Annotated in this window: 96 protein-coding genes and 7 tRNA genes (2 of these 103 only partly in view); 39 read left to right on the forward strand and 64 right to left on the reverse strand. The window is 64.2% G+C overall.

The features are described 5' to 3' along the window. The 3 genes in view from HR9077_RS11440 to HR9077_RS11450 are tightly spaced (at most 41 nt apart) and all read left to right on the forward strand, a layout consistent with a single transcriptional unit that may run on beyond the window. A protein-coding gene (locus HR9077_RS11440; protein ID WP_136067126.1) for a hypothetical protein crosses the window boundary here: on the forward strand, positions 1-199 show its 3' portion. Its footprint begins 107 nt before the window's first position; only the last 199 of its 306 coding nucleotides appear in the window; its start codon lies off the left edge, out of view; its stop codon occupies positions 197-199. Then, on the forward strand, positions 196-489 hold the full coding sequence (locus tag HR9077_RS11445) for a hypothetical protein (RefSeq protein ID WP_136067127.1): 294 nt from the start codon (positions 196-198) through the stop codon (positions 487-489). Before HR9077_RS11440 ends, HR9077_RS11445 begins: the two co-directional genes overlap by 4 nt. A 41-nt stretch (positions 490-530) precedes the next feature. After that, complete coding sequence (locus HR9077_RS11450) at positions 531-1694, forward strand: Arm DNA-binding domain-containing protein (protein WP_136067128.1); 1164 nt, start codon at positions 531-533, stop codon at positions 1692-1694. A gap of 92 nt (positions 1695-1786) precedes the next feature. On the opposite strand, the gene HR9077_RS11455 is transcribed toward HR9077_RS11450, so the two are convergent. The 12 genes from HR9077_RS11455 to HR9077_RS11510 all read right to left on the reverse strand — a co-directional run bounded on the left by HR9077_RS11455 (position 1787) and on the right by HR9077_RS11510 (position 6435). Next, positions 1787-1874 (reverse strand) — tRNA-Ser (locus tag HR9077_RS11455). Between the two features lie 95 nt (positions 1875-1969). After that, positions 1970-2488, reverse strand: a complete 519-nt coding sequence (locus HR9077_RS11460) for a YiiD C-terminal domain-containing protein (protein ID WP_136067129.1) — start codon at positions 2486-2488, stop codon at positions 1970-1972. Then, positions 2488-3048, reverse strand: coding sequence for a nitroreductase family protein (locus HR9077_RS11465; protein WP_136067130.1), 561 nt, complete (start codon positions 3046-3048; stop codon positions 2488-2490). Before HR9077_RS11465 ends, HR9077_RS11460 begins: the two co-directional genes overlap by 1 nt. Before the next feature lie 56 nt (positions 3049-3104). After that, positions 3105-3935 (reverse strand): NADPH-dependent 7-cyano-7-deazaguanine reductase QueF, encoded by an 831-nt coding sequence (gene queF / locus HR9077_RS11470; RefSeq protein ID WP_136067131.1) that lies wholly within the window; start codon positions 3933-3935, stop codon positions 3105-3107. Positions 3936-3942: 7 nt separating this feature from the next. Then, entirely contained in the window at positions 3943-4716 is a 774-nt protein-coding gene (locus tag HR9077_RS11475; RefSeq protein WP_136067132.1) for an ABC transporter permease, read from the reverse strand. After that, positions 4713-5681: an ABC transporter ATP-binding protein gene (locus HR9077_RS11480; protein WP_136067133.1), complete on the reverse strand. Its 969-nt coding sequence runs from the start codon at positions 5679-5681 to the stop codon at positions 4713-4715. Before HR9077_RS11480 ends, HR9077_RS11475 begins: the two co-directional genes overlap by 4 nt. Before the next feature lie 161 nt (positions 5682-5842). Further along, positions 5843-5917, reverse strand: a tRNA-Gly gene (locus HR9077_RS11485). 25 nt (positions 5918-5942) lie between these two features. Continuing rightward, positions 5943-6018: transfer RNA gene (locus HR9077_RS11490), tRNA-Glu, on the reverse strand. 16 nt (positions 6019-6034) lie between these two features. Beyond that, positions 6035-6109, reverse strand: a tRNA-Gly gene (locus HR9077_RS11495). A gap of 48 nt (positions 6110-6157) precedes the next feature. Continuing rightward, positions 6158-6233: transfer RNA gene (locus HR9077_RS11500), tRNA-Glu, on the reverse strand. A gap of 16 nt (positions 6234-6249) precedes the next feature. Then, positions 6250-6324, reverse strand: a tRNA-Gly gene (locus HR9077_RS11505). Between the two features lie 35 nt (positions 6325-6359). Next, a tRNA-Glu gene (locus HR9077_RS11510) sits at positions 6360-6435 on the reverse strand. A 183-nt stretch (positions 6436-6618) separates the two neighbouring features. Here HR9077_RS11510 and msrB point away from each other — a divergent pair. From msrB to htpX, 4 genes are all read left to right on the forward strand, one after another. After that, positions 6619-7020 carry a peptide-methionine (R)-S-oxide reductase MsrB gene (msrB, locus tag HR9077_RS11515; RefSeq protein WP_136067134.1) on the forward strand — a complete coding sequence of 134 codons (402 nt, stop codon included), beginning with the start codon at positions 6619-6621 and terminating at the stop codon, positions 7018-7020. A 154-nt stretch (positions 7021-7174) separates the two neighbouring features. Next, positions 7175-8122, forward strand: coding sequence for a ribosome biogenesis GTPase YlqF (gene ylqF, locus HR9077_RS11520; protein ID WP_136067135.1), 948 nt, complete (start codon positions 7175-7177; stop codon positions 8120-8122). A gap of 164 nt (positions 8123-8286) precedes the next feature. Continuing rightward, on the forward strand, positions 8287-9522 hold the full coding sequence (locus HR9077_RS11525; RefSeq protein WP_136067136.1) for a pyridoxal phosphate-dependent aminotransferase: 1236 nt from the start codon (positions 8287-8289) through the stop codon (positions 9520-9522). Positions 9523-9647: 125 nt separating this feature from the next. Continuing rightward, complete coding sequence (gene htpX / locus HR9077_RS11530) at positions 9648-10547, forward strand: protease HtpX (protein ID WP_136067137.1); 900 nt, start codon at positions 9648-9650, stop codon at positions 10545-10547. Positions 10548-10643: 96 nt separating this feature from the next. Here the strand turns inward: htpX and pdxB are convergent, their stop codons facing one another. Then, positions 10644-11798: a 4-phosphoerythronate dehydrogenase PdxB gene (gene pdxB, locus HR9077_RS11535; protein WP_136067138.1), complete on the reverse strand. Its 1155-nt coding sequence runs from the start codon at positions 11796-11798 to the stop codon at positions 10644-10646. Between the two features lie 115 nt (positions 11799-11913). On the opposite strand from pdxB, the gene HR9077_RS11540 reads away from it, so the two are divergent. After that, a complete protein-coding gene (locus HR9077_RS11540; protein WP_136067139.1) occupies positions 11914-12189 on the forward strand; it encodes a hypothetical protein in 276 nt (91 codons plus the stop codon). 14 nt (positions 12190-12203) lie between these two features. On the opposite strand, the gene rlmKL is transcribed toward HR9077_RS11540, so the two are convergent. Further along, entirely contained in the window at positions 12204-14399 is a 2196-nt protein-coding gene (gene rlmKL, locus HR9077_RS11545; RefSeq protein ID WP_136067140.1) for a bifunctional 23S rRNA (guanine(2069)-N(7))-methyltransferase RlmK/23S rRNA (guanine(2445)-N(2))-methyltransferase RlmL, read from the reverse strand. A gap of 212 nt (positions 14400-14611) precedes the next feature. Here rlmKL and rmf point away from each other — a divergent pair, with 212 nt between their 5' ends. Continuing rightward, positions 14612-14818, forward strand: coding sequence for a ribosome modulation factor (rmf, locus tag HR9077_RS11550; protein ID WP_136067141.1), 207 nt, complete (start codon positions 14612-14614; stop codon positions 14816-14818). A gap of 94 nt (positions 14819-14912) precedes the next feature. On the opposite strand, the gene HR9077_RS11555 is transcribed toward rmf, so the two are convergent. From HR9077_RS11555 to HR9077_RS11580, 6 genes are all read right to left on the reverse strand, one after another. Then, positions 14913-15932 (reverse strand): quinone-dependent dihydroorotate dehydrogenase, encoded by a 1020-nt coding sequence (locus tag HR9077_RS11555; protein ID WP_136067142.1) that lies wholly within the window; start codon positions 15930-15932, stop codon positions 14913-14915. 119 nt (positions 15933-16051) lie between these two features. Continuing rightward, positions 16052-20890 carry an NAD-glutamate dehydrogenase gene (locus tag HR9077_RS11560; protein WP_136067143.1) on the reverse strand — a complete coding sequence of 1613 codons (4839 nt, stop codon included), beginning with the start codon at positions 20888-20890 and terminating at the stop codon, positions 16052-16054. Between the two features lie 209 nt (positions 20891-21099). Then, a complete protein-coding gene (gene trmA / locus HR9077_RS11565; protein WP_136067144.1) occupies positions 21100-22203 on the reverse strand; it encodes a tRNA (uridine(54)-C5)-methyltransferase TrmA in 1104 nt (367 codons plus the stop codon). A gap of 47 nt (positions 22204-22250) precedes the next feature. After that, positions 22251-23054, reverse strand: coding sequence for a glutamate racemase (gene murI / locus HR9077_RS11570; protein ID WP_136067145.1), 804 nt, complete (start codon positions 23052-23054; stop codon positions 22251-22253). Beyond that, complete coding sequence (locus HR9077_RS11575; protein WP_136067146.1) at positions 23036-23944, reverse strand: LysR family transcriptional regulator; 909 nt, start codon at positions 23942-23944, stop codon at positions 23036-23038. Before HR9077_RS11575 ends, murI begins: the two co-directional genes overlap by 19 nt. Positions 23945-24043: 99 nt before the next feature. Continuing rightward, a complete protein-coding gene (locus HR9077_RS11580) occupies positions 24044-24592 on the reverse strand; it encodes a hemerythrin domain-containing protein (protein ID WP_136067301.1) in 549 nt (182 codons plus the stop codon). A gap of 262 nt (positions 24593-24854) precedes the next feature. Between HR9077_RS11580 and HR9077_RS11585 the strand changes: the two genes are divergently transcribed. Then, positions 24855-26198 carry a replication-associated recombination protein A gene (locus tag HR9077_RS11585; RefSeq protein WP_136067147.1) on the forward strand — a complete coding sequence of 448 codons (1344 nt, stop codon included), beginning with the start codon at positions 24855-24857 and terminating at the stop codon, positions 26196-26198. Between the two features lie 87 nt (positions 26199-26285). On the opposite strand, the gene lolA is transcribed toward HR9077_RS11585, so the two are convergent. Together lolA and HR9077_RS11595 are read right to left on the reverse strand one after the other, a co-directional pair. Further along, positions 26286-26918, reverse strand: coding sequence for an outer membrane lipoprotein chaperone LolA (lolA, locus tag HR9077_RS11590; RefSeq protein WP_136067148.1), 633 nt, complete (start codon positions 26916-26918; stop codon positions 26286-26288). A gap of 122 nt (positions 26919-27040) precedes the next feature. Continuing rightward, the gene (locus tag HR9077_RS11595; RefSeq protein ID WP_244613165.1) at positions 27041-30247 is read right to left on the reverse strand and encodes a DNA translocase FtsK; all 3207 of its coding nucleotides are present in this window, start codon (positions 30245-30247) and stop codon (positions 27041-27043) included. Between the two features lie 241 nt (positions 30248-30488). Here HR9077_RS11595 and aat point away from each other — a divergent pair, with 241 nt between their 5' ends. The 3 genes from aat (at position 30489) to infA (ending at position 32284) form a co-directional block, all read left to right on the forward strand. After that, a complete protein-coding gene (gene aat / locus HR9077_RS11600; RefSeq protein ID WP_136067303.1) occupies positions 30489-31184 on the forward strand; it encodes a leucyl/phenylalanyl-tRNA--protein transferase in 696 nt (231 codons plus the stop codon). A 13-nt stretch (positions 31185-31197) separates the two neighbouring features. Beyond that, the gene (locus tag HR9077_RS11605) at positions 31198-31935 is read left to right on the forward strand and encodes an arginyltransferase (protein ID WP_136067149.1); all 738 of its coding nucleotides are present in this window, start codon (positions 31198-31200) and stop codon (positions 31933-31935) included. Positions 31936-32065: 130 nt separating this feature from the next. Continuing rightward, complete coding sequence (infA, locus tag HR9077_RS11610) at positions 32066-32284, forward strand: translation initiation factor IF-1 (RefSeq protein ID WP_013332816.1); 219 nt, start codon at positions 32066-32068, stop codon at positions 32282-32284. Positions 32285-32516: 232 nt separating this feature from the next. Here infA and clpA read toward each other — a convergent pair whose 3' ends face one another. Next, positions 32517-34781, reverse strand: coding sequence for an ATP-dependent Clp protease ATP-binding subunit ClpA (clpA, locus tag HR9077_RS11615; RefSeq protein ID WP_136067150.1), 2265 nt, complete (start codon positions 34779-34781; stop codon positions 32517-32519). A 95-nt stretch (positions 34782-34876) separates the two neighbouring features. Next, on the reverse strand, positions 34877-35281 hold the full coding sequence (gene clpS, locus HR9077_RS11620; RefSeq protein ID WP_136067304.1) for an ATP-dependent Clp protease adapter ClpS: 405 nt from the start codon (positions 35279-35281) through the stop codon (positions 34877-34879). Between the two features lie 300 nt (positions 35282-35581). Between clpS and HR9077_RS11625 the strand changes: the two genes are divergently transcribed. From HR9077_RS11625 to HR9077_RS11665, 9 genes are all read left to right on the forward strand, one after another. Next, positions 35582-36175 (forward strand): pseudouridine synthase, encoded by a 594-nt coding sequence (locus HR9077_RS11625; RefSeq protein ID WP_136067151.1) that lies wholly within the window; start codon positions 35582-35584, stop codon positions 36173-36175. After that, positions 36172-36621, forward strand: coding sequence for an NUDIX domain-containing protein (locus HR9077_RS11630; protein ID WP_136067152.1), 450 nt, complete (start codon positions 36172-36174; stop codon positions 36619-36621). The genes HR9077_RS11625 and HR9077_RS11630 overlap by 4 nt, the downstream gene beginning before the upstream one ends. Before the next feature lie 102 nt (positions 36622-36723). Then, the gene (gene mnmA, locus HR9077_RS11635; RefSeq protein WP_136067153.1) at positions 36724-37887 is read left to right on the forward strand and encodes a tRNA 2-thiouridine(34) synthase MnmA; all 1164 of its coding nucleotides are present in this window, start codon (positions 36724-36726) and stop codon (positions 37885-37887) included. Further along, complete coding sequence (gene hflD / locus HR9077_RS11640) at positions 37884-38519, forward strand: high frequency lysogenization protein HflD (RefSeq protein WP_136067154.1); 636 nt, start codon at positions 37884-37886, stop codon at positions 38517-38519. Before mnmA ends, hflD begins: the two co-directional genes overlap by 4 nt. A 68-nt stretch (positions 38520-38587) precedes the next feature. Continuing rightward, entirely contained in the window at positions 38588-39952 is a 1365-nt protein-coding gene (gene purB, locus HR9077_RS11645) for an adenylosuccinate lyase (RefSeq protein ID WP_136067155.1), read from the forward strand. A gap of 42 nt (positions 39953-39994) precedes the next feature. Continuing rightward, positions 39995-41209, forward strand: coding sequence for a cupin domain-containing protein (locus HR9077_RS11650; RefSeq protein WP_136067156.1), 1215 nt, complete (start codon positions 39995-39997; stop codon positions 41207-41209). Next, the gene (locus HR9077_RS11655; protein WP_136067157.1) at positions 41206-41640 is read left to right on the forward strand and encodes a GNAT family N-acetyltransferase; all 435 of its coding nucleotides are present in this window, start codon (positions 41206-41208) and stop codon (positions 41638-41640) included. Before HR9077_RS11650 ends, HR9077_RS11655 begins: the two co-directional genes overlap by 4 nt. A 372-nt stretch (positions 41641-42012) precedes the next feature. After that, positions 42013-43611, forward strand: coding sequence for an isocitrate lyase (locus HR9077_RS11660; RefSeq protein ID WP_136067158.1), 1599 nt, complete (start codon positions 42013-42015; stop codon positions 43609-43611). 163 nt (positions 43612-43774) lie between these two features. After that, on the forward strand, positions 43775-44248 hold the full coding sequence (locus tag HR9077_RS11665; protein ID WP_136067159.1) for an outer membrane lipoprotein: 474 nt from the start codon (positions 43775-43777) through the stop codon (positions 44246-44248). A 129-nt stretch (positions 44249-44377) separates the two neighbouring features. Here the strand turns inward: HR9077_RS11665 and HR9077_RS11670 are convergent, their stop codons facing one another. Continuing rightward, complete coding sequence (locus tag HR9077_RS11670) at positions 44378-44662, reverse strand: hypothetical protein (RefSeq protein WP_136067160.1); 285 nt, start codon at positions 44660-44662, stop codon at positions 44378-44380. A 387-nt stretch (positions 44663-45049) separates the two neighbouring features. On the opposite strand from HR9077_RS11670, the gene slyD reads away from it, so the two are divergent. After that, positions 45050-45538 carry a peptidylprolyl isomerase gene (gene slyD / locus HR9077_RS11675; RefSeq protein WP_136067161.1) on the forward strand — a complete coding sequence of 163 codons (489 nt, stop codon included), beginning with the start codon at positions 45050-45052 and terminating at the stop codon, positions 45536-45538. A gap of 145 nt (positions 45539-45683) precedes the next feature. Here slyD and HR9077_RS11680 read toward each other — a convergent pair whose 3' ends face one another. Further along, entirely contained in the window at positions 45684-46352 is a 669-nt protein-coding gene (locus HR9077_RS11680) for a CDP-alcohol phosphatidyltransferase family protein (RefSeq protein ID WP_136067162.1), read from the reverse strand. A 64-nt stretch (positions 46353-46416) separates the two neighbouring features. Then, complete coding sequence (locus HR9077_RS11685; protein ID WP_136067163.1) at positions 46417-48558, reverse strand: FAD-dependent oxidoreductase; 2142 nt, start codon at positions 48556-48558, stop codon at positions 46417-46419. Positions 48559-48714: 156 nt separating this feature from the next. Between HR9077_RS11685 and msrA the strand changes: the two genes are divergently transcribed. Then, a complete protein-coding gene (gene msrA / locus HR9077_RS11690) occupies positions 48715-49320 on the forward strand; it encodes a peptide-methionine (S)-S-oxide reductase MsrA (RefSeq protein ID WP_136067164.1) in 606 nt (201 codons plus the stop codon). Positions 49321-49332: 12 nt separating this feature from the next. Here msrA and HR9077_RS11695 read toward each other — a convergent pair whose 3' ends face one another. Then, positions 49333-50526 carry an MFS transporter gene (locus HR9077_RS11695; protein ID WP_136067165.1) on the reverse strand — a complete coding sequence of 398 codons (1194 nt, stop codon included), beginning with the start codon at positions 50524-50526 and terminating at the stop codon, positions 49333-49335. A gap of 86 nt (positions 50527-50612) precedes the next feature. Between HR9077_RS11695 and HR9077_RS11700 the strand changes: the two genes are divergently transcribed. After that, a complete protein-coding gene (locus HR9077_RS11700; protein ID WP_136067166.1) occupies positions 50613-51500 on the forward strand; it encodes a LysR family transcriptional regulator in 888 nt (295 codons plus the stop codon). A 15-nt stretch (positions 51501-51515) separates the two neighbouring features. Here the strand turns inward: HR9077_RS11700 and HR9077_RS11705 are convergent, their stop codons facing one another. Next, positions 51516-52124 carry a C40 family peptidase gene (locus HR9077_RS11705; protein WP_244613167.1) on the reverse strand — a complete coding sequence of 203 codons (609 nt, stop codon included), beginning with the start codon at positions 52122-52124 and terminating at the stop codon, positions 51516-51518. 384 nt (positions 52125-52508) lie between these two features. Continuing rightward, positions 52509-54965 (reverse strand): DUF1266 domain-containing protein, encoded by a 2457-nt coding sequence (locus tag HR9077_RS11710; RefSeq protein WP_136067167.1) that lies wholly within the window; start codon positions 54963-54965, stop codon positions 52509-52511. A gap of 184 nt (positions 54966-55149) precedes the next feature. On the opposite strand from HR9077_RS11710, the gene HR9077_RS11715 reads away from it, so the two are divergent. The 3 genes from HR9077_RS11715 to HR9077_RS22335 all read left to right on the forward strand — a co-directional run bounded on the left by HR9077_RS11715 (position 55150) and on the right by HR9077_RS22335 (position 59361). Next, complete coding sequence (locus tag HR9077_RS11715; RefSeq protein WP_136067168.1) at positions 55150-56598, forward strand: NAD-dependent succinate-semialdehyde dehydrogenase; 1449 nt, start codon at positions 55150-55152, stop codon at positions 56596-56598. Positions 56599-56629: 31 nt separating this feature from the next. Then, complete coding sequence (gene gabT / locus HR9077_RS11720; RefSeq protein WP_136067169.1) at positions 56630-57928, forward strand: 4-aminobutyrate--2-oxoglutarate transaminase; 1299 nt, start codon at positions 56630-56632, stop codon at positions 57926-57928. 167 nt (positions 57929-58095) lie between these two features. Continuing rightward, a complete protein-coding gene (locus HR9077_RS22335) occupies positions 58096-59361 on the forward strand; it encodes a methyl-accepting chemotaxis protein (protein WP_136067170.1) in 1266 nt (421 codons plus the stop codon). 57 nt (positions 59362-59418) lie between these two features. Here HR9077_RS22335 and katE read toward each other — a convergent pair whose 3' ends face one another. The 3 genes from katE to HR9077_RS11740 all read right to left on the reverse strand — a co-directional run bounded on the left by katE (position 59419) and on the right by HR9077_RS11740 (position 62661). Continuing rightward, entirely contained in the window at positions 59419-61710 is a 2292-nt protein-coding gene (gene katE, locus HR9077_RS11730; protein WP_168380934.1) for a catalase HPII, read from the reverse strand. A 100-nt stretch (positions 61711-61810) separates the two neighbouring features. Then, a complete protein-coding gene (locus tag HR9077_RS11735; protein WP_136067172.1) occupies positions 61811-62053 on the reverse strand; it encodes a GlsB/YeaQ/YmgE family stress response membrane protein in 243 nt (80 codons plus the stop codon). 59 nt (positions 62054-62112) lie between these two features. Next, the gene (locus tag HR9077_RS11740; RefSeq protein WP_136067173.1) at positions 62113-62661 is read right to left on the reverse strand and encodes a DUF924 family protein; all 549 of its coding nucleotides are present in this window, start codon (positions 62659-62661) and stop codon (positions 62113-62115) included. 318 nt (positions 62662-62979) lie between these two features. Here HR9077_RS11740 and HR9077_RS11745 point away from each other — a divergent pair, with 318 nt between their 5' ends. The 6 genes from HR9077_RS11745 to HR9077_RS11770 all read left to right on the forward strand — a co-directional run bounded on the left by HR9077_RS11745 (position 62980) and on the right by HR9077_RS11770 (position 69993). After that, complete coding sequence (locus HR9077_RS11745; protein ID WP_136067174.1) at positions 62980-64581, forward strand: solute:sodium symporter family transporter; 1602 nt, start codon at positions 62980-62982, stop codon at positions 64579-64581. Between the two features lie 171 nt (positions 64582-64752). Beyond that, the gene (locus tag HR9077_RS11750) at positions 64753-65802 is read left to right on the forward strand and encodes a GlxA family transcriptional regulator (RefSeq protein ID WP_136067175.1); all 1050 of its coding nucleotides are present in this window, start codon (positions 64753-64755) and stop codon (positions 65800-65802) included. After that, on the forward strand, positions 65793-66971 hold the full coding sequence (locus HR9077_RS11755) for an MFS transporter (protein WP_136067176.1): 1179 nt from the start codon (positions 65793-65795) through the stop codon (positions 66969-66971). Before HR9077_RS11750 ends, HR9077_RS11755 begins: the two co-directional genes overlap by 10 nt. A gap of 23 nt (positions 66972-66994) precedes the next feature. After that, the gene (locus HR9077_RS11760; RefSeq protein ID WP_136067177.1) at positions 66995-68401 is read left to right on the forward strand and encodes a YcjX family GTP-binding protein; all 1407 of its coding nucleotides are present in this window, start codon (positions 66995-66997) and stop codon (positions 68399-68401) included. After that, positions 68398-69462 carry a TIGR01620 family protein gene (locus HR9077_RS11765; RefSeq protein WP_136067178.1) on the forward strand — a complete coding sequence of 355 codons (1065 nt, stop codon included), beginning with the start codon at positions 68398-68400 and terminating at the stop codon, positions 69460-69462. Before HR9077_RS11760 ends, HR9077_RS11765 begins: the two co-directional genes overlap by 4 nt. A gap of 90 nt (positions 69463-69552) precedes the next feature. Next, positions 69553-69993 carry a universal stress protein gene (locus HR9077_RS11770; RefSeq protein ID WP_136067179.1) on the forward strand — a complete coding sequence of 147 codons (441 nt, stop codon included), beginning with the start codon at positions 69553-69555 and terminating at the stop codon, positions 69991-69993. A gap of 71 nt (positions 69994-70064) precedes the next feature. Here the strand turns inward: HR9077_RS11770 and HR9077_RS11775 are convergent, their stop codons facing one another. The 6 genes from HR9077_RS11775 to HR9077_RS11800 form a co-directional block, all read right to left on the reverse strand. Next, positions 70065-71126, reverse strand: a complete 1062-nt coding sequence (locus HR9077_RS11775; protein ID WP_136067180.1) for an AI-2E family transporter — start codon at positions 71124-71126, stop codon at positions 70065-70067. A 34-nt stretch (positions 71127-71160) separates the two neighbouring features. Beyond that, the gene (locus HR9077_RS11780; RefSeq protein ID WP_136067181.1) at positions 71161-71973 is read right to left on the reverse strand and encodes an HAD family hydrolase; all 813 of its coding nucleotides are present in this window, start codon (positions 71971-71973) and stop codon (positions 71161-71163) included. Positions 71974-72135: 162 nt separating this feature from the next. Continuing rightward, the gene (locus HR9077_RS11785) at positions 72136-72366 is read right to left on the reverse strand and encodes a formate dehydrogenase subunit delta (RefSeq protein WP_136067182.1); all 231 of its coding nucleotides are present in this window, start codon (positions 72364-72366) and stop codon (positions 72136-72138) included. 34 nt (positions 72367-72400) lie between these two features. Beyond that, entirely contained in the window at positions 72401-75319 is a 2919-nt protein-coding gene (fdhF, locus tag HR9077_RS11790; RefSeq protein WP_136067183.1) for a formate dehydrogenase subunit alpha, read from the reverse strand. A 16-nt stretch (positions 75320-75335) separates the two neighbouring features. Continuing rightward, positions 75336-76880 (reverse strand): formate dehydrogenase beta subunit, encoded by a 1545-nt coding sequence (locus HR9077_RS11795; protein WP_136067184.1) that lies wholly within the window; start codon positions 76878-76880, stop codon positions 75336-75338. Beyond that, entirely contained in the window at positions 76880-77386 is a 507-nt protein-coding gene (locus tag HR9077_RS11800; RefSeq protein ID WP_136067185.1) for a formate dehydrogenase subunit gamma, read from the reverse strand. The genes HR9077_RS11795 and HR9077_RS11800 overlap by 1 nt, the downstream gene beginning before the upstream one ends. A gap of 207 nt (positions 77387-77593) precedes the next feature. Here HR9077_RS11800 and HR9077_RS11805 point away from each other — a divergent pair, with 207 nt between their 5' ends. After that, positions 77594-78673: a substrate-binding domain-containing protein gene (locus HR9077_RS11805; RefSeq protein ID WP_136067186.1), complete on the forward strand. Its 1080-nt coding sequence runs from the start codon at positions 77594-77596 to the stop codon at positions 78671-78673. A 34-nt stretch (positions 78674-78707) separates the two neighbouring features. Here HR9077_RS11805 and HR9077_RS11810 read toward each other — a convergent pair whose 3' ends face one another. After that, positions 78708-80363, reverse strand: a complete 1656-nt coding sequence (locus HR9077_RS11810) for an OFA family MFS transporter (protein WP_136067187.1) — start codon at positions 80361-80363, stop codon at positions 78708-78710. Here HR9077_RS11810 and HR9077_RS11815 point away from each other — a divergent pair. Continuing rightward, positions 80362-80658, forward strand: a complete 297-nt coding sequence (locus tag HR9077_RS11815; RefSeq protein ID WP_136067188.1) for a hypothetical protein — start codon at positions 80362-80364, stop codon at positions 80656-80658. The genes HR9077_RS11810 and HR9077_RS11815 overlap by 2 nt on opposite strands. A gap of 268 nt (positions 80659-80926) precedes the next feature. On the opposite strand, the gene nagE is transcribed toward HR9077_RS11815, so the two are convergent. The 5 genes from nagE to HR9077_RS11840 form a co-directional block, all read right to left on the reverse strand. Next, positions 80927-82600, reverse strand: coding sequence for an N-acetylglucosamine-specific PTS transporter subunit IIBC (gene nagE / locus HR9077_RS11820; protein WP_136067189.1), 1674 nt, complete (start codon positions 82598-82600; stop codon positions 80927-80929). 46 nt (positions 82601-82646) lie between these two features. Continuing rightward, positions 82647-85172: a phosphoenolpyruvate--protein phosphotransferase gene (gene ptsP, locus HR9077_RS11825; protein ID WP_136067190.1), complete on the reverse strand. Its 2526-nt coding sequence runs from the start codon at positions 85170-85172 to the stop codon at positions 82647-82649. A gap of 46 nt (positions 85173-85218) precedes the next feature. Beyond that, positions 85219-86241, reverse strand: coding sequence for an SIS domain-containing protein (locus HR9077_RS11830; protein ID WP_136067191.1), 1023 nt, complete (start codon positions 86239-86241; stop codon positions 85219-85221). Continuing rightward, positions 86238-87404, reverse strand: coding sequence for an N-acetylglucosamine-6-phosphate deacetylase (gene nagA, locus HR9077_RS11835; RefSeq protein WP_136067192.1), 1167 nt, complete (start codon positions 87402-87404; stop codon positions 86238-86240). The genes HR9077_RS11830 and nagA overlap by 4 nt, the downstream gene beginning before the upstream one ends. 160 nt (positions 87405-87564) lie before the next feature. Then, positions 87565-88305: a GntR family transcriptional regulator gene (locus HR9077_RS11840; RefSeq protein WP_136067193.1), complete on the reverse strand. Its 741-nt coding sequence runs from the start codon at positions 88303-88305 to the stop codon at positions 87565-87567. 250 nt (positions 88306-88555) lie between these two features. Here HR9077_RS11840 and HR9077_RS11845 point away from each other — a divergent pair, with 250 nt between their 5' ends. Both HR9077_RS11845 and HR9077_RS11850 read left to right on the forward strand, forming a co-directional pair. After that, the gene (locus HR9077_RS11845; RefSeq protein WP_136067194.1) at positions 88556-89185 is read left to right on the forward strand and encodes an SDR family oxidoreductase; all 630 of its coding nucleotides are present in this window, start codon (positions 88556-88558) and stop codon (positions 89183-89185) included. Positions 89186-89270: 85 nt separating this feature from the next. Next, on the forward strand, positions 89271-91211 hold the full coding sequence (locus HR9077_RS11850; protein WP_136067195.1) for an exoribonuclease II: 1941 nt from the start codon (positions 89271-89273) through the stop codon (positions 91209-91211). A 357-nt stretch (positions 91212-91568) separates the two neighbouring features. Here HR9077_RS11850 and HR9077_RS11855 read toward each other — a convergent pair whose 3' ends face one another. From HR9077_RS11855 to HR9077_RS11925, 15 genes are all read right to left on the reverse strand, one after another. Continuing rightward, entirely contained in the window at positions 91569-93227 is a 1659-nt protein-coding gene (locus HR9077_RS11855; protein ID WP_136067196.1) for a hypothetical protein, read from the reverse strand. Positions 93228-93258: 31 nt separating this feature from the next. After that, positions 93259-94677 (reverse strand): O-antigen ligase family protein, encoded by a 1419-nt coding sequence (locus HR9077_RS11860; RefSeq protein ID WP_136067197.1) that lies wholly within the window; start codon positions 94675-94677, stop codon positions 93259-93261. Further along, positions 94670-96475, reverse strand: coding sequence for an ABC transporter ATP-binding protein (locus tag HR9077_RS11865; protein ID WP_136067198.1), 1806 nt, complete (start codon positions 96473-96475; stop codon positions 94670-94672). Before HR9077_RS11865 ends, HR9077_RS11860 begins: the two co-directional genes overlap by 8 nt. Positions 96476-96579: 104 nt before the next feature. Next, a complete protein-coding gene (locus tag HR9077_RS11870) occupies positions 96580-97959 on the reverse strand; it encodes an exopolysaccharide biosynthesis polyprenyl glycosylphosphotransferase (protein ID WP_244613168.1) in 1380 nt (459 codons plus the stop codon). Positions 97960-98030: 71 nt separating this feature from the next. Beyond that, on the reverse strand, positions 98031-99314 hold the full coding sequence (locus tag HR9077_RS11875; RefSeq protein ID WP_168380935.1) for a DUF4910 domain-containing protein: 1284 nt from the start codon (positions 99312-99314) through the stop codon (positions 98031-98033). Between the two features lie 24 nt (positions 99315-99338). Then, positions 99339-100346: a polysaccharide deacetylase family protein gene (locus HR9077_RS11880; RefSeq protein ID WP_168380936.1), complete on the reverse strand. Its 1008-nt coding sequence runs from the start codon at positions 100344-100346 to the stop codon at positions 99339-99341. A gap of 22 nt (positions 100347-100368) precedes the next feature. Further along, positions 100369-101193, reverse strand: coding sequence for an SDR family oxidoreductase (locus HR9077_RS11885; protein WP_136067201.1), 825 nt, complete (start codon positions 101191-101193; stop codon positions 100369-100371). Then, on the reverse strand, positions 101165-102100 hold the full coding sequence (locus HR9077_RS11890; RefSeq protein ID WP_168380937.1) for a Gfo/Idh/MocA family protein: 936 nt from the start codon (positions 102098-102100) through the stop codon (positions 101165-101167). Before HR9077_RS11890 ends, HR9077_RS11885 begins: the two co-directional genes overlap by 29 nt. Positions 102101-102146: 46 nt before the next feature. After that, positions 102147-102944, reverse strand: a complete 798-nt coding sequence (locus tag HR9077_RS11895; protein WP_136067203.1) for an SDR family NAD(P)-dependent oxidoreductase — start codon at positions 102942-102944, stop codon at positions 102147-102149. Further along, a complete protein-coding gene (locus HR9077_RS11900) occupies positions 102925-103617 on the reverse strand; it encodes an acylneuraminate cytidylyltransferase family protein (RefSeq protein ID WP_210725913.1) in 693 nt (230 codons plus the stop codon). The genes HR9077_RS11895 and HR9077_RS11900 overlap by 20 nt, the downstream gene beginning before the upstream one ends. Positions 103618-103690: 73 nt before the next feature. After that, positions 103691-104755: a nucleotidyltransferase family protein gene (locus tag HR9077_RS11905; protein ID WP_136067205.1), complete on the reverse strand. Its 1065-nt coding sequence runs from the start codon at positions 104753-104755 to the stop codon at positions 103691-103693. Beyond that, positions 104737-105960 (reverse strand): UDP-N-acetylglucosamine 2-epimerase, encoded by a 1224-nt coding sequence (gene neuC, locus HR9077_RS11910; protein WP_210725914.1) that lies wholly within the window; start codon positions 105958-105960, stop codon positions 104737-104739. The genes HR9077_RS11905 and neuC overlap by 19 nt, the downstream gene beginning before the upstream one ends. Further along, the gene (gene neuB, locus HR9077_RS11915; protein ID WP_136067206.1) at positions 105957-106976 is read right to left on the reverse strand and encodes an N-acetylneuraminate synthase; all 1020 of its coding nucleotides are present in this window, start codon (positions 106974-106976) and stop codon (positions 105957-105959) included. The genes neuC and neuB overlap by 4 nt, the downstream gene beginning before the upstream one ends. Continuing rightward, positions 106973-107599 carry a NeuD/PglB/VioB family sugar acetyltransferase gene (locus HR9077_RS11920; protein WP_136067207.1) on the reverse strand — a complete coding sequence of 209 codons (627 nt, stop codon included), beginning with the start codon at positions 107597-107599 and terminating at the stop codon, positions 106973-106975. Before HR9077_RS11920 ends, neuB begins: the two co-directional genes overlap by 4 nt. A 19-nt stretch (positions 107600-107618) precedes the next feature. Further along, a complete protein-coding gene (locus HR9077_RS11925; protein WP_136067208.1) occupies positions 107619-108629 on the reverse strand; it encodes an NAD-dependent 4,6-dehydratase LegB in 1011 nt (336 codons plus the stop codon). A gap of 640 nt (positions 108630-109269) precedes the next feature. Here HR9077_RS11925 and HR9077_RS11930 point away from each other — a divergent pair. After that, positions 109270-111420: a hypothetical protein gene (locus tag HR9077_RS11930; protein ID WP_136067209.1), complete on the forward strand. Its 2151-nt coding sequence runs from the start codon at positions 109270-109272 to the stop codon at positions 111418-111420. Positions 111421-111715: 295 nt separating this feature from the next. On the opposite strand, the gene HR9077_RS11935 is transcribed toward HR9077_RS11930, so the two are convergent. The 4 genes from HR9077_RS11935 to HR9077_RS11950 all read right to left on the reverse strand — a co-directional run. Beyond that, positions 111716-113047, reverse strand: coding sequence for a hypothetical protein (locus tag HR9077_RS11935; protein WP_136067210.1), 1332 nt, complete (start codon positions 113045-113047; stop codon positions 111716-111718). Positions 113048-113168: 121 nt separating this feature from the next. Continuing rightward, positions 113169-114344 carry a DegT/DnrJ/EryC1/StrS family aminotransferase gene (locus HR9077_RS11940; protein ID WP_136067211.1) on the reverse strand — a complete coding sequence of 392 codons (1176 nt, stop codon included), beginning with the start codon at positions 114342-114344 and terminating at the stop codon, positions 113169-113171. 73 nt (positions 114345-114417) lie between these two features. After that, positions 114418-115167 carry a glycosyltransferase family 2 protein gene (locus HR9077_RS11945; protein WP_136067212.1) on the reverse strand — a complete coding sequence of 250 codons (750 nt, stop codon included), beginning with the start codon at positions 115165-115167 and terminating at the stop codon, positions 114418-114420. Then, on the reverse strand, positions 115164-115343 hold the 3' portion of the coding sequence (locus tag HR9077_RS11950; protein WP_136067213.1) for a mannose-1-phosphate guanylyltransferase/mannose-6-phosphate isomerase. The gene runs 1230 nt beyond the window's last position; only the last 180 of its 1410 coding nucleotides appear in the window; the start codon falls outside the window, past its right edge — the gene reads right to left on this strand; it ends in the stop codon at positions 115164-115166. Before HR9077_RS11950 ends, HR9077_RS11945 begins: the two co-directional genes overlap by 4 nt.

A 115343-nucleotide genomic window follows, 5' to 3' on the forward strand; every position in this document is an offset into this window, starting at 1 on the left:
CCTGACGCCGCCTATCACCAAGGAGTACGCCACCCTCGAGGCTGCACGCCGGATGGAGCGGCAGGTTCTCGAGCAGCGCTACGTCCTCGCCCACATGACTGCTCGGCTATCGATGGCCAAGGCCGAACAGTTGGAACGTGAGCAACCGCCCCAGCCGGTCTGGATCGGCTACGACCAGGCGGAGGGAAGCGCCAAATGATCGATCAGCAACCCAAGGGCGGGCCGCTGGCCCGCTCGGCCGCGATGCTCTGCCAGGATGCTCAGTTTCGGCTCTACCTCGACCGAAGAAAACGGTATAAGTTCGGCCTCAAGCCGGACCAGATGCCAGACGGCACCCACTCTGCGCAGGACGCGCGCGACTGGATCTGCCAGGCGTGCGGAATCTCGAGCCGTGCCGAGCTGGACCACAACCCCCACGCCGGCGCGACCTTCCGGATGATCCGCAATCGCTTCACACGGTGGCGATCCCGGCTCAGCCCCAACCAGTAACCAGCGCCGCCCTCGAGGCGGCGATTCTTTCAGGAGGAACCATGCCTGATGGCTATGAACTGCGCGGGAACACCGTGCGCGTCTACTTCCGCTGGGAAGGCGAGCTGTGCCGCGAGGTGATGCCCGGCAAGGCGACGCCGGCCAATGTCGAGCATGCCAAGCGCACGGCGGCGATCATCAACTACGAGATCGACGCCGGCAGCTTCGATTATGCCCGCCACTTTCCCAATTCCGAACGACTGCAGAAAGGCAGCTTCGGCCACTACCTGGATCTTTGGCTGTCGATCAAGGAGAACGAGCTCGCCTTTTCCAGCTACCGCGGGTACGCGTCGAAAGCAGAGACCCACATCCGGCCGCGCTGGGGCAGCGTCCAGGCTGACAAGATCGACCACATCGAGATGCAGACCTGGATCCAGAAGGACCTGGTCAGGTTAGCCAACAAGACGATCAAGGAGATCGTCAGCATCATGCGCCAGGTCTTTCGGCTCTACTCGACCCGCAACAAGACGGCGTTCGATCCGACCTACGGCATCAACATCCGCCTGCCTGACGACGAGGATCCCGACCCCTTCGAGCAGAGCGAGATCGAGAAGATCCTCACGACACCCACCAAGCGTGCCCAGGAGCTGAACCTGATCAAGTACGCCCTCTACGACGGGCCTCGCACGTCCGAAGTGCAGGCGCTGGCCTGGGAGGACGTGCTCGACGTCGAGCGGGGAATCGTGCGCTACCGCCGCGCGGTGGTGCGCGGCCGCTTCAAGGTGACGAAGACCAAGCGTTCGACCCGCGTGCATCACCTGCTCAAGCCGGCACGCGAAGCGCTCCAGGAGCAATGGCGATTGACAGGCCACCTACCCGCCCAGGTCCACGAAGTGGTCGATCGGGACAACCGCACCGTGCGCAAGGAAAAGCTGCGCCTGGTGTTCCTGAATTCGCTATCGGGCAAGCCGTTCTACGAAAACGCACTACGCGAGCGATTCTGGCGGGTTCACCTGGCCCACGCCGGTGTGCGGTACCGTGGACCAAACCAGTGCCGGCATACCTTCATCAGCCAGATGCTGAGCCTCGGCGTGGTGCCGCTGCACTGGATAGCGCAGCACGTTGGCCACGCCACGATCGACATGATTCAGCGGCGATATGGGAAGTGGATCCGGACGGATGGGCAGGACGTGCCGCAGATGATCGAGAAGCTCCTGGAGCTATAGCCATTCCCAGGTTTGTTCCCAAAACCGTTCCCAGGGGCTAGAAACGACGAAGGGGAATCAAGCTAAATGCTTGATTCCCCTTCTTTATCTCGTGGCGGAGGGGGAGGGATTCGAACCCTCGAAGCCTTGCGACTTACACACTTTCCAGGCGTGCTCCTTCGACCACTCGGACACCCCTCCGCAAATCATCCTGCCGAACCGCGGCAGTGGCCCGTTCGTCAGAACGGCGCACATGGTAACGAGCTAACCTCACGATTGCAAGCGGGTTTTTCGGCTCAACCCCGCTTGTCGTCAGGAAGTATCACATAGTCGCCCAACGCCTCGAAGCAGAGCATATCCTCGACGTGAACCTGCTGGACGAGCTTGATACGGCCCTTGCCGCGCTCATCGAGACGCGCGGCAAGCCGTGAGGGCTGCTCGGCTCTTGCCGCGTAACAGGACAGCCGGTAGTCCGCCGTGACCGGCGCCCGATATCGCTGCGTTGCCTCGGCGACGACGACGTTCCGATGCCAACCCCGCGCACGCAACCAGAGCGTCACCCAGCACCATCCCAGCAGCGTCGCCTGTGCCGCCAGCGAACCGCCGAAACCGGTCCCCTTGTCGTTGAGGTTGGGTGCAAGGCGCACATCGCCTAGCAACGTGGCATCCTGCCAATACAAGCGCCGCATCCCGAAATGACCCGCCAATGGTATCGCCGTTTCGAGCCACTGCTGAAAACGCGTCAGATCCTCCGCCTGCCCCGGTTTCGGCAATGCCAACGGCGGACAGGCTTCACCGGGGTCGCGACCCGCCATCAATCCCAGCGCTCGACGAAATCGACCGGGTCACGTGTCGGCGGCGTCCTGAAGCGCCCCCCGGGCTGGCCCAGATAGATGAAGCCGACGATCGCGTCATGCTCGGTCACCCCCAGCCCCTCGCGCACGACGGGGTCGAACGCGAAGCTGCCGGTGCGCCACATCGCCCCGAGCCCTTGGGCCTGGGCAGCCAGGACGATCGCGTGGGCGGCGCAACCGGCCGACAACACCTGCTCAATGGGCGGAACCTTGGCCAGATCCGGCGTGACCCGGGCGATCACGGCGATGATCAGCGGCGCCCGCTTGGGTTTCTTGCGGATCGATTCCAGCTGTCTTTCCTCGACCTGCGGATCCTTGCGCGCCTCGCCCTCGGCGAACAGTTCGCCCAGGCGGTCGAGGCCGGCGCCACTGAACTCGATGAAGCGCCACGGCATCAGCTCCTTGTGGTCCGGCGCGCGCAGGGCCGCTCGATAGAGGGCGTCGAGCTGTTCGCGATCCGGTGCCGGGCCGGCCAGCTTGCCCATCGAACTGCGCTCGTGGAGCAGCGTCATCGCTTCCATGTCAGCCTCCTCAAACGAGAATAGGTCTCAGTGAGCAAGCACCTTACCGCAACCGCTCACTGCCGCGCCAGCCGCAACGGTTCGGGGGGGCGCTCGCCCGGGGTAGCGCGCCAGGGACTGATATCGAGCCCGCCACGACGCACGTAACGCGCCAGCACCAGCAACTTCTCGGGGCGCAGGCGTGCCATGAGATCGATAAAGATGTGTTCGACGCAATGCTCGTGGAAATCCTGGTGCCGGCGATAGGCCACCAGGTACTTGAGCAATCCCTCGCGGTCGAGACGCGGACCGCGGTAGCGAATCAGCACACTGCCCCAGTCGGGCTGGCCGGTCACCGGGCAGTTGGACTTGAGCAGGTGCGAATGAAGGCTCTCCTCGACGATTTCCTGGCCCACGGTTAACAGCTCGGAGCGCGGTGAATACTCGCTGATCGCGACATCGAGCTCGTCGAGGCACTCCCCGGGCAATCGCCGCGGCATCAAGCGTGGGTCGTCGACCGCAAGCAGCTCGACCGACACAGCACCGCCGGCCGCCGCCGACAGATCGGTTGCCAGCGTGTCGCGAACGGCATCCCGGTCCACGAAACGGCTCTGGTTGAAGCTGTTGAGATAGAGCTTCCATGACTTGGACTCGATCAGCCGCGGCGTGTCCGCCGACAGGCGAAAGCGAGCCACCGCCACCAGTGGCTTGCCTCGCGGGTTGAGCCAGGAAAGCTCGTAGGCATGCCACTCATCCTCGCCGACGAAGGGTAGCCGGTCGGCGTCGATTCCCAACGGTGCACGGTTGGCTGCCCTGGCAACAGGGTACAAGAGCGCCGGGTCGTAGCGCTCGGGATAACGCGATTCACGCCCCAGAGGGGCGTCCGCGAGGGTCTCGGGTCGATTCATGCGAACCTCAGCTGCGTATGCCCTTGCCGCGCTCCAGCATCCACAGCGCCAGCGCGAAGAACGCCGCGATGAAGACCGCTATGGCGACCAGCGCCCCCGCCACCGGGATGTCGGACACACCGAGGATGCCATAGCGGAAGGCGTTGACCATGTACAGGATGGGATTGATCATCGACACGCCCTGCCAGAACTCCGGCAACATGTCTATCGAGTAGAACACGCCCCCCAGGTAGGTCAGCGGCGTCAGCACGAAGATCGGCACGATCGATATGTCGTCGAACTTGTGCGCCAGCAGCGCGTTGACGAAGCCGCCGATGGAAAACAGCGCGGCGGTCATGATCACCACGCCGAGCATTACCAGCGGATGATGAATCGACAGATCCGTGAAGAAGAACGATACAACGGTAACGATCAACCCCACGCCCAGCCCGCGCGCCATGCCGCCGAGCACGAAGCCGGCGAGGATCACCCAGTTGGGCATCGGCGAGACCATCATCTCCTCGACCGAACGCTGAAACTTGTTGGAAAAGAACGATGAGGCGACGTTGGAATAGCTGTTGGTGATCACCGACATCATGATCAGCCCGGGGACGATGTATGCCATGTAGCTGAAGCCGTCCATCTCGCCGATACGCGAGCCGATCAGGTTGCCGAAGATGATGAAGTACATGGTCATGGTGATCGACGGCGGCAGCAGGGTCTGCGGCCAGATACGGGTGAAGCGGCGCACCTCCTTGACCACCAGCGTCCACAACGAGACCAGAATCTGACGGGGGTTCATTTGGCGACCTCCTCGTCGGCGAGCTTGGCCGGGCGCGATGCGGCATTGTCGTTTTCGACCATCGACACGAACAGCTCCTCGAGCCGATTGGCCCGGTTACGCATCGATACGATCTCGATGCCCTGCGCCGAAAGCTGCGCGAAGGCATCATTGAGACGCTGGCCCTTGCGCAGGCCGAGCGACAGCTGCGAGGCTTCCACCCGCTCGACCTCGAAGCCCTCGAGGGCCGGCGCGGCATCGACCGGCCGTGCCAGATCGAGCAGGAAGGTCTCGGTATCGAGCTCGGTCAGCAGGTCGCGTACCGAGGTATTCTTGACGATTTCACCGTTGTTGATGATGGCGATGTTGCGGCACAGGCTCTCGGCCTCTTCGAGGTAGTGCGTGGTGAGGATGATGGTGGTCCCCTCCTCACGGTTGATCCGCCGCATGTACTGCCACATGCTGCGCCGCAATTCGATATCCACACCGGCCGTGGGCTCGTCGAGGATCAACAGGCGGGGACGATGAATCAGCGCGCGGGCGATCATCAGGCGACGCTTCATCCCCCCGGAGAGCATGCGCGCCGGGCCATTGCGCTTGTCCCACAGGCCCAGGTCCTCGAGCAGCCGGTCGCAGCGTGGCTTGGCCTCGCGCAGCGACATCCCGTAATAGCCGGCCTGGGCGAGGATGATATCCTCGACCTTCTCGAACTGGGAGAAATTGAACTCCTGGGGCACCACGCCCATCTGGTACTTGGCCTTGGCAAAATCGCGATCGATGTCGATGCCATAGATCGACACCTTGCCGGCCGTCTTCTGCACCAACGAGCAAACGATTCCCAGCGTGGTGGACTTGCCCGCCCCGTTAGGCCCCAGCAGGGCAAAGAAGTCACCCTCGGGAACGTCCAGATCGATCCCCTTCAGGGCATGAAAACCATTGCCGTAGACTTTCGTGAGCCCCCGGATGGAAAGCGCGGGTTCTGCCATCGAACGCCCCTATCGTCAGTCAATCGTCGAACACGCCTAACAATTAGCGTGGCAAAGACGTACTACATGAGGCCGCCGTCGCAAAAATCAACGGCACGCATGCCGTGAACGGATTCGGCAAGTGCCGATATCCCTGCAGTCATGGAGGATTCGGAAGGATTTGGAGCGGGAAAGGAGATTCGAACTCCCGACCCTCGCCTTGGCAAGGCGATGCTCTACCACTGAGCTATTCCCGCTTGGAGAGGACTGCATGACAAGGAGTGGCGTCCCGTAGGGGGTTCGAACCCCTGTTACTGCCGTGAAAGGGCAGTGTCCTGGACCACTAGACGAACGGGACACGTTGTTCGCAAGACTGGAGCGGGAAAGGAGATTCGAACTCCCGACCCTCGCCTTGGCAAGGCGATGCTCTACCACTGAGCTATTCCCGCAACCTTACGCACTACTTGTGTCAGCAGTATATACCGCTTGCTCGGAGATGGCGTCCCGTAGGGGGTTCGAACCCCTGTTACTGCCGTGAAAGGGCAGTGTCCTAGGCCACTAGACGAACGGGACACGTTGTTCGCAAGACTGGAGCGGGAAAGGAGATTCGAACTCCCGACCCTCGCCTTGGCAAGGCGATGCTCTACCACTGAGCTATTCCCGCACTGCGTCTTACCGACTCCGGCACCTGCGAGGAAGTGGCGTCCCATAGGGGGTTCGAACCCCTGTTACTGCCGTGAAAGGGCAGTGTCCTGGACCACTAGACGAATGGGACGCATGCCTGCCTCGTCGAGGTGGCGCGTATATTAATTAGCCCTTCCCAGGGTGTCAAGCCGCCGTCGCTCGACCGGACGACTATGCTGTAATCCAGCGAAACCTGTTGCAGGGGCTGGCCTACCACACCCTGTCTGTTGTCTCATGAGAAGCGACACACCACAGACCGCGCGAGGAGGAACGCATGCGCAACAAACTGCACAAGAGCGACGCCGAATGGCGCCAGCAACTGACCCAGGAACAATACCGGGTGACGCGCGAAAAGGGCACCGAACCGCCGTTCAGTGGCGATCACCAGGTCAGCGATGAACAGGGCATCTACCACTGTGTCTGCTGTGGCGCCGCCTTGTTCGAGAACGAGCACAAGTTCGACGCCGGCTGCGGTTGGCCGAGCTTCGACCGCCCACTCGGCAAGGGCTCGGTCGAGGAGCACTTCGACGAGTCGCATGGCATGCGCCGCACCGAAGTCGTCTGTTCGCACTGTGACGCTCACCTGGGCCATGTCTTTCCCGATGGCCCGCCGCAGACCACCGGCCAGCGCTACTGCATCAATTCCGTGGCATTGGACTTCCATCGCGATGAGTAACCCGACAAGGCGTCCTCTCGAGGCGCCCGGTCCATGCTTCGCCACTGGCGGCGCCTGCGTGATTCGCCAGCTTGCGGCGAAGGCCTTTCCCGGACACAGCGGATGTGCAAGGTCTGGTAAGATGGGCGCATAGATCACTGCACAGGGGACGACGATGCTCGGCTGGTATCCGGGACACATGAACAAGGCGCGCCGCCAGATCAAGGAAGCACTTCCCGAGATCGACGTGGTGCTCGAGGTCCTCGATGCCCGCCTGCCCTACTCCAGCGCCAATCCCATGCTCGCCGAACTCACCGAGCACAAGCCGGTACTCAAGATCCTCTCGCGGGCCGATCTGGCCGATGCGGCGCGCACCGCCGAATGGGTCGCGCACTTCGACGCCCTGCCGGACACTCGCGCCCTGGCGGTCACCACGACCCAGGCCCGCGAACTCAAGCGCATTCCCTCGCTATGCCACGAGCTGGCCGGCCAGGTGCGCGCCGACCGCGACGTGCGGGTGATGGTCATGGGCATTCCCAACGTCGGCAAGTCGACCCTGATCAATGGCCTGGCCGGTCGCAAGATCGCCAAGACCGGCAACGAGCCGGCCGTCACCAAGCGCCAGCAGCGTATCCGCATCGAAGGAGGCATCGCCCTGATAGACACGCCCGGGGTGCTGTGGCCGAAGATCGAGAACCAGGCCAGCGCGTACCGCCTGGCCGCCAGCGGCGCGATTCGCGATACGGCGATCGACTACCTCGACGTGGCGATGATCACCGCCGCCGAGCTGGCCAAGCGTTACCCAGACGCCTTGAGCGCTCGCTTCAAGCTCAAGGCGCTACCCAGCTACACCCCCGATCCCCAGGCCGCGACTATCGAGGTCGATGGCGGGCCGGCGCTCGACCTGATGGCCCTGGCCGGCTACGACGGCCAGGCCATCGTCAAGGCGATCGCCGGCAAGCGCGGCGGCCTGCGGGCCGGCGGCGAAGTCGACATGCATCGTGGCGCCGAGGTGCTGTTGCATGAACTGCGTGACGGCAAGCTCGGCCGGGTGACGCTGGAAACCCCCGCCGATATCGTCGAAATCGGCGCCGAAACGCCTGCCGAAGACGGCCTTGCCTGACCCCGCCCGGTGAGGCGCGAGCGCTCGGGCCGCGGGCGCTTTTGCCGATCGGCGCGTCGGGTTATGCTGGGCTGCGCCGGTGCAGCCCCACCGGTACGACGCCTGAAATCTGACATTCGCCCTGCAACTGGTCACCCAGCGCCCCAGTCGCCAACGGACACTCCATGGAAACGACCCTCAACCCGATCCGCAAATCGCACAAGCTCGACAACGTCTGTTATGACATCCGCGGCCCGGTCCTCGATCATGCCAAGCGACTCGAGGACGAAGGGCAGCGAATCCTCAAGCTGAATATCGGCAATCCCGCGCCGTTCGGCTTCGAGGCGCCGGAGGAGATCCTCCAGGACGTGATGCGCAACCTGCCCACCGCTCAGGGCTATTGCGATTCCAAGGGGCTGTATTCGGCGCGCAAGGCGATCATGCAGGAGTGTCAGCGCAAGGCCATCCCCGGCGTGGGCATCGAGGACATCTTCGTCGGCAACGGCGTTTCCGAACTGATCGTGATGGCCATGCAGGCGCTGCTCAACGACGGCGACGAAGTACTGATACCGGCCCCCGACTACCCTCTCTGGACCGCTGCCGCCAACCTGTCCGGCGGGCGTCCGGTGCACTACCTCTGCGACGAGCAGGCCGACTGGGCCCCCGACCTGGCCGACCTGCGCGACAAGATCACCAGCCACACCCGCGCGCTGGTACTGATCAACCCCAACAACCCCACCGGCGCGGTCTACCCCCCCGAAGTGGTCAAGGAACTGCTGGCCATCGCCCGCCAGCACGATCTGGTGGTGTTCTCCGACGAGATCTACGACAAGATCCTCTACGACGACGTTGAACACGTCTCCACCGGTGCGCTGGCCAGCGACGAGCAACTGGTGGTGACCATGAACGGCCTGTCCAAGAGCTATCGCTGCGCGGGCTTTCGTTCGGGCTGGATGATCCTTTCCGGCGGGCTCGGCAAGCAGCGCGCCGCCGACTTCATCCAGGGCCTCAACATGCTCGCCTCGATGCGCCTGTGCGCCAACGTGCCGGCCCAGCACGCCATCCAGACCGCGCTCGGCGGCTACCAGTCGATCAACGATCTGGTGCTGCCCGGCGGACGGCTGCGCGCCCAGCGCGACATCACCTACGAGAAGCTCAACGCCATTCCCGGGGTTTCCTGCACCAGGCCCAGGGGGGCACTGTATGCCTTTCCGCGGCTCGACCCCCGGGTATTCAATATCCAGGACGACGAAAAGCTGGTCCTCGACCTGTTGCTGCAGGAGAAGATCCTGCTCGTCCAGGGCACTGCCTTCAACTGGCCCGAGCCTGATCACGTGCGCATCGTCACCCTGCCCTGGGCCGAGCAACTCGACGATGCGCTGGAGCGATTCGCCCGCTTTCTCGGTCGCTATCGCCAGTGAGTCCGGGCGCGACAAGCCGGCAACAACATTTTGCCGGGCGCTTGAAACCCGAGCGCCCGCCACCCATCTAACCAGCCAGTAACATCCTGAAATTCCCGGTTTCCGACTGCTGAGGATTCACCCTTATGATGCGTATCATCCTGTTCCTGGCCACCAACCTGGCGGTGGTGCTGGTGGCCAGCATCACCCTGCGCCTGCTCGGTGTCGAACCCTACCTCAACGCCAACGGGCTGAACATGAACAGCCTGCTGATCTTCTGCTTCGTGTTCGGCATGGCCGGCTCGCTGATCTCGCTGCTGCTGTCGAAGAAGATGGCCAAGATGAGCACCCGCGCCCATGTCATCACCCAGCCACGCGACGCCAACGAGCGCTGGCTGCTCGACACCGTCGCCGAACTGGCTCGTGACGCCGGCATCAAGACCCCCGAAGTGGCGATATTCCCGGCCCAGCAATCCAATGCCTTCGCCACCGGCTGGAAGAAGGACGACGCGCTGGTGGCGGTATCGGAGGGCCTGCTCACGCGCATGCGCCCCGAAGAGATCCGCGCCGTGCTAGCACACGAGATCGGCCACGTCGCCAACGGCGACATGGTCACCCTGGCGCTGATCCAGGGCGTGCTCAACACCTTCGTGATGTTCTTCGCCCGCGTCGTCGCGCAACTGGTCGACAGCTTCCTGCGCCGCGACGACAACGGCGGACTGGGCTTCATGGGCTATTTCGTGGTGGTCATCGTCGCCGAGATCGTCTTCGGCCTGGTCGCCTCGATCATCGTCGCCTGGTTCTCGCGCTTCCGCGAATACCGTGCCGACGCCGCCGGCGCCAAGCTGGCCGGCAGCGGCGCGATGATCAACGCCCTGGCACGACTCAAGGCGGAAACCCAGATGCCCGACCAGATGCCCGACACGCTGACCGCCTTCGCCATCACTACCGGGCAGACCCGCAAGATCATGGAACGCCTGTTCGCCAGCCACCCGCCGCTCGACGACCGCATCCGGGCACTCAAGGAGTCGGCTTACCGCCAGTGACCGCGCGACACCGCTGCCTGCATGGCCGCACCCCATCAAAAAGCCCCGGCATGCCGGGGCTTTTTGATGGGCTCGCGGACCAGTAACCGCCCTCGCTCACTGCTTGCTGGCCAGCCTGACCTTGAAGCCGAATCGCTCGAGGGCTTCGCGCAGATCATTGTTGTTCTTCTTGAGGTCGACCCGCAACGTCGCGAATTCGCGGCGTACGGGGTATTCGGCGCGATAACGATCGAACGCCTGGGGCATGCCCAGGCGTCGTCGGTAGCGTTCGAAGCCGACCATGTCGCGGCGTACGTCGTAGCAGGAGCGTACGCAGAGCGACAATGCCTCGCCGGGCGGCGCCCAGCCGGTGAGCACCAGCTTGCGCAGCCAAGGCTCGGGCTTTAGCTGGCCGAGCTTGCGACGCACCGGCAATCCGTAATGGCGCATGATCGCCTGGTAGACCAGCTCGGTGCCGCGCATCTTGCCGTCCAGGCTGTGCCCGGCAATGTGCGGCGTGGCGATGTCGACCAGCGAATAGAGCGCTTCGTCGATGGTCGGCTCGCCCTCCCAGACATCGATGACCGTGCACAGGTCGCCATGCTCGGCCAGCCGCTCGCGCAGCGCACGACCATCGAGGCAGTCGCCGCGTCCGGCGTTGAGCAGCACTGTGCCGGGCCGCAGCGCGGCGATACGCCGCGCATCGAGGAGATGACGGGTCGGGTGATCGCCCGTGGTCACTAGGGGTGTGTGCAGGCAGAGGATATCGGCCTCGCCGATCAGCGTGTCGAGGTCGACGAAATCGTCGCGGTCCTCGGCGAGTGCCCGGGGCGGATCGCAGACCAGACAGCGGGCGCCCAGTTCGCTCAGGCGCCGCCACAGCCGGTCGCCGACATTGCCTGCCCCGACGATGCCGATGGTGCAGCGATCGAGCCGATAGTCCTGCTCTTCGGCCAGCATCAAAAGGCTGGACAGCACGTAGTCGACCACCGAGTCGGCGTTGCTGCCCGGGGCACTGGCGAAGCCGATCCGCCGCTCGCGCAGGTAATCGAGATCGACGTGGTCGGTACCGATCGTGCAGGTGCCCACGAAGCGCACCCGCGAGCCGGCCAGCAGTGTCGCGTCGACCCGGGTGATCGAACGCACCAGCAGGATGTCGCACTCGGCCACCGCCTGCGCATCGATCTCGCGGCCGGGAAGCCGGCGGATCTCGCCCAGTTCGCCGAAGAACTCCTCGACCAGAGGAATGTTCTGGTCGGCTAGAATGCGCATGCTGCTCGCTCCTTGTTCCCGGCTAGCGGGCCGTTACAATGATGGCGCCTCGATCGCCAGCCATCTTAGGCTGGGCGAGCGGGCGCGACAAGCCGCCATCGACTCAGGAGCCGCCGTGATCGTCCGCTGGGAAAGCCCTCATGACTATGTGCTGGTGCACATCCATCAGGACATGTTCGGCGACTGGATATTCAGTCGCGCCTGGGGCCAGATAGGCACTCAGTTCGGCGGCCTCAAGCATCAGCTGGCCGACAGCCACGAGCAGGCCCTGATGTGGCTCGACGATGTCGACCACATTCAGCGCTCGCGGGGCTTTCGCAAGGTTCTCGAGACCCATGACGACAGCCCGGAGGGTCGTGACGCCGTTCGTCAGCTCTCGCTGCTCGAATAGCCCGCCGGATCGTCTCAGCCGCCGTCCCCGCGATGGCGAATCAGGAAGCAGTGGTGCAGGTCCGGACGCCGCTGGAAATCGGGGTCGTAGGTCCGCGGGGTCACGTCCTGCACGGAGAAATCCCCGGCGAGGCGTTCATCGAGCCGGAAGCGGCGCTGATTGTTGGAAAAGATCAGCGTGCCGCCAGGCGCCAGCCGCGCCATGGCCAGCTCGATCAGGCGCGGATGGTCGCGCTGGATATCCAGCGTGGCCTCCATGCGCTTGGAGTTCGAGAAGGTCGGCGGATCGAGAAAGATCAGGTCGAAGCGGCTCTCGGCGGTTTCCAGCCAGTGCAGGCAGTCGTCTCGGACCACCCGGTGGCGCGACGGATCGAGCCTATTGAGCGTCAGGTTGTCGCGTGCCCAGTCGACATAGGTGTTCGACAAGTCGACGCTCACGCTATCCGTGGCGCCGCCCAGCGCGGCATGGACGGTCGCCGCCCCGGTATAGCAGAACAGGTTGAGAAAGCGCTTGCCATCGGCCAGTTCGGCGATCATCCGTCGCACCGGGCGGTGATCGAGAAACAGCCCGGTATCCAGGTAATCGCGCAGATTGACCCATAACCGGGCGCTGCCCTCGCCGACCTGAAAACGCTCGCCGCTGGAGTCGCGTTTCTGGTACTGGGCCTTCCCGGCCTGGCGTTCGCGCTGCTTGAGATGGATATGCTCGGCGCGCACGTCGAGTGCCTCGGGCAGCACCCCCAGCGCCTCCATCAGTCGCCGCCGGGCCTGAGCCGGCTCGATCGATTTCGGCGGCGCATACTCCTGCACGTGGACGCGTTCGGCATAGATATCGATGGCCATCGCATACTCCGGCATGTCGGCATCGTAGAGCCGATAGCACTGCTCGCCGCTGCGCTTGAGCCACTTGGCCAGCCGCTTGCGGTTCTTGGCCAGCCGATTGGCGAACATCTGCGCCCCCGGCGAGCGACGATCCGCCGTCGGCGACGCTTCGTCCGCATCCTGCCCCGCCTCGGCGATCGTCATCAACAACAGCTTGCAGTCCAGGGCGCCGTTCTTGAAGGCATACTGCTTGCCGGCGCGCAGTCCGGTGCGATGGCCGAGGTCCGGGTTGCCGGTGAACAGCGCCAGGGTCCAGCCGGGAAACTCGCGTTGCGCCCGTTCGCCGAGCGCGGCGTACAGCGGTACCAGTTCGGGCAACTCGCCGATACGCTCGCCATAGGGCGGGTTGGTGATGAGCAGCCCCGCCCCCTCGGCTTCCGCCGGGCGCCGCAGCTGGCGGACATCGCCCCCTTCGAAGGCGATCAGTGCCGGAATGCCGGCGCGCATGGCGTTGCTCCTGGCGGCGGAGAGCGCTTGCGGGCTCTGGTCGAAGCCATACAGGCGCGACTTGATGCGCCGTCTGCCCAGGCTGGCACGCGCCTCGGCCTCGCGCTTGAGCTCCTGCCACAATGCCTCGTCATGACCCGACCAGCCATGCAAGCCGAAGCGTTGCCGGTTGAGATTGGGCGCGACATCGGCGGCCATCAGCGCCGCCTCGATCAACAGCGTGCCCGAACCGCACAACGGATCGACCAGCGGCTCGCCGCGCCTGGCCCGGGCCGGCCAGTCGGCACGCACCAGCAACGCCGCCGCCAGGTTCTCCTTGAGCGGCGCGTGGCCCGGCTCGCGGCGGTAGCCACGCTGATGCAGGCTGGTGCCGGCCAGGTCGATGCCCAGGGTCAGGCGTCCGCGGTGCAGGTGCGCATAGACTCGCAGATCCGGATCGCGCAGTTCGACGCGCGGTCTCTCGCGACCGGCAAGACGCAACGCATCGACGATGCCATCCTTGACCGTCTGGGCACCGAAACGGGTATGCCGGATCGCCGCCGACTGACCATGAAAATCCACCGCCAGCGTCGCGTCGACGGGCAACTGCTGCGACCAGTCGAGCCGCTCGACACAGGCCTTGAGCGACTCGGGCGTCTCGATGTCGCCCTGCTGGTCCAGGCACAGGATGATCCGGTTGGCCAGGCGCGACCACAGGCAAGCGCGATAGGCCATTTCCAGCCCGGCGCCGAAGTGCACGCCGGCGACGGTCTGCTTGGTGATCGTGGCGCCCCACTGGGCCAACTCGTCGGCCAGCAGTGCTTCGATACCCTTGGGGCAGGTTGCGAAAAATTGCCGCAGCGCGTCGTTCGACGCTTCGGGCACTGACGAGTCAGTCGGCATGTGGATGAATATTCCTTTAATTTCACTTGAGTAACGATTGTGTGACAAAAACGACTCGACAGGGCTGACGTTTTTGGACTAGTAATTACCTTAGTAGCTACTGATAACGCATGCGTTCTGTCCGCGGGCTCTAGAGCAGCGGTAGCGGTTTGTCGACCGCTGTCGTTTGATGACTCGCAATAAAAATCCGGTTCTTCACAAGAGGCCACCCGATGAAACGACAGAAACGTGATCGCTTTCAACGTGCCTATATTCATGGCTACAAGGCAGGTATGACAGGTCGCTCTAGAGATGACTGTCCCAGTCAGGATATCAACCTACGCGAATACTGGATGAGCGGTTGGCGTGAAGGTCGCGGGGATCAATGGGCCGGCATGACGGGGGTTGCCGGCATCCACAAGAATCCCATGGTGATGTAACACCGCCCCGGTTGCAGCATGGCTGCACCAAGGCCCGTCACGACGACGGGCCTTTTTCGTGTCGGGGTGCCTCTGATCCCGCCGTCTCACCCCGTCATGCGGCCTGCCGCAGGGCGCGCAGACACTCCCTGATCAATGCCGGCCCCCGATAGATGAGCCCCGAATAGAGCTGGACGAGATCCGCTCCCGCCTCGCGCTTGGCCAGCGCATCGTCGCCGCTGGCTATCCCCCCCACCCCGATGATCGACATCCCCGGCAGATGACGCCGCAGCGCCGTGACGACGCGATTCGATGCGGCAAATACCGGGCCTCCGGAAAGCCCGCCCTGCTCCTCGGCGTGCGGCAGGCCCGCCACCGCATCGCGGGCGATGGTGGTGTTGGTCGCGATCACCGCATCGATGCCATTGCGCTCGAGCGCTTCGGCCACCAGGCCGATGGCCGACTCCTCCATGTCCGGCGCGATCTTGACCGCCAGCGGCACACGCCGCCCCGCCTGTTCATCGAGGCGCGTACCGCGTTCACGCAGCGGACCGAGCAAGCCGTCGAGATGCTCGCCGAGCTGCAGGTCGCGAAGCCCCGGCGTGTTGGGCGAGGAGATATTGACGGTAACGTAGTGCGCATACGGGTGTACGCGCTCAAGGCACAGCAGGTAATCGTCGACCGCCCTTGCGACCGGCGTGGACAGATTCTTGCCGATATTGATGCCGATCACGCCGGCATAACGGCTCTTGCGCACGTTGGCTACCAGCCGGTCGACCCCGGCATTGTTGAAGCCCATGCGATTGATGATCGCCTGCTGCCGGGGCAGCCGGAACAGGCGCGGCCGGGGATTGCCGGGCTGGGGCCTGGGCGTGACGGTGCCGACCTCGACGAAACCGAAACCCAGCGCGCCCAGCGCGTCGAGATGGTCGGCATTCTTGTCGAGCCCCGCCGCCAGGCCGACGCGATTGGCAAAACGCAGCCCCATCGCCTCGCAGGGGTCGTTCAGGGAGTCTCCTCTACCGTACACACCGGCCAGATGCAGCCGATGAGCCAGCTCCAGGGCGCGTAACGAAACGCCATGGGCGTTTTCCGGGTCCATGCGAAACAGCAGCGGGCGGGCGAACGCGTACATCGGGCTCCTCGGCGGCAACGGGGCGAAAGGCGCCGGGAGTATACCGCACAACACGCACGACGACGACGCGCATCGCGCGCCGCCGCCGTGGCCCAGCCCGTGGGCCATCCATCGGGGGATCAGCTTTCGCCGTTGCTCTCGGCAAGATCGACCAGTTCGCGTATCGCCACGGCAAACAGCGGATAGCCACCCTGGGCACCGCCGCGCACCTCGCTGACCAGCCCGCACCAACGCTCGTGGAGATCGGCATGCCGCGCCAGCCACTGGTCGACGCGCGGCTCCACCTCGCGCGGCGCCTCGGCCATCCTGACCACGCTGACGGTCAGCGCCAGCTGCTGACGATCGAGGTCGTCGCGGAATGTCTCGCGCGCCTGGGCCTGCCAGCTATCGCGCACCTTGAGAGCATCGACCTGCTCGGTCATCCACGGCAGTTCGAGACGATGGCCGATCTCGTAGTAGAGCTCGGCGACGCGCTGAATCTTCTCATCGGTCTGCTTGGCGGCTTCGATGATCCCCAGCCCGGCGAACAGGTTGCCGGTCGCCGCAACGATATTGGCCAGCGACTTGGGCGCGCCGGCCGCAGTGAGCTCGTCGCGGCGCTCCTGCCAGATATCGAGTTCCTGGCCACGCAGGCGTTTGCCGATGCTCTCCTGGAGCTGCGACAGGCGCGGGGCGAAGTGTTCGATGCTCTCGCTGACCGCCAGGCTGCTGCGCTGGCGCAGGAACCAGCGTGTCGAACGCCGGATCAGACGCATCAGGTCGAGCATCATCTGGTACTGGATGCCGCTGTCGATGCGATTGTCCAGCGCCTCGATCTGCTGCCACAACCCCTCGAGATTGAAGCTGTCACGGGCGATCACATAGGCCCGCGCGATGTCCGCCCGGCTGGCCCCGGTGGTGTCGATCAACCGCCGCACGAAGACGATGCCCATGTGATCGACCAGGTCGTTGGCGATCTGCGTGGCCACGATCTCGCGCTTGAGGCGGTGACCGTACATGTCCTCGTGGAAACGCTCGACCAGGGTCTTGGGGAATGCGCGTTCGAGATGACTCTGGATGTACGGATCGTCGGGCACCTCGGAGGCGATCAGATCGCCCTTGAGGGTGCTCTTGGCATAGGAGATCAGTACCGAGAGTTCGGGCAGCGTCAGCCCTTCCTCGTTGTTGGAGCGTTCCAGCAGCGCTTCGTCGCTGGGCAGTGATTCGAGTTCGCGATCGAGGTGACCGCTGGCCTCGAGTTCGTTGATGAAGCGCCGATAGGGCCCCATCCCCTCCTTCGACAGCCGTTCGGACAACGACAGCGCCTGGGTCTGACGATAGTTGTCGCGGATCACCAGCCCGGCGACCTCCTCGGTCATTTCCGCCAGCAGCTTATTGCGCTGCTTGTCGGTCATGTCGCCACGCTTGACGATATCGTCGAGCAGGATCTTGATGTTGACCTCGTGGTCCGAACAGTTGACGCCGCCCGCATTGTCGATGAAGTCGGTATTGACGCGCACGCCGCGCAACGCGGCCTCCATGCGGCCACGCTGGGTCAGGCCGAGGTTGCCGCCTTCGCCGACCACCCGGCAGTTGAGTTCGTCGCCGTCGACGCGCAGCCCGTCGTTGGCCTTGTCGCCGACCTCGGCATGGCTTTCCTGGCGGGACTTGACATAGGTGCCGATGCCTCCGTTCCAGATCAGATCGACCTGGGCCTTGAGCATGGCACTGATCAGGTCGTTGGGTGAAAGCTTGTCGGCGCGGATGCCGAAGGCCTTCTTCATCGGCTCGCTGATGGCGATCGACTTGGCGCTGCGCTTGAAGACGCCGCCGCCTTCCGAGATCAACGAGGTGTCGTAGTCCTCCCAGCTGGAGCGCGCCTGATTGAACAGCCGCTTGCGCTCTTCGAAGGACTTCGCCGGATCGGGGTCGGGATCGACGAAGATATGCAGGTGGTTGAAGGCACCGATCAAGCGGATCCGGTCGGAGAGCAGCATGCCGTTGCCGAACACGTCACCGGCCATGTCGCCGATCCCCAGCACGCTGAAGGGATCCTTCTGGGTGTCCAGCCCCATCTCGCGGAAGTGGCGCTTGACCGATTCCCAGGCACCGCGAGCGGTGATCGCCATCTTCTTGTGATCGTAGCCGTTGGCACCGCCCGAGGCGAAGGCATCGCCCAGCCAGTGGCCATAATCCAGCGATATCTCGTTGGCGATATCCGAGAAGGTCGCCGTGCCCTTGTCGGCGGCGACCACCAGATAGGGGTCGTCGTCGTCGTGCCTGACCACGTCCCGCGGCACGACGACCTCGCCACCGTCGAGGTTGTCGGTGATATCGAGCAGCGCCCGGATGAATATCTGATAGCAGGCGATGCCCTCCTTCTGGATGACATCGCGATCGGCGGTGTCGGGCATGCGCTTGCAGACGAAGCCACCCTTGGCCCCCACCGGCACGATGACGGCGTTCTTGACCTGCTGGGCCTTGACCAGGCCGAGGATCTCGGTACGGAAGTCCTCGTGACGGTCCGACCAGCGCAGCCCACCGCGAGCGACCTTGCCACCACGCAGATGCACGCCCTCGACGCGCGGTGAATAGACGAATATCTCGAAGTGCGGACGCGGCTTGGGCATCTCCGGCACTCGCGTCGGGTCGAGCTTGAAGGCGATGAAGTCCTTGGCCTCGCCGTTGGCGTCGCGCTGGTAGTAATTGGTGCGCAGGGTGGCCTGGATCAGGTCGATGTAGCGACGCAGCAGCAGATCGTCGTTGAGGCTGGCGACGCTGTCGAGCATGCCCGTCAGTCGCTCGACGCTGGCGTCGATCTGTCCGGACTGCTGTTCGCCCTGCGGGTCGAAGCGCAGCTCGAACAGGCGGATCAACTCCCGGGTGATCTCCGGGTGGCCGGTCAGCGTGTTGGCGATGTACAGCTGCGACAGGCCGAAGCGAATCTGCTTGAGATAGCGGGCGTAGGCACGCAGTATCGCGACCTCGCGCCAGTCGAGGTTGGCGGCGATGATCAGGCGGTTGAACGGGTCATTCTCGGCCTCGCCGGTCCAGATGCGCTTGAAGGCGTCGATGAAGATATCGCGCATGTCATGCAGGTTGACGACTTCGCGACCATGGTGCTCGAGGGTGAAATCGTGGATCCAGAACGCTTTGTCCGGGCGGTGAATGCCGTAAGGGCGTTCGCCCAGGACCCGCAACCCCAGGTTTTCCATCATCGGCAGCACGTCGGAAAGCGGGATCGGCGCATCGCCATGGAACAGCTTGAGATTGACGCCCTCCTCGTCTTCCTCGACCAACCGGTAGAGGCTCAGGGCGACCGGCGCCCCCGCATCGACTTCGCCGATGTGCTGCAGGTCGTAGACGGCGGTTCGCGCCGTGAAATCCTCTCGATAGCTGCTGGGGAAGGCGTCGCGATAGCGATCCATCAGCCGATTGGCGCGCTCCTCGCCGACCCCCTCGACCAGCGCGTTGTGCAGATCGTCACGCCAGCTGCGCGCCAGGCCGGCAATCTTGTTCTCGATCTTGCGCAGATCGTAGTCGGTCGGGCTGTCGCCGTTGAAACGCAGGATGAACTGGATACGCGCCAGCACCGATTCCGACAGATAGGTGTTGAAATCGCCGAAGGTCGCGTCGAGTTCCTCGCACAGCAGATTCTGGATACGCATCCGCAGGTCGGTGGAAAACACGTCGCGTGGCACGAACACCAGGCAGGAGTAGAAGCGTCCGAAACGGTCCTCGCGCACGAACAGGCGCACCCGGCGCCGCTCGCGGATGTTGAGAATGCCCAGCGCCGTCTCGGTCAGCTCCTCGGCGCTGATCTGGAAAAGGTCGTCGCGCGGATAGACCTCGAGAATCTGCAGCAGGTGCTTGCCGTTGTGACCCTTGGGGTTGACGCCGGAGGCATCCAGTACCGCCTGGATCTTCTTGCGCAGCACCGGGATGTGGCGCGGCGAATCATTGTAGACAACCGCGGCATAGAGGCCGACGAAACGTCGCTCGCCGACCACGTTGCCGTCCTTGTCATAGCGCTCGACGGCGATGTAGTCGGGGTAGGCGGGGCGATGAATACGCGCGTGATAGGCGCTCTTGGCAAAGGTCAGCAGTTCGGGAATCAGCACATAATGATCGTCCTCGATCCCCTGATCGCTGCGGATGCGTTCCTGGTAGCGCGGCTGGTCGAGTTTGAACACGCCGAGCTCGCTGCCCTTGACGCGCTGCAGCGTCTGCTTGCCCTGCTTGTCGACCACCTCGTACTCGTCGTAGCCGAGGAAGGTGAAGTTGTCCCGTTGCAGCCATTCCAGGAAGGCGATCGCCTCGCTGTGATCCTCCTTGCTGACCTGCTTGGGTCGCGTCGCCTTGAGCTCCTCCAGGGCCTCTCCGACCCTCGCCTGCATCGGGTCGAAATCCTCGACCGCAGTGCGGACATCGATCAGCACGTCGCGCAGGCTGGCCTCGAGGTCCTCGAGCACCGCCGGGTCCGAGTGACGATCGACCTCGATGACCATGATCGATTCGCGCCCCTGGGGGGCATCCTCGTCGCGCGGTGAAGCGGTCCGCTTGAGGCGCTGCTGGCGGTCGCGCTCGACGGCGAGCACCGCGTTGTGGATGGCGTGCACGGTGATGCCGCGGCGGTTGAGTTCGATACGCACCGAGTCGACCAGAAACGGCATGTCCTCGTGCAGCACCTCGATAAGCGTATGCGAGGACTGCCAGCCGTGCTCTTCGAAATCGGGGTTGTAGACATGCACCTTGGGCGAGCGCGGGTCGTGCTGCTGGATGAAGTGCCAGGTCATCAGCGTCGCCCCGTAGGAGTCGTCGAGGTGACGCTCGACGAGATCCTCGAGCGGCGCACTCGCGTAGAAAGCCTCGGCGAAGGTCGCCACGGCTTCCACCTTTTCCTGCGGCAGGCGCTTGGCGAGCTGTTCACGAAGTTGAGCCAGGAATTCCTGTTTGCCATCGATTGCGACGTGTTGCATCAATCACCTCGGCTGCATCCGGCCACTGCCTGTGGCCGGGAGATATTCATTGGCGCGGTCGATCTGCACGCTGCCCGTGAGCTTACTCTAGCTCAAGCTCTCTTCCCCATCGTCATGCCGGCTTCTTCATGGTGCATGACAGTTGTGCATCGGCGCTTGACTCAGCGGGCATTTGCGGAAGGCGCTGTCAGGCCGCCAGCATGCCGGGCTCAGCGTCGTTCGAGCAAGACCCCGCATTCGCAGTGGTCGGTCCAGGGAAACTGGTCGAACAGCGCGAAACGCGCGATACGGTGAGTGTCGTGAAGCTGCTGGAGGTTGTCGAACAGGGTCTCCGGGTTGCACGAGACGTAGACGACGCGCGGATAGTCGCGCAACCGTTCGCAGCTCGCCGCATCGAGTCCCGCCCGCGGAGGGTCGACCAGCACGGTGGTGAAGTCGTAGCCATCGAGCGCCATCTCGGTAACCCGCCGCCCCTGCCTTTCGCCGGCCAGCGCTTCGGCGAACTCTTCCGCCGACATCCGCGCCACGACCGCATTGTCGATACCGTTGGCGGCGAGATTGACCCGCGCCGAGGCCACCGAGGTACGCGAAATCTCGGTAGCCAGCACCCGCCGGAAATTGCCGGCCAGCGCCACCGTGAAATTGCCGTTGCCGCAATACAGCTCGACCAGGTCGCCGGAGCGGCCATCGCGGGTCGCCGAGCGTGCCCAGCCGAGCATGGCGCGATTGATCTCGGCGTTGGGCTGGGTAAAGCTGTTCTCGACCTGCTGATAGACAAGCGTCGTGCCATCGACGATGAGACACTCCCAGACATGATCGCGATCCAGCACGCGCCGCTGCTTGCGCGCCCGGCCGATCAGCGAGACGCCGAGATGCGCCTGCAACCACAGCGCCTCGGCCTCCCACGTCGCGTCGAGCGGGCGATGGTAGATCAGCGTCACCAGTGCCTCGCCGCTCAACGTGGTCAGGAATTCCGCCTGGAACAGCTTGCGGCGCAGCACGGGACGATCGCGGATGGCCTCCAGCAGACGCGGCATCAGCACGTTGATGGTCTCGCCGGCCACCGGGTACTGGTCGAGGCGAACCACCCGCTTGCCCTTGGGATCCTGCGGATCGACCTCGAACATGGCATAGAACAGATCGTCGCCCTCATGCCAGACGCGGAACTCGCAGCGCATGCGATAGTGGCTGGCCGGCGAGGCGAAGACCTCCAGCGGCGGCGGTGAGAGCGCGGCAAAGCGTTGGCTGATACGCGTTCGCTTGGCTTCGAGTTGCGCCGGATAGCGCTCGGGGTCGACAACGGGTACGGCCACGCAGGCTCCTTGTAAGCGTAGGATCGGTTGAAAGCGCGCAGGCAAGATCAGCGCGAAGGAATATGCGTCTCGTCAGACAGGGACAATGCTTCGAGCGCGGTAAAGCCGTAACCGGCCAGGGTCGCCGCCAGCACCGGCCCGGGAGCGCTCGCCCAGGCGCGGCCTTCGCGGCCCCGGACATAGCCGGAGCCATCGAGCACGCTGGCCACCCGACGCGCGATCGCTTCGCCGGAGTCGACCCAGTTGATCGCTCGTGGTGCACTGGCTTCCAGCCGTCGACGCAGGAGCGGGAAGTGCGTGCAGCCGAGCACCACGGTATCGAGCGCGGCATCTATCCACAGCGGCGCCAGGGCAGCCTCGAGTGCGCCGTCATCCGGCGCCAGCCCCGCGAGCTGACGCTCGGCCTCGCCGACCAGGCCATCCGCGGCGACCCGCACGATCCGGCAATCCGCGGCAAAGTCCGCGATCAGGGTTTGCGTATAGGCCCGATTGACCGTCGCCGAGGTCGCCAGCAGGCCGATGACCCGCGAGACCGAAAGCTGCGCCGCCGGCTTGATCGCCGGTACGGTGCCCACCACGGGGATCTCCAGCCGCGCCCTCAGTTCACGCAGGGCCAGCGTGCTCGCGGTATTGCAGGCCACCACCAGCACCGCGGCACCACTCGCCCCGACCGCGCTGACGCAGGTTTCGACGATGCGCGACACCAGCCAATCGTCGGACTTGGTGCCATACGGCAGCATCGCATTATCGCAGACATAGGCCAGCGTCGCAGCCGGCAGCCGGGCCCGAAGCGCCGCGGTGACCGAGAGCCCGCCAACCCCCGAATCGAAGATCAGGATCGGCCCGGGCATGCCGCCTCCTCGTCGAAATGGCCGATCAGCGTCTCGACCAGCGCCTGCAGGCGGGCCGGCATCAACTGGCGGTCGGCATACAGCAGATTGACGCCCACCGGCGGCGTGACGAACGCCTCCAGCACTCGTGACAATCGGCCACGGGCGACCTCGGGCTCGCCGAGAAAAGCCGGCTTGTAGACCAATCCCATGCCGCGTATCGCCGCCTCGGTCAGCGCCCGGCCGTTGTTGCACGACAAGACCGGACGAAAACGATAGCGATAGGGCTTGCCGTCGACCTGGAAGTTCCAGCTCGGCCCGGCGCGCTGCAGGCTGTAATGCAGGCAGCGGTGGCCACGCAATTCATCGGGATGCCGGGGGCGGCCATGTTCGGCCAGGTAGGCGGGCGCGGCATAGACGTACATGGGCATCGTCATCAGCCGGCGGGCGATCAGACTGGAGTCCTCGAGTTCGCCGATGCGCACCGCCAGGTCGAAATCCTCGGCCAGCAGATCGACCCGCCGGTCCTCGAGAACGACGTCCAGCTGCACCGCGGGGTGGCGATGTTCGAACGCCTGCAACGCGGGCATCAGTTCGCGCACTCCGAAATCCAGCGGTGCCGACAGCCTCAGCCGGCCGCGCACCTCGCCGCGCTGCTCGCCTAGGCCGGCCTCGAGTTCGCACAACTCATCGAGCAGCCGGCCGGCGCCCTTGAGGTAGCGCTCGCCTTCGGCGGTCAGCTGCAGGCGACGCGTGGTGCGCGTCAGCAGGCGGACGCCCAGTTGCGCCTCGAGACGCGCCACCTGCTTGCTGACCATGGCATTCGAAAAACCCAGCTTGCGCGCTCCCGCGGCAAAGCCGCCGGCCTCGACCACCGCGCGAAAGGTCTGCATTGCCTGCAGGCGATCCATCGTCACCCCCCATCGAACCTGACGGCCCCATTCTAACGCACTCGAGGTCGTGCGGGTTCGATGGCTTGCCAAGCATCCGCGGGCTGTTTATTTTTACAGTCAGGACTCGAGCGGCGATGGCGCTTCGCGAAATTCGGCGTAGAGCTCGGGATAGGCCTCCTGAAGGTGGCTCAGTTTTTCCTGGGCCCCTTCCGGCAACGCCCCGGCGAGGCTCGCCAGATCCGCTTCATCGAAGTGTTCGCGGATCAGCGGAAACAGCTCCTCGCGCTCCGCGCGCAGATAGGCGCGATGGGCCTCCAGATACGCCTGGAGGTCGTTGGCAAAGCGATCCATGGGCACGATGGCATCCATCAGGATCATGTCGAGATCGTCGGAGAGACGCATCAGCCGCTGGTGCAGGGCCTCGTAGTCGGCGGTCAGGCGCACGACGAGATCGTTGACCTCGGGTATCCGTTCCACCAGGCGCTCGCCGAAGATACGCTCCAACGGCACCGTGAACCCGCTCATGTAATCGAGAATGAAGTCGACGACCTCGCGCACCAGCTGGAAATTGGGACGTTCGCCCGCGTCCAGCGTCCGATGCTTGAGCGAGAGCACGTGCAGCAGGCGCGCCATGTTGGCATGATCCTGACGCAGTTGGTTGAGCATTGGCATGGTGAGAGCCTCCTCTGCTAGAGCCTGGACCGACAGGGGAAGTACTAAAGCATTAGTACCCATGTAGGCAATGTGCCGTGGCGTGTATCCAGGCTTGAAGTCACCGGCGTCAGGCAGCGCTTGCGAACTGCCCCTCGCCATGTCGGACAACGACCTGATGTATAAACTCGAAGTATAAACCTAGTGGTATTGGCGCCGTTACGCTCGTTGAATGATGCGAACGGCCTTCCAGATTCCTCGACGAGCCGACCCCATTATGGATCTTTTCAGTCAGCAAGGCGCCGACAACGCGCCACTCGCCTATCGAATGCGCCCTCGGCGGCTCGACGACTACATCGGCCAGCAAGCGCTGGTCGGCCCCGGCAAGCCGCTACGCCGCATGGCCGAAACCGGCCAGTTGCGCTCGATGATCCTGTGGGGACCGCCCGGTGTCGGCAAGACCACCCTCGCCGAGATTCTGGCCGAGGCCTCCGGGGCCAGTCTCGAGCATCTCTCCGCGGTGATGGCCGGTGTCAAGGACCTGCGCGCGGCCGTCGAGCGCGCGCGCGGTGCCCAGGCGCAGCAACGGCCCACGGTGCTGTTTCTCGACGAGATCCATCGTCTCAACAAGAGCCAGCAGGACGCCCTGCTGCCGCACGTCGAATCAGGGCTGCTCACGCTGATCGGCGCCACCACCGAGAACCCCTCCTTCGAGGTCAACTCCGCGCTGCTCTCGCGGGCTCGGGTCTACGTGCTCAAGAAACTCGATGCGACCGATCTGGTGGACGTGTTGCAACGGGCCCTCGCGGATCCCGAGCGCGGTCTCGGCAAGCGCTCGGTCAGTGCCGCCCCCGAAGTCCTGGAGATCCTCGCCCGGGCCAGCAGCGGCGACGCGCGGCGCGCGCTGGGCCTGCTCGAGACCGCGTGCGACTTCACCCGCCAGGAGGGCGAACGGGAGATACTCGAGAAACAGGCGCTCGACGAGGTACTCGGCTACCAGGCCAGCGCCTTCGACAAGCAGGGCGATCATTACTACGACCTGCTGTCGGCGATCCACAAGTCGATCCGCTCGTCGCGCGTGGATGCGGCGTTGCTTTACATGGCGCAGTTCATGCAGGGCGGCGGCGACCCCCTGGACGTGGTCCGCCGCCTGGCGGCGATCGCCTCGGAAGACGTCGGCAACGCCGAACCGCGCGCCCTGCCGCTGGTCATCGCGGCCTGGGATGCCTACCTGCGGCTGGGCGATTATGAAGGTCAGCGCGCCATCGCCCACGCCGCGATCCATCTCGCCGTGTCCCCCAAGAGCAACGCCATCGACCAGGCCTGGAGCAGTGCCAAGGGCTTCGTTGCCGAAAACCCCGACTTCGAGGTGCCCAGCTATCTGCGCAACGCCCCCACCAAACTGATGGCTTCGCTCGGCCACGGTGAAGGCTATCGTTACGCGCACGACGAACCTCAGGGCTATCCGGCGGGTCGTGCGCATGACTGCTGGCCCGCCGACCTGTCGTCCCGGCGATTCTTCATGCCCAGCGACCAGGGTCAGGAAAAACGCTTCAAGCAGATGCTCGACTATCGCGCCGAACTCGACGCCCAGGCCGACCGCGGGGCATCCGAGTCTTGAGCGGACCGAACATGAACGAGCCCGGCAGATCGATCTGCCGGGCTCGTTCCGACTAGCGAGCAGTCGCTATCGCTTGGGGCCGCGTCGTCAGCCCTCGCGAATCACATCCGCCCCCTCGGGGATCTCGAAGGCGAAGCGCGAGTCGTCCAGCGACGGGTTTATGTTGACCTCGTCGAAACTGATCTTGGTTTCCTGGCCGGTGCTGTCGAGCATCTGCAGGGCATCGAAGGTTTCGCCATGAAACGTCAGCTTGAGCGACTCGAACAGCGTATCGGGGGTCGTGGGCACCAGGGTGAAGGTTTCCGCGGCGCCCTGCTGGGCGCGGGATACGCGGTAGTTCTCGGTCAATGCGTCGGCGCTGCCGGACAGCAGCAGGGCCGGGGTATGCGTGACGCGGGTGTCCAGCGGCTGGATCGAGACCTGCTCGAGGTCGGGGTCGTGCAGGTAGATCTTTTCCCCGTCCGAAACCACGGTCTGCCGATAGGGCTCGTTGACTTCCCAGCGGAAGCGTCCGGGCCGCGACAGCCACATCCTGCCCTCGGTACGCTGCAGGCGATTGCCGCTGCCATCGAGGATCAGTTGCTCGAAGCTGGCCTCGTAGGTCTTGAGCGGCTCGAGCAGCTGCGCCAGCCGCGAGGCCGCCTGCGAGTCGGCACTCGCCGTCAGCGGCGCCAGCAGCACCACGATCGCCAGCGCGGCCAGGGTCTTGATCCTTTTCATGCCTTCTCCTTGGTTCCAATCGATTCGAGGCGGCGCTCGACCGCTGTAGTCCCGATAGACAGCGCCGGCGCGGTGACGTTTCAGTCCGGCACCGGCTTCCTCATTGCTTGCACAGAGCATGGCTAGTCACCCGCCGGCGGCGGGGCCAATACCTCGCGACTGCCGTTGGTGCCCATCGACGACACCACCCGTGCGACCTCCATCGCCTCGACCAGCCGCGCCGCCCGGTTGTAGCCGATCTTGAAGCGTCGCTGAACGGCCGAGATCGAGGCCCGGCGCGACTCGGTGACGAACATCACCGCCTCGTCGTAGAGGGCGTCCTGCTCGGCATCACCGTCGCCGCCGCTCTCGGCTTCCAGGCCAGTCAGGGCATCGGCGTTGACGCCGCCGGTGAGAATCTCCTCGATATACTCCGGCTCGCCACGGCGCTTCCAGTCCTCGACCACGCGGTGGACCTCGTCGTCGTCGACGAAGGCGCCGTGCACGCGGGTCGGCATGCCGGCTCCGGCCGGTAGATAGAGCATGTCGCCGTGGCCGAGCAGCGCCTCGGCGCCGCCCTGATCGAGAATCGTCCGCGAATCGACCTTCGAGGAAACCTGAAACGCCATTCGCGTGGGAATGTTGGCCTTGATCAGACCGGTGACCACATCCACCGACGGCCGCTGGGTGGCGAGTATCAGGTGGATGCCCGCGGCACGCGCCTTCTGTGCCAGCCGCGCGATCAACTCCTCGACCTTCTTGCCGACGATCATGAACATGTCGGCGAACTCGTCGATCACCACCACGATGTAGGGCAGCTTCTCGAGCACCGGCGGCTGCTCGTGCATCTGCCAGGGCTGCGGCTCCCACAACGGGTCGGCGACCTGGGCCCCGGCACGCTCGGCCTCGTCGAGCTTGGCGTTGAAGCCGGCGATGTTGCGCACGCCCATCGCCGCCATCAGCTTGTAGCGCCGCTCCATTTCGGCGACGCACCAGCGCAGGCCGTTGGCGGCCTCCTTCATGTCGGTGACCACCGGCGCCAGCAGGTGCGGGATACCGTCGTAGACCGACAGTTCGAGCATCTTGGGATCGACCATGATCATCCGCACGTCGTCCGGCGAGGCCTTGAGCAGCATCGAGATCAGCATGCCGTTGACGCCCACCGACTTGCCCGAACCGGTGGTACCGGCGACCAGCAGGTGGGGCATCTTGCCCAGGTTGGCGACCACCGGCGCGCCGCCGATGTCGTGGCCCAGCGCCAGGGTCAGCGGCGAAGCGGCCTGCTGGTAGGCGTCGGAGTCGATCACCTCGCGCAGCCGGATCATTGCCCGGTTGGGATTGGGGATCTCGATGCCCACGGTCGGCTTCCCGGGAATGATCTCGACCACCCGGACGCTCTTGACCATCAGCGAGCGCGCCAAGTCCTTGGCCAGATTGCTGATCTTCGACACCTTCACGCCGGCGGCGGGCTTGATCTCGAAGCGCGTGATCACCGGCCCGGGCCAGGTCTCGACGACTTCCGCCTTGACGCCGTACTCGCGCAGTCGTGTCTCGAGCAGCTCGGCCATGTCGGCGAGCTGATCCGGCGTGTAGTTGGGCTGCTGCGGGTCGGGTGGCGTCAGCAACCGCAGCGATGGGAACTCGCCATCCGGCTCTGGCATGTTACTCATGACCGGACGCTGGCTCTGCAGGTGCTCGACCGTCCACAACGCCGGCCCCTGCGGGTCGTCGGCAGCCGCCTGGGCCTGCTCGGCGGTGGCGACACGCGGCACCGCCGGTTCGTCATCGTCGTCCGGGCGGGCCGGCTCGATCGGCTCGGCCGGCCGGCGAACCTCGGCAGAGCCGTCCTCGACCGGCTCATGCCGGACATCGCCGTTCGCCGCGCTGTCCCAGCTCAGCCGTGGCTCGCGGGTATCGTCCCCGACATCCGCGTCGTCGTCGTTCCACGCCGTCCAGTCGATCTCCCGCGGCTCCTGCCGTGCCATCATCCCCGCGGATGAAGCGTCCTCCGCCGGGGCGTCCGCTGCGGGGGCGGTCACGGAGTCGGCGCGTGCCGCCGCATCCCGGGGGGCGTCGCCAACCGAGGCAGCGAGACCGCTGCCCTCGCTCCTGCCCGAGCGCTCGTCATCGGGCGCCTTATCCCCTGGCTCGGCACTGATCGGCCGTGCGACGCCGGTCGGAATCGGCGGTTCGTCGTCATCGGGCAGGATCGGTTCGGGGACTGTCTCCGGCGCGCGCCGCGACACACCATCGCCGGCAGCGTGATTGCCGGCGGCACGTGGCGCAGCGCCGACGCCCGGGGCATCGCGCGGGGTCGTTGCCTCCCTGATGCGCGCTTCCTGGGCGCTATAGGCGGCCTCGGGACGCTTGGCGGAAGGCGTGCGCTCGGGCACGTCCCAGGGTATGTCGGTCCCGCGGTCGCGCTCGGCGCGCAACGGCTCGCCGGGCGCCGTAGCGGCCGAACGGGCGTTTGCCGGCGCCTTCTCGGGAGCTTCATGCAATTGCGGTTCGAGGCGCTGACCACCGGCGAGCGCCGGCTCCGTCTGCCAACCGGCGCCACGCCCCCTGCCCAGCCAGCGACGCCACCAGGGCGGCGTGCCATCAGCGGCCGCCGAGCGAGCGGGTTCTTCGGCAGGCTCGGACGCTGCATCGCTCGAGGCGTCATCGGCGCCCTTCGTCCGGGCCCGCGTGCCGCCGAACTGCCGGCCGAGCCAGGCCCATGCGCGCTGTGCCCGCAGGCCCAGCTCATCCATGACGGAAAGCCAGGAGAGCCCCGAGAACAACGGAAAGCCGCACAGGAACGCCGCCAGCGCCAGCAGCGTCGCTCCACGCAGGCCGACCAGCGGCTGCAGTGCCTCGCTCAGGCCCTCGCCGAGGATGCCGCCGGCCTTGTAGGGCAGCTCGCTGGCCGGGTTGAAGAAATGCAGCGACCCCAGGCTGGTGGTCGCCAGCAGCAGCAGCACCAGCCCGGCCGCGCGCACCGCCAGCGCCGTGGCGTCCCACTCGACGCGCACTTCGCGGCGCCGCATCAACCGCCAGGCGGCGAAGCCCAGCATGCCGGGCCACCATAGCGCGCTGGCGCCGAACAGCGAATACAGCACGTCGGCCAACCAGGCGCCGACCGCCCCCATCCAGTTATCGACACCCTGCTCGGGGCCGCTCTGCGACCAACCGGGGTCGGCGGGCACGTAACTGAACAGTGCCAGCAGCAAAAACACGCAGCCCGCCAGCAGCAGGATGATCACGCCCTCGCGGGATGCGCCCTGCAGGTGCACCCCGATGCGGCGGGCACGCTCCCTGGCCTGGGCCGCCGTCTCGCGACGCCCCGGGGTTTTCTTGTCGACACTCAAAAGGCCCTACCCCCTTCACATCACCGGCGGTGCGGCTCGAGGCGCGCCTGTCCGCCACCGCCGGCCTCGTCTGACCGGTTATGTTCACCCAAGCCGCCATCATACCGAGCCTGACCGACCGGTCACAGGGGCAGCGCGCTCCCGTTGGCTACAAAAATGCGCCGCGGCATTGAGTCGTCGGGTTAGCAACGGCAAACTTGGCAGGCTTCGACACGACTCATCCCGCCACATGGCTCGACTCATGCTGCCCTGGTTACCCGCTCATCCGGTTCGCTTTCCCGACCTCGACCTGGCCCTCGACGAACCCAACGGCTTGCTTGCCGCCGGTGGCGCGCTGACCTCGGAATGGCTGGTCGCGGCGTACCGTCGCGGTATTTTCCCCTGGTTTTCCGACGACCAGCCGATTCTATGGTGGAGCCCCGATCCACGCATGGTGCTGTTTCCGGAAGCGCTGCGCATTCGCCGCAGTCTCGCCAAGCGCTTGCGAAACGGCGGCTTCGAGTTTACCCGCGACCAAGCGTTCGACGACGTCATCGCAGCCTGTGCCGAACTGCGCAGCGACGCCGAGGGCACCTGGATCACCGAACCCATGCAGGCCGCCTACCGACGGTTGCATCGGCTGGGCCACGCCCATTCCGTGGAAGTCTGGCGCGCCGGCCGTCTGATCGGCGGGCTCTACGGCGTGGCTTTGGGCCGGGCCTTCTTCGGCGAATCGATGTTCAGCCTCGAGAGCGATGCATCGAAGGCAGCGCTGGTGCATCTCGCCCAGCATCTCCAGGCCGGGGGCGGGGGAATCATCGACTGCCAGATGCATACCGCCCACCTGGCCAGCCTGGGCGCCTGCGACATCGCCCGTCCCCGCTTCATCGACTATCTTGACCAGTATGCCGGCGTGCCGGCACTGAACTGGGCGCTGCCCCCGTCATCCAGCGAGTGAGGAGTTCGTGATCGTGAGCAGTCGCGCTCCACAGCAGCCGGCCCGGGATCTGCGCTTTTTCCTGACGGTGCCCCATGCGTGCAGCTATCTCCCCGACCGCGAAGCCACCACGCTGTTTCTCGACCCGCAGGAATCGCCCGGCCAGGGCGTCTACGACGCGCTGGCCCTGCTCGGCTTCCGGCGCAGCGGCCGTCATCTCTATCGGCCGCATTGCGAGGGCTGTAGCGCCTGCATCTCTGTCCGCATTCCCGTCGCCGAGTTCGCGCCCAACCGCACCCAGCGCAAGCTGTTGCGACGCAACGGCGATCTCGAGGTACATGAGCGCCCGGCGGTCTTCGACGCCGAGCACTATGCCCTCTACGCGCGCTACATCCGTGACCGGCACGCCGATGGCGACATGTATCCACCCAGCCATGAGCAATATCGCACCTTCCTGACACTCGACCACCCCTATGCGCGGCTACTCGAGTTCCGTCACGATCGGCAGCTGCTGGCAGTCGCCGCCATCGACGTGCTCAGCCACGGACTGTCGGCCATCTATACGTTCTTCGATCCCTCGCCGGAACACCAACGCCGTTCACTCGGCACCTATGCGGTGCTGCAGCAGGTCGCCATGGCGCATCGCCTGCACCTGCCCCACGTCTACCTGGGCTACTGGATACGCGAATCGCCGAAGATGAACTACAAGCACTCCTTCCAGCCGCTGGAGTTCCTCGACGGACGCCATTGGCGACGCGCCATTCCGCTGTAGGACAATACGCTTTCTTTGCCTTGACGCGCGGCATGCGGCAGAATAACGGGCTATCTTGATCAGCGACGGCATTCGCGCGCGACGAACATCGCCATCGCGTTATCGCAACCCAGTGGAGGATTCGCCTAATATGGCACGAGAAGATCACATCGAGATGGAAGGCGTCGTCGTCGACACCCTGCCCAACACCATGTTCCGCGTCGAACTTGAAAACGGCCATGTGGTGACGGCTCACATCTCGGGCAAGATGCGCAAGAACTACATCCGCATCCTGACCGGCGACAAGGTCAAGGTCGAACTGACCCCCTACGACCTTTCCAAGGGCCGCATCGTCTACCGTTCACGCTGAAGGACGAACTCACCTTCCTCGCCACAACGAACCGCAGAGAGGGACGCACAGGCCAGGCTCCGATACCGGCCCGACGCCCCGCCCGCCGACTCGAACCCCCGAGCCGGCAGCCGATTTGCAAGCCCCTCGACCGGCCTCAAGGCCTCGATGAGAAACGCCCCGTCGCTTACCGACGAGGCGCCATGCAGGCTGACGGGCCTGCCGGGAGCCCTGGCGGCGTCCCGGCGGCGCTTCAGGCTATCTCGGCCTCGGTGGCCAGTTGCAGCTCGTCGTCCTCCACGGTGACATGCACCACGCCTCCGTTTTCGGCCAGCTCCCCGAACAGGATCAACTCGGCCAGCGGCTTCTTGAGCTTTTCCTGGATCACCCGGGCCATCGGCCGGGCGCCCATCTCCGGGTCGTAGCCGCGCTCGGCCAACCACAGCCGGGCCGCCTCGTCGACGTCGAGCTGGACGCGCTTCTCGTCGAGTTGCGCCTGGAGCTCGACCAGGAACTTGTCGACCACGTTACGTACCACTTCCGGCGCCAGGCCATGGAACTGGATGATGCCGTCGAGCCGGTTGCGGAACTCCGGCGTGAAGGTCTTGCGAATGACCTCCATGCCATCGGTGGAGTGATCCTGAGTCTGGAAGCCGATCGAACGGCGGGCGATCTGCTCGGCCCCGGCGTTGGAGGTCATCACCAGGATCACGTGACGGAAATCCGCCTCGCGACCGTTGTTGTCGGTCAGCCGTCCGTGGTCCATGACCTGCAGCAGCAGGTTGAAGACTTCCGGATGCGCCTTCTCGATCTCGTCGAGCAGCAGCACGCAGTGCGGCTGCTTGGTGATCGCCTCGGTCAGCAGACCGCCCTGGTCGTAGCCGACATAGCCCGGCGGCGCACCGATCAGCCGCGAGACGGTATGCCGCTCCATGTACTCGGACATGTCGAAGCGCACCAGCTCGATGCCCATCAGCTGCGAAAGCTGACGCGCCACCTCGGTCTTGCCGACCCCGGTCGGCCCGGAGAACAGGAAGCTGCCGACCGGCTTGTCGGGGGACTTGAGCCCGGCGCGCGACAGCTTGATGGCCGAGGCCAGGCTGTCGATCGCCTCGTCCTGGCCGAAGACCAGCATCTTGAGGTCGCGGTCCAGGTTGGACAGCAGCTTGCGATCCGAACTCGACACGCTCTTCGGCGGAATCCTGGCGATCGAGGCGACGATCGCTTCGACCTGCTCGACGTCGATGGTATCGATACGCACCTCCGGCGGCAGCAGACGCTGGTGCGCGCCCGCCTCGTCGATGACGTCGATCGCCTTGTCGGGCAGGTGACGGTCGTTGATGTAGCGATCCGCCAGCCGCACGGCGCTGTCCAGCGCGGCATCGGTGTACTTGAGCTGATGATGCTCCTCGAAACGTCCGCGCAGCCCCTTGAGGATGCGAATGGTGTCTTCCACCGAGGGCTCGAGCACGTCGACCTTCTGGAAACGCCGCGCCAGCGCTCGATCCTTCTCGAAGATGCCGCGGAACTCCTGGAACGTGGTCGAGCCGATGCAGCGCAGCTCACCGGAGGACAGCAACGGCTTGAGCAGGTTGGAGGCATCCATCACCCCGCCGGATGCCGCACCGGCGCCGATCACGGTGTGGATCTCGTCGATGAACAGGATCGCGTTGGGCTGCTTCTTGAGCTCGGCCAGCAGGCCCTTGAGACGCTTCTCGAAGTCGCCGCGATACTTGGTGCCGGCCAGCAGCGCGCCCATGTCCAGCGCATAGACCACGCCATCGCTGATGACGTCGGGCACGTCCTCCTCGACGATGCGCTTGGCCAGCCCTTCGGCGATCGCCGTCTTGCCGACGCCGGCCTCGCCGACCAGCAGCGGGTTGTTCTTGCGGCGACGTGCAAGAATCTGCACGGTGCGCTCGAGCTCATGGTCGCGACCGATCAGCGGATCGATCTTGCCGAGCCGCGCCTGCTCGTTGAGGTTGGTGGCATAGCCGGTCAACGGGTGAGTGTTGCCTTCGCTCATTCCCTCTTCACCCTCCTCGGCGTCCTGTGACGGCGACGGGTTCTGGCCATGGCCGGCCACCTTGGAAATACCGTGGGCGATATAGTTGACCGCGTCCACGCGCGCCACATTCTGCTGCTTGAGGAAATAGACCGCCTGGCTCTCCTGCTCGGAGAAGATCGCCACCAGGACGTTGGCACCGGTCACTTCCGACTTGCCGGATGACTGCACGTGGAAGACCGCACGCTGCAGCACCCGCTGGAAGCCCAGCGTGGGCTGTGTTTCACGATCCTCCTGATCCTCGGGGATCAGCGGAGTGGTGGAGTTGATGAAGTCCTGCAGGTCAGAGCGCAACTTGTCCAGGTTGGCACCGCAGGCACGCAGAACGTCTGCCGCGGAGGCATTGTCCAAAAGGGCCAACAGCAGGTGCTCGACGGTCATGAATTCATGACGCTTGGAGCGCGCCACCGTAAAGGCCGTGTTCAGGGTCAGTTCAAGTTCTTTGCTCAGCATGGCAGTCCCCTTCCTCGCCGCCTAGGCATCGTCGGCACTTTCACAATCGGGCACTTTGGGGCGTTTCGCAACCCCAGACTTCACGTTGCCAGACGTTAGTCGGCCCTATCGATATCGCACAGCAATGGATGCTGGCATTCTCGCGCGTACTGGTTGACCTGATGACTCTTGGTCTCCGCGATGTCACGGGTGAAAATGCCGCACGTCGCTTTACCTTGGGTATGTACCGCCATCATGATCTGCACGGACTTTTCATGGTCCATATTGAAGAAGGTCTGCAGCACTTCGACGACGAACTCCATGGGAGTGAAATCGTCGTTGTGTAAAACCACCTTGTAACGCGGCGGCTCTTCCAGCTCGGGGTCCGCCGGCCTGACCGACAGCTCGCCCTCCTCTTCATGTCCGGGCTCATGCTCGTGCCCGGGTGGGCGCGTCATGCCCGACCGGACCGCAGTGGACCGCCGGATCGCCTTCGCATCGGGGTGTTCCGCATCAACCATCGACATTCTCTCGTCTCTATTGAACATAAGAGCCAGGATCCATCTGCACAAGCCGGAACGCGCACTGACGCACTTATTAGAACGTCAAGGAACGCACGGGTTCCCTGAATCGGCCTTGTCCCACTGTCTCGGGCCGATGCCTTGAAGATGCGTCCGCCAGGCCCCGCTTGCAAGGGAGCCACGAAAATAAGCATGCTCATTGCATACGCATGACCATCACGCGGGCCGCTCGGCAGCGCAAACACCTCGAGAACGCGGTAGCCTGTGGCTGTCGCTTCACTTGCCAGCGCCGGACAACCGATGAGTAACCTGTACCTGCTCAACAAGCCGTTTCACACGCTCTCGCAGTTCACCGACGATCGGGGCCGAGCCACGCTGGCCGACTTGATCGACATCCCCGGCATCTATGCCGCGGGGCGGCTCGATTACGACTCGGAGGGCCTGCTGCTGCTCACCGCGGATGGCGGACTGATACAGCGCATCAGCGACCCGCGCCACAAGCAACCCAAGACCTACTGGGTGCAGGTCGAAGGCAATCCCGACGCCTCGGCCCTGCGTGCCCTGCGCGAAGGTGTCGTGCTCAACGACGGTCCGACGCGCCCCGCCCAGGTGCGCGTCATCGCACCACCCGCCATTCCACCACGCCACCCGCCGATCCGTGAACGCCCTCGGGTACCCACCCACTGGCTCGAATTGACCCTGCGCGAAGGCCGCAACCGTCAGGTGCGCAGGATGACCGCCCACGTCGGGCTGCCGACCCTGCGACTGGTGCGGGTCGCCATCGGGCCCTGGCGGCTCGATGGACTGGCGCCGGGCGAATGGCGTCGCGAAACGCTGCACGCCCCCGTCGCCGCGCGGCGCTCCCCCCGCCCGACACGGAGAAAGCGCTCATGAGCCGCTGGTCGCCCCGAGTCACCGTCGCCTCGGTCATCGAGCGCAGCGGGCGTTACCTGCTGGTCGAAGAGGATCGCGGCGGCCCTTTCAGCCAGTTCAATCAACCCGCCGGACATCTGGAGCGCAATGAACGGCTGATCGATGCCGCGGTGCGCGAAACCCGCGAAGAAGCCGCCTGGCAGGTCGCCATCACCGACTACCTGGGACTTTATACCTATAGCGCCGCCGATGGCCTGGTGTTTCATAGCCATGCCTTCGTCGGCACGGCGCTGGCGCATCTCGGCAATGCCCTCGACGATGGCATCCTCGCCGCCCACTGGCTGACCATCGACGAAATCGACGACCTCGATCGCGCCCGGCGACTGCGCAGCCCGCTGGTAATGCGCCGCATCCGCGACCTGCGCGGCGGCCGGCTTTTTCCGCTCGAGGTGATCCAGGAGCGTTGACGCTCGAAGCGATGCACCGCTTTCAGGTATAATCTCGCGCATTCTTTCTCGACAGCCAGTTCTCGTCAGTCAGCTTTCCAACGTCTCCAGCCGAGAGTGACCATGTCATCGCAAGTCACGGCATCGCCCCATCACACCGCGCCACCCGCCGCCGGCAAGGTCATCGTCGGCATGTCCGGCGGTGTCGACTCGTCCGTTTCCGCACTGCTGCTGCTCGAGCAGGGCTATCGGGTCGAGGGGTTGTTCATGAAGAACTGGGACGAGGATGACGGCACCGAGTATTGTACCGCCAAGGACGACCTGGCGGATGCCCAGGCCGTGTGCGACAGGCTCGGCATTCCCCTGCACACCGCCAACTTCGCCGCCGAATACTGGGACAACGTGTTCGAGCACTTCCTGGCCGAGTATCGCGCCGGGCGCACGCCCAACCCGGACGTGCTGTGCAACCGCGAGATCAAGTTCAAGGTCTTTCTCGAGTATGCCGAGATGCTCGGCGCCGACTCGATCGCCACCGGGCATTACGTCCGCCGGGGCACGCGCGGCGGTCGCGAGCGACTGCTCAAGGGCCTCGACGCCAACAAGGACCAGAGCTACTTCCTGCATGCGGTGGCCGAGGATGCCATCGCCCGTACGCTGTTCCCGGTCGGCGAACTGGAGAAGCCGCGGGTGCGCGAGCTCGCCGAACGCCATGACCTGGTGACCGCACGCAAGAAGGACTCCACCGGCATCTGCTTCATCGGCGAGCGTCGCTTCCGCGACTTCCTGCAGCAGTACCTGCCGGCCCAGCCGGGTCGGATCGCCACTCCCGAGGGCGACGTCATCGGCGAGCACATGGGCTTGATGTACTACACCCTGGGCCAGCGCCAGGGGCTGGGCATCGGCGGTCTGGCCGACTATCCGGACGCCCCCTGGTACGTGGCCGGCAAGGACCTCGACAACAACGTGTTGACCGTGGTGCAGGGCAAGCACCATCCGCTGCTGTACAGCGACGCCCTGGTCACCGAGCCCATGGACTGGGTGGCCGGCACTCCGGTGGCCGGCGGCGCCCCGGCGGCCGAGCGGCGGCTCACCGCCAAGACCCGCTATCGCCAGGCCGACGTTCCCTGCCGCGTGGCCGTCCGCGACGACGGCGGCGTCGAGGTGATCTTCGATTCGCCCCAGCGCGCGGTCACCCCCGGCCAGTCGCTGGTCCTCTACGACGATGACATCTGCCTGGGCGGCGGGGTTATTCGCGCCACCTGGCAACGGGAGACGTTAGCCGCATGAACGCCACGCCCATTCATACCGCCCCCGACGACCCGATCATGCGGCAAACGCTGGCCCTGGCCGGCGTCTTCCAGGCGGCGGCGGTGGTCGACCAGCTGGCACGCCACGGTCAGGCCGACGAGCGCAGCTGGGAAACCCTGATCCGCGCCACCGTCGACACCGACCCGGAAAGTTTCGAGGCGATCTACGGCGGCCATCCCAACAACCTGCGCCAGGGTCTCGATGTCCTCAACGCCGTGGTCGGCCGCGAGCGCACCGACCCGGCCGTGCTGCGCTACGGCTTCACCCTGCTGCTGCTGATGCAGAAATTGCGCAAGCAGCCGGCGATGCTCGACACCCTGGGCGAGCGGCTGTCGCGCGTCCAGGAGCAGGCCAGGCACTTCGGCGATACCCACGAGAACGTCGTCGCCAGCCTCGGCGAAATCTACCAGGACACCATCTCGACGTTTCGCCAGCGTATCGTGGTCCAGGGCGAACCCAGCCTGCTTCAGCAGCGCATGATGCCCGAGCGGGTGCGCACGGCGCTGCTCGCCGGGATACGCTTCGCCCTGCTCTGGCACCAGCAGGGCGGGCGGCGCTGGAAACTGCTCATGCAGCGCAACGCCATGAAGAAGGCCCTCGACCGGCTCTAGATACGTCGCCAGGCCACCCTTACCTTGAACCGACGGCGCCGAGGCGCCCTGACTCTCCGGATGACACCATGCAGCTCTCTCCGCTTACCGCACTCTCTCCCGTCGATGGCCGCTACGAGACCAAGACCCGGGCCCTGCGCGAACATTTCAGTGAATTCGGCCTGATCCGCGCCCGGGTTACCGTCGAAGTGCGCTGGCTGGAGCGCCTCGCCGCGCATCCGCAAGTCACCGAAGTCCCGCCGCTGTCCGCCGAGGCCACGGCCTTCCTGAACACCCTGGTCGGCGACTTCTCGGTGGCCGACGCCGAGCGCATCAAGACCATCGAGCGCACCACCAACCACGACGTCAAGGCGGTCGAGTACTTCCTCAAGGAACGGGTCGCCGAGTTTCCCGAGCTGCATGCGGTCACCGAGTTCATCCATTTCGCCTGCACCAGCGAGGACATCAACAACCTCGCCTACGGGCTGATGCTCAAGGACGGCCTCGGCGTTTTGCGGCCGGTGATGGGCGAGATCGTCGCCGCGGTCGAGCGCCTGGCCCATGAACACGCCGACCAGCCGATGCTCTCGCGCACCCACGGCCAGACCGCCAGCCCGACCACGCTGGGCAAGGAGATGGCCAACGTCGCCTACCGCCTGCGCCGCCAGCTCGGCCAGATCGAAGCCGCCGAGCAGCTGGGCAAGATCAACGGCGCGGTGGGCAACTACAACGCTCACCTGACGACCTACCCGGAGATCGACTGGGCCGAGAACGCGCGACTGTTCGTCGAGGGCCTCGGGCTTAAGTTCAACCCCTATACCACCCAGATCGAACCCCACGACTACATCGCCGAGCTGTTCGACGCCGTCTGCCGTTTCCATACCGTGCTCATCGACTTCGACCGCGACGTCTGGGGCTACATCTCGCTGGGGTATTTCAAGCAGCGCACGGTCGAGGGCGAGATCGGCTCGTCGACCATGCCGCACAAGGTCAACCCCATCGACTTCGAGAACGCCGAAGGCAACCTGGGGCTGGCCAACGCGATCCTCGGCCACCTGGCCCAGAAGCTGCCGATCTCGCGCTGGCAGCGCGATCTCACCGACTCCACCGTGCTGCGCAACCTGGGCGTCGGCCTGGCCTATGGCCTGATCGCCTATCACGCTACGCTCAAGGGGATCGGCAAGCTCGAGGCCAACCCGCAGCGCCTGGCGGAAGACCTCGACAACAGCTGGGAAGTGCTCGCCGAACCGATCCAGACCGTGATGCGCCGCTACGGCATCGAGAAGCCCTACGAGAAGCTCAAGGAGCTGACCCGCGGCAAGCGTATCGACCAGGCCGGCTTCGCCGCCTTCATCGACAGCCTGGCGCTGCCCGACGAGGCCAAGCGCGAGCTGCGCGCGCTGACCCCGGCCACCTACGTGGGCAACGCCGCGCAACAGGCCCGAGAGCTGTAAGCGCGACGCCCCGCAAGCCACCCTCAGCACCGCGAGGAAGCCATGCCCGCCAATACCCCGCTGACCCTACTCGGCGGCCTGACCGCCGCGCAGTTTCTCGCCGATTACTGGCAGAAGCGGCCGCTGTTGATCCGCGGCGCCCTGCCCGACTTCGAAACGCCGCTCAGCCCCGACGAACTCGCCGGGCTGGCCTGCGAAGAGGGCATCGAAGCCCGTCTGGTCGAGGAGCACGGCCGCGATGACCAGGGGCGTCCCGCCCCCTGGCGGGTCACCCACGGCCCGTTCGACGAGGACACCTTCGCGCGGCTGCCCGAGCGCGACTGGTCGCTGCTGGTCCAGGCCGTCGACCACTACGTGCCGGCGGTCAGCGACTTGCTCGAGGCCTTTCACTTCCTGCCGCGCTGGCGGCTCGACGACGTGATGGTCAGCTATGCGCCCCCCGGCGGCAGCGTCGGGCCGCATGTCGATCAGTACGACGTGTTCCTGCTCCAGGGCAGCGGCAGCCGTCACTGGCAGCTCGGCGGGCCGGTCGCCGAGGATGCGCCGATCATTGACGGTATCGATCTGCGCATCCTCGCGCACTTCGAGGTCCAGCCCGCCGAGGACTGGCTGCTGGAGCCCGGCGACATGCTCTACCTGCCGCCCGGCATCGCCCATCACGGCGTCAGTCGCAGCGAGGACTGCATGACCTTCTCGGTGGGCTTCCGCGCGCTGTCCGCCGACGAGTCGATCACCTCGTTCGCCGACTATCTCGGCGAGCAGCTCCCCGAGTCGCGGCGCTATGCCGACCCCGACCTCGCTGCTCCATCGCACCCGGGCGAGATCGACGATGCGGCACTGGCCCGCATGCGCGCGCTGATCCTCGACACCCTCGACGACCCGGCGCAGCTCATGCAGTGGTTCGGCCGGGCGATGACCCAACCCAAGTATCCCGATCACCCCGTCGCCAGCGACTACCCGACCGAGGTCGACACGCTTGTCGCTGAACTACAGGCCGGCGAGGTGCTCGAACGGACCCCCGGGTCGCGCTTCGCCTACCGTGGCCATGACGAGCCCCGAGCGACGCTGTTCGTCGACGGCGACGGTCTCGACTGTCCGCTCGAGCTGGCTCGCTGGCTGGCCGGCGACGCCCCCCTCGATGCCAGGCTGCTCGAATTCCCCGACGCCACCCGGCTGCTGCTGCAGTTGCTCGGCCGCGGCAGCCTGAGCTGGCCGGCGCATGACGAGGATGACGACTACAGCGAGGACGGGGCATGAGCACCGCATCATTGCGCATCGAACAGGGCGACTGGCGTCGGCTCGGTGAACGGGCCGGCGAGATACGCCGCCGGGTGTTCATCGAGGAGCAGGCCGTGCCGCAGGAAGAGGAGTGGGACGGCCGCGACGATGGATGCCTGCACTTCCTGGCCTGGCTCGATGCCCGGCCGGTGGGTACCGCCCGGCTGTTGCCCGACGGCCATATCGGTCGCGTCGCGGTGCTCGCCACGGGGCGCGGACGCGGCATCGGCCTGGCCCTGATGCAGGCGGCGATCGCGGCGGCGCGTGAGCGTGGCCATGACCACGCCGAACTCGCCGCCCAGACCCACGCCCTGGCCTTCTACCGGCGACTGGGTTTCGAAGCTTATGGCGGCGAGTTTCTCGACGCTGGAATTTTGCATCGCAATATGCGCCTGGCCCTAGCCGACTGACTCTCCCACCTCCGCCTCTCCCAGGAAATAACACTACATGAAAGCGGCGGCCATCGGCGCTCATGTAGTCGAGCTACAACTCCCACTGCCCCCAAGTGATGATTGTTGAACCCCATAACCATGGGCCATATTGGCTTACATGGCGACGTTAAAACGACTGTTTTACAGCCGGTTTTCAAGCTGAATGGAAAGCCCTGTAGCCAAACGGACGTCGTCGCAATCCGTATCGAAAATACGGTACGCCCGAGCGGATGCGGCGGCTGGATTTCGCAACGCAGCATGCAGCCGCCGCGGCAAGACTCCCACTCGGATGACCGGTTCCCCTGAACCGGGCGAACGGAAACGACAATCAGCCAAGATGAGGATGCCTATATGTCAGCCTATCGGGATACCCTGGACAGCTTCACCCAGTTGTGCGACACGCAAGCCGGCAAGTGGGACAATATCAACCCCGAGCATGCCGCGCGCATGGCGCTTCAGAACCGCTTTCGCACCGGCCTGGAGATCGCCCGCTACACCGCGGGAATCATGCGCCGGGACATGGCCGCCTACGATGCCGACTCATCGCGCTACACCCAGTCGCTGGGGTGCTGGCACGGTTTCATCGGCCAGCAGAAGATGATCGCCGTCAAGCGCCATCACGGCACCACGCAGGGCCGCTACCTGTACCTGTCCGGCTGGATGGTCGCCGCGATGCGCTCCGAGTTCGGCCCGCTGCCCGATCAATCGATGCACGAGAAGACCTCGGTCCCGGCCTTGATCGAAGAACTCTATACCTTCCTGCGCCAGGCCGACGCCCGCGAACTCGGCGAGCTGTTTCGCGAGCTCGACACGGCCCGCGCCAAGGGCGATGAAATCAAGGCCCGCGCCGTCCAGGACCAGATCGACGGCTACCAGACTCATGTGGTACCGATCATCGCCGACATCGATGCCGGCTTCGGCAACGAGGAAGCCACCTACCTGCTCGCCAAGCGGATGATCGAGGCCGGCGCCTGCTGCATCCAGATCGAGAACCAGGTCTCGGATGTCAAGCAGTGCGGCCACCAGGACGGCAAGGTCACCGTGCCGCACGAGGACTTCATCGCCAAGATCAACGCCGTCCGCTACGCCTTCCTCGAGCTGGGTGTCGAAGACGGGGTGATCGTGGCGCGGACCGACTCGCTGGGCGCCGGACTCACCCAGAAGCTGCCGGTCAGCCAGGAGATCGGCGACATGGCCTGGCAGTACAACAGTTTTCTCGATACCGTGCCGATCTCGGACAGCGACGACATCGCCGAGGGCGATACGCTCATCAAGCTCGACGGCGAGCTGAGAAAGCCCTTGCGCCTGGCCAATGGCCTGTATCGCTTCCGTGCCGGCACTGGTGAAGACCGCGTGGTGCTCGACTGCATTACCGCGCTGCGCAATGGCGCGGACCTGTTGTGGATCGAGACCGAGAAGCCGCACGTCGGCCAGATCGCCGGCATGGTCAAGCGCATTCGCGAGGTGATGCCCGAGGCCAAGCTGGTCTACAACAACTCGCCCTCCTTCAACTGGACGCTCAACTTCCGCCAGCAGGTGTTCGATGCCTGGCAGCAGGAAGGGCGGGACGTCTCGGCCTATGATCGCGAAAAGCTGATGGACGCGCGTTACGACGATAGCGAACTCGGCGCCCTGGCCGATGCCTGGACGCGCGACTTCCAGCGCGACGCTTCCCGGGAGGCGGGTATCTTCCATCACCTGATCACCCTGCCGACCTACCATACGGCGGCGTTGTCCACCGACGAGCTGGCCCGGGGTTACTTCGGCGAGGAGGGCATGCTGGCCTATGTCGCAGGCGTACAGCGCCGCGAAATCCGCCAGGAACTGCCCTGCGTCAAACACCAGGCCATGGCCGGCTCCAACCTCGGCGACGAGCACAAGGAGTACTTCTCGAGCGACCGGGCGCTGAAGGCCGGCGGCAAGGACAACACCATGAACCAGTTCGGCTAGCGCCGGACGGCGTCACGATTGGGGGCCTCGGCCCCCTCTTGCCGACCGATGCACCAGGAAGCTCGGCGGGCACCTATTCCACATCCCGTGGTCAAACAGCGACAATCACGCTAGACTCGTTAAAGAACACTGTTTCCATAGAAGCTCGCGGGAGAGAATGGCAATGAAGCTAACGCGTTATCTGCCGGTACTGGCAATGGGCCTGCTGACCCTCGGCGGTTGTGCCAATACCGATACCTACTCGGGCGATGTCTACAGCGGCAACCAGGCCAAGACCGGGCAAAGCGTGACCTACGGCACCATCGTCTCGGTGCGTCCGGTACAGATTCAGGGCGGCGACCAGAACAGCGGCGTGCTCGGAGGGCTTGGCGGCGCCTTGCTCGGCGGCCTGCTGGGCAATCAGATCGGCGGTGGCTCGGGGCAGACCATCGCCACTGCCGCAGGCGCCATCGGTGGCAGCGTGGCCGGGAAGAAGGTCGAGGATACCGCCAACAAGACCGACGCCTGGGAACTCGAGATACGCCGGGATAGCGGCGACAGCGTCATCGTGGTGCAGAAAGCCGACCGCAACTGGCAAGCCGGTCAACGTGTTCGGCTGATCGGCAGCGGCTCCAACTTGAGCGTCGCGCCCAACTGAGCCGCCCGCTGCCTGGATCGTGAACGTCGAGCGCAGCGGACCGGCAGCCAGCAAGCCGGCACTAGAAAGGCCCCCGGTCCGGGGGCCTTTTCGTATCCCTACTTCATGGCTTCGGCGCCGGACCGGTGATTACTTGCGCGTCCTGGCCTTGCCCATTCCCCAGCCGACCAGCTTGAGCACTGCCCAGCCGACCAGCGATAGAATCAGCAGCGTCAGCAGCATCGATACCGGGTTGACGATGAAGGTGGCGCCCACGATCGCCAACGCCACACACCACACCCAGCGATCGTCGCGACTGCGCAGCGCTCCGGGTATCCGGCGATCGATGAAATGACCGTAGGGCCCATCCCAGCTCTTGAGAGACAGAAACAGGATCACGGCGAAGGCGATCAGCCAGATCAGGGTCACGGTCATGAATTAGCTCCTGAAGGTTCAATCGGAATAATGATGAATGCGCCAAGCGGGCATGGACCGAGCGGGCCGCGACGAGTCCTGAACCACCTGCGGCGAACAATCCCCGAGGGTCGTCGCAACGACAACGTCGCGTCACGCAGCGGGTCGTGCCCCGGTCCTGTAGCGTGAAACCTGAGCGCAGGGTAACCCTGCCCCGAAAGCCGCGCAACCGACTCCCGGGGATGTTCAAGCCCCGCCCGGGGGGCGTCTCGGGCGCCCCTGGGGGGCATCCTTGAACGCCTATCAAGTCATGCGGCATGGACATGAAAAAAACAGCGCATCCCCTGACAGTCCTCGGGTGACGCGTTACCATGGTCATGACATACACACCGAAAGGTCCACCACATCATGCAGATTGCGCAGAATTCCGTTGTCGCGTTCCACTACACCCTGACCAATGACACTGGTGAAGTGCTGGACAGTTCGGAAGGCCGCGAGCCGCTGACCTACCTTCATGGCTCGGGTAACATCATCCCGGGCCTGGAAAAGGAACTCGAGGGCCACCAGAGCGGCGATAAGCTGCAGGTGAATGTCAGCCCGGAAGAGGGTTACGGCGAAAAGCAGGAGGCACTGGTTCAGGAAGTGCCGCGCGATGCCTTCCAGGGTGTAGAAAGCGTCGAGCCGGGCATGCAATTCCAGGCCCAGACGCAGGGCGGCCCGCTGATGGTCACCGTGACTCAGGTCGAGGGCGACACCGTCGTGGTCGATGGCAACCACCCGCTGGCCGGCCAGAAGCTCAACTTCGACGTCGAGATCGCCGAAGTTCGCGAAGCGACCAATGAAGAACTCGAGCATGGCCACGTGCATGGCGAAGGCGAAGAAGGCCACGAGCACTGAGCACGCTCGCCGATCGAGACCCCGGTCCGATCCGGCGCCCGGCGCGCCAGCAAAAGGAGCAGCCCACGCTGCTCCTTTTTTGTGCGCGTCATGTTGGCGCCCTTCCCGGTTTCTTCCGACTCGCCGTGCCTGCCGGAAACCCAGCCTACGCCTCGCCACTGTCCTTTGGATGCGCTCCCGCCGCCTCGGGCACGTCTTGCTTCACTGCCGCCAAGGAACGATAGCCGCCCCACAGGCGCGTCGTCGCCGTCAACAGGCAGGCGGCGGCAAAGATCAGCGCCAGCAGCGGAAAGGCCTGTGGCCATAGACAGAAGATCACGAAGGCCAGGATCGTCTCGGTGCCTTCGGTGAGACCGTCCAGGTAGAAGAATGCCTTGTGGGGGAAGTTGGGCCGTTCGAGCCTGTGCCGAGCGGCCATGATCGCGAAAGCCAGAAAGGAGCTGCCGGTGCCGACGAAGGCGAACAGCAGTATCACCGCCGGCAACGCGTTGGCGCTCGGCTCGGCCAGTGCGAAGCCGACCACCACGGCCGCATAGAACAGGAAGTCGAGGACGATATCGAGAAACCCCCCGGCATCGCTGCCCATGCCACTGTGGCGCGCCAACGCCCCGTCGAGGCCGTCGGCCAGACGATTGACCAGGATCGCCATCAGCGCCAGAGCGTACGCCTCGGCGGCCAGCAGCGGCACTGCCAGCATGCCGATCGCGAATCCCGCCAGCGTGATCTGCACGGGACGCACCCGCCAGCGCGCCAGCAGCACCGCCCCGCGCTTCAGCGGTGCCTGGGACCAGGGCATCGTCCAGCGATCGAGCATCGTGTTCTCTCCTTGCAAGTGACAGAAAGCCGGACAGGCGCAACCGACACGATACGGCTGACGCTCAGCCGCGGCGACGCCAGGCGAAATAGCGCGCGAGCCAGCCCAGCACCCGCCGGGGCTTGTGGGCGTTCTTCCATAACCCGGCACTGGCCTTGGCCGCCTCGCCGTAGGTCGGATAGGGATGGATGGTCCCCAGCAACTTGTCGAGGCCGATCCCCTGGGTCATGGCCAGGGTGAATTCGGCCAGCACCTCTCCCGCCGCGTGGCCGACCAGGCTGGCACCGAGAATACGGTCCTTGCCGGGCACGGTCAGCACCTTGACGAACCCCTCGGTCTCGCCCTCGGCGATCGCCCGGTCGAGCTCGGCGAACGCGTAGCGCGTCACTTCGTAGCCGATGCCCTGCGCATCGGCCTCGCGTTCGTTGAGCCCGACCCGCGCCACCTCCGGCTGCGTGAAGGTCACCGCCGGCATGTTGCGATAATTGACCGTGAAACGCCGAAACTCGCCGAACAGGGCGTTGACCGTGGCGTGCCAGGCCTGATGGGCACTGGCGTGGGTCAACTGATAGGGTCCGGCAACGTCGCCGCAGGCCCAGATATTGGGATACACGCTGCGCAGGGTACCATCGACCGCCAGCGTGCCGCGTCCGTCGAGCTCGATGCCCAGCGCCTCGAGCCCCAGCCCTTCGACATTGGCCTCGCGGCCCACCGCGACCAGCAGATGGCTGAAGGGTAGATACCGTGTCGTGTCGCCCTGGGCGATGATCAGCCGATGCCCCGTCGCGTCGTCCGCCTCGACACCCAGTGCCTGGCTAGCCAGATGCAGGGCCACGCCTTCCCGCTCGAGACGCTCGACCAGCGGAGCGACGACATCGGCGTCCTCGCGCGGCAGCAGCTGGGCGCCCCGCTGGACCAGCGCGACCCGGCTACCCAGGCGGGCGAATGCCTGGGCCATTTCACAGCCGACCGGCCCGCCGCCCAGTACCACCAGCCGCTCGGGGAGCGTCTCGAGCTGCCACAGCGTCTCCGAAGTCAGAACCGGCGCCGAAGCCAGCCCCGGCAGTTCCGGCAGGCGCGGTCGCGCGCCGGTGGCCACGATCACATGGCGGGCAGTGAACACCCGGTCGTCGACGCGCACGCGCCAGGGGTCGTCGAGATGCGCCTCGCCGGAGATCACATCGACCCCCAGCCCGGTATAGCGCTCGGCACTGTCGTGGGGGGCGATACTGGCGATGGCGGCGTGCACATGCCCCATGACCCGGGCGAAATCGATTCGCGGCTCGGCGACCTCGATACCCAGGGCATCGGCGTCGCGGATGGCCTGGACGCGGCGCGAGGCGTGAATCAATGCCTTGGAGGGCACGCAACCGGTGTTCAGGCAATCGCCGCCCATGCGGTCGCGCTCGATCAACGCGACCCGCGCATTCACCGCCGCGCCGATGTAGCTCGCCACCAGCCCCGCCGAGCCGGCGCCGATCACCACGATGTCGTAGTCGAAGCGGCGCGGCTTGCGATACTCGCGAGCCGTGCGCCGCCGCCCGAGCCAGTCGACCAGCCGCCGGGCCAGCAATGGAAAGAGTCCGAGCGCCACGAACGAAGCCACCAGCCCCGGCGACAGGATGCCACCGATACGCTCGAGCTCGCCAAGCTCACGCCCGGCGTTCACGAAAACCAGAGTGCCCGGCAGCATGCCCAGCTGGCTGACCCAGTGGAAGGTCACGGCACGCATGCGGGTCAGCCCCATCACCAGATTGATGACGAAGAACGGGAAGACCGGCACCAGGCGCAGGGTGAACAGGTAGAAGGCTCCCTGCTGACGGATGCCGCGATTGATGCCGTCCAGTTGTCGCGAAAAACGCCGCTCGACGGCCTCGCGAAACAGCCAGCGCGCGCTCAGGAAGGCCAGCGTCGCCCCCAGCGAACTGGCGAAGGAAACAATCAGCAGCCCCCAGCCAAGCCCGAACAGCGCACCGGCCAGCAACGTCAGCAGCACGGCCCCCGGCAGCGACAACGCGGCCATCGCCACGTAGATGGCGAAGAAACCGCTCGCCACCGCCAGCGGGCGGGCCTCGAACCAGGATCGGAACTGCGCCTGCTGAGCCTTGACGTTGGCCAGGGTCAACGCCTCGTGCGCGCCGCTCGCGAAGAACAGCGCAACGGCGATGACAATCGTCGCCAGAACCCACCACCGTTGTCGTCTCACGGATTTTCCTCGGCCATGGTCGCTACATTGCAATTTTCGAAACGCCCCTGCACCCAAGGGCCGGTCTTGACCGTATCATGGTCAGCGATACGGCGCGCGAGGACCCAGGATGCAGCGCGCCAGCCAAACTGACCCACAACGACCCGGGAGACGTCCATGCGTATCATGCTCATCGTGGTGCTGGCCGCGCTATGCGCGCCGGTGCAGGCTCAAGATCGGGACCCGGGAGTCCGCACGGCGACATTCGCCGGCGGCTGCTTCTGGTGCGTGGAGGAAGCGTTCGACAAGCTCGACGGGGTGACCGCCACCGTTTCGGGCTATACCGGCGGCGACGAAGCCGATCCCGGCTACCAGCAGGTGTCCAGCGGCAGTACCGACCACGCCGAGGCCGTCGAGGTCAGCTACGACCCGGCCATCGTCGACTATCCGGCGCTGCTCGAGACCTTCTGGCACAATGTCGATCCCTTCGCCGAGAACCGCCAGTTCTGCGACAGCGGCTCCCAGTATCGCAGCGCGATCTTCTATCACGACGAACGCCAGCGACGCCTGGCCGAAGCGTCCAAAAAGGAACTGGAAAAGCGCTTCGAGCGGTCGATAGCCACCCGGATCGTGCCCGCCGGCGACTTCTGGAAAGCCGAGGAGTATCATCAGGACTACTACCGGAAGAACCCGGTGCGTTATCGCTTCTACAAGGCGGGCTGCGGGCGCCAGGAACGCCTCGAGGAGATCTGGGGCGACCAGGCCGGACGCCCCGCGCAGTAAGCCAGGCGCACGTCAGCCGGGAGCGGTGAGATGCCGCTCCCGACGCCACAGCCAGGCGGCGGTGGCTGACGTCAGCCCCAGCACCAGCCAGGAAGCCAGCACCACCCCGGGCCAGCCGGCGCCCTTCCAGAACGGCTCGAGATACAGTCCGCCGAGACTCGCCCCCAGATAATAGAACACCAGATACAGGGCCGAGGCCGTCCCGCGGGCGGTCCGCGCCTGGCGCCCGACCCAGCTCGACGTCATCGAATGGCAGAAGAAGAAACCGAAGGCGTTGACGGTCAAGCCCAGCAGGATCAGCGGCAATGCCGGGCTCAGGGTCACCAGGCTGCCCAGCATGAAGATCGCGATGCCCAGCAGCATGCAGGCCGGCTGCGCCAGGCGCTGGGCGACCCGTCCCGACAGGGCCGAGCCCAGCGTTCCGCCCAGATAAGTGACGAAGATCATGCCCAGCCACTGCGTCGTCAGCGAATAGGGGGCGTCACTCAAACGGAAGGTGATGTAGCTGTACTGGTTTATGAAGATGAAGAAGTTCAGTCCGCCGATCAGGTAGGCGCCGAGCAGCAGCGGGTTGCGCAGGTGGGACGCCATGCCACCCAGGGCCACGTCGAGACGCGGTGATATCGGTTTGAAATTGCGCGCCGGCGGCAACAGGCGCCAGAAGATCATCAGGCACACCAGGCTGACGAGGCCCACGGTCACGAAGCTCGCCTGCCAGCCACCGTATTCGCCGGCAAAGCCGCCCAGCACGCGACCGCCGATCCCGCCCAGGGAATTGGCACTGATATACAGCCCCACCGCCAGCATCATGGCCCGCCTGTCGAACTCGTCGCCCATCCAGGCGATCGCCACCGCCGGCAATCCGCCGAGCACCAGCCCCTGAACGGCACGCAACATCAGCAGGCTGGCGAAGTCGGGAGCCAATGGCAGCAGCAACGAGCACAGCGCCGCCAGCAGCAGCGTGATACGCATGATCGCACCGCGTCCGATGGCATCCGACAGCGGTCCATAGATCAACAGCGAGATCGCCAGGGTCAGCGTCGCCACGCCCATCACCATGGCGCTGGCCAGGGTCGAGACATCGAATGCCTGGCGCAGATCGGGCAGCAGCGGCTGTGCGGCGTACAGATTGACGAACACGGTGAACGAACCCAGGCACAGCGCCAGGGTCGCCCGCCACCATTCGCGGGTATGCGCTTCGATCATGATGCCTCCTCCGGATGCCGTCATGATCGCGCATGGTTTACCATCACCCAAATAGTGCTTTGAGATACTATCAATCGGATTAACTGATGACTCTGCCGTTCGACCTGCGCGCCCTGCGCTACTTCCTCGCTGTCGCCGACCATGCGGGATTCACCCGTGCCGCCCGGGAGCTCCATGTCGCCCAGTCGGCGGTCAGCCAGACTATCGCCGGCCTCGAGGCGCGGCTCGAACTGACCCTCTTTCACCGCCATGAACGACGCATCAGCCTGACGCCGGAAGGCGAGCTGCTGCGCGTTCAGGCGCGTGAATTGCTCGAGCGTGCCGAGGGCGTGAGCCTGGCGATGCGCGAGCTCCACGGCCTGGTCAAGGGCGAGGTCCGCATCGGCATTCCCTCGATGCTCGGATCCTACTATTTTCCGCCGCTGCTGATGGGCTTCAAGGCACGCCACCCGGGCATCCGGCTGACGGTGATCGAGGCCGGCACCCGCCGTCTGCAGGACATGATCGCCGCCGGCGAGCTGGATCTCGGCGTGATCACTTCCGATGCCAGCAACCGGCAGCTCGAGCGTCGTCCCCTGCTGCGCGAAGAGATGGTGGTCTGCGTCCCCCTCGAACATCGCTTTGCCGGGCGCACGGCGGTCAGTGCCGAGGAAGTCTTCGAGGAACCGCTGGTCCTGTTCCAGGATGGCTATTTTCATCGCGAGTTCGTCGACCGGTTGGCCGAGGAGCTACGCCTCGAGCCCAGGATCGCCTTCCAGTCGAACCTGATCCCCCTGACCAAGGCGATCGTCAGGCAGGGGTTCGGCATCACCACCTTTCTGCGTCGAGTCATCAGCGAGGACGATCTCGTTGCGGTGTCGCTTTCGCCCGCCACATACCTCGACCTGTCACTGGCCTGGGGAAAAGGCGCCTATCTGTCGCGGGCCGAAAGTGCCTTCGTCGACTTTGCCATGGCCCACCGCGAGCATCTCTAAAGACCCGGACAGACGTCAGCCCGAACGGCTCTGACGGTACTGGCGGGCGCGCTGGGCCAGTTCGGTGAGGGTCATGGGGCGCCGGGCCTGCCAGTAATAGCGCTGCCAATAGACGTTGTCGAGGCGCGAGATGATCACCCCCTGCGAGGAGGAGGCATGCAGGAAACGGCCGCTACCGACGTAGATGCCGACATGGTTGTAGGGTCCGGGCGGGCGAAAGAACACCAGGTCCCCGGCCTTCAGCGAATCACGATCGATACGCTGCCCCTCGAGCACCTGGTCGTCGGTGGTACGCGGCAAGGCCAGCGCGAAGGCCTCATTGAAGACGCGCTGGACCAGCGCCGAACAATCGATGCCCTGGAAGCCCTCGCCGCCGAGTACATAGGGCGTGCCCACCCACCGGCGATGCTCGTCGAGCAATGCCGTGCGAATCAGCTCGGGCGAGGCTTCACGCAGACGCTGCAACTGCTCTGCCATCTGATTGGAGGGCGCAATCTGCCAGGCAGTGCGCAGCGCCGATTGCCCGGCGGTTGCGCCCGATGTCGACGGCCTGGACGCAGGCCCGCCCGCACAGCCGGCCAGCAGGACGGTTATCATCAAACACGACAGGTAGGCACGACGCATCCAGCGACCTCGTTCGCAGTGGCATCGGATCGTCCCGATGCCATGCGCATCGGCGGGTGCGTCGCTGTGGAAGTGAGGCCCGGGCACCACTTCCACAACGACCTGACATCGATCCTGATCTTCTCTTGTCGGGCGCTCTCGGCGGAAATACCAGGCGCCCGAGCGGCTCCGGCGATGTTACGTAAGATGACCGACCTTGTCATCCACGCCCCGCGGCGTGGCGTCAACGTTCTCGGCCGACACTTGCAGAGTAGCCATCCGACCGCGTCGGACGACAGGCCAAGGCGGCAAAATCACGACAAGCGCTCAGCAGCCGGTAAGCCTTGCGATGATCGCTGCCTTACCCGCCTCGTACAAGGCGTATGACCCTTGCAGCCCCATCGGCTAGTGCAAGGCATGCGCATCGCCGGGCAGCGTATCGACATGCAACGGCGCCCAATGGCGAGGCCGCGCGCCGGGGAAGTCCAGGCTGGCCCAGCTCCCAGCCAGCGGTGGCGCGCCGCTCAGCCAGGCCGTCAACGCCTGGCCGAAGCCGTCGAGCAGCGTGGCACGCTCCTCGGTTTCGCCCATGAAGAAGGAGAAACCGGCATAGAGCCCCTGGGCGTAGCCGCGCCAATTGCCGTAGTGCTGCTGTGCCAGGTTCAGGGCGCTGTCGAGCCGGGCGCTGAAGGCACCGGCATCCAGCCAGCCGAGGCAGCGCCCCGCCACCGCCAGGTCCACTGCCTGGGCAATGTCCCAGGCAGCCAGGTCGGTGTCGTTGCAGCCGGCGTCGTTATCGCGCACTCGCTGCAGCCGCACGAGATGGTTGCGTGCCTCCTCGTCGCAGTCGCCGGACTCGAGGATGGCGATCTCCTCGTCGAGGCGCGGCCTGTTGAGGGTATAGGGCGCGTAGTTGATCTGGTATTCCTGGCGATCGCCCGCCTCGAGCAGGAAATCCAGAAAGTCGTCGAGCTCGCCGGCGCCATGCAGCGCGTATTGCTCCTCGAGCCACTGGGCGGTGGCCTCGCGCTCGGCGCGACCCTCGGGCTGCGGTTCGGCCCACACGCCCGGATTGAGCGGACCGGCCAGTGCCAGCGCGGTGAAGCGCGACAGCGTCGGCCGCGGACCGGGCTCGTGCCAGGCAATCTGCCGCCAGTCGAGCCAGTGGAAGAGGCTGCCGGGGTCGTCGCGATGCCAGCGTATCTCATGCACCAGATCGTCGTCGGGCAGTTCCGGCAGCGCCGCCTCCCAGACCGCCCAGGCATCCAGCAGCCGCCGCGAATCGGGATAGAAGCGACACAGCACGCCCCGCAGCGACTCGGTAAGCGTCTGCAACCCCGCTACGTCGAAATCGCCACTGTCACCGGCCATCAGCAGGTAGAAGGCGTACTTTTCAGCCATGTGAATGGTCGCTGCGTGACGCACGCACTGCTTGAGCGCATCGCGCATCGCCACGGCATCCTCGGGAGCACGCCCGAAAGGCGTGGCGATTCCCGGCAGCGCGCCATGGGCGGCATCGGCGGCGAGCTGGTTGAGGTGATGCGCCTGGGCGGGCAGCCAGAACCGCGCCAGGCCGGCCACGCCCTCGTCGGGCAGCAAGCCGAGCGTCTCCTGCAAATAGCGCCGCACGTCCTTGCGACGCGGCTCGCCGAGCCCGGACGGCACGCCCTGACGATAGAGCAGGTCCGGTTCGCGCACCGAGGCCAGCGCCAGCAACCAGTGACGCGCATCGCGCCGCCAGCCACGCATGAAATCCCCGGCGGACCGACGCTGGGCGTCGTCGAGCAGCGCCTGAAGCGGCACCTGCCATGGGCTCAGCGGCGAATGCAGCAATACATGCCAATCGGAGCCATGGCTGGCCAGCATGTCACGGCTTTCGAACAGGCTGTTGCCACGCTGATAGGCCAACGTCACGGCCGTCCAGTCGCTGTAACGGCGCATCAGCAGATCGCCGGCATGCGTCGCGAACGACTCCGCCTCGTCGAGCTCGAGCCAGCCCAGGGCGGCACCGGCATGGGCCAGGTCGACCAGTCGCAGCCAATCCCAGGCCGCCCACTCCAGCGGTTCGCCACGCTCGAGAAAGCCCATCAGCACGCGCCCATAGCGGCGCTGTTCACCGAGCCCCGCCAGCCAGGCCTGTCGCGCCGGGGCGTCCATCTCCACCAGCCGTGCGGCATCGATATCCCAGGCATAGCGCTGCCCCTGTGCGGCCAGCCACAGCAGGACACGAATCAACTCGTCGCGATCGCGGATCTGCCAGCCGCTGTCGAGCCAGTCCTCGACGTCCGGCCAGTCGGGCACCCGGCGCGGCGGCGACTCCAGCAGCGGCGCGAAAGCCGCGCGCAGACGCCAGGCGGGATGCGCCTGTGCCCAGTGCGTGCCACGCGGGCGATGCTCCAGCGTAGCAGCCAGCAGCTCCCAGGTGATCCCCTCGCCATCGTGCTCGAGTTGCGACAGCGCCTCGCCGCTCTGGGCGAACGCCTCATCGCCATGAACCCAGCCGCTGGCGAGGCGGGCACGCCGCAGCGCCGAGAGCCACTCGTCGAGGCTGGCGTGATCGCGCAGGATCGCCCCGGCCAGTTCGACCAGCCAGGCCTCCGCACGGCTCGCCGTCAGCCAGCCGGCGGCCTGGCCCAATGCGATGAGCTCGAGGGCGGTCAGTCGTACCTGCGGGTCGGCCCGTTCGGTCCCGCCCGGGAACGCCTCGAGCAAGCGCCAGCCCAGCTCGCCTCGCTCGGCCACGCCCAATTGCACCAGTCGTTCGGCGGCCAGCGTCGGCTCGAGCGACGCCGGTTCGGGATCGAACGCCCAGCCGCACAGCACCAACTGCTGAGCCCACCAGGCATGGAGTGGATCGGCCAAGGGACACCTCTATCGCTAACGGACGGGGAAACCGGGCGAAATAGTGTACCGGAAAAGCGTCGTCTACGCCGATGCCCGGAGCAACTCTCCGGCTCGGCTGAAAATGCTTGGCGAAGTGTTTTAAATATCGCACACTTCGTAAAACATGGTCATCAAGCATTCACTGCCCACCCTGGAGCCCGTCATGACATCGCCCCTACCCGACTTCCTGACCCCCAAGGCCTACATCGCCGGACAGTGGCGCGATGCCGAGAGCCTTTTCGCCGTCTACAACCCCGCCAACGGCGAGATTCTCGCCGAAGTACCCGACCTGGACGCCGATGCGGCACGCGAGGCAATCGCCGCCGCCGAGTCGGCCTGGCCGGCGTGGCGGCGGTTGCCGGCCAAGCAACGCGCCGCCCTCATGCGCAAGTGGTTCGAGCTGATCATGGACCATCAGGACGCGCTGGCCCGGCTGATGACCCTCGAACAGGGCAAGCCACTCGCCGAATCCCGCGGCGAGGTCGCCTATGGCGCCGCCTACATCGAATACTATGCCGAAGAAGCCAAGCGCATCGCCGGCGAGACCCTGCCCAGCCATGGCGCCGACAAGCGCATCCTGGTGTTTCGCGAGCCGGTGGGCGTGGTCGCGGCGATCACCCCCTGGAACTTCCCGCTGGCGATGATTACCCGCAAGTGCGCACCGGCGCTGGCCGCCGGTTGCCCGGTGGTCGTCAAGCCCGCCGAAGCGACACCGCTGACCGCCCTGGCGTTGGCCGGCCTGGCCGAGCGCGCCGGGCTGCCGGCCGGTGTGTTCAACGTGGTGACCGCCGCACGCCCCGCGGCCATCGGCGAGGTGTTGACCACCGACCCGCGCGTGCGCAAGGTCTCGTTCACCGGTTCGACGCCGGTCGGCAAACGATTGCTGGCGCAGTGCGCGGACAGCGTCAAGAAGGTATCCATGGAACTCGGCGGCAATGCGCCGTTCATCGTTTTCGACGACGCCGACCTGGACGCCGCGGTGGAAGGCGCCATCGTTTCCAAGTTCCGCAACTCCGGGCAGACCTGCGTATGCACGAATCGCTTGCTGGTACAGGCCAATGTGTACGACGCTTTCCTAGACAAGCTGGCCAAGCGTGTCGGCCAGTTGAAGGTAGGCAACGGCCTGGAGGAGGATGTGGCTCAGGGACCGCTGATCAATGCGGCGGCGGTGGACAAGGTCGCATCGCACATCCGCGATGCGCTGGGCAAGGGCGCGCGACTGATCTGCGGCGGCGCGCCGCATGACCTGGGCGGCACCTTCTTCCAGCCCACCGTGATCGCCGACGTCACGGCCGAGATGCGGGTCGCGGGCGAGGAAACCTTCGGCCCGCTGGCGCCGGTCTTCCGCTTCGAACAGGATGAGGAAGCCATCGCCATGGCCAACGCCACCGAGTTCGGTCTTGCCGCCTATTTCTATGCGCGTGACTACCGACGCATCTGGCACGTCATGGAACAGTTGGAATACGGCATGGTTGCCGTCAACGAGGGCCTGCTCTCGACCGAACTGGCGCCATTCGGCGGCGTCAAGGAATCGGGTCTCGGGCGTGAGGGATCGCGTCACGGACTCGAAGATTTTACCGAACTGAAGTATGTCTGCGTCGGCGGACTTTGAACGCCAAACGCCTTGCACAAGGAGGCCATGCATGAATAACGCTCAGCTCAACGAACTCAAGCAACGCTATGTCGCCAACGGTGCCGCCAGCCCGGCCGAGCACTTCGCCGATCGCGCCGAGAATGCCGAGGTCTGGGACGCCGACGGCAAGCGCTTCATCGATTTCGCCGGAGGCATCGGCGTGCTCAACATCGGCCATCGTCACCCCAGGGTGGTCGAGGCGGTCAAGGCCCAGCTCGACAAGGTGATGCACACCTGCCAGACCGTCATGCCCTATGAGGGCTACGTGAAGGTAGCGGAGAAACTCAGCCAGATCACGCCGGTGCGCGGCCACGCCAAGGTCATGCTGGCCAACTCCGGCGCCGAGGCCCTGGAAAACGCCGTCAAGGTCGCCCGCGCCGCGACCGGTCGCAACAACGTCATCTGCTTCGACGGCGGCTATCACGGCCGGACCTTCATGACCATGGCCATGAACGGCAAGGTCGCCCCCTATCAGAGCGATTTCGGCAGCATGCCGGGCAACGTCTTTCGTGCCCCCTACCCGGTGCCGTATCACGGCGTCAGCGAGGACGAGGCGCTGCGCGGCCTGAAAATGGCACTCAAGACCGACGCCAACCCCAGGGACACCGCGGCGGTGGTCATCGAGCCGGTCCTCGGCGAAGGCGGTTTCTACGCCGCGCCGGCGAGCTTTTTGAAGAAGGTCCGCGAGATCTGCGACGAGCACGGCATGCTGATGATCGCCGACGAAGTGCAATCGGGCTTCGGGCGCACCGGCAAGATGTTCGCCATCGAGCACAGCGGCGTCGAGCCGGATATCATCACCATGGCCAAGAGCATGGCGGACGGCATGCCGATTTCCGCCATCGTCGGCACCGACAGGCACATGGATGCGTCCGGCGGCAACTCGCTGGGCGGCACCTACACCGGCAGCCCGGTTTCCTGCGCGGCGACCCTGGCGGTTCTGGACGTGTTCGAAGAGGAGAACATCCTTGCCAAGAGCCAGGCGTTGGGCGACAAGCTGGCCAAACGCTTCGCCGCCTGGCAAGAGAAGTTCGATTGCATCGACAACCCTCGCAACATGGGCGCCATGGCTGCCTTCGAACTGGTTTCCGACAAGGCCAACCATACCCCCGATGCCGAACTGGCCGGCGCGCTGTGCAAGAAGGCCCGCAAGAAAGGCCTGATCCTGCTGTCTTGCGGCATGTACGGCAACACCATCCGCTTCTTGATGCCGGTTACCATCCAGGACAACGTGCTTGAGGAAGGCCTGGAGATCATCGAATCGGCACTCAGCGAGCTTGTCGGCAACAAGAGCGCTGCAACCGCCTAAGCCCGCCCTATCGCTCCTTGCGATGCCACCGCCCGACAACCTCGGGCGGTGGCATTTTTGTTAGTTCCTCGCCCCAGCATCAATACTGTACAACTCCTGTACAGAAAATCATTCAAGCTTCCCTGCCCCGGGCCGATAACCCGGTATCCATTGATGAGGAGGCCGCCATGCCCTGGTTGGCACGCAGGTCCTATTTCGCCAAGATCGATGCCATTCGGCAGAGCATGGCGTATATCGAGTTCACCCCCACGGGCGAGGTGGTCACTGCCAATCCTCTGTTCCTGCAGGCGATGGGCTATTCTCTCGAGGAGGTCAAGGGGCAACATCACCGGATTTTCTGCCCGGAAAGCGCCACCTCCAGCCAGGCCTACGCCCGATTCTGGAAAGACCTCGCTCAGGGGAAGCAGCAGGCAGGGACCTTCCAGCGGCGAACTAAAAGCGGCGAGGCACTATGGTTCGAGGCAACCTACTTCCCGGTACGCGGCAGGGATGGCAAGGTCACCGGGGTCATCAAGATCGCTACCGATGTCACTGACAAGCATCAGGACAGCCTGTCCCAGGATGCGGTTCTAACCGCCTTGAATGCCTCCATGGCGGTCATCGAGTTCACCCCACAGGGCGATATACTACGCGCCAACCAGAACTTCCTGCAGGCCATGGGATACAGTGCCCAGCAATTGCTCGACAAGCATCACCGCATTTTATGCAGCGAACAGTTCTACCGCGAGAATCCCGATTTCTGGGCACGACTGGCTGAGGGCGAGTTCAACGCCGGCCAATTCGAACGCTTCACCGCCCACGGCGAGCCGATCTGGCTGGAAGCCACCTACAATCCGGTGTTCGGCACCACCGGCGAAGTTATCAAGGTGGTCAAGTTCGCAACCGATATAACGCCGCGCATACGCCAGGCCGAAGCCGCACGCCAAGCCGTAGAATCGGCCAGCAGCGTAGCCACGCAAACCGAACAGATCGCCATGAGCGGTCTGGAACGCCTGGGTGAAGCCGTGAGCGATTCCGAACAAGCCGACCGGGAGATCGGCAGTCTCGAAGAGGTCATCGGTTTGCTGAATGCCCAGGCCAGGGATATCAATCAAATCACCGAAGCCATCTCGCGAGTCGCCGAGCAGACCAACCTGCTGTCGCTGAATGCCGCCATCGAGGCGGCACGTGCCGGCGAGCACGGCAAGGGGTTCGCCGTCGTGGCCAGTGAAGTCCGCAAGTTGGCCCTGCAGGCCGGTAGTGCAGCGACACACATCACCCAGGTATTGAGCGAGAATGCCAAGCTGACCCAGGCCGCCACTCAGCGGATTGCCAGTGCCTCGGCCCAAAGCGGCTCGACGCAACAGAAACTATCCGAAGTGACACGCGTCGTGAGCGAGATGCTCGATGGTGCCAAGCAGGTCACCCGGGCCGTGGAGAGCCTTAACCGTTGAAGCCACAAAAAAGCCCCGCGGATTGATCCCACGGGGCGTCGACCGACAACGCCAGCCTTAGGCCGGCATGCTATTGGCCTTGGGATCGCGCGACCAGACGCGGTGCTGGCCCATCGCCTCGGTGAACGGGGCAAAGACATCGTCCACCGTGGCTCCCAGGAAGATACCCTCTTCCTGGGTGGGCACGCCCGCGGCGGACAACAGATCCTTGCCTTCGCCGACGGCGGCGATCGCCTTGAGGTGCTTGTAGGCCTCCTGCACGTAATACAGTCCCAGTCCGGATTGCGACAGCGCCTTGACGCTCTCCGCCCCGCCGACGACGACCACCGAATCCAGCGTCACCGACGGCAGGCCGTTGAGCATGGCGTCCGGCACCACGCTCTGGCCATCGGCAGCCGTCACCGGCGCCATGCTGGGCGCAATGACGATTCCCTTGGCGCCTTCGGCCTGCAGCCTCGACTGCAGCGACTGAAGCTGCTCGGCATCGACCCCGTCGGCCACCAGCAGCGCGACCTTGCGGTACTTGATGTCGTGCGGCAGCCGCGCCATCAGGCTCAGCGCCGGCGATTCCTGCTGCGAGCTGGTGCCCAGCTCGTCGGCGGGCGCCGGCTTCTCGGTCGGCGTCTCGATACCGTGGTTCTCGCCGACGCGCCGCGCCAGTTCGAGATCGATGTTGGGCAGAATCTCCTTGATCACCCGCTCGCGGATCCACGGCCGCTCCACCTTGGACAGTTCGAAGGTATAGGCGGCAATGATGTGTTCCTTCTCGGCCTCGCTCTGCGAATTCCAGAACAGCGTGGCCTGCGAGTAATGGTCGCCGAACGACGGGCTGCGCGCACGGATCTTGTTGGCATCGACCCGCTCGTTGACCGTCTCGAAGCCGCCGTTTTCCGGCGCCGGCGGCGTTTCCCGCGGCCAGCCGCCATCGATCGAGTTGGGCTCGTAGGAAGCCTGGCCCTTGTTGATCGTCTGGCGATGCATCGAATCGCGCTGGTTGTTGTGAAACGGCGCCACCGGCCGATTGATGGGTATTTCGTGGAAGTTCGGCCCGCCCAGGCGCAGCATCTGCGTATCCAGATAGGAGAACAGCCGCCCCTGCAACAGCGGGTCGTTGGTGAAGTCGATCCCCGGCACGACGCTGGCCGGGTTGAACGCCACCTGCTCGGTCTCGGCGAAGTAGTTGTCGGGGTTGCGGTCGAGCACCATCTTGCCGACGGGAATGACCGGCACCTGCTCCTCGGGAATGATCTTGGTCGGATCGAGCAGGTCGAAGTCGAACCTGTGCTCGTCCTCCTCCTCGACGATCTGCACCCCGAATTCGAATTCCAGGAAGTCGCCGTTCTCGATATCGTCCCACATGTTGCGACGATTGAAGTCCGGATCGCGGCCCCACAACTTCTGCGCCTCGTCCCAGATCAGCGAGCAGGTGCCCGCCAGCGGTTTCCAGTGGAACTTGGCGAAACGCGCCTTGCCCTGCCTGTCGACCAGCCGGAACGTATGCACGCCGAAGCCTTCCATGTTGCGGTAGTGCCGCGGGAAGGCGCGATCCGACATGGTCCACAGCACCATGTGGGTGGACTCGGGCATCAGCGAGACGAAATCCCAGAAGGTGTCGTGGGCGGACTGCCCCTGGGGGATCTCGTTGTGCGGCTCGGGCTTCACGGCATGCACGAAGTCGGGAAACTTGATTGCATCCTGAATGAAGAACACCGGCATGTCGTTGCCCACCAGGTCCCAGTTGCCCTCGTCGGTATAGAACTTGGTGGCGAAGCCGCGCACGTCACGCACGGTGTCGTTGGAACCGCGCGAGCCCTGCACCGTGGAAAAGCGCACGAAGACCGGCGTCTTCTTGCCGGGGTCCTGAAACAAGCCGGCCTTGGAGTACTGCGCGGCGTTGTCGTAGGGCTGAAAGTACCCATGGGCGGCCGCCCCGCGCGCATGCACGATACGCTCGGGAATCCGCTCGTTATCGAAATGATTGAGCTTTTCGCGGAAGATGAAGTCTTCCATCAGGGTAGGACCACGCTCACCGGCCTTCAGCGAGTTGTGGTTATCCGCAATACGCGTTCCCTGATTGGTCCGCAGGTCGTGTCCTTCCGCATCGCTGCGAAACGGCTCCAGGCTCTCCGACTTGCTGTTCTCGGTGGTCTTGAAATCCTTGTCGTGCGCCTCATCGCTATTGGGACGCGTATGGGGGTTATTCGCCATGATCAAACTCTCCTCGTTTGCCGTAATGGCCCCATCCACCTCATAAGTCACCGCCGAGCACCGCCTGTCGGTTCCATGGCCAGCTGCTCGGCGGCGTTGTCTAGTCCTGCCTTTTTCGTATGCCTCCTGAAAGGTAGACACAGCGCCCCGGGCAGCGCAAACGCCCCGAGCGCCATTCTTCCGACGACGCGCATGGCCGGACGAAACCCCGCCTCGCCCGGTTGTCGTCGTTACCGATGCGTCAGCTCTTGCGCAGCTTGGCGACGATCCATAACAGTAGTATCGCCCCTACGGTGGCGGTCACCAGCGAGCCGATGACCCCGGTGGACGCCAGGCCGATCAGCCGAAAGAGCAGTCCACCGAGTACCGCGCCGACGATCCCCACCCCGATGTTGCCAAAGATGCCGAAGCCGCCGCCGCGCATGACGTTGCCCGCGATCCAGCCGGCCAGGCCACCGATGATCAACCACAGAATCAAACCCATATGACGACTCCCTTCGCTGTTGCTCTCGAAATGACTCGCCCAGCCTGCCACAGCTGGTCTCAGAATGACGAGCCGGGCTGGGCGAGAAAATGCTCTTCGTCAGGCGTCGAGTCCCGCCCGAGGATCGCATTGCGATGCGGGTAGCGCCCGAACCGGACGAGGATGTCGTGATGGCGCCGCTCGTGCTTGAGGTTCTCCTCGAGCCCCGGCTGCGCGAAGAGCCGCAGCGCCTCGTCATGAATGGCCAGCGATTCGCTGTGCATGTAGGGCATGTACAGAAAAGCGCGCTGAACGCTCTCCAGGTGCCTGTCGGCACCCTGGGCCACCGCGACCTGGGCCAGGGCCAAGGCTTGCGGGTCCTGCGCGAATGCCTCCGGCCGGTCGCGGTAGAGATTGCGCGAGAACTGATCGAGCAGCAGGATTTCCGCCAGCCGCCCCTGGGGCGACTCCCGCCAGGTCCAGAGCTCGTTGGCCCGGGCCGCCTGATGCAGCGCGGAAAACCGTTCGCCGATCCGGCGATCCAGGGCGGCATCCTTGGCAAACCAGTGCTTGGCGCCCAGGGTCTCGAACCAGAACGACAATACCTGCTGTGCTGATGTCTCGGCCATGCTCGCTCCCGTGCCGCAAGTTGCGTTGCCCGTCAGGGCTCGTTGCCGGCCGACTCGACCCGCCAGCCGGGATCCAGTCCTCAGCATAGCCGGTGAGGCGCGATCCCCGTAATGGCGGCTCGCGCCAAGGCCCACAGCATCGAGGCCCGCTATGGTCGATCTGCAACGAACCTTTACGGGATCAAACCGACATTGCCGAAGCTATGTCCGACAAATGGATAATGGAAGAATGGACTCATATACTTATACTTTCGTTCAGCCGTGAGCTGCAGCGGAGCCTGCCGCGCTCGTCAAGCCATCAAAGGACCCTCTCAAGCCATGCATGCCCTAACCCTCATTTCTTTCTTCTTCTTTACCGGGCTGGTCGCCGCGATCACCTGGTGGGTCACGCACCGGGACGACCACAGCAGTACCCGCGGGTATTTCCTGGCCGGGCGCAGCCTGACCTTCCCGCTGATCGCCGGCTCACTGCTGATGACCAACCTGTCCACCGAGCAGATGGTCGGCCTCAATGGCAGCGCCTTCAACGACGGTCTGAGCGTCATGGCCTGGGAGGTGATCGCGGTCATTGCGCTGGTTGCGCTGGGCCTGTTCTTCCTGCCGCGGTTCTTGCGCAGCGGCATCGCCACGGTGCCGCAGCTGCTGTCGCTGCGCTACGACAATACCACCCAGCTGATCTGTAACATCATCTTCCTGCTGGCCTATGCCGTGATTCTGCTGCCGATCATCCTCTATTCCGGGGCGATCGGCCTGCAGGGGATGCTCGATCTTCCGGGACTGACCGGCATTCAATCCAATACGGTTCTGCTGTGGGGCACCGTCTGGGTCGTGGGCATCATCGGCTCGATCTACGCGTTGTTCGGCGGCCTGCGCACCGTTGCCGTGTCGGATACCATCAACGGCGTCGGCCTGCTGATCGGCGGCTTCGTGGTCGTCTACTTCGGCCTGCAGGCTGTCAGTGACGGCAACGGCGTGATGGCCGGCTGGGAGATGCTCAAGCAGCAGAACCCCGAAAAGCTCAACTCGATCGGCGGCCCGGAACAGCAGGTGCCGTTTGCCACGCTGTTTACCGGCGTGCTGCTGATCAACCTCTTCTACTGGACCACCAATCAGCAGATCATCCAGCGTACCTTCGCCGCCAAGAACCTCGCCGAGGGCCAGAAGGGCGTGCTGCTGACCGGCCTGTTCAAGCTGCTCGGGCCGCTGTACCTGGTGCTGCCGGGTATCATCGCCTACAACCTCTACGCCAGCGAAGGCATCAAGGCCGATGCCGCCTACGGGCACCTGGTGTTCAACGTGATGCCGCCCTACCTCACCGGGTTCTTTGCCGCGGTGATGGTCGGTGCCATCCTGTCGTCGTTCAACTCGGCGCTCAACAGCACCACCACCCTGTTCAGCCTGGGCCTGTACAAGGGCGTGTTCAACAAGAACGCCAGCGAGCAGCAGGTGGTCCGCTCGGGCAAGATCTTCGGCTGGATCATGGCCTTCGCCGCGATGATCATCGCGCCCTTGCTGGCCGGTCAGGAAAGTCTGTTCGGCTACCTGCAGAAGATGAACGCGCTGTACTTCATCCCGATCCTCGCCGTGGTCCTGGTCGGCCTGCTGACCAAGCGGGTCCCGGCGATCGCCGCCAAGATCGCGCTGATCGGCGGCTGCCTGGTGATCGCCGCGGTCTATTTCGTGCCGCCGTTCACCGGCCTGCTCGACTACATCCACAACTTCCATTTCGTGGGCCTGGTATTCGCACTGCTGGTGGCAATGATGCTGGTCATCGGCAAGCTCGCCCCGCGGGCGACCCCCTGGGTACACGAGGACAGTGGCGAGGTCGACCTGACTCCGTGGAAAGGCGCCATCCCGGCGGGTATCGCGCTGGTGGTGCTGGTCATCGCCATCTACGTGGCCTTCGCCGGCGGCGCGTAATTCGACGCCTACCCCGACCTGGAGCCGCTCCCTGCGACCCCGCCCTTCGGCGGGGTCGCTGCGTTCGGGCCGGACGAACCCGGCGGCGAGTCCCTTTCGGTGGGCCAGCGGACATTGCCGACCTGCCCCGCCGGGGCGACACTGGCTGCATAGCCGCCCTGCGAGGTCATCATGCCGCGTCGCATCGTTCTCATCGCCTACCCTGATTGCCAGTTGCTCGACGTCACCGGCCCCTGGCAGGTCTTCGCCAGCGCCAACGCCCTTGCCGGGCGCGCCCTGTATACCCAGAACCTGGCCGCGGAAACCGCCGGAGCGCTGCGCAGCAATGCCGGCCTGGCACTGCATGCCGATCTGGCCTGGGCGCAGCTCACTCCCGATACGCCGATCGACACCCTGCTCGTCGCCGGCGGTAGCGGCGTCGCGGCACAGCGTTCGAATTCGCCCCTGCTCGACCGACTGGTCGCCCTGGCGCCACATTGCCGCCGGTTGGGCTCGATCTGCACCGGCGCCTTCCTGCTCGCCGCGGCCGGGCTGCTCGACGATTGCCGGGTGACCACCCACTGGCGGTATTGTCAGCGTCTGGCCGAAGAGTTTCCGAGACTGCGCGTCGCACCCGACGCCCTCTATCTGGAGACACCACCGGGGCGCGATGATCAGCCCTGGCGCTATACCAGCGCCGGCGTCACCGCCGGCATCGATCTTGCCCTGTCGCTGGTCGAGGCCGACCATGGCAGTGTCCTGGCCGGACGCGTGGCCCGCGAGCTGGTGGTGTTCTTGCGCCGCCCGGGCGGTCAATCGCAGTTCAGCGAAGTACTGCGCAACCAGCAGCACGATCCGGGGCCGTTGCGCCGACTGCTCGACGAGCTGCATGCCGATCCCGCCGGCGAATACCGCCTCGCCGATCTCGCCGAGCGAGTGGCGGTGACACCGCGTCACCTGTCGCGTCTGTTTCAGCGTCATCTGGCGACCACGCCCGGCGCCTACCTCACCCGGCTGCGGCTCGAGCAGGCCCGCCAGGTGCTCATCGCCGGCCCCGAGCCACCGCCGCTGGAGCGGCTCGCCCGGCGCTGGCGACTGGGCGGCGCCGAGCAGTTGCGACGCCTTTTCCAGCGCCATTACGGCGTCTCGCCCTCGGTGTATCGTCAACGCTTCAGGGGCGCGGCCGCGCAACCCGACGACAGTCTCGCCCCTGCTCATCCCGGAGTCCTGCCATGCCCCTGACCGTCACCCTGCTCTCGCTGTGCCAGGCCCTGCTGGTCAGCGGCAATATCCTGCTGATCGCCGTGTCGCCGCTGATCGGGGCACGCCTCGCCCCGGGGCCGGCCTGGGCCACCGCGCCGGTGGCGACGCAATTGCTGGGCCTGATGTGCGCGACGATCCCCGCCTCGCTGATCATGGCCCGGCTGGGTCGCAAGCGTGGCTTTTTGCTCGGCAACCTGCTGGGGCTCGTCGGGGTCGGCGTGGCGGCCTGGGCGCTGCAGGCCGAGCGGTTCGGCCCCTTCATGCTGGGGACCTGGCTGATCGGCGTGGGCATCGGCTTCGGCACCCTGTACCGCTTCGCCGCGGTGGAGGCCGCCCCGCCGGCGTTGCGCGATCGTGCCATCGGCCTGGTGATGGGCGGCGGCGTCCTGGCGGCCTTTCTTGGCCCGTGGCTGGCGCGAACCAGTCGCGAGCTGACTGAGGTGCCCTTCCTCGGCAGCTTCCTGGGCCTGGGGCTGCTCTATGCCCTGGCGCTGGCACTGCTCGCCTTCACCCGCCTGCCGCCGGCCCAGCGGACCCATGGCGAGGGCCCGGCGCGGCCGCTTGCCGAGATCCTGCGCCAGCCGACGTTCATCGTCGCCGCGCTCAGCGCGCTGATCGGTTACGGGGTAATGAATCTGGCGATGACCGCCACGCCGCTGGCCATGCAGCGCGCCGGCTTCGCCTTCGATCACGTCGCCACGACCATTCAATGGCATGTGCTGGCGATGTTCCTGCCCTCCTTCGTCACCGGCCGGCTGACCGCACGCTTCGGCGTGCCGACGATGATCAGCACCGGCTGTCTGCTGCTCGCCGGTTGCGGGCTGTTGGCCCAGTTCGAGGCCGGCCTGCACGGTTACTACGCGGCACTGATCCTGCTCGGGCTGGGCTGGAATTTCACCTTCCTGCCGGCCACCGGCCTGCTCACCGAGACCTATCGCCCGGCCGAGAAAGCCCGCACCCAGGCCGCCAACGAGTGCCTGGTATTCACCACGGTGAGCCTGACCGCGCTGCTCGCCGGACCGCTGGAAGCCGGCCTCGGTTGGGCCGGTCTCAACGCCGTGCTGCTGCCATTGTCGTTGCTGCCGTTGGGCGCGCTGGCCTGGCAGCGACTTGCCAGCGGCGCCCAACGCCCCCAGATTAGAGGCTGAATTTCTCGGCGGACCCCGATTCCATGCGCCAGACCCTGGCACGCGAAGTCAGCAACCTCATCGAACGCGGCCGTGACCGTCAACTGCGCCTGGCGGTCACCGGGCTGTCCCGGGCCGGCAAGACGGCCTTTCTCACCTCGCTGGTACACCAGTTGCGCCACGCCGGGCTCGAGGCACGCCTCGACCTGCTGCCGGCGGCCCGCGAAGGCCGCCTGCTCGGCGCCCAGCGTATCGCTCAGGCGGATCTCGGCGTGCCGCGCTTCCCCTACGATCAGGCGCTGGCCGCGCTCGACGCCGAGCCGCCGCGCTGGCCCGAGCCGACCCGCGGCATCAGCGAGCTGCGCCTGCGTATCCGCTACCGCCCCGAACGTCATGGCCTGCTGGCCGGCTTCGCCCGGGACAGCGCGACGCTGACGCTGGACCTGTTCGACTACCCCGGCGAATGGCTGCTTGATCTGCCGCTGCTCGAACACGATTACCTGAGCTGGTGCGAACGCCAGCAGGCCTCGCTGAGCCCGGCACGACGCGAGATGGCCGGCGACTGGCTCGCCGCGATCGAGTCACTCGATCCCGCGGCCAGCGCCGACGAGGCCCGGTTGGCGGGCATCGCCGAGCACTATGCCGGCTACCTCCGCGCCGCCCGCGAGGCCGGCTTCGCCGACCTGCAGCCGGGGCGTTTCCTGCTGCCCGGCGATCTCGAGGGCGCCCCGGTGCTGCAGTTCTTCCCCCTGCCGGGCGTCGGCGAAGCCGATCGGGCGCGTCTCGAGGCGCTCCCCGAGGACAGCGTCTACCGCAGCCTGGCGCGGCGCTTCGCCTATTATCAGCAGCACGTGGTCAAGCCGTTCTACCGCGAGCACTTCCGGCGCTTCGACCGGCAGATCGTGCTGGTCGACGTGCTCGGTGCCTTGAACGCCGGGCCGGAGCGCTTCGAGGACCTGTCGCGGGCCCTGTCGACACTGATGAAGAGCTTCGACTATGGCAAACGCAGCCTGCTCACGCGGCTTTTCGCGCCACGCATCGACCGCCTGGCGATCGCCGCCACCAAGGCCGATCACGTCACTCCGGAACAGCACGGCAAGCTGGTCGCTTTGCTCGAGGCGCTGCTCGCCGAACCGATCAAGGATCTGCGCTACGCCGACATCCCGGTACGCGCACTCTCGCTGGCCTCGTTGCGCGCCACCGAGGTGCATGAAGTGAGCCAGCAGGGAACGCGTACCCCGGCGCTGCGCGGCACCGACCTGGCCGGCGAGGAACAGCTGGTCTTTCCCGGCGAGGTTCCGGCTCGGCTGCCCAATGCCGATTTCTGGGCCCGGCAGGGGTTCAGCTTTACCGCCTTTCGCCCGCCACCCCGCGACGGCCGCGGCACCGGCCTGCCACATATCCGCCTGGATGCCGCCCTCGACTGGCTGATCGGAGACAAGCTGACATGAGCGACCCGCGACCGCATCGGCGGTTCACCCTCGACGAGGCCGGCGCGACACGCGTCGACGCCAGCGGCGACCCGCGCCCGGCCGAGCACTACGCCGTCGAGCTGACGACCCAACGCCGTGACGAGGATGAGGCACTGCCCCGGGCCACCGATGCCGCCCTGGAACGCGGGCTGGGCCGACCGCGCAGACGCCGCTGGGGACTTTTGACGCTGCTCGGCGGCAGCCTCGCGCTGGGCGCCATCGAGGCCGGCGAAACGCTTTACCGAGCCTCGCTGGGCGGCGACTGGCTCAGCGGCGCCTGGAGCCTGCTCGGGCTGATGGCGCTCGGCCTCGGCGGCTCGGCACTGCTGCGCGAACTGTGGCGGCTCCGGCGGCTGCGCCGTCATGGCGCGCTGCGCCAGCGCCTCGAGGGGGTGGATGCCGGCGCCGGCCGCGAGGCGCGCCAGCTCGCCGAGTCGCTGCGCGAACAGATGCGCCTCGACCGCGATCATCCGCACTGGCAGGCTTTCCTGCAGGCGCACCAGGCCCACCACGACGGCACCGAGACACGCGATCTGCTGGCCTACCACGTGCTCGCCCCGCGCGATCGCGAGGCGCGCCGACTCATCTCGCGGATGTCGGGAGACACCGCGGTGATGGTCGCGGTCAGCCCGTTGACGCTGGTCGACATGGCACTGGTGGCCTGGCGCAATCTGGCAATGCTCGAACGCATCGCCGCGCTCTACGGCCTGGAGCTCGGCTACGCCAGCCGGCTCAAGCTGTTTCGCCAGGTTCTCGCCAACCTGGCCTTCGCCGGGGCCAGCGAGATCGCCTCCGAGGCGAGCATGGAGCTGTTCTCGATGAACCTCGCCAGCAAGCTGTCGGTACGCGCCGGCCAGGGGCTCGGGGTGGGTCTGCTGTCGGCGCGGCTGGGCCTGCGCGCGCTGCGCCTGACCCGGCCGCTGCCGTTCGCCGACGACGAGGCGCCGCGCATCGCCGACCTGCGCCGCGAACTGTGGCAACGCCTGCGCCGGCTCGAGAAATCAGAAGCGCCACAAGGCAACGAAGGCCGGCGAACTTGACCCATATCACTGTACAGCCATTCGAGTGACGCTACGCTGAGGATACGAGACACTACCCGACAATTGCGGCCAACGGCCCAGGAGATTGCCATGTTCAAGACGATACTGGTCCCCGTCGACGGTTCCGAACAGGCGAAACTCGCGCTCGAGGTTGCCTGCAAGCTGGCCGCCAACGGCCAGGCGCACCTGCACATCCTGCACATCCCCGAACGACTCGCCCACGACAACGTGCTGGTGTGGGGCGTCGGCGCCGTGAACCTGGAAGCGCCCGAGGAAGAAGTCGAGAAAGCCGGCCACGAGATGCTCGAGGCTGCCAAGCAGGCCGCCGCCGAGCACGGCGCCACCGACGTCGAAGGCTCCGTGCACCAGGGCGAACCGGCGCGGGTGATACTCGATCAGGCCAAGAAACTGCGGGTCGACACCATCGTCATGGGCAGCCGGGGGCTCAGCGATATCACAGGCCTGGTAGTCGGCAGCGTGTCGCACAAGGTCTCTCACGCCGCGCCCTGCCACGTGATCACCGTTCACTGAAGTTCGCCCTCCGGTCACTCAGCACGAGCCGATCCAACGACAGCTGCCCCCGGGCTGGCTGGCTTGGCCACTCAGTCAAGCGGCCGGCCCTCCCGTTCCAGCCAGCCTCTTACGTACAGACGCTGCACCAGGATCATGCCCACCACGATCAACGGCTCGGCCACCAGCATGCCCAGCAGGCCGGCCACCAGCCCCAGCCATACCTGCACCACCAATAGCAATCCGGGCGGGATGCTGACCGCCTCGCGCTGGATCAGCGGCGTGACCAGATAACTCTCCAGTGCCTGAACGCCGGCGTAGAGCACGGCGACATGCAGCATCGTCGTCGGATCGACCGAGAAGGCCACCAGTAGCGCGGGAATCGCCGAAAAGAGCGGCCCCAGGTAGGGAATGAACGACAGCAACCCCGCCAGCAGGCCGAGCGACAACGCCATGGGAACATCCAGCAACCACAGGCCCACGCCTGCCAACAGCCCCACGGCGGACATGGAAGCGAGCCGGCCGACAAGCCACCAGGCCAGCTTATGCTCAATGACCTCCAGTACCTCGGCCGCGCCTTGCCGCCGCGAAGGCGTGATGAGCTGCAACAGGCCGGCCCGATAGATCGCCGGGTCGAAAGCGATGAACAGGCCGATGAAGACGATCACCGCAACGTTGAGCAAGGCCCCCAGCGTGGTCGAGAACACCATCGAGACCCGCGACGACCAGTTGCCGAGGGCCCCATTGGACGCCGAATTCTGGCCGACCCATTCGATGATCTGCGAGCCCAGCGGCCACTGGCCTATCGCCTGCTTCAACTCGGCCAGCGAGTCGGGAAGCGTCTTGGCGAGTTGCTCGAACTCCTGACTGATGCCGAACGCGAAGTTCACGCTGAATGCGGCGAGCAGGCCACTGATGACAAGCAACACGACCAGCAACGCCCAGCGACGGGAGAGAAAGCTGTGACGACACAGCCAACCCGCCGGAAGCGAAAAGGCCAGAGCCAGCAGCAGCCCCACGAAGACCATCAACAGGATTTCGAAACCGAACCACAGCGTGGCCAGTATCGTCAGTATGGCGGCGGCGATACCGGCGGCTACCCAGACCTTGCGCGCGTAGTCGCTCAAGTGATCGTTCTGCGGTTCCTCCATCATGACGCTCCTTGTCACGGTTCACACTGCACGCGGCCTACTCCGCCGCGACGCTCAGCTTGAAGTGCTCTCGCAAGCGCTGAGCGACCCCCGACGGGTGATGGTGGCCGATGCGCATGGCCCCGGGGATGCGCCCTGGCAGGTCGGGATGGGCGTTTTCCATGATGAAGCCGTGGCCGGCCAGGGCCAGCATCTCGGCGTCGTTGAGGTTGTCGCCGAAGGCCAGGCAACGCTCGGCGGGCAGGTCGAGGTGAGCCAGCAGGCGCTCCAGGGTGGCGCCCTTGTTGACTCCCTCGGCCATGATTTCCAGCGAGTCGGCCATCGAATAGGTCACATGCAAGCGCGTGCCCAGACTATCGTTGATGCGCTGTTCCAGCACCGCCAGGGCCTTCGGATCACCGATACACAGCACCTTGCCCACGCCACGACCGTCGTGGACCTCGAGGTCCTCGACCCGGTAGCGGAAGCCGGTATGCGCGTGCAGGGCCAGCAGCTCCGGGGCCGGCGCGTCGATCAGCCACTCGTCGCCAGTGTACAGGTTGAGTCTGATGCCGGCATCGCGCGGCAGCTCGACCAGCGCCTGAACCAGTTCGGCCGGCAGCCACTGCTCGGCGATCAGACTGTCGTCGGGCGCGTAGAGGTGCGCGCCATTGGTGCTGAGGATATAGGCGGGCACACCCAGGCGTCGACGGAACGCGCGGATATCGTGGAAATGGCGACCCGACGCCAGCGCAAGGTGGTGGCCCTGGGCGGCCAGGACCTGAAAGGTCTCGATGGTCAGTGCATCGAGATCGTGCCGGGCGTTGAGCAGGGTATTGTCGAGATCGGTGACGATCAGATGCGGATCCATGCGGCGTCCTGATAGCTGACTGGCCCTTCAGGCTACCGCAAAAGAACCGCCCGGTAACGGCCGGCGGGCAAACCTCCGAGCGTTATCGGGCGGGTTGTCACCTCGGGGCATCGCGGCACCCACACGCGCCATCCGGTGTCGGCCCGACACCGGATGGCGCGTTCAGCTCGCCTGACGCAGGCGTTTGAGATCCGCCACGGCCTCGCGCGCCACCGACGACAGTTCCGCGCCGTCGCTGTCCAGGTAGTCGATGATCTGCGCCTTCATGCTGCGCGCCCAGAACTTCTGGAGGTGCGTCATCACGCGCTGCGCCGCCGTCGACGGGTCACCGTGCTGATTGGCGGCGATCTGGTTGACCATATGGATCAGATGCCGCAACTGCTGATCGCTCATGGGACATCTCCGGCTGACAGGGTTTCCATGGGTTTCACTTGAAAGCGACATCGGACGCTTCGGCGGACCGGCCGAGATAGCTCCGCTGGCGCTCGTCGAACTGCCGGAAGTTCTCCTGCCACTCGGACGGCTGCGTCACCTTTTCCACCTGCACCGCGGTCACCTTGTACTCCGGACAGTTGGTGGCCCAGTCGGAGCTGTCGGTGGTGATCACGTTGGCCCCGCTCCCGGGATGGTGGAAGGTGGTGTAGACCACGCCCGGCTGCATGCGATCGCTGATCCGGCAGCGCAACACCGTCTGCCCCACGCGACTGGAGATACCCAGCCAGTCGCCCTCGCGAATGCCCCGCACCTCGGCGTCGCTGGGATGGATCTCCAGCACGTCTTCCTCGTGCCACTGGCTGTTCTCGGTACGCCGGGTCTGGGCGCCGACGTTGTACTGGCTGAGGATGCGGCCGGTGGTGAGCAGCAGCGGGAAGCGGCGATTGCTGCGCTCCTCGGTGGCCACGTACTCGGTGATCGCGAAATGCCCCTTGCCGATGGGGAAATCCAGTTCGTGCATGGTCGGCGTGCCGTCGGGATGCTCGGCGTTGCACGGCCACTGGATACTGCCCCGCTCCTCCAGCCGGGCATAGCTGACCCCGGTGAAGGTGGGCGTCAACTGAGCGATCTCGTCCATGATCTCGGACGGATGGTTGTAGTTCATCGGATAGCCCAGGGCGTTGGCCAGATCCTGGGTCACCTCCCAGTCCTCCTTGCCGGCGACCGGCTGCATCACCTTGCGCACGCGGTTGATGCGCCGCTCGGCATTGGTGAAGGTGCCGTTCTTTTCCAGGAAGGTGGAGCCCGGCAGCAGCACGTGGGCGTACTTGGCGGTCTCGTTGAGGAAGATGTCCTGCACGATCAAACAGTCCAGCGACGTCAGGGCGTCTTCCACGTGCCGGGTGTTGGGGTCCGACTGGGCGATATCCTCGCCCTGCACGTACAGCGCCTTGAAGGTGCCGGCAATGGCGGCGTCGAACATGTTGGGAATGCGCAGTCCCGGCTCGTCGTCCAGCTTCGCCTTCCATACGCTCTCGAAGCGCTCGCGCACGTCGATGTCGGCCACGTGCTGATACCCCGGCAGTTCGTGGGGGAAGGAACCCATGTCGCAGGACCCCTGGACGTTGTTCTGGCCGCGCAGCGGGTTCACGCCGACGCCCTCGCGCCCCAGGTTGCCGGTGGCCATGGCCAGGTTGGCGATGCCCATGACCATGGTCGAGCCCTGACTGTGCTCGGTCACGCCCAGGCCGTAGTAGATGGCGCCGTTGCCGACGGTGGCGTAGGCACGCGCGGCCTCGCGAACCTGCGCGGCCGGCACGCCGGTTTCCGCTTCGAGAGCCTCCGGCGAATTGCGCGCCTCGCTGATGAAGTCGCGCCAGGCCCGATAGGCCTCGGTCTCGCAGCGCGTCTCGATGAAGTCCTTGTCCTCCAGCCCCTCGGTGACCACCACGTGGGCCAGCGAGTTGATGAGTGCCACGTTGGTCCCGGGTTTCAGCGGCAGGTGCAGGGTCCGGCTGCCGTGCGGTGTCTTGAGCAGGTCGATGCGCCGCGGGTCGGCGACGATCAGGGTGGCACCCTCGCGCAGCCGGCGGCGCATCTGCGAGCCGAACACCGGGTGGGCATCGGTCGGGTTGGCACCGATGACCAGGATGGTGTCCGACTTCATCACCGAGTCGAAGGTCTGGGTGCCGGCGGATTCGCCGAGCGTGGTCTTCAGCCCATAGCCGGTGGGCGAATGACAGACGCGGGCGCAGGTGTCGGTGTTGTTGTTGCCGAAACCGGCGCGGACCAGCTTCTGCACCAGGTAGGTTTCCTCGTTGGTGCAGCGCGACGAGGTGATGCCGCCGATGCTCTCGCGGCCGTACTTGGCCTGGGTGTCCTTCAGGCGCCGGGCCGAGAATGCGATGGCCTCCTCCCAGGACACTTCCCGCCAGGGCTGGTCGATGGAATCGCGAATCATCGGTTCGGTGATGCGGTCCTTGTGGGTGGCGTAGCCGAACGCAAAGCGGCCCTTCACGCAGGAGTGACCGTGGTTCGCGTCGCCGCCCTTGTAGGGCACCATGCGCACCAGCTGGTCGCCTTTCATCTGCGCCTCGAACGAGCAACCCACGCCGCAGTAGGCGCAGGTGGTGACCACGCTGTGCTCCGGCACGCCCTGGTCGATCACGCTCTTCTCCATCAGCGTCGAGGTCGGGCAGGCCTGCACGCAGGCGCCGCAGGAGACGCACTCGGAGTCCATGAAGTCTTCGTTCTGGCCGGCGGCGATCTTGGAGTCGAAACCGCGGCCGTCGATGGTCAGGGCAAAGGTGCCCTGGACTTCCTCGCAGGCCCGCACGCAGCGCGAACAGACGATGCACTTGCTGGGATCGAAACTGAAATAGGGGTTGGAATCGTCGGTTTCCGCGTCCAGATGATTGGCACCCTCGAAACCGTAACGTACGTCCCGCAGGCCGACGGCGCCGGCCATGTCCTGCAGCTCGCAATCGCCGTTGGCCGGGCAGGTCAGGCAGTCCAGCGGGTGATCGGAGATGTACAGCTCCATGATGTTGCGCCGCAGCTTGGCCAGCTTGCCGTTCTGGGTGGTGACATCCATGCCTTCGGCCACCGGCGTGGTGCAGGAGGCGGGATAGCCGCGCCGGCCTTCGATCTCCACCGCGCACAGGCGACAGGAGCCGAAGGCTTCCAGGTTATCGGACGCACATAGCTTGGGAACGGTGATGCCGGCCAGGGCGGCCGCGCGCATCACGGACGTCCCTTCCGGCACGCTGATTTCCAGGCCGTCGATGGTCAGCCCGACGCGTTTTTCGGAGAGCCTGGCGGGCGTGCCCAGGTCCCGCTCGAAAGGGTCCCGCCCGGAATGGCCGAGGCCGGGATCGACGCGGTGCTGGCTGGGGTCGAAATAGTTCAACATGGCTGCCTCCAACCGGTCAGGCGTGCTGCCGGGACAAATCATTCGGGAAATGCTTCATGACACTCTGCACGGGGAACGGCGTCATCCCGCCCATGGCACACAGGGAGCCGTCCACCATGGTTTCGCAAAGATCGGACAGGAGAACGAGGTTGGCCTCGGCATCCTGCCCGGCGCGGATGCGATCGATCACTTCCACGCCGCGCACCGCGCCGATACGACAGGGCGTGCACTTGCCGCAGGACTCGACGCTGCAGAATTCCATGGCGAAGCGCGCCTGCTCGCCCATGTTCACGGTATCGTCGAACATCACCACGCCGCCGTGGCCGACCACGCCGCCGAAGGCGGCAAAGCCTTCGTAATCGATGGGGTTGTCCCATTGGCTCTCGGGCAGGTAGGCACCCAACGGGCCACCCACCTGGACCGCCCTGAGCGGCCGGCCGCTCAGGGTGCCGCCGCCGAAGCCCTCCATCAGTTCGCGCAGCGTGGTGCCGAACGCCAGTTCGACCAGCCCGCCGCGCTTGACGTTGCCTGCCAGCTGCATCGCAACGGTGCCTCGCGACTTGCCCATGCCGTAGTCGGCGTAGGCCTGGGCGCCGCGTTCGAGAATGAACGGAACCGCGGCCAGCGAGAGCACGTTGTTGACCACCGTGGGCCGCCCGAACAGGCCCTTGATGGCGGGCAGCGGCGGTTTGGCGCGCACCATGCCCCGCTTGCCCTCGAGACTGTCGAGCAGGGAGGTCTCCTCGCCGCAGATGTAGGCGCCGGCGCCGAGGCGCACCTCCAGGTCGAAGCGCTTGCCGCTGCCGAGGATGTCCTCACCCAGGTAGCCGGCCGCGCAGGCCCGCCTGATAGCCTCGTCGAATATCCGGTGGGCGACCGGGTACTCCGAGCGCAGGTAGATATAGCCCTGGGTGGCCCCCACCGCCACCCCGGCGATGGCCATGCCCTCGATCAGCATGTAGGGGTCGCACTCCATCACCAGCCGGTCGGCGAAGGTACCGGAGTCGCCCTCGTCGGCGTTGCAGACGATGTATTTCTGGCCTTCGGGTTCATCGTGGACGGTCTGCCACTTGATGCCGGTGGGGAAGGCGGCACCGCCGCGTCCCCGCAGGCCGGAGCTTTTCACTTCGTCGACGATGGCCTGGGATTCCATGGCCAGGGCCTTTTCCAGTCCGGCGAAGCCCCGGAGAGCCCGGTAGCCGTCGATGGAGAGCGGGTCGGTGAGGCCGATGCGCGAGAACGTCAGGCGCTGCTGGTTCTTGAGATAAGGGATCTCTTCGGTCAGCCCCCGGGCCAGTGGGTGATCCTGCTCGCCTTCAAGCAGGCCTGCCGAAATCAAGTCGGCCACCTCGGACGGCTCGACCGGGCCATAGGCGACGCGGCCCTCCGGCGTCTCGACTTCGACCATCGGCTCCAGCCAGAACAGCCCGCGGGAGCCATTGCGGATCACATTGACGGCCAGCCCTTGGCTCTTCCCTTGCCGCTCGATCAGGGCAGCGACTTCGTCGGCCCCCATGGCCAGGGCGGTGGTATCGCAGGGTACGTAAACGGTCACCGTCATCACTTCACCTCCACGACCGTCGTGGTCAGGTCATCCACCAGTGTATCGAACTTTTCCGCACTCACTCGGCCATGGATGGCGTCATCCACGCGAATCGACGGGCCGCAGGCACAGTTGCCCAGGCAGTACACCGGCTCGAGCGTGAATTCGTTATCGCGACTGGTCTGGTGATAGTCGACGCCCAGCCGGTCCTTGACGTGGGCTTCCAGCTGGCGCGCCCCCACTGCCTGGCAGGCTTCGGCACGGCAGACATGGATCACGTGACTGCCCACCGGGTGGGTGCGGAAGTGATGGTAGAAACTGATGACCCCATGGACCTCGGCACGGGTCTGCCGAAGGGCTTCGGCGATGATCGGCACCGCGGCGTCCGGAACGTAACCGAAGCGGTCCTGGATCGCGTGGAGAATCGGCAGCATGGCCCCTGGCTCGCTCTTCAGCGCATCGACTTCCCGCTGAAGCGACTCGTGGGTCCACGCCTGCGGCTGGCGTATGCCGGAAGGCGTCATGGCTAGGCTCTCATCAAGCTGATTATTGTCATTGAATGAAACATCGCCTCAGGTCTGCGCGCATTGCCGATCACGTCGTTCGCATGTCGCTGAGCGATCGTTTCGGCACTTCGGCAACCTATGAACAAACTTGCTTAATTTTCATTGTCTGAATAGGCTATTTATTGAAAGTAGCACGCCTAAATAGCCTCATAAATATGAAAAACAATGCATAGAAAAAAACTGCAGATCTCCCCTGCCTGGCTTTTCAAGAGCGAGACCGGCGAGCTGCTCGACCCCACGCTGTTTCGCTTGCTCAAGAGCGTGCGGGACAGTGGAAAACTGACATTGGCTGCACAACAGGCGGGTATCTCCTATCGCCATGCCTGGAACCTGTTCAAGCGCGGCAATGACTTCTTCGGCCTGCCGCTGGTGGTAATGCGCAAGGGCCACGGCACCCAGCTCTCGCCCCTCGGCGAGAAGCTGTTATGGTCCGAGCAGCGGATCAAGGCGCGCCTGGGTCCGCAGATCGACAGCATGGCCTCCGAACTCAACACCGAACTCCAGCAACTGCTAGCCGGTGCCCATCCGGTGCTACGGCTGCATGCCAGCCACGGCTATGCGGTGGCGCTGCTGCCGGATTTCTCCGACCGGGTCGAACTCGACCTGCAGTACACCAACCCCACGGAGGCCTTGAGCGCGCTGGCCTCGGGCGAATCCGACCTTGCCAGTTTCCACTTTCCCGCCTGCCCGCAGCTGGCGGATCGGGTCATGGCGCTCTACGAGCACCAGCTCGACCTCGAGAACCTGCGGGTGGTTCGCTTCGTTACCCGCGAGCAGGGCCTGATCATTCGCCGAGACAGCCACGAGGCGATTACCGGGCTGGCCGATCTCACCAGGCCGGATATACGCTTCATCAACCGCAACCGGAACTCGGGGACACGCACCCTGTTCAGCCTGCTGCTCGATGAGCGCGGCATCAGCGAAAGCCAGATCCGCGGCGCCGAACGCGAGGAATTCACGCATACCGCGGTGGCCGCCTACGTCGCCGCCGGGATGGCCGATGCCGGTTTCGGCGTCGAGGCCGCCGCCGCCCAGTTCGGGCTCGAATTCATCAACCTCGCCACCGAACACTATCTGCTGATGTGTCACGAACAACGGCTGCAACAGCGCAACGTCCGCCAGTTGCGCGCGTTGATGGGTTCGCCGGAATTCCTGGCGGAGATCGACAAGCTACCGGGCTACAATCCGGATCATTGCGGTGAAATATGCACCTTCGCCGAACTGCTCGACAGTGACCGACACTGAGCGTCCGGGCGCCGCCCGGACGCTCGACCGCCTCTCAAAACAGCGCCGCCGCCTTGGCCAGTGCGATGTATAGTCCGATCAGGAACGGCACGCCCACGCCCAGCCAGGCCAGTACACCACCGATACCGAACCTGCCCCGCGCCGCGGTTTCCGCGCTGACCGAGACGCTGTCGTCGTGCTGCAGCGCGCGCTCCCGCTCGACCTCGTCCTCGGACATGTGATGCTCCTCATTCACCGGCCTGACCAGCAGGTTGCAGATCAGCCCCAGGAACAGCAGGCCGGCCATGATGTACAGCGTGCGATCGTAGACCAGGGCGGGCTCCACCCCGGCTTCCAGTTGAGCCTCGCGCAGGGCCGCGATGATCAACGGGCCTACCAGGCCGGCAGCGGTCCAGGCGGTCAGCAGCCGACCATGGATCGCCCCCACCATCTGCGTCCCGAAGATATCCGCCAGGTAGGCCGGCACCGTGGCGAAACCGCCGCCGTACATGCTCAGGATGATGCAGATGGAGATCACGAACAGGCCCGCCATGCCCAGATGTCCCCAGGTGGGCAACAGGCAGTAGACGATCATCCCGAGGATGAAGAAGGTGTGGTAGGTGTTCTTGCGGCCGATCTTGTCCGACAGCGACGCCCAGAACAGCCGACCAAGGCTGTTGAACAGACTGATCAGCCCCACCAGACCGGCGGCGGCGGCCGCGACCGCGGCCTGCTGCGCGGCGGTCAGGGCCTCCGAGCTGTCCTGGATGCCGACCAGGGCGCCGCCGAAGACGTCCTGGAGCATCGGGCTGGCCATCGAGATCACCGCGATACCGGCGGTCACGTTCAAGAACAGCACGCCCCAGATCAACCAGAACTGCGGTGTCTTCCAGGCCCGTTCCAGGTGCACATGGCGATGGGTGATCATGGCGTTGCCCTGCTTCTCCCCAGGGGGCGTCCAGCCCGCCGGACGCCAGCCGTTGGGTGGCACGCGGAAGCCGATGGCGCCACTGGCCATGACGACCGCGTAGATGGCGCCCATGGCGATCAGCGTCATGGCCACGCCGGTACCGCCATCCGCGGAGAAATAACTCATCAGCAACACCGCCAGCGGAGCACCGACCATGGCACCGCCGCCGTAGCCCATGATGGCAAAGCCGGTGGCCATGCCGCGGCGGTCCGGGAACCACTTGATCAGCGTCGACACCGGGGTGATGTAGCCCAGCCCCTGCCCGATGCCACCGAGGACGCCCGCGCCCAGATAGACCAGCCATAGCTGGTGAATCATCACGCCGATACCACCGACGATCATGCCGCCGCCCCAGCACAGCGCCGCGATGCAGCCGGCCTTGCGCGGCCCGGCATGTTCCAGCCAGGCGCCCCAAATGGCAGCGGAGACACCCAGCATGGCGATGAATATTCCGAATATGTACGTGACCTGGGATACCGACCAGTTGCAGGTGGTGGTGGTCAGCGCCTGCATCAGGCCGATATTGGTGCAACTGGCCGGCGCATTGGCGATCTCGTTGCTCATCGGCAGCCAGAACACCGAGAACCCGTAGGCCATGCCGATGCACAGGTGAATCGCCAGGGCCGCCGTGGGCACCAGCCAGCGATTGAAGTTGGGTCCCGCTATCGTGCGCTCGCGGGCAAAGAAGCCGATAGGCTCCCTTCCGGATGCCGGCGCATCGCTTCTTGAAATACCGTCCATGAGTCATCCTCTTGCTTTATTGTTGCTATTGATTGCCAAGGCGTGCTTTCAAACCTTGTCGTACACCATGGGCATGGCGGTCGATGACCGGCCCTTGCCCGGGAAAGGCCGCCGACGACGGCACTACCTCGCCATCGGCGCATGGATCGCGCCCGGGAAAGGTTTGGGCCGCTCATTGGCGACAGTCAGCGGATCGTCGGAAAAGAAAGAATGCGCCGCCGTTGTCCTGCTTACGTGGCATGCAATATCGAAAGCCATGGCGTTGCTCATTGTTTTTATGAACCAGACTGCATAGGTGAAACATCAGGCCGACACGCTATGCGCTTGCCCGATTGCAGTTAAACGCGGCCGCCGACGCAACTAGCGAAAGGTATTATGATTCATGATACATATATGATTTCTCCGTGCGGGACGTGACAAGAGCGGGAAAACTCCCATAAAAAACGCCACTCGAATGGTGGCGTTTCTCGGCTGCTCCCCGGATACCTTGCGAAGGCCGGGCGCATGATTCGAGTGACCTCTTGATGTCCTCGTGCATCGGCGGCGAAACGCCGCCTCCTCACTCAGCGCGGAACCATCCCGCCGGCAACGCGCCCGGCCCGGTCCCCCAGCAGCACGTGAACCACTCCACCGTCGAGGCGCTGGATGGCCTGCGCGCCCAGCTTCATGAGAGCCGTCTCGTCGAGATGGGCAATATCCTCCAGGCGCAGCCGCAACCGGGTCATCGCCACGGCCGAGGCCTCCTGAATGTTGCCGCGTCCGCCCAGCGCCGCCCACCAGCGCTCCTGCTCCTCCTCGGACAGCCCCGAACTCTCGTCATCGTGGGTCGCCGACGCGACGGCGGGCGGCGCTGACGGCGCGGCGCCCTCGGCATTCATCGCCGCGCGGATCTCGTCGGCGACACCATCGGCGATCGGCCCCAGGATCACCTGCAGGCCGCCGCCGCGTAGATGCAAAACGCCACGCGCGCCGAGCTGCTTGAGCGCCGGCTCGTCGATCGCCTTGTCGTCGGCGAGCACCAGCCGCAGGCGGGTGGTACAGGCGCCCACGCTGGTCAGGTTGGCGGCCCCGCCCAGGGCACGCACGAAGGCCGGGCCGCGCTCACCGAGGTCGGCCGGCGCCTTGGTAGCGCCCACGGTTTCCGGCTCACGCCCCGGCGTGGGCAGATCGAAGCGCGCGATCGCCCAGCGGAACACCGCGTAATAGAGCGCGAAGTAGCAAAGCCCCACCGGAATCATCAGCCAGCCGTTGGTCGACAGCCCGTAGGAGAGCGCGTAGTCGAACGCGCCGGCCGAGAAGGTGAAGCCCAGCTTGACGTCGAGCAGGTTCATGATCACCAGCGACAGCCCGGTGAGCAGCGCATGCAGCACGTACAGAAACGGCGCCAGGAACATGAAGGTGAACTCGATCGGCTCGGTGACGCCAGTCAGGAACGCGGTCAGCGCCAGCGACAGCAACAGCCCGCCGACCCGGGCGCGCCGATCCCGGGCCGCGGCGTGATACATCGCCAGGGCCGCGGCCGGCAGGCCGAACATCATCACCGGGAAGAAACCCGCCATGAAGCTGCCCGCCGAGGGATCCCCGGCGAAGAAGCGGTTGAGGTCCCCGGTTGCCCCCTCGAAGCTGCCGAACACGAACCACACCAGGCTGTTGAGCACGTGATGCAGGCCGGTGACGATCAGTAGCCGATTGAGCACGCCGTAGACGAACAGCCCCAGGTTGCCGGCGTCGATCAGCCACTGGCCGAGGGTATCGATGCCGGTCTGCACCGCCGGCCAGACCACCCCGAAGATCATTCCCAGAATCACCGCGGCGACCCCGGTGGCGATCGGGATGAAGCGCCGTCCACCGAAGAACGCCAGGTAGTCGGGTAGTTGTATGTCCTTGAAGCGGTTGTACAGAAGCCCCGCCACGGCACCGATGATGATGCCCGACAGCACGCCCATGTTGATCTCTTCGTTGAGCGTGTGCAGCACCGCGTCGAGGACCAGGTAGCCGACCACCCCGGCCAGCCCGGCGGCGCCATTGCTGTCGTTGGCGAACCCCACCGCCAGGCCGATGGCGAAGATCAGCGCCAGATTGGCGAAGATCGCGTCTCCCGCGTTAGCGATGAAGGCGATGTCGAGCAGGTCCGGCTGGCCCAGGCGCAGCAGCAGGCCGGCGACCGGCAACACCGCGATGGGCAGCATGAGCGAGCGGCCCAGCTTCTGCAGGCCGCCCATGATGTCGAGTTGCATGGTGATTTCCTCCGGTATTGTTGTTGTCGAAAGCGACAATGGCGAATCAGGCGGCGACCGGCACGTCCAGCCAGGCCTTGACTTGCGCACGCACGGCGGCACCGTCGTCCAGTGCCAGCCAGGCCGGCAACTGCTCGCCGAGCGCGGCGGCGTCGAGTTCGCGCAGCGCGGCCTTGACCGCCGGGATACGCGCGGGCTCCACCGAGAGCTCGTCGACGCCCAGCGCGACCAGCACGGCAAGCGCCAGCGGATCGCTGGCGGCGGTACCGCACACGCCTACCGGGCAGCGTCCGGCGACGCCCTTGATGGTTTCCTGAATCAGCCGCAGCACCGCCGGGTGAAGCACGTCGAGCTGTGCCGCCAGACCCGGGTCCTCGCGATCCATGGCCAGCGTGTACTGGGTCAGGTCGTTGGTACCGATCGACAGGAAGTCGGCCTCGGTGGCGAGACTCGCGGCGCACAGCGCCGCCGACGGCACCTCGATCATCGCCCCGAGTTGCGGCAGCCGGTCCACGCCCAGCTCGACGGCGAGGGTTTCCAGCCGCTGGCGCAGCGTGCGCAGCTCGCCGACGCCGCTGACCATCGGCAGCATGATGCGCAGCGAATCGAGCGGTTCGAGGGCGAGCAGGGCGCGCAGCTGGCTATCCAGCAGTTCGGCCTGGCTGGCCCACAGGCGAATGCCGCGCACTCCCAGCGCCGGGTTGGCCACGCCGGGCAACGGCAGGTAGCTCAGTTGCTTGTCGGCACCGATATCGAGGGTGCGCACGATGACCGGCTTGCCATCGAGGGCATCGAGTGCCGCCTGATACTCGCCGCGCTGCTCGTCGACGCTCGGCGCGCTGTCGCGATCGAGGAACAGGAACTCGCTGCGCAGCAGGCCGATGCCATCGGCACCCTCCTGCGCGGCGATGAGCGCCTCGGCGGCGCCGGCGACATTGGCGCAGACCTCGACATGCCGCCCGTCGCGGGTGGTCGCCGGCTGGCGGGCCGCCTCCCGCGCGGCGCCATGGACCCGCTCGCGCTCGTTGATGCGCTCGCGCATGGCCTCCAGGCTGGCGCTATCCGGCTGCGGCTCGAGCAGGCCGCTTTCGGCGTCGAGGATCGCCCGCTCGCCTTCGACCGACATCAGCATCTCGCCCATCGCCACAAGGCAGGGCAGGCCGCGGGCGCGAGCGAGGATCGCCACATGCGAGGTGGTGCCGCCGGCGACCAGACAGATCCCCGCCGGCCGCTGGCCGGCCAGTGCAATCAGTTCCGAAGGCGTCAGATCCTCGGCGATCACGATGGTCCCGGCGGGCAGCTGCGTACCGCGCGGGGTCGTGCCGAAACACGCCATCACCCGACGCTGCAGATCGCGCAGATCGGCGATACGCGCCGCCAGCAGCGCATTGCCGGTGGCCTGCAGGCGATCCGCCTCGTCGTCGAGCGCCTCTCTCCAGGCCTGCCCTGCGCTGCGCCCGCTGTCGATGTAGCCTTCGGCGGCCTCGCGCAGCGCCGGATCGTCGAGCCAGGCGAGGTGCGCATCGAGGATTTCCGCCTCGCTGGTCCGGCCGGTGCGCCGGGCCTGGCCCAAAGCGTCGTCGAGCGAACCGGCGACCCGTCCCAGCGCCTCGCCGAGGCAAGTCCGCTCGCGGGCGGGGTCGTCGCTCCCGAAAGGCACCTCGGGCAGCGGCAAGCCATAGTGATGCAGCGGCCCGATCGCCAGCCCCTGACTGGCGATCAATCCGGCCAACTGCCCTGCCCCGGCCTCGGCGAGCGGTGCGTCGCCCCGTTGCGGGGCATGCTCATCGGCCTCGGCTTCGCTCAGCAGCCGTTCGGCGGCGTCCAGCGCCGCCGTGGCGCGCGCGCCACGAGCGATCAGGGTCAGCCGGTCACCGGCTTCGAGCCCCATGTTCATCAGCCGGCTCAGGCTGCCGACATCGCCCCGCGTCTCGCCGTGAACCAGCTCGAGCGCGACGCCATGCTCGCGGGCGATGGCACGCAGCCGCGCCGCGGGGCGCGCATGCAGACCGGCGGCCAGCGCCAGGGTCACCTCGCGGGTGGCCCCTGGGGCCGATGCCGCCGGCGTGCCCTCGCCGGCCGACTCGGTCGTTGTCTCGGCCGGCGCCTCGAGGCGCATGATCACTTCGCCGCAGCGCACCGTTTCGCCGCTGCGCTGCGCGCCGAAGGACGCCAGGCGCCAGCCGGCCGGCTCGGCGACGATCACGGGAGTGATCAGGCTCATCGCCTGACGGGCGACGCGATCGGCGTCGAAGCGCAGCAATGCCTTCCCGGCCTCGACCCGCTGGCCGACCTCGACCAGCAATTCGAGACCCGCGCCATCGAGATTGACGGTGTCCAGTCCCAGGTGGACGAGCAGTTCGACACCCTCTGCGCTGCGAATCGTCACGGCGTGAGCGGTACGCGCACACTGCACGACCTCGCCGGCGCAGGGGGCGTGCAGGGTGTCGCCCAATGGATCGATGGCCAGCCCTTCGCCGAGCGTGCCCTCGGCGAAGACCGGGTCGGGCACCGCGTCGAGGGCGACGAGCACGCCATCCACCGGTGCCTGAATATCGAATGATGAAGCCATGTTGCCTCCGGCGTTGTTGTTGTCGAGAAAAGGAATCGGAAAGCGCTCAGCGGGTACGGGTCACCTTCTTCAGGTGGCGTGGCTGATCGGGGTCGTTGCCACGCGCTTCGGCCAGGCCGGCGGCCATGACATAGAAGCTCTGGATTACCGCAAGCGGCTGCAGCGCCGCATGGCCGGCATCGGCGAGGGTCAGCTCGCGCTGGGCAATGCCCTCGTCGGCGGCCAGCAGCACCCGCGCGCCGACGCTTCTCAACCATTCGGCGAGTTCGAGCAGACCGGCCTGTTCGGGCCCCGCAGGGGCGAACACCAGCACCGGGTAGCCCGGGCCGATCAACGCCATCGGGCCGTGCTTGACCTCGGCGCCACTGAAGGGCTCGGCCTGGATGGCGCAGGTCTCCTTGAACTTGAGCGCCGCCTCCTGGACGACCGCCAGCCCGGCGCCGCGCCCCACCACCATCAGCCGGTCGGCGTCGCGCAGCGCCTCGATGGCCGGCGACCAGTCCAATCCGGCCGACTTGCGCAATCGCTCGGGCAGCGCCTCGAGGGCGTCGAGCAGTTCGCGATCCCGATTCCAGTAGCCGAGCAGCTGGGCGCAGGCCGACAGCGTGGCCAGGTAGCTCTTGGTCGCGGCGACGCTGCGCTCCTCGCCGGCATGCAGCGCGATCTCGCGATCGCTGACCGCACCCAATGGCGACCGCGGCGTGTTGACCAGCGCCAGCGTCCGCGCCCCGCCGACGGCCAGCGAGCGCTGGGTCTCGATCAGGTCGGGACTCTGGCCGGACTGCGAGATCGCCAGCGCCAGCTGGCCATCGAGCTTCCATGGCGCCCGCGCCAGGGTGGTCAGCGACGGCGGCAGCGAAGCCACCGGCGTGCCCCGGCTTTGCATGCACAGGTAGGCGAAGTAGCTGGCCGCGTGGTCGGAACTGCCGCGCGCCACGGTGACCACGCCGTGCGGATCGCGTTGGCGTAGCCACGCGCCGAGTTCGGCCAGCGGCTCGGCGTTGCGGGTCAACTGATCGGCGATGCGCTCGGGGGCATCGCACGCTTCGCTGAGCATCATCGAGCTCATGAGTCGTCTCCGGAGAGGGTTGCTGAAGAAGCTTCATGGTCGTCGCCGCCAGCGGCGACACGGTGGCCCTCGACGACACCGTGGCCCTCTACATAGACGGCCTCGACGGCCAGCTCGCGGTCGAGCACCACAAGATCGGCATGACAGCCTTCGGCCAGTCGTCCACGGTCATGCAGACCGAGAAAGTCGGCGGGATGGCGCGACACGCATGCGCTGGCCTCGGTCAGCGACAGGCCGATAGCGACCAGGTTGCGCAGCGCCTGGTCCATGGTCAGGGTGCTGCCGGCAAGCGTGCCGTCGGCGAGGCGCACCCCGCCCAGGCACTTGGTCACCGCCTGCTCGCCGAGTCGATAGTCGCCATCCGGCATGCCGGCGGCGGCGGTCGAGTCGGTGACCGCGTAGAGCCGCGGAATGCTGCGCAGCGCGACGCGGATCGCCCCCGGATGGACATGCAGCAGATCGGGGATCAACTCGGCGAAATCGGCATGCGCCAGTGCCGCGCCGACCATCCCGGGGTGACGGTGATGCAGGCCGGTCATGGCGTTGTAGAGATGGGTGAAGCCGCAGGCGCCGTGTTCCATCGCCGCCACGCCCTGCTCGTAGGTGCCCAGGGTGTGGCCGAGCTGGACGCGCACGCCGCGCCCGCTCAGGTGCCGGATCAACGCATAATGCCCGGACAGCTCCGGCGCCAGGGTCACCAGCCGTACCGGCGCCAGGGCACACAGCGCGTCTACCTCGGCGATATCGCCGGACCGGGCATGGGGCGGCTGGGCGCCGAGCTTGCCGGGGTTGATGTAGGGCCCCTCGAGGTGCACGCCGAGAATCCGCGCGCCGTCGCCGGGGGGCATTTCCATCAGGGCGCCGATCTCGCCGAGCACCCGGCGCACTTCGGCCTCGGTGGCGGTCATGGTGGTGGCCAGCAGGCTGGTAGTGCCGAAGCGCGCGTGGGTACGCGCCAGCATGGCCACCGCCTCGCCCCCCTCCATGGTGTCGGCGCCGCCCCCGCCATGCACGTGCAGGTCGACGAAGCCGGGCAGCACGTAGGGCGCGTCGTTGTCGGCCGGGTCCGCCGGCTCGCCGTGGATGCCCACGACACGGCCCTCGTGCCAGTGAATCTCGCCGAGGCGCCAGCCCTCGGGGGTCAGGATATTGCCGTAACGCATTGGCTTGCCCTTGCAATCTCGATTCGATGAAAACGCCCCGCCCGGTGCGCGGCGTCGCTGTCGCCCGGTAAAACCCGGCTTCCCGTTTATCGCGCCCGAAGCCGCGCGGCTTTCAATCGCGCCCGAGAATGCGCGTTAGGGCCCGGTGAAGCTCGGCTTTCTATCGAGCCCGGTGAAGCTCGACCATGAAGTCGTAGTAGTCGGTACGGCAGTAGGTGATGGTGAGTTCCGCCGGGCTGCCGTCGGCGAGATAGCCCAGGCGGGTGACCTTGAGCAGCGCCTGCCCCTCGGGTACTTCGGCCAGCGCGGCGAGTTCGGCGTCGGCGTTGACGGCGGTCAGGTGCTGCAAGGCGCGCTCGACCGCCTTGCCCCGCGTCTCCAGGGTCGCGTAGAGCGACTGCCCGACATCCTCCGGCGCGGGCAGCACCGTTTCGGGCAGGCAACTCTCCTCCACCGCCATCACCACGTCGTCGGCCAGGCGCAGGCGCTTGAGTCGTGCGACGCGGGCATCTCCACGCAGCCCCAGGCGCAACGCCTCCTCGGTGCTCGGTGCCTCGAGACGTCGCGACAACCAGCGCGAACGGGGCGTGAAGCCGCGCTGGGCGAGCAGTTCGGAAAAGCTCGTCAGACGCGTCAGCGGTTGATTGAAACGCGGCGCGATGAAGGTGCCCGACCCGTGGGTACGCCGAATCAGGCCCTGCTCGGCAAGCCGTTCGAGCGCCTTGCGCGCGGTAATGCGTGACACTTCCAGCGTCTCGGCGAGCGTTCGCTCCGAGGGCAGCGCCTCGCCGGCCTGCCAGGCCCCCGCCTCGATGGCGCCCCCCAGTTGTCGCGCCAGCTGGTGATAGAGCGGCGTGGCCAGGTCGGGATCGAGGGTGATTCGCGCAAAACGGGGGTCCATGAGCGACACCTCTCAGTCAGGGTTCGTTGTTCTCAGCGTATAACCACTATAGATCCTGTCAAATACCAGTCAAATACCAATTGGTCTTGTATTGGTTCTATAGAGCTGGGAGGAGAAAGCGGAAGGAGGAAGGTGGAAACGCGAGGCTAGGCGAAACCGTCCTGCGGGCTTGATTACTGGCGCCGCGAACCGCATGCCACGATAATCGGCAACGACAACCCACGAAAACGACATCACCGAGGAGAGTCCAATGAAGACGCTGGTAATCGGCGCCAACGGCCAGATCGGTCGTCAATTCTGCGAACTCGCCCACCAGGCCGGCGTGCCGATTCGCGCGATGATTCGCGACACATCCCAGCAAGCCTGGTTTCAGGAACGCGGCATCGAGACGGTGCTCGGCAATCTCGAGGGCGACTTCGGCAAGGCGTTCTATGGCTGCGACCAGGTGGTGTTCGCCGCCGGTTCGGGGCCGCATACCGGTCCCGACAAGACGCTGATGATCGATCTGCATGGCGCGCTGCGCGCGATCGATCTTGCCGCCTCGCTGGGAGTCGGACGTTTCATCATGGTCAGCGCGCTGCGTGCCGAGAAACCGCTCGAGGCGCCGGACAAACTGCGGCCCTACATGGCCGCCAAGCACGCCGCCGATGCCCATCTGCGCGCCGCCCGGGTTCCCCACGTCATCCTCAAGCCCGGACGCCTGACCGACGAGCCGGCCACCCGGCGCGTGGCGACCTCGCTCGACGAGGCCGGCGACAACCGCGTCTCGCGGGCCAACGTCGCCCATGCCCTGCTGCATCTCGCCCGGCGCCGCGACCTCGCCCGGCGCGAGTATGTCCTGCTGGACGGCGAGCGCACGCTCGATGTGGCGCTGGCCTGAACGTTGGGGGCCGCGCGGCGATTGGCGGCGGCGGCCCGAATCCGTATAGTGGCTGCTCGTTCCCGCCAACCGTACCGACTCCCCCATGCTGCAGAACAACGCGCTGCTTTCGCAGCTCAAGCAACAGATTCGTGACACCACCCCGCGCGTCGAGGGTGTCATCAAGGCCACCGAGCGCGGTTTCGGCTTCCTCGAGACCGACGACGGCGAGTCCTACTTCGTGCCACCGCCCGCCATGAAGCAGGTAATCCATGGCGACCGCGTCGAGGCGACCCTCAAGGAGGACGGCGACAAGAAGTCTGTGGAGCCGGAACGCCTGGTCGAGGCCGGACTGGATCGCTTCATTGCCCGCGTGCAGAAGCGCGACGGGCGACTCGCGGTGGTTCCCGATCATCCGTCGATCAACAATGTGCTCAAGGCGCGTATCAAGCGCAGCCTCGACGAGGACAGCATCGACGACGGCGACTGGGTCGTGGCGCGGCTGGTGCGTCATCCGCTCAAGCCCGACGATCGCGCCTTCTTCAGCCAGATCGACGAACTGATCGCCAAGCACGACAATCCGGCGGTGCCCTGGCGGGTGACGCTGGCTCGCCATGCCCTCGAGCAGGCCTCGCCGGAAGCCGGCGAAGAATGGCCGCTGGCCGACGAAGGGCTCGAGCGCGAGGATCTCACCGCGCGGGCGTTCTTCACCATCGATGGCGCGAAGACCCGCGACATGGACGATGCGTTGCACGTCGAGACGCGCGCAGAGGGCGGCTGGCGGCTGTGGGTGGCCATCGCCGACCCCACCGCCTATGTCGCCGAGAACCACGCCGCCGACCGCGAAGCCCAGATCCGCGCCTTCACCGTCTATCTGCCGGGACAGAACGTGACCATGCTGCCCGAGGTGCTGGCCGACGACCTGTGCTCGCTGAAGGAGGGCGAAACGCGCCCTGCACTGGCCTGCACGCTTGACGTCAATGCCGACGGCAGCCTCGGCGACTACCGGTTCTTCGCCGCCAACGTGCGCTCGCACGCGCGGCTGGTCTACGACAACGTCTCCGACTGGCTCGAGGGCCAGGGAGACTGGACGCCGGATGCCGGTATCGGCGAGCAGCTCAAGGCACTCGAGGCGCTGACCGAAGCGCGCAGTGCCTGGCGCACCGAACATGCCTTGGTGTTCAAGGACCGCCCCGATTACGTCTTCGACCTGGACGACGCCGGCAATGTACTCGACGTTCGCATCGAGGGCCGGCGCATCGCCAATCGCATGATCGAGGAGTCGATGATCGCCGCCAATGCCTGCTGCGCGGATCTGCTCGCCGCCAAGGTGGGCCACGGCATCTTCAACGTGCACCGCGCCTTCGAGCCCGAAAAGGCCGATGCCGCGCTCGAGTTCCTCGCCGACCAGCAGATCGAGGTCGAACGCGAGGCGCTCACCGAGCTTACCCGTTACCGCGAGCTCAAGCGCGCGCTGGAAAGCCGCGACGATGCCTGGCTCGACGCCCGTCTGCGGCGTTTCCAGGGCTTCACCAGCATGTCGGCCCGGCCCGGCCCGCATTTCGGCCTGGGGCTTGCCGCCTATGCCACCTGGACCTCGCCGATCCGCAAGTACGGCGACATGGTCAACCATCGGTTGATCAAGGGCGTACTCAAGGGCGAGCAGGCCCCGGCCGAGGCCAGCGAAGCGCTGACCGAGCAGCTCACCGAGCGCCGCAAGCTGAACCGCATGGCCGAGCGCGACGTCAAGGACTGGCTCTACGTGCGCTATCTGACGCCGGCCGCCAGGGAGCAGCGCACCTTCGACGCGGAAATCATCAACATCAACCGCGGCGGCATGCGGGTACGCCTGACCGCCAACGGCGCCACCGCCTTCGTACCGGCGCCGCTGATGCACAGCGAGCGCAACAAGGTGGCGGTCGACGACAAGGAAGGCCGCATTCGCATCGAGGATCAGGAGCGCTACAAGCTGGGCGATACGCTCCGGGTAGTGCTGACCGAGGCCCGCGAGGAGACACGCTCGCTGGTGGCGCGCCCGGCGGATTGATCGACACCCGGCGCACCAATGAAAACGGCGGACACCTCTCGGTGTCCGCCGTTTTGTTGATACCGACATCCTGTATCCCCGCGCTCAGGGCACCTCTTCGGGCTCCGCAACCTCGAGTGCATCCCGCGACCGGGTGTTCAGCACATCGCCATGCCGATAGTCCCGCCCGCAATCCTGACAATGGTAGCGGTGAGGCACCTTCAAGAAGCGCTGCCACCAACGGCGCTTGATCGGATAGATCCCGTAACTCTTACAGTCAGGACATCGCAGCACGATGCGCCCTCCCCTTTAGCAAGAATATAGCCACTGTCCCGATGAACTGTCCCACTGGGATACGCCACACGTCACCGATGACGCTCAGATATCCTCGATCACGAGGACGGGGGCGAAATTGCGCTGCATGCCGTCCATGTTGCGAATCGTATACCCCTGGTCGCCGTTGGCCTCGACGGCGCAACCGATGCGGGCATTGCGCTTTTCGGCGGTATTGACCACATGGTAGCCACCGCCGGGGTCCCGGGAGACCACGAACTCCTGAATCGCGTAATGCCGCCCGCCGCTACTCGGCGCCGTGGTAACGGTGACTCGATGGGAGCGACCGGCTTCCAATGTCATGGTCTTGTGAATGTAGCCCGACCCCGCCAGCGCCCCCTGGCTGCGCCACTTGTTGACCAGCGTGGTGTTGGCATTGCCGACGCGACTGCCTGGTCCGGTAGTCGCGTCGATGACGCTGACGTTGCCTTTCGCCGTGTAGGCCATCCGCCAACCGCCGCCTACCGTGACCGGGGAAATGACGCCCCGAGGCGCACTGAATTCGACCGTCGTGTCCTGCGTGGGCAGTTGATGGATGGTGTTGACCACGTAGATATTGCGCGCGTAGGACGCGTCCGTGCCAGTGGCGATGCGAATGTCGGGGCCGGGCTCGTCCTGACAGTTGGCCTCGAAATAGGCATTGGTGAAGTTGACGCCGAGCAGGAAGACCACATCGGGGTCGGACACGTCGAACTCGACAGCAATGCCTTGGTTGTACTCGAACACGCTTTGCGGAAACGACACGTCGTAGCCGTATTGCGCGTAGAAGCCGCGGCGGCAGTACCAGGTATAACAATGATCTTCGCAATGCACGGAGACGCCGCGAAACTGACGGGAGACGATCGCGGCGGCATTGAACCAGCAATCCTTGAGGCTCCAGTGCACCAGCCACTCGGCGTCGCTGAAGATATGATAATTGGCCCGCCCGAAGAAGACGCGCTCGAAGAACGCCTTGGCGATGGCGCCGGGACTCTTGGCGGTAACCAGCCTGCCGAGCGCCCCCGGTGCATTCTCGATGCTCAGGTCCTTGACCAGACTGCCATTGCCGCAGTTGACCAGCAGATCGCCCTCGCCGGTCAGAGTCGTGGCGCCGGCGCCGGCACCGATCAATTGCCGGCCCTCGATATCCAGCCCCGAAACGGCGATGCGCCCCGCGGGCAGGTGACAGGCACCGAAAGCCGCCAGACAGGCCTCGATGGCAGCCGTGTCGTCGCGGCCATCGTAGCGCGCCCCGAACCAGTCGGCCTGCGGGGGGCCCGCCAGGCGCCTGACCCAGCGCCCCCGCGACGCCGAGCGGGGGGCGAAGCACGTTCCACCGTCGTCAGTCTGGTGACTGTCGGCATCCCAGTGGAAGATCCCTCCGCCGACTCTCGAGCCGTCGTGAAAGCCTTTAACGACCACTGCCTGGCCGTTCTCAAGCCACCGGGGCGCGAGCGAACACATCCGCTCGATGCTGGCGATATCGATAAGCCGCTCGCCCAGGGCCTCGGCGAGGGTTTGCTGGCCCAGTGAGGTCGTGACACTCGCCGGTGAAAGGTCAATATCCGCCGCCGCGCCGGCCGGTAGCCCCCCGGGACCCTTGTCGCCTCTCCCGCTTCCCGTCGTGTAGGCCTTGGCCTCACGCGGCAAGAGCGGTTCGGCGGCGATCAGCGCCGCCCCGGCCCCCAATGTCCTGAACACGAGCGTTCTGCGTGAGGAATCCATGCACTTCTCCGAACCGACCCATGTACCGAGACTATGAAGCCGAGACGCCACGCACCGACATTGGAACGTCCGTATCGACGCCGCGGGTGTCGGCAACAGGCGGTGCAGGCTGCGCTTTCAACAATGACCAGCAGATCGTGCATAGCCCGAGGTAGCCGGCCAGCCCCCGCGGGTCACGTAGCAACGACTGACTCAGGCCGAAATCGATGAAGGCCGCGACGATCACGACCCCCGATAACGCCAGGGTGCGCCGCCAGGCCCGCCGGGCGGATCGCAGGTGGCGCGAGAACAGCAGCAGGGGCACGCCGTACAGGCCCACCAGACTGGTCACGCCCAGCATGCCGCGCCGAGCCGCCGTATCGATGAAATCGCTGTGCAACTGGTCGTAATCGCTCACCCCACGCCCCAGGTCGCCACTGGCGACACGCGCGTCACGGGCCGCTTCGAGACCGGCCTCGCCCCATCCCGCGATGGGCCTTTCACTGAACAGTTCGAGACCACCACGCCACATCTCCAGACGCAGTCCCAGCGGAGTCGAGGTCTCGCCCGCCAGGAAATAGCGCTGAACGTCGTCCACGGCCAGGGTCAGCCGCGTGGCGACGCCGGTCTGCGGCAGACTCACCGCCACGCTCATCAGCATGCCCAGCCCCCCGAAGGCGACCCATAAATAGCGCGCGGGCAAGAGCGGCCTGAAGCTGCGACAGACCAGCCAGGCCAGCAGCGGCAAGGCGATCCAGCCGCCCCGGGTGCCGGACAGCAACGACGCGACGAGCCCCGCGCAGGCCGCGACGCCAAGCAATGCGGTCAGCCATCGCGCCCGTCGCCGGCTGCTGCCCAGCCGACCGAGCATGGCAATCAGCGACAGAGCGCTGAGCAGCAGCGCCAGGTTGCCGAAGGGAATGGCATTCATCGAGTTATCGGCACGCTCCAGACCGACCCAGCCGCGTTCGTAGCCGGCAATCAGGCCGGCGCCCAGGGTGGCAGCGAGCAGACCGATCAACCAGCCACGATGGCTCGGCGGGTAGCCACGCAGCCAGACCAGCAGCCCCGCCGCCAACAGCGGCCATAGCGGCAACCATCGCCCGTCGCCGCCTTGTGGCTGAGGCCAGGCGCCGCTGCGCAGCACATCCGCGAGCCAGACGCCGGCAAAGGCCAGCAAGGCCAACAGCACCAGGAGATCCTCGCGGTCCAGCCGGGCCTGGCAACGGCCGAGCGTCGCCAGAAATCCCACCGATGCCGTCAGGGCAGCGGCCAGCGGCAGCACGGCAAACCCCCAGTGCCAGACGATCAGCAAGGCGATGAAACCACCGACCAGGAAGGTATTGACTGCCGACCACACCCTCCCGGCCTCCTGCCGGGCGGGTACCGAGGGCCTGGCGGCAACCCCGGGAAGCTGCGCGCCGAGTGCCCTCTTCGGCGCGGCACCGCCGCCCTGTGGCTCGTCACGCATGGGCAGCCATTCGCTTGAAGATGTCGTTGCGCTGCAGGAGTTCTTCGTAGCGACCGGCATCGACGACACGACCGTGATCGATCAGGTAGATGCAATCGCATTGCCTGACCGTGGCCAGCCGGTGAGCGATGATGATGGTGGTTTTCTTGCCCGAAAAATCGTGCACCGCATCCATCACCAGTTTCTCGGTGATGCCATCCAGTGCACTGGTGGCCTCGTCCAGGACCAGCACTTCGGCATTGCTGTAAAGCGCCCGGGCGATGCCGATACGCTGGCGCTGACCGCCGGAAAGCTGCACGCCGCGCTCCCCCACCCGGGTATAGACCCCCTCGGGAAGTTCGCCCAGCAGACCATCCAGATGGGCCATGCTGGCCGCCCGACGCACCTGAACGTCGTCGATGGCTTCGGGCGGCAGGCCGAAGGCAATATTTTCGCGGATCGTCGAGTCGGTCAGGAAGATGTGCTGTGGTACGAAACCCAGGGTATTTTGCCAGGCGCGCATGTCGCCTTGGCCGAGCGGCTGACCGTCGATCAGCAGCCTGCCCGTGCTGGGCCTGATCAAGCCCAGCAGCATGTCGATCGTGGTCGACTTGCCGGAACCGGAAGCGCCGACCAGCCCGATCACGCGATTGGCGGGGATCTCCAGGGTCAGCCCGTTCAGGGCCGGTTCCTGCTTGCCGGGGTAGGTAAAGACGATACCCTGCATCGTTATGGCGTGCTGTGGAATCCAGCGTCCCGCGTCATCGCTCGATTCGTCATTGTCTTCATTGGTCCCTGCCACGCTCGCCCGCAGGTCGTCGCGCAACGTGTCGAATGCAGCCAGTGCACCGCGAATCTGCGATACGCTGGAATACACCTGCTGAAAGGCCGGCAACAATTTGAACCCGGCCAGGGCATACACGGACAGCACCGGCAGGATGCTGCCCAGGTTGCCCTCGTAGGTGGCCAGCAGGTAGAGCACCAGGAAGATGACGCTGCCGAACGCGACCAGCTCCATGGCATAGCGTGGAGCCTGGCTGAGCGCCTGATTGACGCCCTGGGCGTCGGCGAAGTAGCCGCTGGCCTCGGAAAAGCGCCGGGTGAACATCCGCTGCCGCCCAAGCACCAGCGCATCCTTGATACCGCCGAACCCCTCCACGATCAGCTTGTAGCGCTGGGTCTGGGCTTCCGAGATCGCCGTGCCGTTGGCGATCAGCCGGCGGCGCACCGTCGTGTAGAGCAGCAGGTATGCCACGATGAAAACCACCAGCCCGACGATCGCCACCAGCGGGTTGTAGACGAATATCGCCACGAGCATGAAGATCGCCATCACCAGCTTGGCGTTCATCAGCATCAAGGGGTTGATGACGCTCAAGGTGATTCGCTGGCACTCCTGGGTGATCTTGTTGGTCAGCTGACTGGTATTCCCGGCGGCGTGAAAGGTCCAGGGTTGGTACATGTAATGCTTGAAGAGGCGATTGCCCAACTCCACCCCCACACGCGCCCCGTAAAGTGACAACCGCCATATGGTGATCATCGATATAAGCGCCGCGAAAGTCAGCATCAGCAATACGCCGACGCCCACCCAAAGCAGGAAGCTCGTCGGCGAGCCGGCGCCGGAAAAGCGGTAGATGTCGGCTATCAGCCCCTCGCCCTGCAACTGGCTCATGTCGCCGACCAGCGCCATGAAAGGGCCGATCGAAATCACGCCGGCGATCTCGGCAAACGCCATGAGAGTAACGAGAATCTGCAACTTCAGGAGTTTCTTGCGCTGCTCGTCCGTCATCAGCGAATAAAGCTCAGCGAGGCTTTTAATCATGGCAGTGACAACCTAGGTGAAGACTGAAGGGGCCCTTCTCTTGAAGAAACCAGGATCCCCGGTAGTTATCGCTAAGAATCGCAGGCGTGCCGAGTGCCTGGCGGCTAGCGCGAGCCAGAACCCGTCAATAGCGTCTTGATCGTGCGCAGGACAATCAATAAATCGAGCCACAAGGAAACATGCTTGATGTAGTAAAAGTCGTATTCCAGTTTCTCGATCATGCCATCGACGTCGGCGGCATATCCCTGCATGACCTGCGCCCAGCCTGAAATACCGGGACGCACGACATGGCGATAGTGAAAATAGGGAACGTCCTTGCCGTACCACTCGGTGAGTTCCATCGATTCGGGACGCGGCCCGATCAGGCTCATGTCGCCTTTTAGCACATTGAACAGTTGCGGCAGCTCGTCGAGACGATACTTGCGAATCACCTTGCCGACCCGCGTAACCCGGGGGTCCTCGCCCGCTTCGGTGAACCCTCGTCCGGTGCGATCGATGTACATGCTGCGGAACTTGTATACCGTGAACCGCCGACAGCAGAGTCCCATGCGAGGCTGCCTGAAGAGGGCCGGCCCGGGGCTGTCCAGGCGGATCGCAAGCGAGGTGACCGCCATGAGCGGTAGCGCCAGGGGCATGATCGCCACTACCGCCAGGATATCCAGGCCGCGCTTGACGACCTCGTAACCCTCATGGGGCGTGAGGCTGCCGTGACGAACCTCATCGGACAACTGGCCAAGCGCGACCTTGCCACTGAGGAGTTCGAGCGCCCGACTCGGCGTGTAGACGGGGATGCGATGGATCGTGCACTCCCCCAGAAAACGCTGCCAGGCATCACTCAAGTCCGCCTGGGTATCGGCGACCACCGCATCGACACGCATCCGATCCAGGCTGGGGACCTCGAGTAGACACCATCCCGCCCCAGGTTGCTGGCAGAGTGTCATCGCACGGCCAAAAGGCACGATAGCGATCACCGGTCGTTCAGCCCTCGCCAGCAGGTAGAACGTCATGAAGCCGCCGGCACAGGCCATGGCGAAGCTGGTCAGCACGAAGAGGCCGTCAAAGTCGACGCGGAAAACGAAAAGCCCTGCCACCGCCAGGGCGTAGCAAAGCATCAGACCGGGGACGATCAGCACCACGGCCCTGGCCTCCGGGAGGCGGGAAAGGCGCTGCACGGCGAGCGCGGCAACCAGGTAACTCAGCGACGCCAGCCCGGCCTCCGGCCAGCGCTCGACGCTCGCCCCTTCCCAGAAGCCCCAGCCCCATATCAGGATGGCCGGAATGACGACCGCGATCGTCCAGCCCAGCACGAGATGCATGCCCCGATGCAACAACAGCTGCTCCCAGGGGCGCACATGACGGCGCTGCCGATCCAGCCATTCGCTCTTGAGCGCCTCGGCCGAGATGGGACTGCCGAGGCTCTGCCCCGCCGTCGGGCTCCATCCCGTGGCCGAGTGATTCAGGTGTTTCTTGATATGTGTCAGCATTCTTGTGCCTCCCTGCCTGTATGAGCCATCAGCACGGTGATTGAGAGTGAAGGCAATCGCCTTACATCGAGCTAGACGATCTCGATCAGATCGTGCTCGTGCCACTTGGCGAGATAGTCTTCGACCAGCGTCAGCGGTAGCCCGACCCTTCTGGCCAGAAGATTCATGCTGGTAGGCCTGGATAGCGTGGGAATGGTATCCATGAGCAACCGCAGCCGACGGCGCTGCTCGTCGGGTGCATCGCCGAAGGCCACCTGCCCCGGATCGACGTAGAGGTCATAGCGTGGATGGGAAAGGCAGATATTCCCGGAAAAGCGCTTGCGAATCACGGCGCTGGCCTCGAGCGTTTCAACCGCGTCCAGCAACGCCGTCACGGCCTCTGCCAGGCACCCCTCGTCCATCAGCGCGAAATTGTCCCGATCGGTGTGGTATTCGGGATAGGGGTAGCGCGACAGCGAGGCCATCGGGATGCCGTAGGCTTCCCAGATATATTCATCGTTGAGCAGGGCGCTTTCGAATTCGCCGGTATGGTGACGATAGTCCGAGCGCTCGAGGGCATCGGCGAGCGCGATCTCGATGCTGGACTGCCGATGGCGCGAGTACTGCAGAGCCAGCTCCGTGGGCGAGCCCAGCATCTCCAGCATGACGCCTTCCAGCACCCGATCTCTCTCTTCGTCGGGCAGGCGCCCCAGGTAATATTCGCTGCCGATGATCCCCGGCGCCAGCACCAGGCGATAACTGAAGTTGAGCGGCTTGGAACGCTTGCGCAGGGCATCGAAGAGCGCGACACCGACCGCCACGCCCGAGAGACCGTCGTTGGCCACGCCCGGGTGGTCCAGGTTGGCGCCAAAGACGATCGTCTCGGGCAGACGCCCTTGCAGCGTGTAGTCGAGCACCTTCAGCGTGCCGGGTTCCTCACGGGTCTCTATGACGACCTGATAGTCGCCCGCTTCGAGACCGTCATGAAAATGGCGCGGGACACAGAATCCCCAGTCGCGCTCCCAGCTGCGGAACAGCTGGCGGAAGTGAAACGGAATGGCATCGGGGTAGCGATGGTCGAAGTGCAGGTGCCGGCGCAGCTCCTCACGCGTGACGGTGCCGGAAAACGGCGCCGACAGGGCCATCACCGCCAGGGGATGGTGCAGGCCGTCGTAGATCGTCTCGCCCTGGAAGTCGATACGGGCCGCCACGACATCCCACTTGGGCGGGATCGCCCAGCCGTTGTAATCGTCGCTCGCCGGATAGCGGTGCTCGCGGAACGGCAGCACATCCCGCATATAGGCGATGGTCGCGTCGTAATCGCTGGAGCAGATCACCCGGTTGAGCGGGGTCAGATCCGCCAGCAGTCTCAACATGTCGTACATTCCCGCGCCCCTTTCTCATGTCAGGCTGTGTCGGGCAGCGACCAGCGAGGTGTCGGCCCATTTGAAGGCGTCCAGCCCCGTCGCGGCGCTGAACGGTACATCGTTGGTGTCAAGACGAGGCAGCAGCAAGGGATCGTTCCGGGTGAGATCGGCCAGCCCCACTTCGACGCTCAACCCCATGGCACATTGCTTGTCCCTGAGGATCTCGAGCAGGGAATCGTCATAGCCGCCGTAGGGGTAACACATGACCCAATCCCGCGCGGGCACGCCCAGCTCCTGCAGGAAGGTCAGACTGCGCTCGATCTCCTGGCGCTGCTCCACGGGGGACAGGGTGTTCAGCCAGCGATGCCGGTCACCGTGGCTGCCGAGGCACATGCCGGCCGCGTGGAGTTCACGCAGTTGCCGGGTATTCATGTACAGCGACTCGGCGAAGCCCCGCTCATCGGCGGTGACGTAGCGTCGAAACAGCTGATCGATGAGTTCGCTGCGCAACGCCTGGGGCAGGCCCTTCTGCAGGATGCGCTTGATGAAGGTCACATCCGGCGTGTCATAGCGGCTTTCGCTGGAATAGGTTCGGTAATACTCGGCATTCCGCTTCAGGCCATGGCTGGTGCGATGCGTATCCAGCACGGCGAATATCTCGCCGACCAGCTGCCGCGGATCGACGCCACTGGCAAGCACGAAATGAATCTTGTTGACGTCGAGGACGCGACCGTCGAGCACCGAGCAGGCGGGGGGGAAGAAGCTGCCCTGCATGCCCCGCGCGACGAGTTCGGGAAAGACATGATCGTAATGATCGCTATAACCGTCATCGAACGTCAGCAGCGCCGCCCTCTCGGGCAGTTCCGCCTCGCCACGCATCGCCGCGATCACTTCGTCGGCACGCACCACCCGGTAGTGCTTGGCGATGAAGTCCAACTGGCCGCGGAAATGCTCGAACTCCAGCCCCTTGATCGCCGGGTAACGCGATTCGGCGATGGGACGCACATAGTGATACATCACGATCATCAGCGAAGCGGTCATCGTGCTTGCTCCTTGTAGTCGCTCACCAGGCGCTGAGACCGCCATCCACGTTCACTTCCTGCCCGGTCACGTAGCGCGAGGCGTCAGAGGCCAGGTAGATCAGCGCCCCCGCCAGTTCCTCGGGGCGTCCCATGCGTTTCATCGGCACGCGGGCGGCGTACCGGCGCTGGAACTCGGCGTTCTGACCGCTTTCCACGCCCCCGGGTATCAGGGTGTTGACGCGGATTCCATGGCCCGCCCATAGCGTTGCCAGATAGCGCGCCAGCCCCGCCACGCCGGCTTTCGAGGCGGCATAGACCGGCGGCGTATTGATCGCCACGCCCAGGTACTCCGAGCCTTCGTAGATGCTTGGGTCGCAGCCCAGCTGGCCGTAGATCGAACCGGTATGGATGATGCTGCCGCCGCCACCCTGGGCAATCATCTGCCGCCCGACGGCCCGCGACACCATGAACACGCCATCCAGGTTGACGGCCATGATCTTGCGCCATTCTTCGAGGGCGTAATCTTCCGCCGCGGCGAAGAACGCCTGCAGGTCGTCCGACTTGCTGGCGGCATTGTTGTGCAGAATATCGACCCGGCCGAAGTGCGCGACGGTGCGCTCCACCAGTGCTTCGACCGATGTCTCGCTGGACACGTCGCAATCCAGGCCGATGCAGTCCACCCGGTACTCTTCCGCGATCCGGCGGGCCAGTTCACCGGCGATCTTGCCATCCAGATCGGCGATCGCGACGTTGGCCCCGAACTCGGCCAGGGCACGACAGAAGTGTTGACCCAATATGCCCAGGCCGCCGGTGACGATGGCGACCTTGCCCTCCAGATCAAACAACCGCTTGTAACTGAGCGCCATCGATCATCACCTCATCGTTGATTCGCAGGGCCTGATTGCCGGCAATCAGGGTATTGAGCACCACAAGGCTCGTCTCGGCGGACTCGCTCGGACGCCCCGATTTGACCATTGCGGCGAATTCGCTGAGCAACCGCCGAAACATCGAGAAGTTGTCGGTGATGTCGTGCTGGCTGTGGCGCCGCGAAGCGTGGATATCGACACGGAAGATCGGCGGCACGTCGCCCAGCGCATCGATACAGACCAACGTGCCATCGTCCATGCTGATGGCCAGGGATTCATGACGGCTCGCCAGGGCGCGAATGGACACCGGGCGGGATTCGAGCAACGGAAAAATCGCATCCAGCATGTGGATGCCGTAGCGAGCCCAGTCGTTGACGACGGTGCCGCGCAGCACGCGCAGACGCCCGTAGTCGGCGATCGCGGACTTGCAGGCATCGAGCTCGGTGGCGTAACGCATCCCCGAGCAGGACATCAGCTTGCCCGAGCCGAGAAAGGGCGCGAAATAATCGAGTTCGTCGCTGTCGAGCGTCAGCGGCTTGTCGATGAGCACAGGAATGCCGGCCTCGAGGAACGGCTCGGCCAACCTGCGATGCGATGCGGCGTCGTCGCGAGCGATGATCACGGCATCGACGCGACCGATCATGTCCGTCGGGTCCGCTACCGCGGTCTCGATATGCGTCGCCCGGCACAGCGCGGCGGTCACTTCGGCATCCTGCGTCCAGGCACAGGTGACGCGCAGGCCCTCGACGCCGAATTCGCAAAAGTGCCGACGCCGCACGTACTCGTGGATGACCGGCCAGCCGGCCTCGCGCAGCCCGGCATCGCTGTAGCCATTGATGATCGCCGAGTAGGAGAACGGGTGGCCATTGCCCGGACTGTGCCCGAGGATCCCTACGTTCATCGTCATGCCCTGCCCCTTGAGAAGTTCAGCCATCGAACGCCTTTCGACCCCGTCACCAGATGGCCCAGCCGCCATCGACGCACAGATTCTGCCCGGTCATGTAGCTGCCCGCGTCGCTCGCCAGCAGCGCGACCGCGCCCTTCAGTTCCTCGGGCTCGCCCAGGCGCCCCAGCGGGGCCTTGTCCTTGAGGCGCTGCATGAAGCTCTCGTTGTCCTGGGTCACGGCGTGCGGGAACGCCCCCGGACTTATCGCATTGACACGGATCGCGTCGGGGGACAGGAAGCTGGCGAGATAACGGGTAAATTGCAGCACACCGGCCTTGGCGGCACCGTAGCTTGGTGGGTTGGCATGGTCGGTCCCCGCGTACAGGCGATAGTCGGGCGCCACATGACCGTACATCGAGGCGATGTTGACGATACAGCCGCGATGCTCCTTGATCAGGGGATGGAAGTTCTTGACCATGCGGAACACGGCATTGAGGCTGATATCCACGTCGTAATACCAGTCCTCCTCGTCGATGCTCTGCCAGCTGTTCTTGCGCCCCGACCAGGCATTGTTCACCAGGATGTCGAGTCCGCCGCACTCGCTGGCGATGCGGTCGACGCACGCCCTGACCGAGTCGATGTCGGTGACATCCAGCGCGACGCCGCGATGCTCGCCTTCGGGGAAGCGTTCGCGCAGCCGCTGCGCGGCCAGGACGCAGGCATCGCCGTCACGGCTCGCCACCACCACGCTGGCGCCCAGTTCGGCCAGGGCTTCGCCCATGGCCAGACCGAGGTAGCCGGCACCGCCGCTGATCAGCGCCGTACGGCCGGACAGGTCGAACAAGTCATGCAGTGATCTGTTCATGGTCAATCCCTTTCACCAGGTATTCGGCAATCATGAAATCTTCAAGCGTGTCGATATCCAGCGACCCGCGTCCGTCGGTCACCACCGCCCCCATGCGACCGAAGAGCAGCGCCTCGCCGTTGGCTTGCAGGCGATCGAGACGAAAGGCGTAGACATCGCCGCTGAGCTGGTAGGCTTCCGGCAAGGCCTGGCGGGGCAGCCAGGGGATGGCGCCTTCGATGAAGGTCTCGAGCTCGCCCCGGGAGAGCTTCCAGGCCCTATGGGGGTTGAGCTCGGCAGGCTTGAACGTCGCCGCGGAGTCCATCCCTTCCGCGAGCCGCGTCAGGCACTGGTGGATGAATTCGGATTTGCGAAACGGACTCGTCGGCTCGAGCAGCAATCCGTAGACCGCCCTCTCCCCCTCGGCCTTCAGGCGCTGTGCCACATCGATGACCGTATCGAGAACGCGGGACGTATCGGTGGCGAGCGCGGCGGGACGCAACATGACTTCCGCGCCACAACGCTCGGCGACCTCCGCGATGTCGCGATCATCGGTGGAAACGATGACGCGATCGATGGCGTCGCAGTCGAGCGCCATCCGCAACGTCCAGTCGATCAGGGGGCGTCCCCCGAGATCGCGGATATTCTTACCGGGAACCGACTTGCTGCCACCGCGAGCCGGCACGATGGCCACGACTCTCTTGTCACCTATCATGGGTTTCCCCGACGCTGAAAGGATCGACGAAAAGGCTTGAATGCTCGAAGACTCAAGCCGACTTGATTTGCGAAATGGTCTCGCAGTACTGGCGCCACTCGCCGGTGTCCAGCCAGGCCTTTTCGCTGATCGGATAGACCCCGACCCGGCCACCTTGACGCCTGACTTCGTCGATCAGATCCGTCAAGTGGTAGAATTCGCCTTCTGGAATCAACTTAAGTGCCGAAGCTTTCAGGATATAAAGCCCGGTATTGACCATGAAGTCGTAATGGGGCTTTTCACGCATGGCGCAGAGCTGGCCGTTATCCACGATGTCGCAGATACCGTAGGGGATATCGTAGGAGCGCATGGAAACGACCACCGTGATATCGTTTTCCTCCCTGCGATGATGCTCGACCATGGCGTGATAATCCGCCTTTATGATCACGTCGCAGTTGGTAACGATAATGTCGCCGGAGACTTTTCCATTCAATGCACAGAGACTCCCCCCCGTCCCCAGTGGCTTGTCTTCGTAGATGTAATCGACACGATAGTCGGGCTCGAGCTCGTCGAAGTAGGCTTTTATCATTTTCGACTTGTAATTCACCGAAAGATAAAACTGATCGACCCCATACTCGACGAATGAATCGAGGATTATCTCGATCGCCGTTTTCTCGCCGACGGGAATCAGCGGCTTGGGCAGCACGTTCGTGAACGGCGCCAGCCGGGTCCCCTTGCCCCCCGCCATGACGATGACGGGTAGATTCTTCAGACTGTATCGGTGGTTCTCTACTTCCTCGTCCCCGCACAGCGTTTCCCAGAAATGCGCGTCGATGACGCAGCCCCGATCGTCGATGACCGGCGCCGCGGTGATCTGCAGCCTGTGCATGGCCTGCTTGATGTCATCCCGATGCTCTCCGAGCCTTACGGTATAGGGCGAGGTATTGCATACCTGGCCAATCTCCCCGGCCAGGTCTCCACCGCCGAGAATCCAGCGGCGTACATCTCCATCCGTCAACGTTCCCAGCAACTGGCCCTCCTCGTCGGTCACGAAAAGCACCTTGCGTCGGGTTTCTTCCAGTTGGTAGAGCGCGTCCAGCACTTTCCGCCGGGGACTGGTCAAAAGCTTCTCGAACATTCTGCCTCCTCACCGCAAGCGCTCTCGACAAAGGGCGCGCTGGCGAATCGCTTCTTCATGATGTGACCGAGAGGGATCGTCTTGAGCGTTTCCTTGATCCGATGCGATGTCGAGCCATCCCCGAACCGGTCATAGGGGTTCTTCAGGGCGCTCAACGAGTCGCGGAACGTTGCGTCCAGGGCCTGCTCGATCCCCGCACGAATCCCCTCGCGGCGGTTGTCGACGGTAATCACGTTGGCGGCCGCCAGACGTCCCTGCTGACGCGTGCCGACATTGACCACCGGCAATCTGAACGAGGGGGCTTCGAGCAACCCGCTGGAGGAGTTGCCGATCATGACGTCGAGATGTCGCAGGCAGCTGTGATAGAGGCGTTGGCCCAGGCTGTCGTGAAGCCTCGCCCTATGCGGGTGTCGTTCGCACCACTCGGCCAGACAGGCATTGATCGCCCGCCCCTGACTGTCGGCGTTGGCCTTGGTGAAGACGATATCCAGCTCGTCGAACGCTTCCAGTGCCTCGAGCAGCGCCGTCACCGGCGACCCCGCGATGTCATCGGCCTCGCCGGTGACCGGGTGATAGGTCACCAGCGCCGTCGGCCGAACCAGGGGCCTGCCCAGGGCCCGTGCCAGCTCCCCCCGGCTCAGCAGCTCGCTGCGATGGAGGTGATCCAGCCCCGGCGCACCGTAGTTGAACGTCACGTCGGGCTGCTCGCCCATCTGGAGAATGCGTCGCCGGTAGACCTCGGTCGCCGGAAAGTGCAGGGAGGCGAGTTTGGTCACCGCATGACGGAAATACTCGTCCAGGGCGCCCTGGCTGGTTTCGCCACCATGCAGGTGCGCGACAGGAATACCCTGCACGACGGCGGCCAGGGCAACGGGAACGATCTCGAAACGATCGCCCAGCAGCACGACGAGATCCGGGCGATCCTCCGCCAGGGCATCGCCGCTGGCGAGCAGCGCCAATCCCATCGCCTTGGTGACCGCCGAGCGACTATCCGAAGCCAGCATGATCTCCATGCGTCGGTGGATCGCGAAGCCGTCTTTCTCGATCTCCTCGACGGTAAAGCCGAATTCGGTGGAAAGATGCGTCCCGGTTACCGCCAGCAGCAACTCCATGTCGGGATCGCTTTCGATCTCGCGCAGTAGCCAGTAAAGCAGCCCATAGTCCGCGCGGGTCGTGGTCAGCACCCATACACGTCGACGCATCATGTCAGATCCCGCCAATCGAGCAGTTCATCGCAGCGAATGGCCCGAGCGGCATGCCGCCCCACCACCGCTTCCAGCAAGGCGGGGGACAGTCCCGAGCCGGGTCGCTTGAGGGCCAGGTCGGCACGTGTCAGCACCTCCCCGGCGGCGATGTCCCGTCCCACCGCGATACTCTTTCGCACCACTTTCAGGTTCTGCAGCTCGCAAGGGGCCGGACGCTTTCGCCCGTCGCCACGCGCCAGTTCCACATGGCGGATCGCTTCGACCATCGACCGAAAGTCCCGGGGGTTCAACGAGGAGGCATGGTCCGGACCGTCCAGGCGGGTATCCAGCGTGAAGTGCTTCTCGATGACCTCGGCGCCCATGGCCACGGCGGCTATCGACATCTCGGCACCCGCCGTATGATCCGAATAGCCGATCCGGGTCCCGAAGGCGCTCGCCAGGGTATGCATCGCCGACAGGTTGATCTCCGCGTAGGGTGCCGGATACTCGGTCACGCAGTGCAGCAGGGTGATGTCGGTCGCGCCGGCGTCTTCCAGGCTGCGCATCGCGGCCCCCACCTCTTCCAGCCAGCACATGCCGGTAGACAGGATGATCGGCTTGCCGTAGCCGGCGATTTTCTCGAGCAGCGGCCTGTTGGTGATCTCGCCGGAAGGCACCTTGAAGACACGCATGCCCAGCTGATCGAGGAAGTCCGCGCTGAGCTCATCGAAAGGGCTTGAAATGAATTCTATTCCGCGTTCGCGACAGTAGGCGTGAAGCGTCCGGAACTCGGACTCGGTGAGCTCGAGTTTCTTGAGCAAGTCATACTGCGACTCGCCGATGCCCCCCGACTTGCGCTGATAAAGGGCCGTTTCGGCCCCGCGTGTCACCAGTCGGTCGGCACTGAACGTCTGGAACTTGACGGCATCGGCCCCGCACTCCAGAGCCTTGTCGACCAGTTGCAAGGCCTGTTCCACCGAACCGTTGTGATTGACCCCCGCCTCGGCGATTACGAAAGTAGCCCCTGGTTCCTTCATGCGATTCTCCTTGCCGGGGTGCCGATATAGACGCCGGGCTCGTTGATATCCTCGACCACTGTCGCGCCGGCGCCGATAAAGACCCCGGAGCAGATCTGCACCGACTGGATCAATGTGGCCCCGGCACCGATCACGCAGTGATCACCGACATGCACGTCACCGCACAAGGTGGCCCCGGGGGCGACATGGACGTCGTCACCCAAGGTGCAGTCATGGTCGACGGTCGCGTGTGTATTGATAATGCAGGCGCGCCCCAGACGACTTCCGGTGACCAGAACGGCGCCGTCCAGCACAACGCTGCCATTGCCGCTGACAACGTCGTCATGGACAGTGGCGGCCCGGGCGTAGAGTGGAGGGAAAGCGAATCCAACGGCCTGATAACTGTTCATCAGCAGCAGCCGGGACGAGTCGACCCTGATTTTCCCCACGCCCATTACCGCGGCCGTGCCAATCGCATCCTCGTCCATGGTGAGGTAGTCCTGATCCGTGCCCAGATACGCCACCGGCATGTCGGCCTCTCTTCGCGGAGCGATGTAGCCACGCACTTCATGGTTCAAGGACCTCAGACAAGAGACCAGGACCCGGGCATGCCCGCCTCCCCCAACAATGTAAAAGTCGGCCATATGCGTCCCGAGCTATTGATTAGATGTTATAAATATCGGTTTTGTAGCGAGACAGATTGTCGGTATCGCTAAACCAGGCAACGGTCTGTTCGAGCCCACGGCGCAACCCGTCGAGCCCTTCGAACCGAGGACGATGCCCCAGCAGCCTGGCGGCCTTTTCGGTGCTCGCCCAGAGACGCTCGACTTCACTCGCCACAGGCCGCAGACGCTCTTCGGCCGTGGTTATGGTGATTTCCCGTCCCATGACGTCGGCAATCATACCGACGGTGTCGCCGATGCTGATCTCGAAGCCACTCCCCACGTTAATGACTTCTCCGATCGCGTCATCGCACTCCGCCACCCGGATGAACCCGGCCACCGTGTCGTCGACATAGCTGAAATCCCGCGTCGGGTGTAGAGATCCCAGGTGTATCTGTTCCTGGCCCGAAGCGATCTGGGAAATGATGGTAGGAATCACCGCACGCGCGGATTGCCTGGGCCCGTAGGTGTTGAAAGGCCTGATCACTGCCACCGGCGTGGTGAAGGAGCGATGAAAGGAAAGCGCCACCTGGTCCGCGCCGATCTTTGTCGCGGAATAGGGCGACTGACCGGATAGCGGGTGATCCTCGGTGATCGGCACTTGGCGCGCTGTCCCGTAGACCTCGCTGGTCGAGGTGTGAACCACTCTTTCGATACCCAGGTCGCGGGCAGCCTGGACGACGTTCAGGGTCCCCTTGATATTGGTATCCACATAGGTATCGGGCGAGTGATAGGAGTATGGAATCGCGATCAGGGCGGCAAGGTGAAGAACCACATCGCAGTCCCGCATGGCCTGGCGTACTCCGTACGGGTCGCGGATATCTCCCGCGACCACGTCCAGCTGGCCACGAACATCCGCCGGCGCGGTATCCAGCCAACCCCAGCTATTGAAGGAGTTGTACATCACCAGAGCCCGCACATCGTGGCCTGCCCGGACCAGCGTCTCCGTGAGGTGTGACCCTATAAACCCATCGGCCCCGGTGACCAGGATCTTCTTGCCGCTCAGATTCATTTCCAACCTCGTGAGGTACATTGAAAAGAAAATAGTCGAGTCACTTGCGACATGATGCACAGGACAGTTTTGAGAGCCTGCTGAAGCAAAATACAGCCTATCGCATTGACGTGTTAATCATTAACCCAGCAACCACGCTACCGCCCATAGGCGTTCTGCCCATAAATTGTCACAAAGTTAACAACGGGACCAACGCACACGCCCTGACTACATATTGTTACACAACAAATAACAATATACAGATCAAATGCGCAACTAATAAGCAGGGTTTTGCAATCAACCAATCCGCACGTAATTACCTAGATCAAGCAGCACATCAACATGCCATCAATAATTCTCTAGCGAGCATTCTCACCACTGAAATAACCCTTGAAGTAATTAAACATGGCATACTCAGGCATTAGAAAAATGGCTCACTCGCTCCCGAAATCCAATCAAATTTGTAATCATAAAGCGAAGCATTAGTAGCTTTGAAACACCCCATGCATTAGGATGAATAGCTAGGGTTGCTTTAATCCTATGAAGCTGGAAGCCACTACTCAATGCCGGAGAAAACCTTTCTAACACTCTCCCTAAAGCAGCCCAGCTCATAGCGAATGTTAAACGCCGAAAACAAAGCTTCCAAAGATAAGGTATAGCCATGGAGTTAAAGACTTTCTTCACCCAACAAAGTGACGGCCCATCGCTAAGCAAGGCGACCGTATACATTTATGAGTGGGGCACGAGCCGTTTAGCACAAGGCCTAAAGGATGAATATAACGGGGAGCTGAAAAACCCATTCGACTCCACTAACGAGGGTCTCATAAGATTTTCAGCGCCAAATGGAAAGTATGAGATGTACGTGCGCAGCCAAACTCTAGAACAAAGGCTACAAATTCAATTTTTCGATATTAATGAAGCAGGGTCGTTAACAGTAATAACGGCCACCGGCGTGCAAAATCTAGACGAAGCACTGAACCATCGTATTATTCACCTCAAAAGCATGACTTCGTTGGCAACGTTAAATACAGAAAAAATGATTAGCGGCCAGACAGTCAACGTTGGCAATGAACTTATTGATGACCAGACCACCGGGGGCGAATTTTACTGGGCCGCCGAGAGCACAGACCCCGAGGATGGCGGACTGGTCTTTGGTAATGCATCGTCTGGTCGCTTCAAGCGTCGCTGTCAAGGCGCCGTATATTCCGAGTGGTACGGCCTCAAGGATAGTCTGACGGAAGACCAAACAACAAAATTCTTGGCAGCGAAACAGGCAGCGGAAAACCTCGGAGTCCCTCTATATCTTTCAAGTATCCGCTTCGTCATTTCTGAAACGAGTATTATTAAAAGCCGTTCGATGAGTTGGATTGAAGGCCTGTCTTCCCATCGTAGAACGGAAATTATTTTCAGAAACGACCCCAAACGGGGAGGAACACTGGGTAAGAATGCTTTTCTTTACGACGGGCCCTCCAGCGGTAGCATGATGAGGAATATACAGATACGAGACGAGGTGGCAGGTTCATCCGTAGGCATCGCAATATCTTCCTCTCTAGCTGTGGGTACTCCTAATTGGAAAAATTTTTTTGAACGCGTAGAACTCAGAGACTTTCGTATCGGCGCCATGACGACAACAGCCAATCCATTTGACGGTAGCACTCACGGCTGGGCATCCGAAACCTTATATTTCAACTGTAAATTCAGGAACTGCCAAACATCATTTCTTAACAACAACCTTCAAGCAGTCAATACCACATTTCTCGACAGCGACATGGAAAACGATGTCAGTAACGAAAAATACACACTGATACGCGATGAAGCAGGCGGTGAGATAAAAGTTATCGGCGGCAGTTATATAGGTCGTGGGTTGTTTTATTCCTGGTGCTACCCTGAGTCTGCAAAGAATCTTTGGTATTCAGGAAAAATAACATTTCAATCCAGTCGCTGGGAGTGTCGCAGTGCAGGCTACGGCCGGTCGGTGTGTAAGGAAGATTATTCGACACGCGCCAACTATAGCAGGGCGTTGAATTTAACCCTGAACGATATCCAAATCAACTCGGGCGGGAAAGAAATAGACTTGTTGCATTATGCAGGAAAAATCAATGCGACATTGCAAAATGTTATTTTTTCTTATGGTTCAGGTGTTATACGGCAGCACCCCACATTCAACCTGTCTGCCAATCCAGACCAAGGCGGTATGTCTTCGGTATTTGCACATAACTGTGCAGGGCTTCGCTACGAAAGAGAATCATCCACTCCCTATCATGGGGCTTATGACCAGAAGCTTACAGGTAGTGTCGAAATTTCATCGCCTCACGCTTCAACCGGAGGAGCTTATAAAAAAGACAACGACAACTTTATTTACAACGAAAGCTCTTCGTATACAGAATTTGGTTATGGCCTCTCGGAAGGGTTGACGGAAAAAATACTGACTTATGGAAAAAACGATGCCACATCTGAATTCAAAGAAATCAAATTAAAGCTGCCAAAATACGCAAGAATAACTAAATTCTGGGCTTACAAACAACCTTTCCGAATGGCAAAAAAATCCACCTTATTACTTTACGCCGTAAAAGACAAAGAGCAATGGAAAAACAGAGAGTTCAACACCGATAGCGATGCCACCCTGATATCAAGAATAGAGATAAACCCGAGACAAGCGGGCTATTTTGAAGCCACCATCATACTGGTCGACAACATCTTCGGGGAAAGCTTTCAGTCAGGCATTGACCATTGGCTAGAGGGGCGCTTATATATAAAATCGCTTAGTAAAAACGCCACCTTCACAGGATGGCTGGGGGTTAAGTACTTATGACTAGCAGAACTTTTCCAGCGACTATATTACACGCTGCCTTATACCCAAGGATCCGCAAAATGACACAGCCTGGCAGTGAAAGGCAACAACCCTCCATAACGTCATGCATGCTTTTTTCGGTCAGCAGGCGCAATTTGCTACAAGTGGCCATTCTGGCCCCTATACTACACATGACACCATTAGCAATATCAGCCAATATACAATCCCGAGCCACGATGCGGATCACAAGCCTAGATAACAATATACTTTTGAAAACAACTGGCATTCCTGGAAACACTCATGGTTACTAATCGTCTTATATTTTTATCTTGCGGATTATTAAATAAGGGACAGCAATAGACATTAATGCGCCAATCAAGAAGGCAGTTCCCGACATCAAATCCCCTCGCAACAGGAAAAATATATAGCCTAGCAAAACCAGGTATATTATCTTATAAAACGGCCCAGGATCACCTAGCCAATACTTCCGATCCAACTTGGCCATAACGGTTCCTATCAGGACAGAAAAAGCTAACGCCCCCAGGAAGCCAAAGTTGGCCCACCCTTCTGCATACCATGTAGCCGAGATATTTTTTAGATTATAATTGGCTGTTTCGGCCAGTACATGGCCGGTACCTACCGGTTTCGATGGCCAGATGCCTCTAGGTATATAAAAAAACAACGCACCTAATAACTGGTATCCATAAGACACAAAATCCAAACCAATGATTCTTGTGAAATTCTGGAATGCATCAAAGTGGCCAGCCAAAAGAAATTTATAATCCAGAGAATATGCCAGATCACTGTTCGATGAATACTTTCTAAAGCCCTCGAGAAAAGGAAATATAAATATTATTCCCAAGGCAACCATCAAAGGAACTCTATTATTTTTAATCAAAACTGGAAAAAAGAAGAATAAAATTGGAAAATAATATGTCGGGACAGATAGCCTCGCCAAGCCTGTCGGGAAGGCAGACAAGACCCCCACGAATAGAAAAATAGCTTTAAGTGTGTAAAAATTCCTGACCGTGAACAACATTACGATTGCAGTAGCAATTGGAATAAATCGCACAAAAAAGCCATACATCAATGAAGAATACACTGTATCCAAGCTTCGCCGTTCCACCAAATCTCCGCCACGAAATACTAACGAATAGATATTAAAGTTGTTCATATACAATATGAGAAACAGTGAAGCTAGAGTTACCAGCAAAAGCATCGCTATTTGCAACCAGCTCAAGGAAGTTCTGGCTTCCTTGGCCAACCTAACGTCGTTCGCGGATGACAACATGCTGGATCTATTTGATATTAGGTAACTAACAAAAACAACTATATTGAAAACCAAAACCAATACACCTGCATAAGCGTAATCGGTTCTACCAAACTGCCTCCCGCCCCAATAGATTTCATTATAATAAAGCTCCAACGGAGGGACAAATCCGAAAAACAGAAAACTGAAAAGAAAGAACAGCTTCAGCAGTGTCGCCCCCTTTTGTCGATAAAGGAAAATAACAGCTGTCGAGCTCAGGGCTATCATAAAAAAAACCACCGTCTCCATCATGTCGACACGGTGAATGAAAAAAGCATTTACAAAAGCTATAGACCCGACTATCAAAAAGAAAATCACGTCAATTCTTTTCATGGGCATGGCTATATTTCGCCTATATAATTACCAACTATCAATATCGGATGAAATAGCTTAACAGCAGGGAGTGGGCCTAGTACCAAAAGCCTTATAATGCTCTTAGCCATATAAAAAAATCGAATGTTTACCTAATTGCTTGACACATAATCTTGTCAAGAGTATCGCAAGTCTTGGCGATCTCCTCGTTCGTCAGGGTCGGGTGCACCAGAAACATCAAGCTGGTTTCGCCCAGCTCGCCGGCAATCGGCAGCGGCAGTACCGGCCGCCAGCCCGTCCCCTCGAAGGCTTTCTCCCGATAGACCTCGGAGCAGGAACCGGCGTAGCAGGGGACGCCCCGCTCATTGAGCTCGGCAACGATACGATCTCGCGACCACCCTGCATCGAGGACTTGCGGCTCCACGAACACGTAGCACTTGTAAGCCGCGTGATCTATATGCTCGGGAACGTGTGGCACGCGCAACCCCCGACATCGACCTGCACAATCCCAGATTTGCCGCGCATTCGCCTGACGCTGCCGAGTCCATTCCGGTAAGCGTGCCAGTTGGATGCGGCCAATGGCCGATTGCATCTCGGTCAAGCGCCAATTGGTCCCAAAGCTTTCATGAAGCCAACGAAAGCCTGGCGGATGGGAACGCTCGTAGACGGCGTCCCAGCTCTTGCCATGATCCTTGTAGGCCCACATGCGCTTCCAGAGAGCGGCGTCGCTGGTGGTGACCATTCCTCCCTCGCCCCCCGTGGAAATGATCTTGTCCTGACAGAATGACCAGCAGCCCACATGCCCGAGCGACCCGACACTGCGCCCCTTGTAACGCGCACCATGGGCCTGGGCGCAATCTTCTATCAAGTACAGATCGTATTGAGCGGCAATCGCCATGAGCGAGTCCATCTCGCAGGGCCAGCCCGCCAGATGAACGGCAATGATGGCCCGGGTACGCGGCGTAATCGCCTCCACGACGGCTCGCGGAGAAATAGTTTGCGTATCCCGATCGACATCGACGAAAACGGGCGTGGCTCCGGCAATGGCGATACTGGAAACCGAAGCGAGGAATGTTCTGGAAGTGACCAGGACCTCATCATCGACGCCGATTCCCAGCCCCTTGAGGGCCAGATCAAGCGCCGTTGTGCCATTTGCAACGGCTATCGCGAACTCGCTGCCTGTAGCCTCGGCGAACTCCCTTTCAAAGGAGCGGCCCTCGCTCCCCGTCCAGTAGTTGACCTTGTTGGAAAGCAGAACGCGGCGCACGGCATCGGCTTCCTGCTCGGTAAAGCAGGGCCAGGGTGAAAAGGGAGTATTCAGCATCTTGATCGCCTATTGCAGGTTTGGATGGCTTATCGATTAGGCCAGCTGCAGGTTTGTAATTGCCGAGCGCGGTTCAGAAGAATTGAGGTATCTTGGATAGATTCTTGCAAGGCAAGGCCAAAAACGGATTTATGCCGTTTTTCCGCATGGCTCGATAGTCTTCACGGGACTTGTTCACAACGGCCTTCAAGCTGCCGTTACTGGCGCCCCCTAGACGCATCTTGACGAGCACCTCAGGTAAGTAGCGAATTTGCAAGGCTTCATGTTTCAAGTAGCGAAGCAGGGCTTCATAATCGCCGGCAATGCGATAAGTCTCGTCGAACCCTCCCAGCAACCGGTAAAGCTCGCGACGCATGAAAAAGGTCGGATGCGGCGGCATCCAGCCCCGCCGGAGCTTATTCCGCTCAAAGGCGCCGGACCTCCAGTGGCGTATGACTTTTTCGGGGTCACCGGCACTGACATACTGAAGATCACCATAAACCGCGCCAATTTCAGGATCCGCGAAGCAGGCAGCCACCTTGCTCAATACCTGACTATCCGCCAACAGATCGTCGGAATTCAAAAAGCCCACCACGTCGCCACTAGCCTTCGACAACCCCTTGTTCAAGGCGTCGAAGATGCCCCTGTCCGGCTCGGAGACCAGAATGTCGCTGGCCGCCAGCGTCTGACGCGCAATAGCGACCGTCGCATCACGTGATGCGCCATCGATGACCACATGCTCTATTTCGGGCCAAGACTGGCACTTCAGGCTGGCAATGGCGTCGCCGATGGTCTTTTCACTGTTGAAGCTAGCTGTAATTATGGAAATTCTTGGCTTGTTCATTGGCAGCGTCCATAGCGGTCATCGAGACGAACGATATCATCCTCGCCCAGGTAGGACCCCGACTGGACTTCTATCAACTCAAGAGGGATCTTTCCGGGATTTTCCAGGGCATGAACCTGACCGATCGGTATATAGGTCGACTCATTTTCGGAAACAATATAAGTCTTGCTGGCCAC

Origin of the sequence: Modicisalibacter radicis (assembly GCF_900961225.1) — a bacterium.
Taxonomy (GTDB): Bacteria; Pseudomonadota; Gammaproteobacteria; order Pseudomonadales; family Halomonadaceae; genus Modicisalibacter.

Coding starts and splice junctions, on each gene's coding strand:
- HR9077_RS11655 (WP_136067157.1), top strand. CDS start 41,206: ATGAGCACCGCATCATTGCGCATCGAACAGGGCGACTGGCGTCGGCTC.
- HR9077_RS11855 (WP_136067196.1), bottom strand. CDS start 93,227: ATGGATTCCTCACGCAGAACGCTCGTGTTCAGGACATTGGGGGCCGGG.
- fdhF (WP_136067183.1), bottom strand. CDS start 75,319: ATGTTGAACTATTTCGACCCCAGCCAGCACCGCGTCGATCCCGGCCTC.
- HR9077_RS11560 (WP_136067143.1), bottom strand. CDS start 20,890: ATGCAACACGTCGCAATCGATGGCAAACAGGAATTCCTGGCTCAACTT.
- HR9077_RS11780 (WP_136067181.1), bottom strand. CDS start 71,973: ATGGATCCGCATCTGATCGTCACCGATCTCGACAATACCCTGCTCAAC.
- clpS (WP_136067304.1), bottom strand. CDS start 35,281: ATGGTTGATGCGGAACACCCCGATGCGAAGGCGATCCGGCGGTCCACT.
- HR9077_RS11785 (WP_136067182.1), bottom strand. CDS start 72,366: ATGAGCGATCAGCAGTTGCGGCATCTGATCCATATGGTCAACCAGATC.
- HR9077_RS11445 (WP_136067127.1), top strand. CDS start 196: ATGATCGATCAGCAACCCAAGGGCGGGCCGCTGGCCCGCTCGGCCGCG.
- msrB (WP_136067134.1), top strand. CDS start 6,619: ATGCGCAACAAACTGCACAAGAGCGACGCCGAATGGCGCCAGCAACTG.
- HR9077_RS11885 (WP_136067201.1), bottom strand. CDS start 101,193: ATGGCGCTCAGTTACAAGCGGTTGTTTGATCTGGAGGGCAAGGTCGCC.
- HR9077_RS11630 (WP_136067152.1), top strand. CDS start 36,172: ATGAGCCGCTGGTCGCCCCGAGTCACCGTCGCCTCGGTCATCGAGCGC.
- HR9077_RS11945 (WP_136067212.1), bottom strand. CDS start 115,167: ATGAACAAGCCAAGAATTTCCATAATTACAGCTAGCTTCAACAGTGAA.
- htpX (WP_136067137.1), top strand. CDS start 9,648: ATGATGCGTATCATCCTGTTCCTGGCCACCAACCTGGCGGTGGTGCTG.
- HR9077_RS11810 (WP_136067187.1), bottom strand. CDS start 80,363: ATGGACGGTATTTCAAGAAGCGATGCGCCGGCATCCGGAAGGGAGCCT.
- HR9077_RS11865 (WP_136067198.1), bottom strand. CDS start 96,475: ATGATTAAAAGCCTCGCTGAGCTTTATTCGCTGATGACGGACGAGCAG.
- HR9077_RS11860 (WP_136067197.1), bottom strand. CDS start 94,677: ATGCGTGACGAGCCACAGGGCGGCGGTGCCGCGCCGAAGAGGGCACTC.
- HR9077_RS11850 (WP_136067195.1), top strand. CDS start 89,271: ATGCTGCAGAACAACGCGCTGCTTTCGCAGCTCAAGCAACAGATTCGT.
- HR9077_RS11575 (WP_136067146.1), bottom strand. CDS start 23,944: ATGGATCGCCTGCAGGCAATGCAGACCTTTCGCGCGGTGGTCGAGGCC.
- slyD (WP_136067161.1), top strand. CDS start 45,050: ATGCAGATTGCGCAGAATTCCGTTGTCGCGTTCCACTACACCCTGACC.
- ptsP (WP_136067190.1), bottom strand. CDS start 85,172: ATGGCTTCATCATTCGATATTCAGGCACCGGTGGATGGCGTGCTCGTC.
- HR9077_RS22335 (WP_136067170.1), top strand. CDS start 58,096: ATGCCCTGGTTGGCACGCAGGTCCTATTTCGCCAAGATCGATGCCATT.
- HR9077_RS11450 (WP_136067128.1), top strand. CDS start 531: ATGCCTGATGGCTATGAACTGCGCGGGAACACCGTGCGCGTCTACTTC.
- HR9077_RS11845 (WP_136067194.1), top strand. CDS start 88,556: ATGAAGACGCTGGTAATCGGCGCCAACGGCCAGATCGGTCGTCAATTC.
- purB (WP_136067155.1), top strand. CDS start 38,588: ATGCAGCTCTCTCCGCTTACCGCACTCTCTCCCGTCGATGGCCGCTAC.
- rlmKL (WP_136067140.1), bottom strand. CDS start 14,399: ATGCCGACTGACTCGTCAGTGCCCGAAGCGTCGAACGACGCGCTGCGG.
- HR9077_RS11800 (WP_136067185.1), bottom strand. CDS start 77,386: ATGACGCCTTCCGGCATACGCCAGCCGCAGGCGTGGACCCACGAGTCG.
- HR9077_RS11795 (WP_136067184.1), bottom strand. CDS start 76,880: ATGACGGTGACCGTTTACGTACCCTGCGATACCACCGCCCTGGCCATG.
- HR9077_RS11880 (WP_168380936.1), bottom strand. CDS start 100,346: ATGACCGCTTCGCTGATGATCGTGATGTATCACTATGTGCGTCCCATC.
- HR9077_RS11940 (WP_136067211.1), bottom strand. CDS start 114,344: ATGCTGAATACTCCCTTTTCACCCTGGCCCTGCTTTACCGAGCAGGAA.
- neuC (WP_210725914.1), bottom strand. CDS start 105,960: ATGATGCGTCGACGTGTATGGGTGCTGACCACGACCCGCGCGGACTAT.
- HR9077_RS11585 (WP_136067147.1), top strand. CDS start 24,855: ATGGATCTTTTCAGTCAGCAAGGCGCCGACAACGCGCCACTCGCCTAT.
- lolA (WP_136067148.1), bottom strand. CDS start 26,918: ATGAAAAGGATCAAGACCCTGGCCGCGCTGGCGATCGTGGTGCTGCTG.
- HR9077_RS11875 (WP_168380935.1), bottom strand. CDS start 99,314: ATGTTGAGACTGCTGGCGGATCTGACCCCGCTCAACCGGGTGATCTGC.
- HR9077_RS11905 (WP_136067205.1), bottom strand. CDS start 104,755: ATGTTCGAGAAGCTTTTGACCAGTCCCCGGCGGAAAGTGCTGGACGCG.
- neuB (WP_136067206.1), bottom strand. CDS start 106,976: ATGAAGGAACCAGGGGCTACTTTCGTAATCGCCGAGGCGGGGGTCAAT.
- HR9077_RS11670 (WP_136067160.1), bottom strand. CDS start 44,662: ATGACCGTGACCCTGATCTGGCTGATCGCCTTCGCCGTGATCCTGTTT.
- HR9077_RS11750 (WP_136067175.1), top strand. CDS start 64,753: ATGCCGCGTCGCATCGTTCTCATCGCCTACCCTGATTGCCAGTTGCTC.
- HR9077_RS11770 (WP_136067179.1), top strand. CDS start 69,553: ATGTTCAAGACGATACTGGTCCCCGTCGACGGTTCCGAACAGGCGAAA.
- HR9077_RS11680 (WP_136067162.1), bottom strand. CDS start 46,352: ATGCTCGATCGCTGGACGATGCCCTGGTCCCAGGCACCGCTGAAGCGC.
- nagA (WP_136067192.1), bottom strand. CDS start 87,404: ATGCGTTACGGCAATATCCTGACCCCCGAGGGCTGGCGCCTCGGCGAG.
- HR9077_RS11895 (WP_136067203.1), bottom strand. CDS start 102,944: ATGAACAGATCACTGCATGACTTGTTCGACCTGTCCGGCCGTACGGCG.
- HR9077_RS11930 (WP_136067209.1), top strand. CDS start 109,270: ATGGAGTTAAAGACTTTCTTCACCCAACAAAGTGACGGCCCATCGCTA.
- HR9077_RS11555 (WP_136067142.1), bottom strand. CDS start 15,932: ATGTACGCGTTCGCCCGCCCGCTGCTGTTTCGCATGGACCCGGAAAAC.
- HR9077_RS11740 (WP_136067173.1), bottom strand. CDS start 62,661: ATGGCCGAGACATCAGCACAGCAGGTATTGTCGTTCTGGTTCGAGACC.
- nagE (WP_136067189.1), bottom strand. CDS start 82,600: ATGCAACTCGACATCATGGGCGGCCTGCAGAAGCTGGGCCGCTCGCTC.
- HR9077_RS11870 (WP_244613168.1), bottom strand. CDS start 97,959: ATGCTGACACATATCAAGAAACACCTGAATCACTCGGCCACGGGATGG.
- HR9077_RS11840 (WP_136067193.1), bottom strand. CDS start 88,305: ATGGACCCCCGTTTTGCGCGAATCACCCTCGATCCCGACCTGGCCACG.
- clpA (WP_136067150.1), bottom strand. CDS start 34,781: ATGCTGAGCAAAGAACTTGAACTGACCCTGAACACGGCCTTTACGGTG.
- HR9077_RS11480 (WP_136067133.1), bottom strand. CDS start 5,681: ATGGCAGAACCCGCGCTTTCCATCCGGGGGCTCACGAAAGTCTACGGC.
- HR9077_RS11705 (WP_244613167.1), bottom strand. CDS start 52,124: ATGCGTCGTGCCTACCTGTCGTGTTTGATGATAACCGTCCTGCTGGCC.
- HR9077_RS11765 (WP_136067178.1), top strand. CDS start 68,398: ATGAGCGACCCGCGACCGCATCGGCGGTTCACCCTCGACGAGGCCGGC.
- hflD (WP_136067154.1), top strand. CDS start 37,884: ATGAACGCCACGCCCATTCATACCGCCCCCGACGACCCGATCATGCGG.
- HR9077_RS11695 (WP_136067165.1), bottom strand. CDS start 50,526: ATGATCGAAGCGCATACCCGCGAATGGTGGCGGGCGACCCTGGCGCTG.
- HR9077_RS11830 (WP_136067191.1), bottom strand. CDS start 86,241: ATGAGCTCGATGATGCTCAGCGAAGCGTGCGATGCCCCCGAGCGCATC.
- HR9077_RS11650 (WP_136067156.1), top strand. CDS start 39,995: ATGCCCGCCAATACCCCGCTGACCCTACTCGGCGGCCTGACCGCCGCG.
- HR9077_RS11525 (WP_136067136.1), top strand. CDS start 8,287: ATGGAAACGACCCTCAACCCGATCCGCAAATCGCACAAGCTCGACAAC.
- HR9077_RS11805 (WP_136067186.1), top strand. CDS start 77,594: ATGCATAGAAAAAAACTGCAGATCTCCCCTGCCTGGCTTTTCAAGAGC.
- HR9077_RS11735 (WP_136067172.1), bottom strand. CDS start 62,053: ATGGGTTTGATTCTGTGGTTGATCATCGGTGGCCTGGCCGGCTGGATC.
- rmf (WP_136067141.1), top strand. CDS start 14,612: ATGAAACGACAGAAACGTGATCGCTTTCAACGTGCCTATATTCATGGC.
- HR9077_RS11745 (WP_136067174.1), top strand. CDS start 62,980: ATGCATGCCCTAACCCTCATTTCTTTCTTCTTCTTTACCGGGCTGGTC.
- aat (WP_136067303.1), top strand. CDS start 30,489: ATGCTGCCCTGGTTACCCGCTCATCCGGTTCGCTTTCCCGACCTCGAC.
- queF (WP_136067131.1), bottom strand. CDS start 3,935: ATGAATCGACCCGAGACCCTCGCGGACGCCCCTCTGGGGCGTGAATCG.
- HR9077_RS11700 (WP_136067166.1), top strand. CDS start 50,613: ATGACTCTGCCGTTCGACCTGCGCGCCCTGCGCTACTTCCTCGCTGTC.
- HR9077_RS11920 (WP_136067207.1), bottom strand. CDS start 107,599: ATGGCCGACTTTTACATTGTTGGGGGAGGCGGGCATGCCCGGGTCCTG.
- murI (WP_136067145.1), bottom strand. CDS start 23,054: ATGCCCGGGCCGATCCTGATCTTCGATTCGGGGGTTGGCGGGCTCTCG.
- pdxB (WP_136067138.1), bottom strand. CDS start 11,798: ATGCGCATTCTAGCCGACCAGAACATTCCTCTGGTCGAGGAGTTCTTC.
- HR9077_RS11665 (WP_136067159.1), top strand. CDS start 43,775: ATGAAGCTAACGCGTTATCTGCCGGTACTGGCAATGGGCCTGCTGACC.
- mnmA (WP_136067153.1), top strand. CDS start 36,724: ATGTCATCGCAAGTCACGGCATCGCCCCATCACACCGCGCCACCCGCC.
- HR9077_RS11475 (WP_136067132.1), bottom strand. CDS start 4,716: ATGAACCCCCGTCAGATTCTGGTCTCGTTGTGGACGCTGGTGGTCAAG.
- HR9077_RS11935 (WP_136067210.1), bottom strand. CDS start 113,047: ATGCCCATGAAAAGAATTGACGTGATTTTCTTTTTGATAGTCGGGTCT.
- HR9077_RS11625 (WP_136067151.1), top strand. CDS start 35,582: ATGAGTAACCTGTACCTGCTCAACAAGCCGTTTCACACGCTCTCGCAG.
- HR9077_RS11815 (WP_136067188.1), top strand. CDS start 80,362: ATGAGTCATCCTCTTGCTTTATTGTTGCTATTGATTGCCAAGGCGTGC.
- HR9077_RS11660 (WP_136067158.1), top strand. CDS start 42,013: ATGTCAGCCTATCGGGATACCCTGGACAGCTTCACCCAGTTGTGCGAC.
- ylqF (WP_136067135.1), top strand. CDS start 7,175: ATGCTCGGCTGGTATCCGGGACACATGAACAAGGCGCGCCGCCAGATC.
- HR9077_RS11715 (WP_136067168.1), top strand. CDS start 55,150: ATGACATCGCCCCTACCCGACTTCCTGACCCCCAAGGCCTACATCGCC.
- infA (WP_013332816.1), top strand. CDS start 32,066: ATGGCACGAGAAGATCACATCGAGATGGAAGGCGTCGTCGTCGACACC.
- HR9077_RS11775 (WP_136067180.1), bottom strand. CDS start 71,126: ATGATGGAGGAACCGCAGAACGATCACTTGAGCGACTACGCGCGCAAG.
- HR9077_RS11755 (WP_136067176.1), top strand. CDS start 65,793: ATGCCCCTGACCGTCACCCTGCTCTCGCTGTGCCAGGCCCTGCTGGTC.
- HR9077_RS11760 (WP_136067177.1), top strand. CDS start 66,995: ATGCGCCAGACCCTGGCACGCGAAGTCAGCAACCTCATCGAACGCGGC.
- HR9077_RS11580 (WP_136067301.1), bottom strand. CDS start 24,592: ATGCTCAACCAACTGCGTCAGGATCATGCCAACATGGCGCGCCTGCTG.
- HR9077_RS11460 (WP_136067129.1), bottom strand. CDS start 2,488: ATGGCGGGTCGCGACCCCGGTGAAGCCTGTCCGCCGTTGGCATTGCCG.
- HR9077_RS11890 (WP_168380937.1), bottom strand. CDS start 102,100: ATGACGATGAACGTAGGGATCCTCGGGCACAGTCCGGGCAATGGCCAC.
- msrA (WP_136067164.1), top strand. CDS start 48,715: ATGCGTATCATGCTCATCGTGGTGCTGGCCGCGCTATGCGCGCCGGTG.
- gabT (WP_136067169.1), top strand. CDS start 56,630: ATGAATAACGCTCAGCTCAACGAACTCAAGCAACGCTATGTCGCCAAC.
- HR9077_RS11465 (WP_136067130.1), bottom strand. CDS start 3,048: ATGGAAGCGATGACGCTGCTCCACGAGCGCAGTTCGATGGGCAAGCTG.
- HR9077_RS11925 (WP_136067208.1), bottom strand. CDS start 108,629: ATGAATCTGAGCGGCAAGAAGATCCTGGTCACCGGGGCCGATGGGTTT.